This is a genomic window from Sporosarcina sp. resist (assembly GCF_014302295.1).
Lineage (GTDB): Bacteria > Bacillota > Bacilli > Bacillales_A > Planococcaceae > Sporosarcina > Sporosarcina psychrophila.
Genome location: NZ_CP060287.1, coordinates 2,681,961 through 2,797,303 on the forward strand (window position 1 = coordinate 2,681,961; position 115,343 = coordinate 2,797,303).

Genomic DNA, 115,343 nt, shown 5'->3' on the forward strand with positions numbered 1-115,343 from the left:
TCTAAACCACTTTTTAAGCCAATATGTCGAGCCAAATACGCTGAATTTTTATTCGTTTGAATGATGTTACCAAATATAATTTCATCAATATCCGTAAATGGAATACTACTTCGCTTAATCGCCTGTGTTGTTGCGATCACTCCTAAATCGACTTCGCTAATATCCTTTAAAGATCCTCCAAAGGTACCAAATGCAGTTCTTGCACCATCAATAATATAAGTATTCATTTATTAGCTTCCTCCTTTTGCATTTTTAAACTTGGATAGGTACTTAGTAAATGTTTAATTAAGTCCGTATCACGTTCAATAACATAACCATCAAGGCCCTTGCCTGGATAGTTGTAAAATCCTTGTCCAGACTTCACACCAAATGCACCTGCCTCAATTCGATCATCAATAATTTTGTAACTTCGGTCACTCGATTCAATTTTGGACTGTAATTCGCGAATGGTTATGTTCCAAATATCTAGCCCACCAAAATCCATAATTTTCATTAAACCACTAGAAGAAAATCTAAAACCAGGACCGGCGAAAATAGCTGTATCGAGATCTTTTTCACTGACCACGCCATCTTCAACTAAGGAAAGTGCCTCTCTTGCAAGTGCTATCTGAATCCGATTAGCAACAAGGCCAGCTACTTCTTTTTTAACTTCAATCGTTACTTTATTATTCACTTCTAAAAAATCTTTTACTTCATTAAATACCTTATCATCTGTCTCTTCAGTTCTTAAAAGTTCTACAAGAGGAACGATATGGGCTGGATTGAAAAAGTGTGTCAACATTACTCTATCTTTGTGCTTCTCAACATTCACAGTAATTTCTGAAAGTCGTAAACTCGACGTGTTAGAAGCTAGAATTGTTTGTTCCCCGCAAATAACATCTAATTCTTGAAAGATCCTTTGTTTCAATGCTAAATTTTCTGAAATACTTTCGATGATGAAATCACGGTCTGCCAAATCATTTAATTTTGTTGTAAATGTTATATTGGACATAACTTCTTCATCACTTATAGGAATGTTATATCCCTCTTCACGAAATATTTTTAAGTAAATACCGAATTTCCCCTTCGCAATATCAAGCGCTTCTTCAGATAGATCACATAACATCGTCTTCCTTCCATTAAGTGCAAATTGAAAAGCAATCCCAAAACCCATCGTACCAGCGCCAAGAATTCCAACTTGTTTAATCAAAACGTTTCACCCTTTCCTACTGAATAGAACTTAATCTCAATAACCAAGCTTTCTATCGTTCTAGTACCTTGTCCTTCAAATACGTTAATTCGAAGCCCACTTTCTCACTTAATGCTTCAATAGTGATATCTTCAAGTATTTCAACCACTTTAACACCATTTTCAGTAAATTTAAAAACAGCATATTCAGAAACTAATAAGTCTACCCGCCTAATACCACTTGCGTTATATGTTAGATTTTTGACGAGCTTAGATTCTCCATGTTTGTTAAATAATGTTGCCGCGACAATGACTTTCTTAGCTCCTATTAATAAATCCATCGCCCCACCAACACCTAGAATTGGTTGATTCGGAACCGCCCAATTAGCAATTTCTCCGTTTATATCAACCTGCAACACTCCTAGTATTGCAACATCTACATGACCACCCCGAATGAGTCCAAAAGAGTCAGCACTACTAAAAAATGAAGAACCTTTTAAAATACTCACTGGCTCCTTACCTGCACTAATTAGATCTATGTCAATCTTCTCCTCTATGGGTGAAGGCCCCATGCCTAGCAGCCCGTTCTCCGACTGTAAGTAAATCTTCCTACCTCCTAAATACTCGGTAACTAAAGTAGGTATGCCAATTCCTAAATTTACAATTTGTCCTTCTTCTAACTCTTCTGAAATGCGTTTGGCGATTAAATACCTTTTATTATGAACCAACGTATGTGCCACCTTTCTTTACATATTTACTTTCAATAATGTAATCTACATAAGCGTGTGGTGTCACAATATATTCTGGGTCTAATTCTCCAACATCGACAATCTCATCCACCTCGGCGATGACAATTTTACCAGCCGTCGCAATCATAGGATTAAAGTTTCTCGCAGTCGTGTGGTAAATTAAGTTACCTAGTTTATCTGCTTTCTTAGCTCTAACTAGTGAAACATCTCCCTTAATGGCCTTTTCAAAAATATAACGTTCTCCATCAATTTCACGCTCTTCCTTACCTTTAGCCAGCTCTGTTCCTACAGCTGTTTTTGTATAGAATCCGCCAATGCCCGCACCGCCAGCTCTAAGCGCCTCAGCAAGTGTTCCTTGGGGTATTAATTCAATTTCTAATTCACCATTTTGCCAAGCAATTACTGCTTCTTTGTTCGTTGTAAAAAATGACCCAATCGCTTTCTTAATTTTCCCTTGCATGAATAATTTGTGTAAGCCTTGACCGTCATCTCCCAAATTGTTACTTACAATTGTCAAATTCTTGATGTCAGTTTCCAATAACTCATCTAAAATTGTTAATGGGGTTCCCGACAAACCGAATCCGCCAACTAATAACTTATCGCCACTTTTAACTAAATCCCTTAATTCCTCTTTTTCAATTACCTTTTTCATTTTTCATCCCCCTTGAGAAAGTGTTTTCTTGTGATTGATGATTAGTTGCTAAAGATTCAGTTGCAATAAATAAAGTCTGTCAGTAAACAGATGCATTCTAATTACTAGACTAGAGTCTAGTTGGACTGTGGTCTAATTGTACTTTAACCGGGAAGATTCTGTCAATATGGATTTTGATTTTTTAAAAAAATTAATCAATTTAAAGGTGTGTAATTTTAATAAATCAAAGAGAAACAGAGTTTTAAGGATTTATTAAAGAGACGAATGATAGGGCGAATAACTTTTGACATAAGCATACTTCCCTCAGATTGAAGCAGGGGGCAGTCGTACAAGATATCCAAGAGCGATTAGGTCATTCAGACATCAATATATTAATACAACAATTCACATTTACGCTAATATGACCAAAAAACATCGAAGAAAAGACCTTTTGTGAGTTCAGTGAACTTACAAAAGATCTTCTCTAAATAGCAGTTTAATATCGTATTGAAATTTGAAGAAGACATTACTCTAATTCTCACCTTACAAATCCTTACATATCAAGGGTTCAAGGTTCTTCTTACATCATGCCGCCCGTAAGGTGAAAGTGTGTAATATCTTTAACGATGTGTTCTAAAAGTACGGTATATCAAAGTTTTAGCTAATCAGAGGTGTAACATCTTTAACGAGAATTAAGCGTTTTTCATTTGATTGCGTGAGCAAAATGTTAGCATCTATTCACACTCTCTTCCTTTGCGGAGTGTTCATAATATCAAGAGTAAAGTGAAAAAATATTTTGACAGCAACCTCTTTGCTTTGACTACATGACTTCAAAGTCGGCATAATTAAATTACTTATTTTATGAAAAACAGGTAAAAAGAATGAAAGATCAAGTTGCATTTATACTGCTTCTTAAGGTCTTTATTTTAAGTTATATACAAAAACCATGCTTTAGACATCGTCTAAAGCATGGTTTTTATTTAAACTAATATTAAACTGCTAAGTTGATTTTTTTAGCTCATCTACTTATTGAGTCTATTAACTGGAAAAAATATTCGGGTTTATGAGTCTTATTTAGGTTATACCATGAATGCAATGTATCTGGTGCAAATACATCTAATTTCTTCATTACTTCCATCGCAAATTCCAGAGGAGCTACCCCTGATGCAGTAACCAAATTCTCGCCAGATACTACAGGTTCCATCTCATAAAATTTTTCTCCTTTATAATTAGGACAGACCATTTTAATATACTCTAAGTCATTACTTGTATGCTTTCTAGAATCTAGGTATCCAACATTCGCTAGTCCCTCAGTTGCACCACAAATTGCAGCAACAATAGTGCCTAGCTTTAAAGCCTCGCCAATTTTTTTCAAAATAGGTTGATGAATATCTTCTCCCCAAGTATTCCCTCCAGGTAAAATTATAAGATCCGTACTCTCAAGAGTACACTCATCAAGGGAAATATCTGGTTTTATGCTCAGTCCTCCCATTGTAGTAATAATTTCTTTATTAGCTCCTACTGTAATTACTTTTAATGGTGCTAAATCTTTTTTGAAATATCTTCCTGAGTTTAGTTCAGCAATTAAATATCCATATTCCCAGTCCGACATTGTATTAAATACATAAAGAAAAACTTTTTTTGTTTGCATCCAATAACACTCCAATCACATTTAATATAGCCAAATATAACATGACTTCCCTGACACCTAGCGTCAGGGAAGTTAACAAATTTGATGAAATTTTATTAATTCCGACAAAACTTCAACCAGTCTTTTCTTAAGACTGATTGGCTCAATAACTCGAATAGATTTACCGTACGGTAAAAGCAAATAAGGTACATATGTATGTATCATATCTTTCTCAAGGAGAAATACTGCTTGATTTGAAGTCCACTCTTGTAAATAATGTCCTAAAAACCAATGTTGGCAAATATCACCCAATGCCCTTTTATCTCCATTAATAACCAAAGAAATAATCCCTTCCTTATCTTCTATAGTTGGAACAAGGTTTTTCATAAAGAAGTCACGTGCTGAAAAATTTTCTGGTCGGTTAAACTTATTTTCGGTTAACATTAGACTTTCCATTCGATCTACTCTAAAACTACGGATATCATTCCTAAGATGACAAAATCCAATCACATACCACTTATTATTCCAATAAATAATCCTGTACGGATCCACCAATCTATACTTTGATTGCCCTTCGCCACTTTTATAGTATAGAATTTTTACAGAGTATCCGTCAGCTACGGCCTGCTCCAATTCCTTCAAAAAAGGTTCCATAGCGAGGGAACTTAATCGACTTATTACTTCAAGACTAGTTAAATGTTGATTTATCTTTGTTTCCTGCTCTTGATTCGAATATTTTCTTAGCTTTGAAATAGCCCTATTTAGTGCTTCACCTCCATAATATCCCGCTTCTTCTGCAAAAATAGCAGCGTGAAATAGCGAGGTTTGCTCCTCAAAATCAAAAAAAAGTGGAGCTTCAATAAAATTGTTCAATAAAGTGTACCCACCGTTATGTCCTGCGTCTGAAATTATAGGTACACCACTTATTGAAAGTGTATCAATATAACGATATACAGTTCTTATATTCATCTCTAGCTTTTCTGAAATTTGTTTTGCAGTAATTTTTTCACCTGAACTAAGCATCCATAGAATTACTAGTACATTGTCAATTTTAGCCACAGAATCCACCTCTATATGGAAATAGTTTTATTTTAAAATCACACTAAAAACACTACCTATTCATTGAATTTCTATTTAAAAGTAAGAAAACCGAAAAAGCTAAAACAACTTACAATGTAATTTTTGAACTTGATCTTTTAATTGTTTGTTCTCTTCTTCTAGTGCCTTTATACGTTTTTTTAAGGTCTTTATTAATACTTCCTCTGAACGGACACTTTTACTAGTTTTTCGAGGGTTTAACTCACTCATTTGCATCCCTTAATGTCTCCACTCTAGTTCTAATATCTTTTTGTTTGTAAAGCCATGACTTTGAAACATTTGCTTTTTGTGCAACGGAATTAAAATTAATCTTCTCTTTTTTCAATGTCATCTCTGAAATTGTATTTTCAACCTTAATTCTTGTCTTCTCCGACTTTTCTTTGGATAGTTGAATTATGGCAGTTGTGTTACTCTTTCTAGTCATCTCAATTCGTCTCCTTTAAAGAATGAATAGATGCCAAAACGCGTTGTTTTCTTTATTTTCCGGTCCAAGCCTATTACAATTTTCATATTGAGGCTTTGAATTCCTTTATTTTTTGCATCAAACCCTAATGAATTTTTCAGAGGTAACTAATTATTAAGTCGTTTGTTAACTTCAATCCTAATGAACTCTGGCAAATAGCTGGGAGTACATCCTTTTGCTACTATTTCATCTTTGTAAAGACCCGTTTTCTCACCAAGTTTAATACAACGTGCGCGATTCTTTTCATCATAAACGCCTATCCAGCCTGCGGTGAAATTCATAGCCCATTGAACTTCCGGTTCTTCCTGCGTAATATTAGCATCTAATGCAGATAGCAAGTCTGCGGTGTTATCAGGCGGTGTTTGTCCAGTCCATCTCAATCGCCCTTGATAATACCAGAAAGCTCGCCTTTGAAGAGCAGAAGGACTATTTCCCCATGACTCCATCAATGCAATTTTCTTCTTGTCTTTGGTGAGCTGATTAGCCATTAACCAATCCATTAAGTTATTTCGCTCATCAAAAGTGTGAGTTTGCATATCCTTATCAAGCTTATTTAGCACATCTTGTGAAAGAAGTTTTTTGTCCATAATTAAGATTGCTAATAGTCTGGGCAAGAACTCTTCGGTTGACCAAAGTTCCACAGCTAGTTCGTGATCTTTTTTAATGTCCTTCGCGATTTTTCGTAAGTCGCCTAGCTTAGTTTTACTATTGATCTGAGGGAGAATGTTTTCTGCTTTTGATGAGCGTTTTATTTCTGTACCTTTATTTTCATTCATTTTATACAACTCCTTTATTAAAGCATTGTTTCTTAATATGTCCTTGACAGGATATATCAAGAACTTAATTTCGTTATAAGTCTTATTGCAGTGGTGTGCCTCCAAAGTTTACCTTTTTTAATATTGTAGCATATATCGTATTAAAGCTTTCTCCACCTATAATAGAAAAGCAACCTTCTTTAATATAAGTAATAACATTTAATTCCTTTTAATTGGAAACGAAAACAGTTTCAGTTGGTGACACCAAAAACGAAAAAATCTAGACGGAAAATTGTTGTGGATGAAGATGTGATCAAAGCTTTGAGCCTTCACAAAGAAACTCAAGCAAAAACCATTCAGCAGTTAGGTGATGCTTACAATAATCAAGACTTCATCTTTGCTAAAACAGAGAGACATCCAAGATATCCTATCGTCATTAAAATGGTACAACTCAGGATAGCTAGACTTATTGCAATCACAAAATTAAACAAAGACTAGACACCTCACTCATTGAGACATACACACACTTCACTTTTAGCAGAAGCAGGTGTCGCACTCGAACAAATCATGGGTAGACTTGCCCATTCAGATGATCAAATCACCAAGAATGTCTATCTCCACGTAACACAAGAAAAGAAAAAAGAAGGTTCTCAAAAGTTTACACAACTCATGAGAAGCCTCGATAATAATCCTCTATGTAAGAAAAAAACTCTTTTAACCTATATTGCCCCGCTATAAGTAGCTTTCTGATTTCTACATTCATTACCTTGGAAATCATCCAAAACAATTCCGTTCTCTATTGTTTATCCCAGCAAAGCAAGGGCGTACGTTCTCATCAGATTTTAACAAAGCTACACCTAAAAAAGAGTAACGATTACTCGTCACTCTTCTCTACAGTGTTTTTTGCACTTGAATACAATCCTGAGGCTGATAACCCTAACATTGCACCAACTAATATACCCTGTTTTAAATCAAAGTCAGCCACATAAATCACACCTACAGCAATACCGATTACTAAAGCGATAAACGGCAACACTTTTTTACTCACGCCAGCCCTTTTAAACAACTCCACAATCCCCAATATCAGAGGAATTAAGACTACATCGTAAACTTCAAACATTTAATCACCTCTTTCCCTTCTACTATTTTATGAACTACTCGTCCTTTCGGTAACGGCCTATTTCCTGTATTTCCATTGAATGTTTTTCCACAACAAAGCTACCATTGCTACAATGTGGACTCCTACAGTCACTGTGCCGTTCAACATACAATATCGTCTTACCCCCTTATCGAACTTGTAATAAGCCGAATTAGCGGATTCTAAAGCTTCAGTCATGTCATTTTTAGCCATTGTGCTAAAAAAAGTCTTAATGCCCGTTAGATGATCATTTTAACGTCTCTGTCAGCCATTCCATCACTCCTTATTTTGGGTAATTAAAAAGAACGCCTGATTAGACGTTCTTGATTTGTCCCTTACTATTCTTTTTGAAGTCCCTCTTTTTTTACTACTGATAAATTAATCGCGAATTCTTTCTTCACAAACTTATTACGAAATTCAGCAAGCGAGATTTAAAGCAAAAGCTATAAAAACCTTATAATAGTGTTTGGTGACAGCTATTCAAACCGTCACTTAAACACATTTCGTTAATAAAAAGACCATGAATGAACGGCTAGAAATGTATGAACCCTTTCCTTTATCAATCTTATTAAAAAGGTCTGTCCATAAATTATTCTTAATACGTAAACACCAAGTAGTTAGTAACTCGTATACATATAAAGAATAGTTGCACTCTACAAATAATTAGCAAAACCAACCTACCCTCATGAAAAAAGCGAAGTTATTCACTTGCATTTTGCAAATTATTTACCTCATCTATTTACATGCCGCAATTTATCGACAATTTAATCACTTGCAATATGCAAATTTCACACATAGTAATCCCCTCATCCCTGATTACTACTTAGTTCCCTCGCAGCTTTACCTCCAATACATGCATAGAGCGAAGGACTGTTTCACGTTCAAAGTCATTCATAGAAGCCAATGCATTCTCCATTTTGGAAGCAATGATTCCATTGATGGCCACCACCATGTCACTGCCCTTTCCAGTTAACGACAATAAATATATTCTCCGGTCTCCTTCATAAGGAGTTCGGACGACCAGCTCTTTCTTCTCCAACGTACCAATCTGTCTGGAAAACGTCGTGATGTCCATACCGACAGCTTCAGCCACCATTTGCATGGACGGTTTATTCATTAATGAAATCTCATAAAGTATTGAACTTTGAACGATTGAAATCACATTGCAACTCGACTTATGAATGCCACGCATGCTTTTAGATAACGAGTGAAAAATAGGAATAATTTTTTCCATTAATGAATTCCCCCCACCAACTCTTTCTACAATTATACAGCAAGAAAAGTATAAGTAACTGTATTGATAGAAAATTCAATCCCTTGCATATGAGTGGCTTTGGCGAAATGCAAAAACGCGTCCATGTAGTTGGACGCGTTGGATATCATGTATATGTAATTTCGCCTTCATCTTGGATATCAATTCCATTTTTGAGATGAACCGTGGTCTTTAAAATAAGCGTTTGGATTCGAGTTTCCGATTCGCTCTCCCATCGCTCGTCAGGTACCATTTCAAACGAAATCATCCATGTTTCTTTTGATTTGATGTCACTCATTATTTCAATAGATTGTTTTGCAATAATCACTTCATCAATTTCCGACCGTTTCAACAACTCAATCACAATAAAATCTACGAGTTCATCACTGGCATCCCCATCGATATAAACCGTGCCGGAAAGTGTTTCACCAAAAGCGACATTCGGTCCATCGACGTTTGTATTAACGGTCATTTCTCCATATTCAATCGTTGATAAAAACTGCCTTACCATGTTCTATTCCCCCAATCTTCGACCATCCGGATCTTCATAATATAAGCCTTCAGCAGCTACATGTTTATTATACCGTATTTTGAACAATTTAAATAAATGTGTTACCCCAACTTTAATGAGTGCATATCCCGGGATTCCGAGAACGACACCGGGCACACCGAACAACGATCCTGCAGTGAGTAAAACAAAAATGATAGTGACCGGATGTGTATGCAATGATTTCCCCATAATTTGCGGTGAAATAAACTTCCCTTCGATGAGTTGAACAATTGTCCAAACGATTGCTAACTTGATAAGCATGAAGGGCGATGCCACAGCGATAATGACTGCAGGAGTAATTGCGATAAGCGGTCCTAGGTACGGGACGACACTTGTAAACATTGCAATGACACCGAGCAGTAACGCGTATTTCATTCCGATGATAAGAAATCCAATTGAAACCATGACACCAATGCAAATCGCGACAAGAATTTGCCCCTGGATATAAGAACTAATTTGGTGATCCGCATCGCGAAGAATGGTTTTAGCGTCATTACGCATGTGCGGAGGCAGCATCTGAACAAAGTAACGTGGCAGCTTCTCCCCATCTTTCAATAAATAGAAGAGAATAAAGGGCACCGTAATAATTGCAAGAACAAAACCAGTTAAAGCAGAAATGAAAGAACTAAGACCACTTGCAATTCCACCGACCGCATCCGTGAAATACTTTCCGATATCCCCTTGCCCAGATTCAAGGATATTTTTTACATTAATATCCAAACTTTCATAATAAGAAGCGAAAATCGATGTTCTTAAAAACTCATCGATTTTCAGCACCATCTGGCTGAAATATGTAGGGAAGTCTTCGACAAGGTTATTAAACTGTATTTTCAAGAATGGAAATACCATAAAGACCAGCAAGGTGATAAGACCCATGGCTCCGATGAATAGAATTAATATACCCCAGATTCGTGGTATTTTGATTTTTTCTAATAAACGTAAGATGGGCCTTAGTAAGTAATAAGCAATTGTTGCAAGAATGACTGGCAATACTACCGTCGAGAAAAAGACAGTAATCGGATAAAAAATGAAAGAAATCCGATTAAAAATAAGTATGATTAAGCCAATCAATAATAGTGAAATGAGAACAAACAACGTGCTACGCCCACCTAAAAAACGAATTATATTCGAAATCGGTTTATTTCTATTCTCATCAGCTTCCATGGGCATCCTCTACTCTCGTCAAGTTTGTGCTATTAATCCAACTTCATATTAAGGAATTTTGAGATCGCCTCTTTATTTTTCACTTTATCCACTTCAATAACAGATCCAGCGTGTGGATACGAATTAAATGAATAGGATCCCTCTATTGGAACAGTCATCGTTTCAACTTCTGCACCTTTTTTCATTATAAGGGAGATTGCACGTGAAATTTCGTCTTTTGACGTTAAGTCCGTATTGATGAAACCTGATAACGCTCCTGCAAGCTTCGGCACATTTGCAATCATTCCTGGTCGCATCGCTTCGTCCTTCATCGCAGAGATTACTTCTTGTTGTCGTGCAACTCGACCAAAATCACCTTCTTCATCTGCACGAAAACGCGCATAGCCAAGTAATTCCTTGCCGTTCAACTGTTTTTTTCCTGGCATAAGTGTAACGCCAATCTTTTCTGACATTTCTTTTTTAACATCAATCTCTACTCCGCCTGGAAACGCAATATCAACAATCGATTCAAAGTTAGCAAAATCAACAATTGCATAGTGATGAATAGGGACACCAAACATCCCTGTTATCGTGTCTTTCGTAGTCTGCAGTTTGCCGAGATAATAGGCGGTATTTAACTTATACGACTTGTATGCTGGAATCTCCGCATAAATATCACGCATAAATGAAATCACCCGTATCTTCCCAGCACCCTTATCCCAAGATAGCACCATCATCGTATCTGTCCGCGATTTCCCACTGCCATCATCGTCCACACCGAGCAGTAAGTAATTTTCAACGGATGTATACTTCGGATCTGTAGCATCCCCTTTAAACGGACCCGGGTCAATCCCATTGTTTTTTGCCAACGATTTCCCCGCATTGTATTCAGTATATGAATACAACCCAGCTCCGATAAAACAGAGTGTGACTATTAAAAAGATGACCCTGCCGATGCGAAGTTTTTTCTTTCTTCTTCTTTTCGGTACTGGCCCTTCATAATGTTCTTCCATTATTGATTCCTCCAAAAAGTGATATCTCCATTAGGACGAACAGGAAGTCTCTTGGTTGCGTCTAATTATTTCAATTATAACACGATGGGCCCTTGAGGTTAACCTTAACTATTTTTTGCGCGGATCTAGGTCTGTTAATGTAGTTATATCCATTAATATTTATTCTATAATGGTCGATTTACAACAGTTCCCCACTCCCCCCATTACATCCCTGCATATGTTACATAGATGTTGGTGAAGAAAGGTGGTGTAAGATATGGGACGTGAACATGGTGGTGGAGAAGGTAGCTCGTTTGCTTTGCTTGTTGTGCTTTTTATACTATTGATAATCATTGGCGCAAGCTTCATCTATTAATATAAAAAACAATCCAATCTCAACCGCTCATTAGCATCTCTCAACTGTAAGAGCGCTTAGTAGGCGCTCTTTTTGCTGTTGTACTAAACAGAGGCAAACAACTATTTTCTACTATTCTAATTATGATACAATTTACTTATAAGCAATGAAAGGGTGTTGGTAACGATGACTAAAGAAATAGTTGAAAAAGCCACATTTGCTGGTGGTTGTTTTTGGTGTATGGTGAAACCATTTAAAGAGTGGGACGGTATCCACGACGTCGTATCCGGTTATATGGGAGGACATGTTGTGAATCCTACATATGAAGATGTCAAAAAGGGCGACTCTGGTCATTTAGAGGTCGTCGAAATCACATATGATCCATCCGTTTTTTCCTATGATAAATTACTGGATGTATTTTGGCAGCAAATCGACCCGACCGATGCAGATGGACAATTCCAAGACCGCGGACATTCGTATTCAACAGCTATCTTCTATTATACAGATGAGCAGCGTCAAATTGCCGAAACGTCTAAAGATAAACTTGGTGCAAGCGGTACATTCTCTAAACCGATTGTGACACCAATCCGTCCCACTGAAACATTTTACCGTGCAGAAGACTATCACCAGGATTATCACGCAAAAGAACAAGAGCATTACGAAGAAGACCGCGCACTTTCTGGTCGGGATGAATTTATCGCAGGGCACTGGTCGTAACAGTAAGAACTGGAGTGCCCGACAATGTATTTCGTTAAACTACTAGCAATTTCTATGATATTCTTTATTTTTGGGATTAAAGCAGGACTTCCAAGCTAAGTCCCATCATATATGTAAAAAACTGAATAATGAGCGCTTATCAAAGTACTCATTATTTAGTTTTTCCTGTTCTAAAAGAATAATCAATTTTACTAGAATTAAGATTGATAAACTTCTATTATTTAACTACAAAATGTTGGATATACGGCGTCATATCTTTTAAAACGGCACGTAAACATTCAGGGTATAATGCGACTTCATTCAGTTCTTTGATTGGTGTCCATTTAAATATTAATCGCTCGCCTTCAATGCCATGAAAAGGGGCTTCGTTATATGAAGATGGATTCCCCTTTGATGTTATCGCATAATAAAAGCCAATTTCATGAAAATCTCTCCCGCCATGTTCAAAGAAATTCTCGATGACCAAAGCCATTCGGTCCACATGCACGTCAATTCCCAATTCTTCACGAAATTCCCTTTTAAGGCTGCTTTGCGAATCCTCCGCAATTTCAACTCTTCCCCCAGGAAGCGACCATTGCGACTCATTTACATCCCGATGTAATAAAACATGCCCATTTTCAATCCAAATTCCAGCTACTCGATAATTAAATACAGCTTTTTCAGTTTTAAATACAACATCCATGAATTTCATTCCCTTCAAGTCAAGCTTTCTTATTTTGACTAGTTGTATAATCAAATGCAACAACCTTAAAACATGAAAAGCCACAGACAAACCGTGTATGATCAGGTCGACTAAAACACAATCAATACGGAGGTTTATCTATGGCACAAACACATTCTACCACATTTAAACGCACCTATAAACGAGGCATGATTGCAGCGCTTCACGGCGAAGGGAAAATCCATGCAGGACATCTCAAACTCGATCGACTATGACCGTAGTATAATCTGGCGTGAATTAAAGCGTGGTACCGTAACACAGTTGAAAACCGGCCGCACCATGTACGAAGCCCACTTCCCAGAGACAGCCCAGGTCAAATACCAAGAAAATCAGAAAGCTTGCGGTGCCAAACCCAAGCTTGATGAAACCATTGAATTTATCAAGTTTGCAGAGGCTAAGATATTGAATGATGAGTGGTCACCCGACGACGTCTGCGGATTTGCGTAGCGCAACAATCTCTTTGATAAGGCACGCGTTTGTACAAAAACATTTTACAACTATATTGAGCTCAGACTCATCACTGTCAAAAATATTGATTTACCTATGAAGGTTCGCCTAAACACAAAAACAAAAAGAAGCCGGGTAAACAAGCGTGTTCTTGGTCGTAGTATCGAAGAGCGCCCGACTGAAGTCGAGGATCGTGAAGTATTCGGCGATTGGGAAATCGATACTGCCATCGGAAAGAAGAGCCAGGACGAGGCACCTTTCACAATTACTGAACGTAAAACCCGTAAGGAGATCACCTTAAGGATTCTTGCCAAGAGTAGCTAAGCGGTAAGTGCTGCTTTCTGTGAACTACGAGACTAACTTCGCAAAGCTGTTTAAAACAATTATCGCTGATAACGGATCCGAATTCTCCGAACTTAATACTTCCGTCTTCCGTGAAGGTACAGAGGTCTTCTTTGCCCATCCCTATACATCTTGCGAACGTGGAACGGATGAGGACCATAATGGATTAATCCATCGTTTTATCCCGAAGTGGAAAACAATCACTTCAGTTTCTGAAGATACAATTCGCTATGCAGAAAACTAGTGTAATCGCCTGCCTAGAAAGATTCTTGGGTATCAAACGCCTGAAGAATGCTTCTTAGAAGAACTCTCCAATATAGCTTGAGTAACGGTTCGTCTGTACTTTCATGATTTATTGCATTTAAGGTAGAAAAATTAATAGTGTTTAGCTTATAATTTAAATGGGTGATTAAAAGTGACTATTCAACGTAAAAAGTTAATTGATACCTGCGATAACCGCAGGCTGTACAGTAAATATTCACAAAAAAGTACACCGAGCGTAATTTTCATAGCTGGATTAGGCGATAGTTGTGAGACTTGGAACGAGGTCCAAGGCCGAATATCTCAGGAAACATCTACCTTTTCTTACGACAGGGCGGGTGTTGGCAGGAGCCGTGTGACATCCGCCCCGCGGACTTGCCTTGATCTGGTAGAGGAGCTTTCCGAATTGTTGCTAGAGCTTGAGGTCCAACCGCCCTATGTATTGGTGGGGCATTCTTTTGGCGGTTTGGTCGCCAGATTGTATGCAAGCCTTTATCCGCAGGTCATTTCCGGTATAATTTTGGTTGATGCTGCGCCCGAATATAAAGAGCTTGCGTATGAAAAGGTTTTGCCTGAAAAGTTGGTTGCAGGAAATAGGGAATATTTCGAGAATCCTATGTTAAATAGTGAGAAGATCGATAAGGTACAGAGTTATAAACAAATCGTTGATTATTTCCGAATAAGTGACATTCCTCTCTCAATTATCACAAGAGGCTTACCGGATAAGAGTGACGGGGAATGGCCTGATAAGGAAATACTGGAAATTGAGCAAAGGCTGCAAGTAGATTTCCAGTGGCTGTCAACGTCAAGCAAACACCGGATTGCTTGTCGGAGCGGACATTATATTCATCACGATGAACCGGAAATTGTGATCGAGGAGATTATTATAATGCTGAAGGGGATGGGAAAGCAAACGATGCAAGGATGAAATTTATGTTGGACCTTCAAATAATTAATAGTGAGCATTACCGGCCTTGTGAAGGTGAGTTGCTGCAGGATTTCGTAACTCTGATGTGGAAGAAACAATCCGTTACGCCGAGGACTGGCGCAACCGTCTACCTAGAAAGATTCTAGACTACCGCACGCCATAAGAGTGCTTGTTAGAAGAACTCGCTAACATCGCCTGAGTCATGGTTAATGGGGACTTTTATGTTTTGTTGCATTTAATATTACATTTTACGTAAAAATAATAGCAATAGTATCGGAAAGTAAAGATAAGTATTAAGTAAACGTATGCGTCAAACTATGCCCAACTAAAAAATGCCTACTCAGAACTGAAATAACTAATCCAGGTAAGCATTTTTTATTATTCGATGTCGGTTTGAAATAATTCGTAATGGACGATATCATCTCGATTCAATATTTTTTTGACTTTTGGTTTTTCTATAGGAAAACCAAGACCTAGAATTGCAACAATTTTAGGTCTGACGGGATGTTTAAAGCTTCCCTCACATCTGTTTCACGAACCCTCGACTCTTCTGCATCCTCTGAATGATAGACAGCATCAAACCCAACGCCGAGCTGTAGATCCGTTGCAGCTAACCACATAAATGCTGTCGCGATGGATGCATCTTGCAGCCACTATTTACTGATACCAGGTCGCCCAGTCACAACAATCGCCACTTGCGCAGTAGACAGCCATTTCATGAAGGGTGTCGTTTTTCAAAACAGCCAGTTTTTCCACGTTTTTCAATGACGATAAATTCACGGGAAGGAAAATTATTCCCTGAAGGTGCATAAAGCTGAATCTATGATTTGATCCAGTAGGTCCCCAGAATTTCTTTCTCCTGAAAACTAGTGATTTCACGTCTTAAACGTATAACTTCTACTATTGACAATTCCCCCCTGTACTTATTGGAAAGATATCCTTTTAACTAATTATACCGTCAATTCCAACTACTCACAATTTCGAAGATTTGAGATTCTTAAAGGACACGCTGCTCTATCTGTTGTTTAATCAACAAAGCAAAGCCTTCAATAGATAAACACTCCGTTTTCTGACTACCAAATTCCCGAACATTCACCGTTCCATCACTAACCTCTTTGTCACCAAGAATAAGTGTATAAGAAACCTTCTGAAGTTGGGCTTCTCTTACCTTGTAACCTAACTTTTCGTTCCGCTGATCAATTTCAACACGTATGCCTTCATTTCTTAAAACGGACTGTACACACAATGCGTAATCCAAATGTACACTTGAAACAGGAACAATTTGTACTTGCCTAGGAGCGAGCCATGTTGGAAAAGCACCTGCAAAATGTTCAATCAGTATGCCGAAAAAACGATCGATTGAGCCAAAAATTGCACGGTGAATGACCACCGGCCGAACTTTTTCGTTGTTTTCATCAATATACGTGAGGTCAAACTTTTCAGGCATTTGGAAATCGAGTTGAATTGTGCCGCATTGGTGGCTGCGTCCAAGTGCATCTTTAATATGGAAGTCAATTTTTGGTCCGTAAAATGCACCATCCCCCTCATTTAATTGATAAGTAACCGCTAGATCCTCTAATACATTCTTTAGAGCCTCTTCTGAATCATTCCAAATCTCATCACTTCCTAGTGATTGTTCTGGCCTAGTTGAAAGTTCAATCGAATATTCAAAACCAAAAGTTCGATAAACTTCATCAATCAGATGAATAACTTGCTTTATTTCGCTTTTAATTTGATTATGCCTCACAAAAATATGCGCATCGTCTTGGCAAAATGTTCGAACCCTTAATAGTCCGTTAAGAGCACCACTAAATTCATGTCGATGGACTTGACCGAATTCAGCCATACGTATTGGAAAATCACGGTATGAATGAAGACTATTTTTGAAAATTAGCATATGGCCCGGACAGTTCATCGGCTTCATCGCAAATTTTGCGTTTTCCACTTCTGAAAAATACATATTCTCATGGTAATGATCCCAGTGCCCCGATTGCTCCCACAGACGTTGATTCATCATGAAAGGCGTGCGGACTTCTGCGTACCCCGCCTTCGTCTGTAGTGCACGTGAAAAGTTCTCTAGCTCAGTTCGTATTATCTGCCCATTTGGTAAATAGAACGGCATGCCTGGTGCTTCCTCAGAGAACATGAATAATTCAAGTTGCTTTCCAAGTTTTCGATGATCCCTTTTTTCTGCTTCCTCTAAAAAATACAAATGCTGTTCTAAGTCTTTCTTTTTCAAAAAGGAAATTCCGTAGATACGTTGCATCACTTGATTATCACTATCTCCCCGCCAATAAGCACCTGACACCTGCGTTAACTTGAATGCTTTTATCCATCCAGTTGACGGTAAATGAGGTCCGCGGCAAAGGTCTATAAATTCTCCTTGTTTATAAAGGGAAATTTTCTCGTCCGCTGGTATGTCTTTTAATAGCTCTAACTTAAACAATTCGCCACGCTTCTCAAATAGTTCTTCTGCCTCTCCATACGTGACTTCTATACGTTCAATTTTCAAATCTTCTTCGATAATAGCTTGCATCTTTTTTTCAATCATTACTAAATCATTCGAAGTGATACTTGTATCCGATTGAAAGTCATAGTAAAAACCGTGTTCAATTACAGGTCCAATCCCTAACTTCGAATCGTCATATAGTCTTTTAACCGCCTGCCCTAACACATGTGCAGTTGTGTGCCTTAGAACTTCGAGTCCTTCTATCGATTCCTTTGTGATAAGTGTAATCGCAGCATCCTCCATAATGCATTGTGATAAATCATATAATTGATCATTCACTTTTCCCGCTACAACATTCTTTCTCAAACTTAAGCTAATGGACTGTGCAATATCCGCTAATGTAATACCTAGAGGAAAATTCTTTCGGCTACCGTCTGGAAATCGAATCTCAATTTGCTTGTCATTCATCTTAAAACACCCCATCCAATTTTTTGTATAAAAAAATACCCGTCCCAAATAAAGGGACGAGTATGATTTACCCGTGATTCCACCCAAATTTCTAACACCATCCAACAATGGTGTTAACTCATGGCGCTGTAACGTAGCATTAACGGAATTAGTTACTTCATTTCACTAATACAGCTCAAAAGTGGTAAATTATCTTCTGCGTTAGGAAGTTCTCAGCAATACTTCCCTCTCTGGAAACCATCAAAATAATTCATGTCTTTGTCATCGCTTTTATCGTTATTCAGTTATATTTCTATACAAATAAACACACCCATCCCTAGTAAAGGGACGAGTGTGTTTGCTCGTGATTCCACCCAAATTTCTAACACCATCCAACAATGGCGTTTGCTCATGGTGCTGTAACGTAGCATAGACGGCTTCATGCAGCTCAAAAGTGGTAAATTGTTTTTCTAAGTTAGGAAGATTTCAGCAATACTTCCCTCTCTGGAAACCATCAAAACAATTCATGTCTTTATCATCGCTGTTACAAGTATAGTTAAAATTCATTGAAATCGAATTAGTTAATATCCTACAACAAAGAAAATGGATTATCAAGCTTTTTTTGGTTGTATCCAATACAGTTTATGTATGATTAGTTAAAAAGGATACTCATAGTTAGGTTCATACTGGCCCGTATCCTCAAATCATTTCATACCTAAAAAAGTAAAGCCGACCTTTTCCAATACCTTTAGTGACCTTTGACTATCAGGACTTCCAGATGCTGTGTACACGTGCACTTCTACATGATTTCCGGCAATTTCTAAGTAAGACTACGCTGTTTCTCTTGCGAAACCTTTGCCACTATATTTTTCATTATAATGATAAGTTAATTCTATATTACTTAATAAATTCATACAATTAAATTCAGCAGTATTTATAATTTCATTAGCTACGTCAAAGGAGTAATTAATTATGAATATATCCTGAAATCCATGTTCATTTTGTGGTTATATTCTCAGGGGTTTCCTCTCTTTCTTAAGGTAAGCGAAAAAACCTTTTGAACGAAATAATATGGGAATAATAACCCCAAGGATTATGCTAATTCCCGTGGGGTTACTTTATTCACACGTCAAGCAAGCTATATAAATGAGCGGAGTCACTGACATAAAACGTTTGCTGCTTGCGGCCACTTAATAACAATAAAGAACGAAGGAGATTAGTTATCAATGATGTTTATGTTGTAGTTTACTAACCACATGTTAATTTGGGATAGGTGGGCGATGAGTTGGGGGCCTGTCATAAGCTGACCGAACCAAGGAACTTTGAATGAGGATCCGTCTGAATCGATGATGTCCTTGACTCTTTGTTTTGAGACAAGTTCTAGTAGGGGAGATGTTTTATTATCTAGGATGTTGTTTAACTTAGTCTTTACGAGTTTCATATATGTTTGATGATGTGTTTTAGGGTACGGACTCTTTTTCCGGTATAGAATTTCATTAGGAAGTACTCCTTCTAAAGCCTTTCGTAATATTCCTTTCTCTTGGCCGTTCAGCATTTTCATTTCCCACGGTATGTTCCAGGCATATTCAACAATTCGGTGATCGGCGAATGGAACCCGTACTTCTAAACTTGCTCCCATACTCATGCGATCTTTTCGCTCCAGAAGCGTTGACATAAACCAAATCATATTTAAATAAGACATTTCCCGGTGCCGTGCTTCTATTTGGGTTTCTCCCCCTAGAAGAGGCACTTCACTAATCGTTTCGTTATAGCGATCCCTCACATACCCTTCCAAATCGAGTTTCTTTTGCCAATGTGGAAGCAACAGCTGCTGTCTTTCCGTTTGTGACCGCATCCACGGAAACTCCTTTCCGTGCAGCAGTTCTTCTTTATAGAACCATGGATATCCTCCGAAGATCTCATCCGCACACTCACCAGACAATGCAACTGTATAATCTTGTTTCATCTGTTCGCAAAACCATAACAATGATGAGTCTACGTCTGCCATACCAGGTAAATCTCTCATCATCACTGCTTCTTCCAACAGATTTGCCAGCTGATCATTATTTATAATAGCCGAGTGATGAATAGACCCCAAATATTGTTGCATTTTCTCTATCCATGGTGCATCTTGATCAGGCTGAAAGGAACTCGCTTTGAAATATTGATTGTTGTGCTCGTAGTCAATGGAGTACGTATGAAGGGTACCGCGTCCCTCTTTTTTAAAATATTCTGAAGCAAATGAACTAATAGCACTCGAATCAATTCCTCCAGATAAGAATGTACAAACAGGTACATCAGCAACTAACTGGCGCTCAACGGCATCCTTTACAAGAATTTTTACTTGTTCAGCCGTCTCATCTAACGTATGATGATGCTTTTTGCTTTCTACATTCCAATACCGCCAAGTTTTCAGTCCATTTCGATTGTAAATTAATGCATGAGCTGGGCGAAGTTCATTAATGCCCCGAAAGACACCATGACCAGGAGTCCGGGATGGACCTAATCCAAATATTTCCTGAAACCCCTCTCTGTCCACTTCACTTTTCACTTTTGGATGTGTAAGTATTGCTTTAATCTCTGAACCAAATATGAGCGATTCGTTTTCTTCACGATAAAATAGAGGTTTGACACCAAGTCGGTCTCTTGCCATAAAAAGCTGCTCTCGGTGTTGATCCCAAACAGCAAATGCAAAAATTCCATTTAGATGCATAACGCAATTTTCTCCCCACTCGATATATGCCGTCAGTAACACTTCCGTATCGGAATATGACTGAAAAGAGTACCCTCTTTGTAGTAATTCCTTTCTAATTTCTTCTGTATTATAAAGCTCTCCGTTATATACGATAGTAAAAGTATGGTTGTTTTTTTCTATTGACATCGGCTGTATACCTCCGGCAGGATCGACAACTATAAGCCGGGTATGACCAAGTAACAGATGGCGCGAACTCCATACATTAGAAGCATCCGGACCACGCTTCGCCAATGAATTCGCCATCTTTTCCACAATGAATACTTGCTGTGTCAAATCTTGATGCCAATCAATCCATCCTGTTATTCCACACACTCGCAATCACTCCTTCTCATTAGAAATTTACATATTAGCTTTTTTTCACTATCCACCGCTTCATTAATATTGCGACAGATATTGATCGCGTTCCCATGGGTGTACTTGTGTCCTATACATATCCCATTCAATTTCTTTTGCTTCAATAAACCGTTCCAACAAATGGCTGCCTATAGCTTGAGTAATCACTTTGTCTGCTTTTAATTTTTTTAGTGCCTCAGCTAAAGTAGCCGGCAAATCAATGATTCCGGTTTTTCCCCGTTCTTCTTTTGACATCAAATAGATATTTTTGTTAATTGTTTCAGGAGGTGTTAATTTATTTTTAATGCCATCTAATCCCGCAGCTAACAAGACTGCCATGGCTAAATATGGATTTGCAGCAGGGTCAACACTACGAACCTCTACACGTGTACTCATTCCACGTGATGCGGGGATTCGAATAAGTGCACTTCTATTTCTTGCTGACCAAGCCACATAGCATGGCGCCTCATACCCGGGAACTAACCTTTTGTAGGAGTTTACAGTAGGGTTTGTAATAGCAGTAAAACTCTGAGCATGTTTCAGAATTCCTGCCACAAAATTTCTTGCAGTATCACTTATTTCTAGCGACCCGTTTGGATCATAAAATGCATTTTCGCCATTTTTGAATAAGCTCAAGTTACAATGCATGCCAGATCCATTTATGCCGAATAATGGTTTAGGCATAAATGTCGCGTGTAGCCCATGTTTGCGAGCAATTGTTTTAACGATAAGCTTAAAGGTTTGAATATCATCACAGGCTCTTATGGCACTTTGATATTTAAAGTCAATTTCATGCTGGCCCGGTGCTACTTCATGATGGGAAGCTTCAATCTCAAATCCCATTTCTTCCAGTTCAAATACGATATCGCGACGGCAAGTTTCCCCTAAGTCAGTTGGTGCAAGATCAAAATAACCGCCATGATCATTCAATTCCAATGATGGTTCACCCTTGTCATTGAGTTTAAATAAGAAAAATTCAGGTTCAGGTCCAACATTGAAATCAGAAAACCCAAGTACTTTCATTTCATTTAAAATCCTTTTGAGATTATTGCGAGGGTCACCTTCAAATGGTGTTCCATCTGGATGATAAATATCACAGATGAGACGCGCGATCTTTCCTTTTTCTGTTGTAAAAGGAAAGATAATAAACGTATCTAAATCTGGGTATAAATACATATCAGATTCTTCAATACGTACAAATCCTTCAATTGATGAGCCATCAAACATCATTTTGTTATCGAGTGCTTTCGGCAACTGACTAATCGGAATTTCAACATTTTTAATTTTCCCGAATAAGTCTGTAAATTGTAGTCGAACATACCTTACATTTTGCATCTTAGCCAAATCTAAAATAGATTCTCTGTTCATACTTAGATCCTCCCCTTTTGTCTAAAATCATTGCCTTCATCGATTACTGAACCATTAATATAGGTGTCTCTCCCCAATTCTCCATGGCAGATATATGTTGCTTTTCCTCTTTTCCAAATGTGGCCATGTTCATCCCAGCTAACCGTCAAGTCTCCTCCAGGTAGATGAACGGTTATCGGAAGATGTCTATCCAACATATCGTTTAATGTGGCAGCTACTACCGCAGCGCAAGCCCCTGTTCCGCAAGCCATTGTTATACCCGATCCACGTTCCCACACTCGATAATCAATTTCTTGGCTGTTCTTGACATGAACAATTCCGACGTTTATTCGTTCTGGGAACAAATCAGAGTGTTCAATTACAGGACCTATTTTATCTAATGGCACTTCATTCACATCATCAACAAACATGATTACGTGTGGATTCCCAATCGATACACAAGTCATGTAATACACATCTCCTCCAAAAGAATGCGGTTCATTTATCGCAACCGAGAATGGATTTCCTTGCATCGGTATCCTATTTTTTAGTAGTTTGGGCTCGCCCATATCAACAGTTGCATACTGCACGTACTTTTCATGGTCTACATCTACTTCCAAACTCACCACCCCACCCAACGTTTCAATTGTAAAAGGAGATGTTGTAGCGTACTTTTGATCAAAAAGAATCTTTGCTACACAACGCAATCCGTTGCCACAATTCCTTGCTTCCGATCCATCCACGTTAAAAATTCTCATTTGAAAATCTGCTATATCCGAAGATCCTATTATTATTATGCCGTCAGACCCGATACCGAAGTTCACATCAGATACTATTTGAGCAAGCTGATTATAGTCTTGGTAGTCCATTTCAGTTTCTAATTGATTGAAAATAACGTAGGAGTTTCCCAAACCATGCATTTTAGTAAACAACAACTTTATCCCCCCCTTAAAAGATGAATTTGGATGTACTCAACCTCGCTTTGATTTCAGTGATTACTCGTTGCTCTTCTTTCACTCCTTTCGCTTGAAACGTAACCGAAAATCGCACATAGTGTCCGGCATCATCCCATGGAACACTGGATATTAAATGTTCACGTAATAAATATTGGCTAAACTCTTCCGCTGACTGAAAGTGAGGACCGCTTGCTACCGCTTTTGGTATCTTTGTATATAAGAAAAATGATCCTTTCGGTTTTTTAACATTAAAGCCACACTCACGTAAAACTTTTTCCAAAAGATTGTGACGCCGTGAATACTTAGCTACAGTTTGTTCTGTAATTTCTGGATGAGAAAGGGCAAATGCCGCTGCTTTTTGTATGGCGATAAATTGACCAGAGTCAATAGTGTCCTTCACTGTCTTAATCACTTTGACAAGTTTCGAATTTCCTGCCATAAAACCAATGCGCCAGCCTGTCATATTGAATGATTTCGATAAGGAATGAAGCTCTATTCCAACCTCCTTTGCCCCGGGTACAGAAAGGAAGCTTAACGGCTTTTCATCATCGAATACGAGAGCAGCATAAGAAGCATCATGCACAACGATCAATTGATTTTTCTTTGCAAATTGGACTACTTCCTCAAAGAATTCTACAGTTGCTACAGCCCCTGTTGGGTTGTTCGGATAATTCAAGTAAAGCAGCTTCGCTTTCTTGAGAATACCCTCATTCAATGAATCTAGTTTTGGCAGAAATGAATTACTCTCCAATAGCGGCAGATGGACAATTTCTCCTCCGTAGTATTCTGTGTGAGTGCCTAAAATAGGATAACTGGGCGATGGCATAAGTGTAATATCACCAGAATTGATGAAGGCTGCAGGAAGCATCGCCAAGGCTGACTTTGATCCGATCGAATGGTTGATTTCGGTTTCTGGGTCGAGGTCATACACTCCAAATACATGTTTCATATATTTGGCAGCTGCATGCTTCAACTCAACTATCCCATTATCCGCATACATGCGATTTTCAGGCTTCTTTGCTTCTTCTGCCAATATTTCCACAACTGCTTCATCTGCCATTGCATCAGGCTCTCCAACGCCAAGATCGATCAATTCCATATGAGGATTTGCCTGCAATACTTCTTTTTTTATTCTTTTTATTTTTTCAAATTTATAGATTTCCTCTTTTAAACCAAATTGCGGACCCCCTAAACGGTCTGCAAACAGTTGTTGTATATAATCAGCTGACATATCTATTCCCCCAAAACATTCATGACATTTTGCTTATGATGTACTCATTACATTCAATGACTACCTCCATACTTCTTGAATAGCCCAACCTACCTCTGTTCTCCTCTACTATTTGAATTCATTTTCTACTTTTATAATATCGATTATTAAATGGAATTGATTTAGACTTATTGCTTAAACATTTGCACTTTTTTAGTGATACCGTAAATTTGCAATAAAAAAAGCCAAGCATAAGAGCCTGGCGAGTTTAACGAATTTCTGAAGGGTTTTTACCTGTGTACTTTTTAAATTGTCTGCTGAAAAAATGGAGATCGCTGTATCCAAGGACATACGCAGCTTCTGTCACTGTCATACCTGAATAACGGAGTAAATGTTCCGCTCGTTCAATGCGCGAACGAATGATATATGATCTAACCGTATGGCCAATTATTTGTTTAAACTTCAGAGAAAAATATCTTGGAGAAAGATTGGCTCGAGCTGCTAAACTTCCAATTGAATGTTGTTCACCGGGATGCTGCTGAATATAGTTAGCTATTTCCCGAACAGTTTCCAGCAAGATATTGCTCGTGTAAGCCATTTGCTCTACCTTTTCTTCTTCTTCTGCTCTCAATAGGTGAATCATTAGTTGCTTTAAGATGAGCTTTGCCTCTATTTCCATTCCAAATGTTTTCACTAATAACAAGCGAACGTATTGAGTTAAGAGTGATTCAAAACTGAAAGTATTTTCAACCATCCGATGGGCGGTAGGGACCAATTGTGGTGTTTCAGTTAAGTCGAAATGAATATAGGTTAATACTAGGGGGTCTTGGGGATTATGCGTGGCAGTTGTCACGTCTCCATGTTTAAAAAGAAAACAGTGCCCTTTTTGTATATCATAAGACTTTCCGTTTAATACCAATATTCCTTCACCGCTCCAAACATAAAATAAATCATAATTAGGGAACGGTTTATCGCGCTTTTTCCATTTCCAAGTCGGCTCACAATGAATAGTGGCAAATGCCGGTTTCAAAATAAATTGATCCGGATTCAAATCTAACATGCAGCACCCCCTTATTTTTCAGCAAACCTTTTTAGGTAATTCCTAATAATGCTCGTCTACCTTTTGTCTTCGATTAACTCTATGTAACCATATTCGGTAAAACTCGCTAAAATTACTATCAACAGTGTATTCAATACAGTCTTAAATGGATAGAAATCCTTTACTTGCTATTATATGTCGTAGATGTACCGCATAAAGCTTCCAAGCACAGATAGCAAGTAGGTATGAAAAATTTGCCCATCTTGAGGTGATTGTCAAACTGTTTTTTAAAGCAACAGTATTTCAACCGTTGATACATACGCGCGACGGTAACATAAAAAGCGAAATCAGAGTTGCGCGTGAAGCATAAGGGACTACTCTATCACGAAATAGGAAAAAAAGAAAAGAGGTTTTAGAGATTTTTTTATTATCAATTCATTATAGTTCGTAGATTATTTATAACTTCTATATCCTATATTCATAATAAAGTTCTTCTTGCTCTGTATCTTCAAACCATTTCATGCATTTAAAAGGAAATCCAATCTTTTCTAATACTTTTAAAGACCCTTTATTCTCTGGACTTGCAGAAGCAGTGATAACCTGTACTTCCCCATGATTTATGGCGATTTCTACACAAGCATACGCCGCTTCTGTTGCGAAACCTTTGCCCCAAGATTTTTTACTATAATGATAAATTAATTCCACATCGCTTAATGAATTCACACAATTAAATCCAGCAGCACCTATAATTTCTTTAGATTCTTTATCTTTTACTGCGTACACGGATAAACCGTTAATTTCATGACATTTCCTATAGCCTTCGATAACTCGGCCCAACACATCACTTGAAGAAGCACCATCGCATAATGCCATCACTTCTTCATCACCCCAAAACTTTTTCACTGAATCTAAGTGAGAGTCATTAAACACACATAGATATAAACGTTTAGTCTCATATATAATTTCCATTTTTTTCACCTACTTATTTATTGTTAACTCAATTTCTGTGATTTTATCAGCTTTGGTAAATGTTATTGTTGATTTTTCTCTCCAATTTTTCACAGTTAAACGTAGCTACTATTCTAAATTCTACCTTCTTATTGTAGAATCACAATAAAAAGAACAACATTAAATTTTCACAGCGCCAAATCAATAAATCAATTCTTCATATTTAAACAGCCTCTTTCAATACAATTTAGCAATTTCATCCTTCAACTTGTTCAGTGTTCCCTATTTTTAAGATTGTGAAAAGCATTACACATAAAATAATCAATAGTCCTCCCAATGCTGGAACAAAATTATCAAAAACATCAATTGTTAATCCAATAAATGCAGGACCGAGGGCCCCGAGTAGATAACCACCAAATTGCATCATCGCAGACCAAGACACTGTTTCTTCACTATTTTTGGCCTCTTGAATAGGTAGAAGTAGTGCCAAAGGAAACAAACCACCAGCCCCAATACCAAGGAAAACTGTAGCTATCCACGGAGAGTAATTTAGCAGTAAAATCAAAATCCCTACTATTTCTGAAAAACTACAGACTAGTAACCAAACTTTTCTATTACCCGTTTTGCTAACGAGTATAGGTAGTAAAAAGCTTATGGGAATTTGGATTACTGTAAATAGAGTCAGAATCAAACCGGATTGAGAATAGCTGAAACCCATTGATTGTACGATTGGTGCTAACCAAGCTGTTAGCGAATAAAAGATAGCCGCCATGCATCCAAAAAATAACATGAATAATGTCACCCTTTTATTTTTTACAAAAAAAGCTGAAATAGGCAGGGTATCTGTACTCTTTTCCGCTTTTTTTAGAAGTGGAATAAGTAGTAAAAATGCAGGAACCGCTAATATACTCCAGAAACCTAATGCGTGTTGCCAAGATTCATTCATCCTCTGGTATGTAGGCACAGAAAGACTGGATGCAACCGCTGCACCAATCACCATTGACACGGAATAAACCCCCATTAAACCATGATTGTTGGGAAAGTATTTTTTTATAAATCCTGTAATTAATGGTCCAGCAATCCCTATTCCAATCCCGGAGAATAAAGCTGTCGCAAACAACAAAAAGCTATTATGAACGAACATACGAAGGAATGTAGCAACGAATATCAAAGACATTGCTATAAGCAGAGACTTCTCCATTCCCAAACGTTTATTTAACTTAATGGCCAATATGGAAAATAGCCCCATACAAAAAACCGGTAGTGCGGTTAGTAAACTAGCTGTCACCCCGCTCATACCTAAATCCGTTTGTATGATATCAAGTAAAGGCCCAACAGAAGTAATCGACGGTCTTAAATTTAATGAAACAAAAAATATAATCATCACAAGATAAACAAAACGCATGTGAAACATCTCCTTCATTAAGCATTGCATTCATTGTATATTTGCGCTTATAATAGTTCAATACTATTTTTTCTATACAAACCATAGCTGTAAGCTATCATAAAAGGAGCATGTTAAATGGAAATCAGGCAGTTACACTATTTCCTTATGTTATGCAAAGAACTTCATTTTACTGAAGCTGCCTACAAACTAGGTATTTCACAACCAACCCTAAGCCAGCAAATACGGGTATTGGAAGATGAATTAGGCCAACCTCTGTTCGATCGCCTTGGAAAAAAAACCGTTAAGACCGAAGCAGGTAATCTCCTTGAGCACTACGCATTGCAAATTGTTCAACAACTAGAAAACGCAAAAAATGCTATAGAAGATCTTACAAATCTGAATACCGGTCACTTACGTGTAGCAGTATTACCATCCGATCTTGATTATCGATTAACAGCATTACTAATCGATTTTCACAAAGAATTTCCAAATACTAAAGTGCAAGTGATTCCATCTATTGATATTTTAAATAAGGTGTTAGAAAATGAAGTTGATATTGGTTTTGGGCTAGCGATTCAACCAGACAGTCGTTTAAATCGCATCCCTTTTCATACCGAATCGTATAGTCTTTTCGTTACTAAAGATCATGAATTAGCAGACAAAGGTATTATCTTGCCGGCTGACTTGGTAAATCTGCCTTTAGTTATGTATCCGAAGGGATTCTCTGGACGTGATTTGATTGAGACTTGGTGTTTAAGTCAAAAAATTGCTATCGATGCCCTGATGGAAACAGGATCAGCCACATCTTTGTTTCAACTTGTAAAAGCAGGGATTGGGGCTACTATTCAACCTAGTCAACTAATTGAAAGTTTCCAATCACTCGGTATCCGTGCTATTCCAATCAAGGATTCCCCTACTAGGAACTTAGAGATGTTTTATCGTACTGATAAATATTTAAGTCAATCTGCAAAAGCATTCTTGAACCGAATGGAAACCTTTTTTTAAAGTCACCATACTGAAAATATCATAATTTATCGCTAAATTGAAAATGATCTACTATAAAGGTCCTGGAATTAAATAAATCCCGCAAGAAAAAATACTAACTCATTCAGTTGAATAGAACAAAACACAAATTAGCACCTCATTTTGCACGCTGATATGGGGTGCTTTTTAAGTTTAATTTATCTATTAAGATGTTTTATAAAAAACGGATTTTTTAGAGCATAATATAAAAGATGGAATTTTTAAACTTTTTGAGTGGTCATTCGTATTACTAGTATAGGTTTCCAACTCTAATCACTGAAGAATAGTTGGTAGTAAAAAGGGATGAGGAGGAATAATAATGTATCGTAAACTGATTTCCAAACATCTGTCGACGAAAACAATGGTAGGTATTCTATTTTTACTTTTTTCTTGTTTTTTGATTGTAGGTTGTTCTCAAGAAAAACCGGAAGATCCTGAAAAGATTGTTACTCCAATTGAAGACAAGAACAAAGCTGTTATTCGTGCTGTTCTCGAAAAGGTATTTACGGGTCCAGACGAAGAATATCTACGTTTAAGTGAGGAGTTATATAAGCAACAAATGGATCCATCGTACGAAGGGTATGTTGGTACAGAGGTGGCGCCAGACACGGAAGAAATCACCTCATATCTAAAAGAGTCCTATTCGTCTTATTTCACGGAACTTGGATTTGATTTCTTTGTTAATGCTACACCGGCACTTGGTTACCACAGTTACCCAGTAGATTATCAATTAAGTATCGCTGATATCGAAGTGATCCAAAGTGATAATCCGATTGCACCAAAGGAATATGATTTTACTGCTCAAGTAGAATATGTAAACGAGGCTGGAAAAACGACACAATTCGAGATAAGCGGGATGGCGATTTGTTCAGAAGAAGGAAAAATCGGAAGGATTACAATCAATGACGGTGGACTGTTGAAAAAAATAAATGAGGATAGTAACTAGCTATTCCACAAGTTAGCATCGCCTTATACTCATTAGTGTAGGGCTTTTCATTCATTCATTCATTCATTCGTCAGTCCACCCAACCGTAAAAATAAGCCCGATTTATTAACATACGTTGACATGCGGGCATTAAAAAGACCGCCAATTCAACTATGAATTAACGATCTAATTTGATGTTTAGTTTGAGTCTTGCACTACGCAACTGAACGGGTTATAAAAAGTCCCCTGTTCATTTCCCATTGTACTTCCGTCATTACTCTTCACGTACTTTTTTATCGCCAATCATAAACGTCAGAGTGAACCGTTAATAAACTAAAATAAACTAAATAAAAACAGCCATCCCTCTTTTTGAACTGAGCCCTTATTATCGGACAGTTTAATAAAAGCGACTTTGCAGTCTAGGCTGCGATTACAAAAAAGCACTCCTGGTTGGGTTGCGAAGAGTTGCAGGCGCTGTTCGATGAACGTAAGAAGTCATGGGAATCAGCCCCACTCGATTGAGAAAGGCTTTTACTTTGGTCATATTTAACTTACTCACGGACAAATGGACAAATAAAAAGACAACAGGGTTTGCCAAATAAAAGACCGTCAATAGACGATCTCCAGTTGAAGAACCAATATTACTTATGTTGATTTAAAGTAAATTATCTCTGGATCTCCTTCGTCTAAATTTTCAACAAATCCACTTTGTGTAAATCCATTTTCTTTAAATACTTCCTGCATTCTTTTATTTGATTGATTGGTTGAAGAGAATATTTTCTTAGTAGGCGATATGCTTATAAAATACTCCATAAGAGATGTTGCATATCCTTTCCGTCTTTCAGTCGGTTTAACTATTATCAGGGATATAAAGCTATAATCAAAAAAATGAATATCAAAAATTAAAAATCCTACAAATGAGAACTCGTTTTTAATAGCTATACATCTTTCTTCCTCAATAGCTTTTTTTATGTATTTTCGTCTGCTATCACTACCTATTACTTCTCTATCGATATTCACTATTTCATCTAAATCGATTAATTGAGATTTAACCAAAGTTTCCATATTAAAGCTCCCCTTATTGAAATTTGACTTTATTAAAACATTTCCTTCTTCAACTAAACTGTCCCGTTAGTTGAAGAAGAACAGAGCATTGTAATTTATTCGGCTCCATTAATACGAATACCTCTTTAATTCGATAAATAAAAAAGCGACTGTCCATTTAAGGATGCATTGTATTTAGCGTAATATAAAAAAAGCGCCCCTTCCACAATCTAATCTGTGGAGGAGCCGCTTTCTGCATGATCGTATTTCATGCAAATAAAAATCCTTACTTGGTAAGAAGGGTTTTTAAGTAAACGTTACTATTAAAGTTATTACTATCGTGAGCATTGCACCAAACACTGCTATGTTACCCCAAAAGTTTTGGTTTTTCATGCTCTCTACGTGGGGTGAATAATGTTGTAACATGCTTTATTTTAAGCATCTGTGCCCAATCCCCTTTTCTATATTTCAAATAAAAGAGGTTGCTTTCTTTTACATCCAAGTAGAGATAGCTGTTGCAAGAAAAAAGGTAGTACTTAAAAATATAAGGCGCAAAAATCCAAATGTAAAGCAAAAGAGGAGGCAATAGGCTCTTCTTTTTTTATTGTCCAAAGTTGCTCATATTTTCTTCGATTTCTTCTTCAATGGAATGTGAGTACGGCCAATGAAATGTACAACCTGTGACAACTTTTTTACCAGTGACTGCCACAAAACTTACCACTTGTTGCCACCATATTTACCAATTGGGAGATTTAAAATAGCGTAAGAAAAAAAGCCTGATTTCTGCCTGTTTCTGGCAAGGAATTAGGCTTTTAATGTTCAACAATCGCGCCCGTTAGTTGCATAAACTCTTTATTTGACATCAAAAAAAACAAAAGCAACGAACTATGCTCTCCACGCCATGCTGTTTTTAGCTGTTAATCCTCCCGATGAGCATATTAGTGTGGAAAAATTAGCTGAACGCCAAGAAGTTTCAACGACATATTTATCTAAAATACTAACAAAGTTAGTAAAGTCGGGTATGATTGAATCTGTCTCAGGTGCAAATGGTGGCTATAAATTAAAATCGGGTTGGGAAGAACTTTCATTACTCGATGTTATAAAAGCTATTGAAGGTTTGACGCCTATTTTTGATTACTTCTTTAAGGAAGTACCTTTTTTGAGATAATTGTTTTTTACTCTAAAATAATCTTCTTAGCAGGTGAATCCTTTTTCAGTCTAAAATCATATTTGTTTTCATTTTCATATTTCGGATCTAAATAACTGGATCTCTCATCACTACCTGAAGCGATTTTAAATTCTGGAAAAGAAGTATATTCTCCCTCTTTCCATACCCAAATACCAGTTTTTCCTTTTTCTTTATGGAATACATTATTTTGCAGTTTATTTGCTTGATTGGTTGTGAAATAATTAGCAATAAACAAGCGAGATGGTCCAGCTGTTAAAATGTTTTTTTCGATCACATTGTTTTTTGTATCATGCTGTAATAAAAGCTGTCCCCCACCTAGTCCTTTAGTGTCATTTCGATAAATAATATTTTTTGAGATTGTTGAATTTATCGTACCTCCACGATTTTTATCATACCCTCCAATCGATATCCCAGTAAAATAGTTGTTATAAATAGTATTGTTTTTAATATTAATATGACTAGCATATTTTTTCGCATGCTCAGACGTTGCTTCAATTCCGATATCGCATTTATAAATGGTATTCATTTCAATAGTTATATTTTTTCCACCATCTACATATATTCCGCCAGCAGAATAATCCTCCCCATAAGCAGGGTTTCCGTACGAGGATATTTCATAAATTTCATTATTTTTTACTACCCCATTTTGAACATAGTCAGCTTTTTTATCATTAGAGGTACCCTCATAACCAATCAGATCAATACCGATATTATCACTTCGGCGAACTAGATTATTTTCCACCTTAAAACCGTCAATATTTCCATTAAGTACAAGAGATTCACTTGAACCGAGTTTTAAATCCTCCACTGTATTATTAAAAATATTTATGTCTTTCATTGGGCCTGTTCCGTATATGGCAATCCCATGTCCATTTCCGTTTTCTGCATGTGTTTCAATTCGCCGCACATGGTTATTCTCTAATGTAATATGACTGCTAGGTCCTGTTACATAAATCCCCATTACCGTTTCATCTGTTAAATTAGTAGATAAATCCTGTATAACTAATCCGCTAATCGTAAGATAATTTTTATTATTTATTGTAACTAAGGATGTAACCCCTTCAACATCTTTTACATCCTTTCCACTAAGAACAACTTTATCCTTTTTGTAAGCTTTAAAAATAATTGGTTTTGATTTTGTTCCACTATGTTTAATAACAAGTCTTTCATTATAGGTTCCTTTTCGTATGTAGACGGTAGTCCCGGCTACAGCTTCTGAAGCAGCTTTTTTTAGTGTGCGAAATGGCTTTGATTTTGTCCCATTATTTTGATCATTTCCATTTACAGCTACATATATAGAATTATCCTGTTCGGCTTTAGTTTTATTTATAACTAAAACGATCATGATAGCAGCTGTGGCCAAGAGGATAATAATAATTTTTTTCATTTAATCATTCCTTCTTAAAATAAATTATCTGCATAATAAGTCATATAGGATAAAAGGAAAAGAACAATATGACTAAACTATTAAATAAATTGCTCATTAGAATAGCGTAGGATGGATGACTATACCATTTTATAATAGATTTAACTTCAAAAACATAAAGTTTTCAAAAAGAAATTTAAAATATATTATATCCCTTAATTATTCAATGTATCTTGAGAATCTCCCTCCATTAACTGCCCCTTTACATAAAGAAAGAGCGTAATTCTTGCTGTAGAATTGCGCCCTTTCGCTGAATAATAATTATGTTTCTTTGATTATATCTTTCCAATAGATCCAAGCATTTAAATAGTCATTTACTTAGCGTACATTTGTATAACTTCATAGATATCCTCCTTTGTTGCTTTTTTATGATTATACACCTCTTTTTAATAAAAGATTGCCATTAAGGCTTAACTGAGCCAATAGTGGACACTTTAAAAAAAGTGACCCATTCGGGGTTTTTCTGTTTAAAAGCTTAGGTATACTGAAGATAAATATCCTGACAGGAGTGTTTTCAATGAGTAAAATACTTTCAACGAATATCAAATGAGACAACTAGAATCAAACCCTAATATCGCATCCGTATCTGTATTATATTTATCCCGAGGTATATTATGGATAATCCTAGGGTATGAAGTTCGTATGCTGACTAGAAATGGTTAGCAGAGATGATAGGAAAACTACTTTATCAAAATAGGATTGTTGTTCAACTAAACCAGCTAATAGGATGTCAATATTTTTCTCTGAAATAATTATTAACCCTATGTTATACTATTTTGAGCATGCCAAACAGCCCTCCAAAAACCTTTTGGAAGATTTTCTCTCTCATTATTAAAACTGTTAATTAAGCTATATCAAGGAAAGATTCTTTTCTGTTTAATAATGCATAAATCCAATGAAGTAATTTATTAATACAGGCTACAATTGCTACTTTGGCAGGCTTTCCTTCTGACTTTTTCTTATCATAGAATTCTTTAAGCTTTTTGTTCCTTGAACTTCTTATTCCACAGTATAGCGTGGGATAAAATGATGTTAATGCTATAGAATTTCCAATCACATAAAAACAGCCTCCCTCCAAATAGAAGGAAGGCTGTTTTTATGTTCACTGTAAAATCGACTCACTGTCTTCAGCAATTTCAAATTTAAGTTGAGGATTATTCATCATGATTAGTATATGAATCTGATTTACCTAGTAAATAGATCCTGACAACGGATAATACATCCTCTATATATTGTTCTTTGTCAGTGTTCTCCCCTGTTATTAATATTCCTAAATTCTCGTGCACGGCGTTCTTAACTGTTTAAAGAAGCAGCACCTTTTTTAAAATATTCCTTCCTTTTTGCACCTGATACAGCTTTCAATGCCATTAACCCTAATAAGAAGAATGCAAATGAACCTATTAACCCCACAGGACGGATCGAAGTTAATTCAGCAGCTAAACCTACTAATACCGTTAAAGCAATAATGAAACCTGCCTCAATAACACTAAAGAAGCTTCCGAACCTTCCCATCATCTTCACAGGAACATGATTTTGGTAGAAAGTCAAATACCCTGTATTTGCAAACGTTACAGCAAACCCAATTAAAAATACAGAAGGCGCTGCACTAAAAAAGCCATTCGAACTATAAAGCGCTATATAACCTATTGAGGTAAAAATGGTGCCAAAACCTATTAAAAGATTAACTGTAAGCTGTCTTGAAAATACTGAATTAATAATTGAACCTATTATAAATCCAGCTCCAAAGACACTTAATAAAAACCCATAAATGGGGTCTGATAATGAAAGTACACCTTTAGCAAATGCTGCCTCAAGAGAATCTATTGCAGTCATGAATATAGTAGTGCCGCTAAATAATAAATATATCTTTGTGACATAGGTATAGTCCTTACTGAAATTAAAAACAACCCAAAAATCATTTTTTATCATATCCCATGTCAATCTTTGCCCCTCTGTCTCTTTGAGTCTTGAATCAACATTAGGGAGCATCATAATAATGAATGCCGAAAAAAATAAAGCCACTGCATTCACATGGATGGCAGTATAAGGAGTACCCATCCAAAATAAAACCCCCGCAATGGTAGGACCTATTAGTGAACCACAAGAGTTGATAAAATTACGTAGCGCATTAAAGCGTTGCCGATCTTTTTCAGGTATTAGTTTAGTCATATAAACCATAGATGTAGGTTGAAAAATAGCACTTCCCATATTAATGATAAACGCTAGTATATAAACATAAATAAGCGAAGGTAAAAATGGAATTATCGCAATACAAAGTGCTCGGAAAACGTCTAATCCCATCATAAGTCGTCGTGTATTTACCCGATCAATTAAACTACCTGCCCAAGCATTCGAACATATAGTTGCAATTGGACCAAGTATATATAATAAAGCAATCGCAAGTGGAGAACCTGTTTCATTCAATATAATTAAATTTAGTGCGATTAGGTAAACCCATCCACCCACATTTGAAATTCCTATTCCTCCTAATAGCATTAACGGATACTTCCATCTGGACATGTTCACCACTCCTTTTTATTTTTTTGTAAAACAAAATAAAAAAACTCACCCCCAAGATATTTATCTTGGGGGCGAGTCGTGTCGCGGTGCCACCCCAGTTCACCTCCACATTTCTGTAGAAGCCTAATCGAGTACTGCTTTGTGAATAAATCACCTGCGATACTCTATCTCGTTAACGTGAGAATACGTTGCATCATCATTGTTCAAAACAAACAAATCCAATGCACAGCTCCAAGGCTTGTTTCAACACATTTCCTATCCCTCTTTTTCAGCTACCAGAGGTCTCTGTAGATAGTAAGTGTGTTTACTCTTCTTTTCACAGCTTTTTATATAGATTTTTATATATATTACATTATTTTGAATTGAAATTCAATACAAAAAAATATTACTAATTATCTCTATAACAGACATAGAAATATTTGCATTTATAGTATTGTTGTTACAGTAATTATTTACTTCATGCATACCACAGCTTACTCTTTTTCAACTAACCTTCCACGGTAGTTGAAGAATGGATAAAAAAACACACATACTATACTTTTATTTCATAAATATATTCAGATTATATCTTTAATCCCAAATAAAAGCTGAACTAATACAAGAATTAGTTCAGCTTAAAAATAGCTTATTATAATGTTGCACATTGTATAAAGGATACTGATATATTAAGCGGCCTACGTTAACTCTTGACTTTTAATAAAAATGATCGTGAATAGTCGTCTTTTTTGAACAGCAAAATAATGTATTATTAATTACTTATGATATTTTGGATATGACGGCTGTCTCAATCCTTCATCACTATTCATTTGTGATTTAATTTGAGCAAGTTCTTCCGGTGTTAAATGTGGAAAATCAATAACATTAATCGTCCTTTGGAATAAGTGCCCATTAGGAATGTCACTTAAAAACTCTTTTGTTTCCCATCAACTGTAGTATGCGCAATAACTGGGTGGAAAAACTCATCAATGTGAAAAGGTGTGTCAGCAAAAGGATTATGGAAAACAACCAATCCATCCAACAAAGGGTTCCAAAGTTGTTTTATTAATAACGAGTGATTAACATTATCAAAGAAACCTTTAATATCAATGTCCACCGCATAATGCGTTTTAGAGTGGTTAATGATATAGACACATCTTGATATAGCATGATGTGTGCTACGTTTTGATATAGCATGATGTGTGCTACGTTGTGGTCTAAATCCATAACTGTGTTTAAAGAATTTAGCTTCACAAATCGGTTCAATAACTTGTTTAATCATTTGTTGGATAATTCTATCTGTAAGGGTCGGTATACCAAGCGGACGTAAATCACCGTTGGGCTTTGGAATGAGAACCCTCTTAACAGCTTTGGGTTTGTAATCCTTTAGCGCGTCTCTAATATAAGACACAAAATCATTTTTGTTCATTTCTTTAAATTTATCAATGGTATGAAAATCAACCCCGGCCGTTTTAGAGCCTTTATTACTTTTTATGGTTCTATATGCGAGAAGAATATTATTTTCTGATATAACAAGTTCGTATAACCTATTAAATGTTTTACCTTCTTGGCTCCCTTTATATAGGGAGTCGAAGGTTTCCTGCAACCCATAATATTCCCAATATCTTTGATTTGTGTTCAATTGTGGAACACCTCCTTTAAAGAAGTGTCTTTCCCACATTCATACCAGACCTTTTGAACTTCATTAACTAAAATTTAATTACATTAATTAAGACTAAGGACTATCCCTCCACCATTTATTATCATGGTTTCCAAGGTACTGTGTCCTCACTTTCACAAAGGTTAAGCAATTTCGTTTCCTAATGGAACTTATATGCCATTCCCCAAAGGTAATTGTTTAAATAGGAATCCTTTGCTTACCACGTTCCGATACGATTAGCTATCATGTAAATCCTTAGGTGCTTGCTATGAGCCAGTGAGAACTATAATGTCATCGTGCATTATCCCGATTTTCTTAGGCTAGAATCATACTTATCGGTGTCCCACGTTACAGAATTTGTAACCCTACTTCTTTCGAGAGTAGTCAACTTATTGACCCGTACATTCGCAAGTTCGTCAGTCGTTGTTCACACACGACATTCTCACCATAGATTTCTTTTTCAGCCCCCCGGTCTATCTCCTAACCATATTCAAATTGCGAACTTAGGTTGGATTCAACCGACTTCACCAAGCTTCATACAACAATATTTCACCTAATATCATTGCATGTTGGAGTATTAGGGTAGATGTTTCAACTCAACATGAAGGTTTTCATTCCATCTATCATCGTATCAGTTGTAACTACTTGAATATTTTGTAGTTCGGACATTTCATGCTTTACGCACTTATAGTCCAACGTGTCGCACCTAGCCAGTAATAGAAAGGCACTGGACGTACATTTGAAGCCTTGTCCTCCACAGATGATGTATCCCTTCATATTACTCCTACGCTCTACAACCTTGCTCTGAGCCCCTTTAAACACCGCTCGTAATGTAGTAGATATCGTTAGAATTCCTTCATTAATATCACGAATAATATTAAGCAGCACATCTTTAGCACGCACAAAATCACGTGCATCATTTATTTCTGATGCTAATACAACTTTATGCAACTCATCCTTCAATTCATCTTTCATTGGTAAGCTGTGCATGAAGTCGAAAAGCGTTACTTGCCATTCGTTCATATACTCTTTTTTCTTCTCAGCTTGCAAAGCTAATTCGTCCCCGACGCTTATAATATTATTTGCTTGTTTAGAACTTAAGAGATTAAAAGATTCTAGTGAATCTCAGATTGTGGAGGGCTAATCAAGTCGTTATTGACTTCATCGACTGTCGCTCGTTGAGACACTTCCGATGGGACATTATCGTCTAAAGGTAAAATTTTATAGATGCTAGCACCTTTGATTCCGTTTAACTTTGTACCAGGTACTTTTTCGATGATGCCTAGTTCTGCCAACTTTTTAATGCTACGGTACACGGTCTTGGTAGAAATTCCAACTTGATCCGCAAAAGTTTCAGCTTTTAAATGTGAACCCCCTGGATACATTAATGAACGTGAAGCGAGTTTGAAAACGATGGCACGTTCTGATTCTGTTAAGTCAAAGTAATTTGCTGCAATGTGGTCCTCCACACTCTTATCCATATCTGCTACTGATTCAAATGTTTTGTATGCTGCTAAATATTCAAATGCCATCGTTTTCTCACCTCGCTTTCCGTTGTTATCATTTTCGACTTAGTGCCAGTTATGACCCGGTGTATAGTGCCACCAATCACCGTGCACAAAGTCGAAGGTTGAAAAGATCATCACTGACGGTATAGAAAAAGGGATGTGGATGGATTCGTTAAAAATACTCAAACCAATTTCTGAAATGAAAGAAGTTGACGGAGTAATTATCCACTGGTTGTACCCTCTTGTCGATCAGTACGGGAATGAAAAAGATGGCGAAGTCATGGTGTTCAACATCGAACGCGAAACGCTTGATAAAATTAACTGGGATAATTTCTTGACAGATAATTTCCCGAAGGTTGTAAATGATTATTTCGAACATCCAGCATTTAAGAAATGATAAGGAGTGACACAATGACTAAACATACTGTCGTCCACATCGATAAAGAAAAATCTTTAAATGAACAATGTTGGAATTAAGTGTTCGATTGACTAAGATACTTAAAAAGAATGACATTCACACGCTAGAAGACCTTATTACCAAAGACACCTTTGAACTGGAAGGAACGGGTCCAGTATTTAGAAAAGAATTAGAGGAAGTAATTAACGAGATTAAATTAGAAGTTAATAAATGAACAAAAACAACGACCTTTCCCTAATCTTTTATTAAAAGTCAAGAGATAACGTAGTGCACTTAATATATCAGTATACTTTATACAATGTGCAACATTATAATAAGCTATTTTGAAGCTGAACTAATTTTTGTATTAGTTCAGCTTTTATATCTGAAAATATTTATGAAATAAAAGTATAGTATATGTATTTTTTTATCCGTTCTTCAACTAATAGAGCAGGTTAGTTAAGTGAATAAAAGGTATATTTTTTTATAGAGGGCTAACGAGTACTTTAGTTGAACAATCTGCTGCCTTTCATGGCAGCTTGTTCAGCGATCCAATCGCTGTTTTTACGGATTAATCTCATGAATATTGCTGGAAAGTTCAGCAATATATCGATAGATAAGGAAGGCTATACATTGTAACCTATAAGTGAGGTGGTATCATTTATAAAATCGCATTGAAAAATAGAATGGTTTTGTATTATTTGGCAGGAGCCGGGATTTCACAATTGGGAAATGTAATTGCGGGGCTAGCGTTTCTTTTTTTATCCTATGAACTGACACAGTCGGCTATCCTCACTACTGTTATCGCAATTTCACAAGCTGTTCCTTACCTAATATTCGGTTTAGTCGGTGGAGCCATTGCAGATCGAGTAAACAAAAAACGCCTGTTGTTATGGATAGACATTATTCGTGTACCGATCATTCTATCGTTGGTTGTTATTTATCAAATGAATCTTTTAGCTTTCTGGCATTTGCTTCTTGTGGGCTTCGTGATCCAGAGTCTGGGATGTTTTTATAATCCAGCCTACCGAGCTGTTTTGCCTCTAATTACGCCTTTAGAAAATCGAACAACTGTAAATAGTCTTTTAGATATTGTGACGAGAGGTGTACAAGTGCTTGGTCCCATTTTCAGTATTGGTCTATTAAGTTCTAGAAACACAATCCATTTTTATACACTTGATGCATTAACTTATTTAGCCAGCGGATTTTTCATCTTGAAACTCAATTGGATTGATCCTGCCAATGATTCGAATACTACAGAAAGTAAAAAAATTAATGTTTTCAGTTCCATTCGTGATTTTTTTAGTTGGGTTAAAGGAGAATATACAATTAAAACGTTGTTTATGGTTACTTTCTTGATGGTATTTTTCAATACGTGGGTCTGGCAAGTCGGATTGCTCTTGCTACTCGTGGAAACCTCCAGTAATGGAAAGGAACTATACAGTCTGCTTTTGGGCTGGTACGGCGCAGGAGTGATCGCAGTTAATCTACTGATCCCTTTTGTATGGAAAAAAATGAGCCTCTCCACTTACCTATATGGCTCTATCGTGTGGGGTGCTGGCATTTTCTTATTGGGATTTGCTTCGAATCTCTCCATCTATTTTATTGGAGTCTTGATTACAGCTATCGGTCTTCCGATAACCGGTTTAACACGGGTATACCTTATTCAAACCTTGATTCCAGCTAATAAATTAGGCAGGGCTTTTAGTTTAAATGCAGTGATTCTATATGGATCAAACGTGATCTCATTGATTTTGTTTGGTACACTATCATCAATTTTTGAAATACGTTACATCTTTATATTTTGTGGAGGTTTGATGATCCTTTGCTCATTTTTCTATTTGTTTCGTATATTCTCCTCGAAAAAAACTGGGCGGGAATCCATACAAGCGTTTAAATAACTGGTTATAAACGGCAATTGAAGAAAATCCACAGCTAGTTGAAATATCCGTAATCGTTCGATTGGTGTGAACAAGCAAGTCCTGGCTTCTAACAATTCGATATAATTGAAGCCATGAATAAGGGGAAACTCCGATGAATTCTTTAAAAAGGTGAGCGAACTGAAATTTGCTTATATCCAATATCGCTGCCATTTCTCTGAGGCTCCAAGTATGCTGAAAATCGTTTTTTAAGGCATTCATCACCTTAAAAAGAGCCGGATGGATTTCTTGAAAAGGTTGCATATTCATGTCAGTCGTATGCGAACCAATTGTTGTTTTGACCAACAGTAAACCCAATTGAGCAAAGCTGTGTTCCAAAAATATTTCTGAAGAACGGCTCCCATTCGGGCCCTCCAGTTGCATATATTGATTAACAAAAAGCACCCATTGCATAATGAGTGGGTGTTTTTGAGAGGACTGAGCAAAAAAAAGATCGTCTCGAATAAATGAAACAGAAGCAGTCATCTCGTTCAGGAATTTTGAATCCAACTCAATCAGAAATTTATGGTTATCGACTAAAATTTGCTTATGTTCATCATGGGGATTGAAAATTATGAATTCATTTTCATTTAATGAAAACTCGTTTCTCTTACTTTGGTACTGCATGGACCCTTTAATCGAGTATATAAATTTGTAGTAAGGATCATCACGCCAATGACTTTCTGTTTTTTTGAGGTCTGTGGACAATAACAAACAATTTGAGGCTTGTAGTAAAATAGACACTGATTTCACCCCTTATATCCTAAAGTTTTATATTTAGTCTAACATGAATCACCATTTTCACTTTCAAAAGTGGATGGAACATTATTTAAATTAGGTATTATGCAACTAACTAGTGCTTAAGTTAAAAAATAATGATGAAAAATACATAATCACTTATATAATGAATTGAGGAGTGTTTAGTATATGAATGTCTCTGATATAGAAAAACTTGATGTGCTTGATATACCAGGATTAATTAGGCTCTCAAATTCTGTCGGGTGGGATTATGACAAAGATGAAATTACGACAGTAATGTCTTCTGGAAGAATTTATGGTCATAAAAATGATGAAGGAGAAATAATATCAAGTGCGGCAATCATTGAATACGGTCCCAAATTAGCATCCATTGGTATGGTTATTGTTAGTCAAGAATATAAAGGAATGGGATTAGGGAGAAAAGCTACCCAAAAATGTTTAGATTCTATTCCAATTAGTACAACGGCTATGTTAATTGCGACGGAAGAAGGAAAACCTATGTATGAAAAAATGGGCTTTCATTCAATAGATTCTGTTCATAAATTTCTTTGTGATAGCTATGAACCACTAATTACAAATAGTAATCAGATTAGCAATATAAAGCCATTATGTAAGAAAGATATATCTCCATTAATAAACTTAGATATGGAGGCTTTCGGTGATACTAGAAGAACCTTTCTGATCAATAGGATCAATCAATCAAAGGAGGCTTTAGTAGTTAAAAGTCTGGATGGAAAAGTTATTGGATATGGGCTGTCTATACAAGGTCCGGTTAATCTTATATTAGGCCCTATAGTTGCTCCTGATTCTCAATCAGCATTATTAATAATTGACCAACTTTCGAGAAACTATCAAGGTAAATTAAGAATTGATGTTCCTTCCGGAAATGATGATTTTATATCTGAACTGGAGAAATACGGTTTCTCCAAAGTAAGCCAACCACCGATTATGATTAAAAATTCAAATGTATTACCATCTCGTAATAATACGTTGTATGGCATAGCTGCACAGCTATTTGGTTAATACGTTTTTGAACTATATGGGCTTTTAAAAAATAGAAATTAAGAAGTTAACATATTAATTGTTAGCTCTTTCTTTTATCGTATTCGACCAATACTGTTCATCTTTCTTATTGAACTAACGGCAGGTTAGTTCAATAAATGTTAAATTTAATAGTCGTGGTTAATTATTCGAAAGGAGAATTAATTATGATACATATTATAAAAGCCAAACCTAATCACGTTGAGGGAATATCAAAAGTTTGTAGTGATGGTTATTGGGCAACATACAGCGAAACACATTCTGAAATGTACATCAAAGGAATAATTAAAGAGTTTTATAATCACGAAAGAATACTAAAAGAGGTTTTAGAAACCAGTAAGGAATGGGGAGGATATTTTGTTGCATTAGAAGGGAACGAAGTGATTGGGGCTGGTGGAGGTGGTATGATTGAGGATACCTCTGGAGAAGTTTTTGTTTTGTATCTAAATCCTGCTAGACGTAACGAAGGTATTGGCACAATGATATTAGATGCTATTACCAAACAACAAAAGGAAGAGTTTAATGCAACGGAACAATGGGTTTCCGTTGCGAAAGGAAATCAAAAAGGAATTCCTTTCTATGAAGCAAAAGGATTTACTTTTAATCATGAACGTGATGGACATGGAATTGTTGATAGAGAAAGATATATTATATTAAGATATTGCCGTAAGATTTAATGGTTTTTTAAAAATAATCTTGTTGAACTAACGAGAGCGTTAGTTCAACAAGATAGTTAAAATAGCCTTGTTAAATTATTTTTAACAAGGCTATTTTTGTATCTCACTAATTTTCTATTTGAACTGCTTGATTACGAGCAATTCTTAACGGATGCTATTAAAGAAGGGACGATTGTAGCTAAATGGCTAACGGACTTTAAAGACTTGTGAGTAATCGTTCTTCTAGAATTCTTTACCGTCTAACTTCAGCAATCCGACAAACAGGATATCAGTATGCTTGACCTCTTTCTCAATCGCCTCCTTTGCTGCGTCTAAGTCCGAGTAAATACCAAGCTGGTTAATTCCGTTCGGATAGTCACCGTCATCGTAGTAAGCATCGTAGATAATCATCTGGCAAAACCTCCTAGAATTACTGGCTACATAACGGAGTAGCGAACCGGCTTACGCATATCCTTCTGCAACTGAAGCGTCTCGGCACTCGCATAGTAAGTAATGTATTCATGCTTGCAATGAGGACAACGGAAGTAATTCTTTTCGATGCCATTCTTAACTTTTTTTGTACGGAACTTAGTGATTGTGAACGCCTTTTTACATCTAGCATCACAATGTGCAGCCATTGGTTTATTCGACATGATCACTCCTCCACAATTAATATTTACAATCAATAGCACGCACCACACCTTAGATACTGAAATAGCAATTGCTACTCTATCGACGCTATTGTGATGCGCACTATTCAATGTAAATGCATAATAAAAAGCACCCAAAATTGAGATGCTTAATCAAAAAAATATATAGTCACTTTGGTAAATCTTCTGAAACATTTTCAAATTCTAAAGAATAACCTCTGAGTTTTGCTTTCCCATGTTTATTTCTCATATGACAATTTAAAAGCAATGGAAGAGGCTGGCGAATAATGTACCGATCTATTTATTCATCATTCAGGAAAAAAATCCACCGTCAATCAAATCAAAAATTCAATGCTCCTTCCAACGTTTCCGGCATATCATATTTTAATTGTAGAGCAGTGCTCATCTCCAAAAAATTATCTTTATAAAATAACTAAAAAATCCTATTTCACAAAAATCTGTTGACGTAGATATTTATAAATCGTATCAATTTGAATTTCTGCCAAGATAAACAAAATCCATAATAGAGAGAAGCTCCACGATTTCAGAGGAACTATCATTAATTTTATTATTCAAAAAAGCTGTTTTGGCTTGTTCGAAAGTTTCATACGGCTTGCCATTTTGTATTATATTATTCCCAACTAAGTTTATTTTATCAAGCGCTAATTCAAATGAATTATTAAAAGGTAGAGCACAAATTTCTATAGAAAGAAATCGTCCTTTATTATCATCGAGCCACGCAAGAGCATATTCTTTATCAAATGTTTTTAAAACAGCTAATGATAATCTATCCGCAATAATAGCGTTGGGCGATTTGTCGAAATGATAAAGCAATGTTTTGTAACGAATAATTGGAGGCAGTAAAGAAAATTGATTAAGTACAAGAGGATAGGTATTGGAATCCATAGGATATTTTATAAAATACTCGATAAAAAAGAATGCAAGTAAATCAAAAAGATGATCAATTTCCAAATTTAATTCCGCTTCGGTAAAATTTTCAATATACTGAGTATGAGTACCTGCATTTCCGAGCGGTTTTATTTTGTCGACAATGGCGATCAAATCTTGATAGCGGCTTTCCCCGAGTAATTCCTCACCTTTTTCTTTGAATGTAGGATTATAAAGTTTTCCTAGCATAAATTGTTCATTCGGATCAATGTCTAAAATTTTTCTGATAAGAATTTCAGAATATTGTCTAATACCAGCTAGCTTCCCCCTTATCGAACGGTCTATATAAAAAGTGTCGTTAAGAATATCACTAATAATATTTTGATAATCAGTATCATCGAAGTTCACTTTTAAAATCCTCCTTATGTTTCATATAAGCTAACTAAGCTAACACTCGTCCACCCTAACTATAGTTTGGATGTAGACTTTATGTATTACTTATTAAAATTCTCCATGAATTCTTCACAAATCTTTACAATGGTTTCTGTTAAATTTAACTCTTCAATTTTAATCCAAGGGAACGTTATATCCCTGTTTCGTTCCTTGGCAGAACCATAACATTCATCATCCTTAGTTTGAAAAGTCGTAATTTCCCAAAACCATTTCTCGCCATCTTTTTCGAGAATAACCATTACATTGTGAACTCTAACTGATTCCAAATTAATACACCACCCTCCACACCAATCATAGTATGAATGGAAATCTATGTCACTAACATAATTCGACATTACCAGAAGCACCTAATATGAAATGCCTTAAATTATGTATTCTTATTCCTCTTTCATATCCATTTGAATTAAATACTTACATTTTGGACAACGACAAGATAATTTATAAGTTTTCTTTTTCGGATTGAACTCATCGACCAATGCATTGACCATGCCTGGAAATGATAAAATAATAGCGAAAATTGAAATCATAATTATAGAATCTGGTTTTCCTTTGAAACCTTCAACAATTAATGTGAAGATTAAAAAGAATAAAAATAAGATTAATGCTACTGCAAGTATTATTAAACTCAAACGATTATATATATTCTTTATAGTTTTCCACATAAACATTCCCCCTCTACTTACTTACGATTATTTCCGGAAAAAGTTTCACAATAAAAAGCCACACCTGTAATGGATGTGAGCTTTTATTTGTTACATATGTTTTTATCATTAAATTTTTTTATTTCTCTATTAAAAACTCTGCGATATCTAATTCAATTAATTTCGAAGCCATATTCGATTCTACACTACTTAATGTTTCACCTAATATACTTCTCATTAATTTATCTGAGCAAACGTAATGCAATAAGGGCATAACGCTCATAGAGTTAGCAAAAGAACTGGATATCGGTTCCACTACTCTTTGGAAAGACCAACAACGTTTCGGCCGCCTTAGATACTTGGCTCCAGACAGTAAAGAAATCCGAAAAGAAAGAGTTGAAATTGTAACCGCTGCACTAAGAAAGAATCCTCATGCTACCGGAAGAGAGCTTCATGAAATAACCGGAATAAATCGAACATCCATCTATGAGATCATCAGGTCCGAGGGTTTAAAGCCCTGAGGACCTGACACATGAATACGTACTTCCTTTGGACACTATTTTTTATTCCCCTTTATTTTTCATAAGTAATGTCAGGATGAGCATCATCACATACAGTAACATGATAATGCCGAACGTATAATGATGGTTCGCCGTCCCGTCATAAACAACTGCAATCAGAAGAGGCAATAATCCCCCTATGATGAAACCGCCTGTTTGCATCATTGCAGTCCAAGAACTTGCTTCCTCAGCTGTCTTTGTCTCGTCAAGTGGTAAAAGAAGTGCTATGGGGAATAAACCGCCAAGTGGTATCCCCATGATGAATGCGCCTGCCCACATGAGTGGATGGATCCCTGTCCAGAACAGCGCGACTGCGAGCATCCCCGCAATAAGCATTAGCATAAGCCAAAACTTTCGTGCTGGAAAACGCTCCATCAGCAAAGGTAGGAGAATGTTTAAAAAGATTTGGACCGTCGTCATAATGCTAAGGAGAGTTCCCGCCTGCAGCAATGTCATTCCGGAAGAAATTGCAATTGGCGCGAGCCAAGTAATAATTGAAAAGAATGCAGATGACTGCAAACCGAAAAATAGTAAGAATAGCCATGCCTTCCGTGTTTTCCATGGGGATCTCACCTTTTTCTGTTTCCCCTTTACGACAACGGAATCGAGTTGACGTACTTCCATGTTCCCTCTCATTGCTAAAAACCAGGCAACTAGACCGAGAAGTGCTAGCATGGACCAAATACTAAGTGCAAACAAGTAGGATCCTGTTCTATCAAAAAATACAGCCGTCAGTCCTGCACTAGCTGCAGACCCGACCCCCATTCCGAAAGAATAAATTCCGATAACAGATGAAGCGCGGTCCGGGAAATACTGCTTGATCATTGCGGAAAGGAGTGGCCCGATTACTGCAATAGCGATACCTATAAGGAAGGCTGTTCCGATTAGAATTAAAAAACTGGAAATGAACCCGCGTAAAGCGGTCATTAGTCCAATTAGTATAAGCATTGCATAGATTGTATACTTCAATCCAAATTTCCGGTTCAACACCGGTGCCATTGAGGCAAAAACGCCCATACAAATGACAGGTACCGCCGTCAATAGACTCACCTGTGCATTAGATAACGTCAACTGCTCACGAATTGTTTCAAGCATGGGCCCAATGGAAGTGATAGCTGGCCTCATGTTAATGGATATCGCAAAAATCGCGAAAATAATAAGAAATGCGTTTTGTTTAGTTACTTTTTTAGACATTTCCTCGTTCCTTTCTTTCAGTAAAACAAATAGCTCTGGGCGTTCATTGCTGAGGGAAACTCTGGTCATCCCCCTAAAACGGACAAAGTAGGGTATAGTCTAGTCTATGCAAGAACTCTAATTATCCTATCTAGGATGGAAGGTTTTCTTCTCCATATTGATCAAGGAACTGTCTTTACATCACTTCAACACCATAAACAATCAAAGAAACTTGGCTTTATTCCAAGCATGTCAAGAAGAGAAAACTGCTGGGACAACACTGTAATGGAGAGTATCTTTTCACACTAAAGTGGCATGTAACACTAAATAAAATAAGTCGTCTTACAATTAAATAAATCTTCATAGACGGCTCTTTGTCATGCGTACCCAAGTGGTTCGCTATTTTTTATAATTCGAGCTTTCTGTCTAGCATAGCAAACCGTAGATTTAAAATAATAATTAGTGTGTGGTGCTGCAATCACATCACATATCCCAGTGAAAACACAAAATAACCAAACATTCAATAGAGTGTCTAGTTTACATTCTATCACGTTATGAGGGTAGTGTTCCGAATAGTGCCATGTGTGTATAGCTAACCGGAGTACTTATCCACTATAGCAAACTCTATTATTAATTCCGCCATTACCATTACCAATCCCCTCCCAGTGTTATACGAGAGGAATTCCGACTTTTTTCATTGCTCATAACTTCCCTTTTCAAACTTATATGCTGAAACCTTATAATCAATAAATGCACCAATGAACCCTATAGGTATACCGCCTGCAGAGGTTGAAAGTAAAATAATAAAAAGATCTACCCTCCCTACTTTTTGGTACAAAAAATAGAAGACTAAAACGGTTCCAATTGCTGTGAATATCACCGTGAAATAATAAGTTATATTCACACATTCTTCCTCTCCCGTCAATTTCTCACTCATACCATACCCTCATTTCTTGGAACAACAATAATGTACTTTTATTATTCACTTACTTTTGTTGTTTCAATCAATTTAGGCATGATATCCGTATTATCCTCACTCGGAAATACGTGCGCGATATGCGTTTGATATGTTTGCTATTAAGTTTATCGGATTCATATATTGCTCTTTCGCTTAATGTTCAAACTGCGTATTAAACAGTTTTCATAATATGTTCCGATTGCCTCTGTGATACTATCATTTAATACATAATGAAAGGAACTAAAGCCATGATTATATTAATACAGTTGATCAGCTCAATACCCAGCTTGTAGGGCGTGCTGCAACACCCCTTGACGTGCCTTGCAAGCTCGGGTTTCTCCAAGGGAGCTGATCCAAATGAAAAACCGTTCCAAAGCCTATACTCGCCATCAGCGAGAGAGAATCATTCAAAGAAAATGGGCAATTCTAAAAGATGCTCTGCAACGAGAAGGCGAGTCCATGCCCGTGCGTGGGACATTAAGCAAAGGAAAAGTCCATTGTTCTTGTAGAATGTGCTGCTATAAACAGTATCATGGCATCCCAAAATCTAAACATAAAGCACAATGGGAAGCGATGCAGAAGGAAATAGACGATTAAGTCTATTTCTTTTTTAATGGCTTTTTTTATTTCACATAATGTGTCCACTGTTTATCGGACCGCACATGTATCAGCGCAAGAAAGTAAATGACCCTTCACACTAAAGTGGATTCATACATATCCTGTAAAAGTATGCTACCAATGCATATTAGACATCATATAAGGAAGGATGTACTTATGAGTTCGAATATTGATTACACTTCACCAGCAACTCAGTTCACTTTTGACGTAAATGACAGTCCGATTTTCAAAAAAGACAATCAAAATTTTATTAATGTGTTAGGTATCAAACAATTAAACACATTAGAAAATGTGTCATTACTTGATATCTTTCTTAGCGCTGGCAATGTCATCGAGCCACATTACCATCAACATGCTGCAGAGCTTGTTTATTGTATTTCTGGAGCTTGTACTGTTTCATTTCTGAATCCTTTTACAAAAGAAATCCAAAATTATCCTATTACCCCTGGGCAAGTTGCAAACGTGCCGCAAGGATGGTGGCACTATATAGTAGCTACTGCTAATAACACTCATTTTTTAGGTATTTTTGATGCACCAACTCCGGAAGTAATTCTAGGGTCTGACCTCTTAAAATTAACGCCTTCGAATATTATGGCACATACCTATTGTATGGATGAGAGTCAATGGAAAAAAGCAATTGCTCCCGTTGAGCCTTCTACATTTATCGGACCCCCAAAGGACTGTAACAGAGTGAAAGAAACCACCTCATATCCAGTCCCACATTCTGTAGAGCAATACGCCGACCAAATGTGTCCATATACTTATCAAAAATAACAATTTATCGTTCTTTCTCTTTGAACGCGTCCATCCCATTCATTACTTTACTTGATGTTCGAATTGGCGACCTCCTCACTAATCTGTGGACGGGTCGCTCTAGCTTTGTTCAATTTAACCTTCTCACTGACAACGAATCGAGCTGTTGACGATTGTGTCGGTCATTTTTTCACTTCACGTTGAACTTCTTAATAGTTCTACTCCAGACTGATAATCCTCTTTTCCGGGGCCTGTACTATATCCTGCATGTTCTTCCCCTCCATTTGTCTCCTCACTCCCCTTTTCTCTATTTATGGGTAAATAAAAAAGAACGCCGGGATAGACGTTCTTGTTAATCGATTAATGCATACAGTTATTTGTTTTTTATATAGTCCATCCCTTGCGTTGTTATTGCTAATACTAGATTATCTGACCCTTGCCCACTGTCTATGGCATATTCCTTTTCGATTAGGTATTCAATAGCCAGTTTGCTGTTTAGGTCTGCATTTATCATTGCTTTGGGTAATTTATAACTTCCTCCATTATTAGCGAAATGATAATCATAAAGACTTTGTAATAGTATATCTGATAATTTATTTCTTTCTTCATTAGTCATATGTAATCCCTCCTCTTCCTTCTACCATTCGACAAATGAGGAAGGAATCCTTTAAATAAATAATCGCCAGTGGCCGACGAACGTTATAGTATTACTCGATTTCACTTAATTTCAATTCAGTAAAACTTTTTTTGATAATTTCTTCAGAATAAAAATTTATTTTCCCACATTCTGTAACCTCTTTGTATTTTACTCGGTAGCATTTATTGCTTATCCTAACAATGTCCGCATCCATCATCAATTGCGCAGTTTGAAAATCAACAATACCTTCACTGCTCCCTCTAGCTCCGAGTCCAAATTCAGTAATAGCATAAACTTTGACAGCCCCACTCATAAAACCACTCCTCTTATATCTAATACTTTAACACTCTAACACCTTAATGCTTAAATACTATAATATCCGACAAAAAAAGGAATATCAATCCTAATAAAAGGATTCAGATTGGTCATAAAAAATACACCTCTCAACCTAGGTGTTTGCTTGTTGCAGAAACAGAATCAAACCAAGATATTTTATAGAATTGATTAAAGCTGAAATTCATATATCACCTTGATTATAGCTACATAGTAATTCTGGTACCCCCTTGATGATTGCATTGGGTTCTGTATTTTCGCCCGCAGGCCTTTTAATTTTCTACCATCATCTTCAGACACATCTTGCCCAAATACCCATAACTTTCTATTCTGAGTATCCATCGATAACAAAAATTAAAGTGAAATGAATACTTTATTTTCTTGATGTTGATAAGTTAGCGTTGGAGAAACTTCGCGTAATTACTGAATCTCGCCGTTAATTTAAGAAAAGCTCCTAACGTTGCACACAGATTCCCTTAAAAATATAGTCTTTTATAATAATCAATAATAGCTTAGAGTTGCTATTCAAGGGATGAAGTTCTTTCCTTAAACAAATGCACAAAATTTATATTTGAGAGAGGTAGTTAAATGAAAATCGATTCACCAAGAATACCAAACGATTTACCTACAATCAATTTCCAAGATATTTTTTACCAAGAAGATCCAGAACTTGAATTATGTATAATTAATGATTCCTTTTTTGCTAATGAAGTGTTGCATAGAGTGCGATTATCTAAAATGTCTTTAAAAAATTGTAAGTTTAACAATACTAATTTTAGTAATATCGACATTACTGATGTTATTTTTGATAACTGCGATTTTTCAAATGCTAACTTGAGTAGTTCTTCTATACATAGGACGGTATTTAAAAATTGTAAATTATTAGGTCTGGATTTTACAGAGTCTCGATTTGGCAATGTTGAGTTTGATAATTCTTCACTGAACTTAGCCTCATTCGGAAATTCAAAACTAGAAAAAGTTAAATTTCTAGACACATCATTAGTAAGCTCTGATTTTTATGATTGTATATTTAAAAACGTCGAATTTAGATTATGCAACATAAACAGTGCAAACTTTGAAAAGACACCACTTAAAGGAATCGATATTAGTAATTCTACTTTTGAATCACTTACAGTATCTCTAGCAGATCTTAAAGGCTGCAAAGTGAGTTCTTTCCAAGCAATTCAATTTGCTTCTCTATTAGGCTTGATAGTTACTGATTGAATTTATTCTAGTTATATAATTAACTTTGCCAACTAAACTTAGACAAAAAATGGCCATTATAAAATCCCATTCATCATAGTCGTTAGCTGACTAACAATAAGAGGAATTTTTATAATGGCACACCACTGAATATCATACAAAAACGTAAGATGTTTCTTCTATAAGATTGATGTAAGGCCCCTTTAATTGGATTTGCATAGAAAACAATTAACACGGAATGATACTTCTCCAACCTGTAGCACATTTATTATGCATACTAGTTTCCTCTTTTCACCAAACGCACAGAATGAATGCTCTTATTCCGAACAAACAAGAGAAGACCGTCAATAGACAATCTTCTCTTGTTCAACTATTACATCCTTTAGTGAAATATCATATTTATTTTAAAGTTGTTTTAAACACATAACTAGTTTTGGCATACTTCATTTTATCCTCATAAAAACGGTGTGCATCTGTACGCTGTAATCCTGAAGATAAAGAAACACTTTCATAATTATTTTCTTTTGCCCATTCATGAACATATGTAAGTAGTTTTTCACCGTATCCTTTTGAACGTATAGTAGTATCTGTAACCAAGTCACAAATCCAAATAAATCTGCCACTAGAAAGTGTTATCATCGGCTTCAAACCAGTAACTGCAACAATTTCACCACCATCTAGTAAAGCGAACATTTTATATTTATCATTCTCTTGCGCAGCAATTACTATTTCAAGATAAGTATTTTCATCCAAGTGAGTTCGTAACTGCTTCATAACAGGAAATGCTTCAATAATTTCATTGCGTGATTGAAGTTCTTTAATTGTTAACGTATCCATAAGTGGAAACTCCTTTCCAATTTTTCGCCGAATTGAATCTAACATAGTTTTTCGTCTACCTTACTTATTGAAGAAGAATCGGCTATTCTTAAAGATTTTATCCTTTTTCCAACTGATGCTCCAGTAAGTTGAATAAGTATTAATTTGAACAAGCCCTAATTAAAAACACAAATACTATAATCATAATGAATGAAATAATATTTATTAAACAGCTACCACTTGGTGCACCTGTGGTTGCTTGTGCCCACGTATTATTTAAAGTGCTACCTGGATTTTTCTGTTGTTCTTTTGCCTTTAATCTCTCTCTTTCTTTTTCTTCTGCAGACATATTACCACCACACCCATTACATTTTTTATATTTACTACTATCAATAATTTGTTTATCCTTTTTTGATAATTCGTTATTAGTGAATGATTCATCATTATATTTTCGACAAGGATAATTTGCAAGGTCACTTTTCATTAATACGATTAAGTTGTTTCTATCGTAACGCATTTACATCTTCCCCCACACTTGTAATTCGACTTACAGTGAGGAAGTCCTCTTTTTGGTTTGATATTACGCAACTTTTTGCTTAACGTAAAAAAGCGACCCAGCCACAATTTCAATTTGTGGACAGGTAGCTTTGGTTTTGTACTTATTTAACCTTCTCATGGATAACTAGGCAACGTTGATACCACAGTGTTCTCGGATTATCCATATTAAAGACTGTCAATAGATAATCTCCTGTTGTTCGACTAATGCGCATGCTAGCCATACATGTAGCGCAAAACCAGAGCTACACCATAGAGGATGAAAATGTGTGCTGAACGGGTATTGGGTCGATCTACTATGATGGCAGAGAAGCCCTGGCTCCAACGACCACAGTGCATCACAGACTGTCGTACCCAATATTGGCAGCACTTACGGGAGATCAATCCTACTCTGGTTACTGCCCCAGCCTTGCCTATATTCTAGGGTGGGTGGATGTATGGGGATGATTTTTCATTTACCTATCCATTCCATATTATCATTCTTATAGCTCAGCTTTTTTGGTTATGCGCTATTATCAATAAGCTTATTAGCTCAATCCCCTATTTTCTTTTCGGTTTTGGTTAAGAATTTTTCCAATGCTTCACTAATATCAATATCCGTGCGGTCAGCCAAATTAATCAGCCACCACATACATTCACCAAGCTTATGTTCAAGTTCAGATTCAGTTTCTCCATTTGTTGGCCAACGCCCCTGTTGAGACATTGTTAGACGACCTACCAAACCAGCATCTGTCAGGAAAGCTAACGCATCTTCTTCTACTGTCCATTCTTTTTCATGATACTGTCGTTCCAAATTATGGTAGGTTTTTCTTATTTGTAAAGAACGTTCAACGGCTTCACTAAAATTCATATTTTTCATTTTGCTTCCTTTCTTTTATAGACATGTAGGGTTCATCTGTTTGTATTTTGATAAGGGCATCTATCTTACTCCCATAAAATAAAAATAGCGCCAATTTCTCTTTAATAGAAATCAGCACTTCATTTATTCACTCTACGCTGCGTGACGCTTTTGGCGGTTGGCACACGTCACATTTACGTTGGTTATTATTATTAAATTTCGTAAATGTTTTTTCAAAGTTGCTACCACATGCACATTTAAATTGTAACTTTTGAGAAAAACCGAGATATTCAGTCGTTAACAACTTACTTTCCGAATTTTTCTCAACAAATTCTCTAATTTTATCGATCGTCCATCGTTTAATCATTCTCTTACACCTCCATATTTTATCTATAGGCGGAGGCTTTTTTTGGGCATCCGTTCAATTATGAGTTAAAGTCGTAATTATCCTAAGCTCCTCATTATAACATGAGCTGACACACAATCAAACAGATGGAAGGGATCTTATTTAACGAATCAGTCCCGCCAGTTGAATAAGAACAGAGCATTGTTCTTTATTCGCCCATATTTATACGAATACCACTTTATAATCAATGGATTTATGATTGATTCTTAGATTGATATCTTGCTACGTCTATAATCAACTCGTTGTACTGGTTCGAGACGTTAATTCCATAATTTCGCATAAACCGAAAAACCTCGCTGATTTTCTATATCTTTAACGACTCCTGTAAATGATTCATACCGCTTATGGGCAAATATCATGATTCCAACTTCTACGGCGAATTCTATTGATTCACCAATTCTCCCGCCAATTTCAAGAACATCCGTTCCTGTTAGTTTTGGGCCTACCGCTGCAGCCTTTGATTTCGGTGGTTTTGGAAGTGCTACCATTTTCATCATTCTTTCTGTACCAGTCTCTTAATTCCGCTAGGTGTTCCCTAAACATCAGTGATATGGCCAACTCTTCAGCGCTCTGATCAATCACGTTGTAGCAACTCCCCTTATGCCTTGATTTTCTACCATTGCAAAATAAATACCAATCAATTCTTCCGTCCTGTTACGTAGCCGTATATTCAAGTAGCGTCTCTTGTCCTCATAGCCGCCATGAATAAATGCATACTCGGTGAACGTCCCATCTTTTCCCCTTTTAATTAACTTCATGTTTTTTCTTCGTGCATAATTATTCGTTTCTGCCAATTCAGCTCGAACGGTCTTTAACGCACTTTCAACGATATAGGTGTAAGGTCCTTTCAACTTGAATGAGCTTGTTTCAATCACTTCTCGGTCTCTCTCCAAGATACTTATAATCATCGGTAAATAAATCATATTCTCGAAATACGGTAATGCTTCTCCTGGGATTAACGGCATTAATAGCAATAGGTAAGACTTCGATATTATCTCCATCTTTTCCCCTGCTCCACACCGTACGTGACAGTTTCCCATCATACGGCGCTCCATCTACTTTAAATTTCAGTCAATAAGTTCTAAGTTACAGAACTTTCGATATTGGTTTGTTTTCTTTATTTGTTCGTCTGTTAGTTTTAGGAATTTAATTAACCTATTTATTGTTTCATCTTTTGTTGCATGTATTAACCTGTGAACATCTTTATGAAGAATTCGCAGATTTTTAAATTCATCTGTTCCTTCAAGACTAATTGGTTTGTAGTGATGGCAATGAACATCTTCTGCAAAGAGAAAAAGTTCAGTGATTTCACATTTACCATTTTTCATGCTGTATCTGCTGATACGATTATCCATATATTCAGTAGTTCTATTTGGAATATAGGAGTTCATGAGTTTGTTAATCTCTGTAAAGATGTCAGGCTTTAACTTTTGATGAATTTTATCTCTTCCACCTACCGTAAATGGTGTTAAGTCTTGTGAGAAATTCATATTATTAGAAGTTTTTATATCCGCTAAGGGAAAAAGGTAAACTTCTGCAACTTTATGGGTTCTAAAGTTGTTTCTATAGAATTTCTTATAAACTTTGGTAGGATTTTTAGGTTTTTCATATTTTCCTACACTTTTAAGACGATTAATCGTGAAATTTGAAAGGTCAAAGGCCATTCGTGAGAATTCTATATTAACCATTGTCGCTTTTATGAAATAGTTGTGTAGTCCGAGTATGAAGCTATTAAACTTCCTAGCATTTTGTGCTGTTGGGGAGTTTCTTAATGTTTTGATTCTTGCCCTATACTCTTTCTTAATATCCTGTTTTTTCTTATCCATTACCCCAGTTTGAGCTACGAATATATTTCTTTTCATTTCTGCCCTTATTGTGAATCCTAGAAATTCGGATTTGCTTTTTCTTAGATTCACAATTTGTGATTTTTCTGGTGATATATCGAGTTTAAGACGGTCTTTTAGGTAAAGCCTAACTGCATGAAACCACTTTTCAGCTGTCTTCCAGTCTTTACACATGATTTTAAAGTCATCTGCATAACGGACAATGAAACCCTCTTTTAGTTTGGTGTTCTTTAGTGCTGTGTATTTATTCCACTGTGTATATTTGTGTTGCGTTTCAAAGAGTTCCCATTGTCCAGCTACCCATTGGTCTAAATCGTTTAGAACGATATTAGATAATAAGGGGGATAAGATTCCGCCTTGTGGTGTTCCTTTAGTTGGTATGCCTTCTCCATCAATCTCTGCTTTGAGCATTTTACTGATGATTTTCAGGACTTGTCTATCTTGTATTCCTATATTCCACAATTGTTTTATTAGCAGCGTGTGATTGATATTGTCGAAAAATCCTTTAATATCAATGTCTACTACAAAGTGCAATTTATTTCGATTGATAAGAAATTGGGTTCTAGCCATAGCATGATGTGTTGACCGTAAAGGTCTAAACCCATAACTATGATTGTAAAACTTAGCTTCTGCAATCGGTTCTAATACTTGTTTAAAACATTGTTGGATAAGTCTATCCATAATGCATGGAATACCTAATGGTCTTTCATCTCCATTAGGTTTAGGAATAAATACTCGTCTCACTTTTTTAGGTTGATAATTTAACAGGATACGTTGTACTTCCGCAACTATTTCTTCATCTTTCATGGTTTTTATATTATTTATCGTTCTACCATCTGTACCTTGTGTTTTTGACCCTTTATTTGATTTAATAGCACGAAAAGCTAAGAGAATGTTTTCTCTTGAGATGATTAATTCGTAAAGTCTAGTGAATTTTTCATCTTGTTTTGACCTTTCATATAAATCAGTAAAGGTATCAGTCATATTGTAGTATTCCCAATATCTTAGGTTAGTTTGCATTGTGGCATCACGCCTTTCTTGTGTGATATTCCCACATTCTTACCAGACCTTTGCAATTCACTTTTGAGAAAATCGACTATTATATTTAAAGTAGACTTGGGGCTATTCCTCCATTACCATTACAGTAACTTCAAAGGTTCATGCCCCTACTTTCACAAGAATAAATGCATTTCGACATTATCTGTCTTATAGCAACCGTTAGGGTGCTAGCCCTTAACAACGTTCTTTGCTTCCCTTGTTCCTTGTTTTCTAGCTGTACATATATCGTTAGATGTTCCCTTTGAGCCTGTAAGTCTGTTAGCAACTTAGTCTGCTACACGGTTTTCATAGTGAACACTCTTACTCATCGTGAACTTACCATGCGTTGTGCATGACCATACCTTTCGTATATGGCGAATGTTTAGACCCGTACATTCGGAAATTCGTCAGTTCCTAATAGAACATTCTCATCATAGATATTTTATAGCCACCCGAACTATCAGATACCATATTCACTGTATTAGCTGAACTTAGTGTATCCTTCGCCCGACTTCACCTAGCTTCATACCTTCAATCCCTAACAGGATAGAACGCATGTAGGAGTATCAGTGTGGATGTTTCTAGGGGACATGTCCCTATCATTCCATCTATCGAAAACAAAGTTAGATTACGAAAATGTAATCCTCACATTTCACGGTTTTATCCGTTTATAGCGAAACAAGTCGCACGATCACCATTCTTTCTTTATGTACGATGGGAACAAGTGCTAAAACGTTATCAATTGTAAAAATACGTTTGAATTTACGCAGAAAACAGTATGCACGGAATGATACCTCACCAAACTGCAGTACGTTGATTCTTCTTTTGCTAATTGAACCGTCCGCAGCCAAGTACATCATATCTAGGTGTTCACTGTATTCCATCGACCTCACTAATTGGTTACGCACACTCGTTCTCCCTTTTCCGTTAGTATATAGAACAATAGTTCTTATTGCAACTGGATAACGGAAATTATAAATATTACCAATTAACCTTTGATACGATACATCTTAGATATTTGGGCAAATAAAAAAGACCGTCAATAGACGATCTCCGCTTGTTCAACTAAACATCTGTTAGTTGAACAAGTGAGTCTCTCAAAATTTACTTACTACGAAATAACTACTGTATTATTGTTTACCAGTTTTTCAGCAAGTTTAATATTTCCCTTTAAATAAATAGGTAAATTAGAGTTATTCAGAATTTGCTGGGTAGTCATCCAAATAACGTCGTCAACTTCATCAGGACTCTTAGCAAATGCTTCGCCTGATTCGTGGTCACAAAGAAAAACAATGTCAACCACATTTATTCCTGAATCAGTAACGAATGATGAGCTATTTACATATCGAAGATTTGAAACCTCTATACCCACTTCTTCAGCAATTTCTCTTATTAGTGTCTTTTCTAAAATGTCTGATGAGGTACCTTCTTTTTCTACCTTTCCCCCAACAAGAGACAATGAACCTCCAGCGTGTTCTTCTTTCTCGCTTCGTCTTATTAACAACCATTTTTTATTTTTGTAAATTGCACCCTCTACATTAACTATAAACACAATATCTCCCCTTTAAAATAACCCTTAAGTGTATTTCTATAATTCAAGACATTGCTTAGGTGCTTGTTCAACTAACCTGTTTCGTTAGTTGAATAAGAACAATGTTCTGTTTCTTTATTCGTCTATATTCATATGAATATCTCTTTACTTCACAAAACAAAAAGCGACCGTTCCGTGATGGAATAGTTGTTTTTTGATCTCAAATATTTACTTTGTTTTTTTACTAACCTTGTAAATAAGATAACAAATTGCAACTAGAAGGAGTGCTCCGAATACTGGAGTTAAAATATTTCCCATTTTTAACAATCACCCCACTTTTTTACTATATTGTATATTTCGACATGTATTTTAAAAATCCTGCAAAATAGAAAGCGACTCAAATTAAGAGTAGCCGCCTATAAATTCACCTATTTAATTACCGTCGAAACATCCTTTTATTTTTCCCTCTGGCCAAATAATAAAGTAGGGAAACCATTCTCATGGCTTCCCCCTTATCAAACCGCACGTGCCCTATTTAGGCATACGGCTTACCAATATGTTACCGCTAGATTCTAGTGTGATGCATTCCAGGCGTTTTGCATTTTATTAAGGCGAGGTGGTGAAAAAATATTCTTCGCCTTTCGTTTTGAAGCGAAGTTTGGCCAACTCATAACGGCGCTTGGCTTTCTTTCTACTTAGTTGGACAATTAAATTAAGGGCTAGTAGTATAATACACAAGAAGTGAGGAGATCTACTATGTCCGTAAAAAGAAGAACGTTTTCTACAGATTTCAAAAAACAAGTGGTAGCCCTATATGAAAACGGAAAAAGCCGACAAGATATTGTCAAAGAATATGAATTAACCGCATCTGCTCTTGATAGGTGGATTACACAATTCAGGCAGTCAGGTTCTTTCTTAGAGAAAGATAATCACTCTCCAGAGGCACAGGAATTGATTGCCTTACGGAAGAGAAATAAGCAACTAGAAATGGAAGTAGATATTTTAAAGCAAGCAGCGCTGATCATGGGACGAAAATAGATGTGATTCAACAAAACCGTCACACCTATTCGGTATCAGCAATGTGTAAAGTCCTAAAAATTGCGCGTAGCACCTTCTATTATGACACTGAAGTATCCGCTCAAAAAGAGCAAGTAAAGCGGGAAGAAGAACGCGTATTAAAAGAAAAGATCGCTAAGGTTTTCAATGAAAACCGACACGTTTATGGTACTCGGAAACTAAAAATAGAACTAGATAAAGAGACAGAAGGCCTTACAATCTCGAGACGCCGAATTGGAAGATTGATGAGCGAACTTGGCCTTCAATCAAAATACGCCAAACCTTCCTATAAACCAATGGCAACAAGACCAAATGAAGAATCCGTTCGAAACGTATTAAATCGAGAATTTGAAGTGGACAAAGAGATGTCCGTGTTAGTAAGCGACTTAACATACGTAAAAGTAGGATACCGTTGGAGTTACGTTTGTTTCTTAATCGATCTATACAATCGTGAAATTGTCGGGTGGAGCGTCGGAGCACAAAAAGACGCTGCTTTAGTTCAGCGTGCCTTCGATTCTGTTAAATACCCATTGGGAAACGTGAACTTATTTCATACAGATCGCGGTTCTGAATTTAAAAACGTTGATATCGATGAATTATTAAGTGGATACAAAATTAAAAGATCACTCAGCCATAAAGGGAATCCTTATGATAATGCGGTGGCAGAGGCAACATTTAAGATTTTAAAAACAGAATTGATCAACGGAGCGCACTATCAAACCCTTGACCAGCTGTCCCTTGAACTTTTCGATTATGTCAATTGGTATAATAATATCCGTTCGCACAGTACATTAGGCTACCTAAGTCCGGTTGCTTATAAAAAAATAGCCCTTAATAATATCGTTTGATTTAGTGTTGACATACCAGTATGAAGTTGTCTGAGGCAGGAGGAATCCTGTCTTTTTTATTTGCTAAAATCTTGTACCCAATAGCCCTCATCATCTTCTCTGCATCCGCAACATAAGCCGCTTTAAACTCCGGAAAAGCATCAAACAAAAACCCTTCATAATTCAATCCAAAGTAGTCATAATACCGAAAGTCATCTTGTAAATCTTCCCTTTCGACGTCAATCTCCAAATTCATAATGCGTTCACGTTACATTTTCAGCCCTGCTGCCAAGTCTTTCAGATTCAATTCTTCAGACGTTCTGAGGAATTTGACCTTTTTAGCAATGTGTTGGATCTTGCGATTTTCTTCTAAGCTCATTTCAATCCCTCCAATAACTCAGCAGCCTTTGCCCCGCCATCCATCATGACCTTAATTTCCGGTCCCCACTGATCAACAACATTAACTTCGTAATTTTTGCTGTCGGCGTAAAATGCTATTGCCTCACGTAATTGCATGTTTTGCTCATATCCCTTGTCTATTTCAGGAAGAATCTTATATTGAGTACGGTTTTCCAACTCCTGCATTCGTTCGATAAGCCATTTGAAATCCTCACTTGCATCAGCGACATTTTGTGACACTAAACCCTCGCTGCTGATTTCCCGTAAAATATTTCACCGGGCGCTTCGAATATAATTTTAAGCAGGTTGAACTTTTCTTCACTCCTTTCACTCACACCAGCACCTCCATCCCTTTCAATTCATCCGTAAGCCTCATAAACAACTCCATATTCCCCCCATCAAGCGCCATATCAATCTGCCACAACAGCATGTCCTTGTCCGTGAAATCCCTTTCAATGCTCGGGTAATGTTCCAAATATTCACGGGACATCTTGGATCCTTCCGACATCTCAGCCATAAGTTTCCGAGAGTTGATTTTCCCCATTTCCCCTAAAGCATTCGTATACACAGCGAGAGAAAAGCCCTCCATCAATCTTTTAAATTTTTCACGTTCATGATCATTGTTCATCCCTGCTCACTCCTCTTCAATTCATCCTGCCTAACTGTCACCAACCCGTAACTGACTAGCCTATATTTTTGTAGTAAACTTACAGCAAGAAAGGTGACTATCAAATGACAGCAACGACTTGGATGTGGATTTGCATTTGTATTGCTACCTTGATTTTACAGTTCATTTTTATTTTTATCGTCCTCCATCAAAGTAAGCGATTTAAGCATACAATTCATACGATTGATCCGATTGATCCGATTGATGATCGTATAAAAGAAATGAATAGAGAAAAAACCGACATAGAGTAATGATTGTATACTTACGAATGGGACGATACACGACAGTGAACGTCCTTACTGTCATTTCATTCACTCCTCTTCAATTCACTTTGCCGAAATATCCCGATCTGATTAGACTTCGCAAACAAAACCTCATACTGTCTTCTGTGTAAAACCTTAACAATCCGACCTTCCATTCCCTCAAATACCTTCAGGTAGAAATAATCCTCAACATCTTTCTCCTCTACATTGACGACGATTTCAACCGTGTCACTGACTGTAAAGGTTTCTTTGACTGGCACCGCATCAAAAATAGGGAGTTACTGAAGCACAGCTATCACTCCTTCACAAATCGTTTTGCATACCGCAACTGCCGATGAATATACGGATCATCCTCATTGTCACCGCTCCACATCCAGTCGCCGGTACGCCTCTCAACGTCTTTCAGCACCTCAAACGGTAATTGCTGTAAAAGCTTGATTATTTCTTTTTATACTGTGATTCGGAAATTTCCTTCGTTTTTATGTTCGAAGTGAGTATCAGTAATTCTCCTTCTCTCTTTACGGTATTACTCACCTGCAAATAAATGGATAATTGATTACAATTCGGTAACAATATGGTAACAATTCTCCGATAATGTATACTAAAATATTATTTGATGAGACAATTCTTTTAGAACAAGTCATTGTTCATGCCATAAATTGGAGGTGACTCATGTTTGTAATCATACGAAACAATGATGGTGAAACAGAGTTCTTAAAGGACTCCAGTACCCAGTCAGACAAAACCTTTGCTGATTTTTACACAGCGGATTTGTTAATGCAGCAACTGAATCAAAACGTAATTCCTTCCAAACATTGGACTGTTTCTGAAAAGTTACAATAAGTAGCTTAAAAAGTGCTTAGTTACTTAGCGTTAATCTTGGATGTTTATTGACCGGGTGATTCGCCAATACTGTCGCTATATCACAAGGTGACTGTGATAAAGACTGCTGATTATTTTTAATCAGTGGTCTTTTTGTTAGGAGTACGAATCAACTAGCTGTTGATTCTACCCATTCCGCAAATGCATTTGTTAATGGCACCATCATCTGCCCAACCTGCAAAACCTATAAAGCCATCTGGATTCAAGCTGATCGCTTCTCATTGAGTGAAGTAATGACTATTCAAAAATAAGCAGCATTCCGTTACTGTTGTATTTACTGTTAATCTTTTGGCTCACTCTCATGGTGTTTATAGACATTGTGCCAGCTTTATTAGCTTGCTTAACGTGTTTGTTGAGTAAGGATAACCAACACACAAATATCGCCTTCTGTAATATTTTCATAAGTTAATCCTTTTCCAGAGAAAAGTTCTCTAATTTGATCCACTTTGTAAGTCGCGAACTCATTGCGTAATTTTTTAATTTCATTCTGTAATTTAATAATTTCCTGTTTCCATTATCAGTCGTTATCCACTATGACCACTCACTTTCAAAGTTTCACTAGACTGCTAAGATGTAGTACAACGTCATTTCCCGTCGATTCTAAACGCCCTACAGTTGATTTGGTGTAAACTCCATATTCACTTTGACCTACTAAAGCTGATAAAGACCTGTTGTGCTGGATTTCAATGGAATAAAATAGATTTCGAAAAAAAGACCATCACAATCAAGCGAACCCGTACTACCATGGAGTTCATAAACCAAATAGCAAATTAACAAACTTTGTCGACGATCTTCTGCTAAATCAATTGAAGATATACAGATTTTGGCGGAATAAGACTTTGCGCATTTTTTTGGAAAGAAGTTTGGAAACTGATTATGTACTTACCTCAGAAAGACTCAAAACTCCCATCAGCGAAAGATCTGTTTCAAATCCAATTAAACTCAACCTTAAGAATCAGGAATGAAATCTATTTCTCACACAGTTTAAGACATCCCCAAGAAAAAATTATGTTGAGTAAATTCATTCCACTACAAACTATTACAGAACGACTAAGAAATACTTCTTTGATGATTTTAAGTTTATATACCCACTCATCAATAAAACCTCGAAGTCAAATTAGCGAAATCCTCCAGTGATGCATTCACTTTTTAAATTGGTGGAATATTTGGAGGTTGTTTTTATTTAAACCCCTCATAAGCCTTGAGGCATAAGCATTGTTGCTACTATGAATTATTTCGTGCAATAAAATTTTTATAACGCATTATACATCTTTATTACATCGAAAACCCCGTCAATTCAACTGTTTGACGAGTTTTGTATAAAAATCAACTATGCAAGATAAAGCATGATAAAGCATGCTGTTGGGGCTACATTGGGGCTAATAAAAAAACGCTTGGTGGCATATTTTATAAATGGCTAGTGTTGCTAACTTCCGTAAAAAAAATGAAATAATGTACCCGCCGCAGGTAATGATATGAAATACATGCACGATTGATCCAGAGATCGTATAGGCAAAGTTGATAAATGGCTTACATCAATAAATCAATAGATAGAGGCAGAAACACTTATATTATAACCAGCCAACCTTTCAATAGAGGTGGCTGGTTTTTAATTGTTTGATTAACGAACTAATGTTCTGTATAGCAGGATTTAACAAACACTAATATTTACAGGGAAGGTGGACTTATTGAGATTTAAAGATGTAACTTTTGATTACCCGGATATAGTATCAACATGCAGTAATAACGGAAACGGTCCAGAAACAGTCATAGTATATATGAACATGAGGATACTGGAATTATTTACAGTTTCAACGACCAAGGTAAACACCTCTGTCTTTCTAATCCGTATAGGGATATAACGGGTTCTGAAATCGGTTATTCAATAGAAGAAATTATGAAAGAGGATCCTGCGAACCTCACAGGCTACATTAGCAATAATGGCGTTTATCATTTTAAACACACAACACTAAACCGGCACGAACAATACCCTGTTAGTGATATTTTACAGTGATGGGACTTCTCTAATGGGAATAAACGCAAAAAGGCGGCCCGTCCAATTTGGATAGGTTGCCTTTACCGCGTTTTTATTGCACCTAATAGACCATCAATAAACGATCTCATGAGGGTTTTAGAAGTTTAATATGAAATTACCTTTTGAATCTGATCATTAATATTTACCTTACTTAATCCACCGTGGTAACAAACCACAGATTCTAAGTCGAGGTCTAAGTATTTCTTCAAAGAGAGTCGAGCCGCCTTTATATCCAGTGTGGTTGGGGCATGAATTCCCCCAATTATTCCGTTTACGCTGTACATCGAATCTCCGGCAATGAGTGTTTTACTTTGTTTCAAAAAGATACTGATATGGCCAGGAGTATGCCCTGGGGTATGGATGACATGAATCCCGCCGCAATACGGCAATTCTTGACCGTCTTTCAAGGTATCGTCCACTTTGCCTTTTGGAGGGTTATCTAGGTGCCCATCTTTCAAAAGAGGTAAATCCCCTTGAATATAGGGCTTATCCAGATCATGAGCATATACTTTAATATTATTACCACACTCCTGTAATATCTCAGGAAGACTGCCTATATGATCTATATCCTGATGCGTCAAAATCACAACTTTTAGTTTGTCGAACGACACCCCTACTTTACTCATTTCCACACGTAAATCTTCAATTTGACCAGGGAATCCAGTGTCTATTAAAACAGCCATTTCTTGATCCCATAAAAGAATTGGATGAATAATAGTTCCATGAAAATCAAGTTGGAGCATCTCTACTCCTTTAGAAAGTTCCATAACTTTAAGCTCCTTTGTATTAAATTATATTGATGCAGAAAAATGGGTTAAGTTACATAAAAAGGCCGAAATAATAAAGCTAATTTTGTACGTAAAATACTATATTGCATAGTATCACTAATCACTCATTACCACTCCTGCAAGCTAATTGAATAACATAAAGCATGCTATATATATTCAACTTGCTTGACAAAAATTCCTGCTTTTGTGAAGTAATCCGGCCCGTTAGTCTGACTCCAACGACCACGGTGCATCACAGAATGTCGCGCCCAATACGGGTAGCACTTATGGGAGATAAATCCTACTCTGGTTATAAAAAAAATTGATAAAACTTTTAATTATTCTTAATCTATAATAATCTAACTTTGTTTTAAACCAACATTTCAATAAATCACTTTAGTTGTTACTTATTTTTATAATAATTATACTTAATAAGTATAGTTATTTAGAAGGGGTGATAGGATGAGTATGAACTTTATTATATTTGGAGCAAGCCATGGGCTAGGCGATGCATTTGTAAAAGGCTTACCCAAAAAGGGAGATACAGTATGGGTGGTGTCACGCACACGACCAAGTAGTTTAGATATAAATGATGGCGTAAATCGTAAATGGCTTACAATTGATTTATCTAGTCAACAACAAATTCCTTCTTTAAAAGAAATATTAAAAGACATTCCTATTGATGTATTAATTTATAATGTCGGAGTATGGGAAAAGCGTGGTTTTGAAGATGACTATACGTTTGATAAGGATGAAGTTGGGGAAATTTCGAACATAATTAATATTAATTTAACTTCGACTATCACTTATATTCAGGCGCTTTTACCTAATTTAAGACAAGCGAAAAACGGAAAAATTATATTAATGGGTTCAACAGCAGGTTTAGATAATACGAATAATGCACAAGTTTCATTTGTCACATCTAAATTTGGCTTACGTGGTATTACAAATGCTTTACGCGACCATGTGAGAAAAGATAGGATCTCTGTAACGTGTATTAATCCAGGAGAGCTTGCTGCTGAAATACCTTATGAAGAAGGTGTAGAAAAGGCAATTATGATGTATCAAGGTACACGTATTCCTGTACAAGACATTGTAGCTATTGTCCATTGCGTTATTAATTTATCGCCTGTTTCATGTGTAAAGGAAATAAATATTCCAGCCATAACAGACTTAAATGCATGATTGTATAGCATATGAGTAGAGTCTTTCCATATATTATTATTAATCATTCGGTACTACATACAGCTCCCATTTTGATCAATCTCTTTTCAAAATGGGAGCTATTTTATATACCTATAATCAACGTTTGCATTCACACGCTAGAAGATCTTATCACCAAAGACACGTTTGAACTGGAGGGTACGGGTCCGGTATTTAGGAAAGAGTTAGAGGAAGAAATTAACGAGATTAAGTTAGAAGTTCAATAAAACAAATAAAACGACATTTCCCTAATCGGATTGGTCGTTGTTTTTTAATCGATAGCTCACCAATTTTGAAAGATAAAGAAGGGGTGCTCTCTAAGCCAGCTTCACGGCACGGGGAGCACCTTTTCATTGCTTATACGGATTGGCGTATAAGACCGTAGTGAATGATGCTAGTTTATAAAGTAGTTCAGAATTACCTTATAAGGTGGCACTTAAATTAATACGGAAGGAGATTATAAAACAGAATAGTAGGCAGAGGAACTGGATTGATAAGGCCAGCATGATTCCAGTTAATACTCCCCAGCCAAAAGTTTCACTCATGGCGATTAGAGCACCGCCTATTCCGATGCTTAATCCAGGACCAAACGCATCAATAAATTGGATATTCGCGGAAACCGCACCTGCTTCCCCTGCTTTGGCATGCTGTAGGGCAATGGCTCCCGTTGTTGGATGTGCTAACCCTATGCCAAATCCAGTGAGTATTTGTGATAATACCGCGAATGCGATTCCATTACCTGGAAGTCCTATAATTATGATGACAAGCGCAACTCCGACAATCATCAAACCAACACCGATGATTACCCGTTGTTTTCGGCCATTTCCATGATCTCTTTCATCAAACTTGGATTGCAACCAAGCTGCTGTTGACCAACTTATTGCTCCAGCAGCAACAATTAAACCCGCCACGTCCGCCGATAAGCCTTTAACCGTTGTTAGAGCTAGAACAACGTAACTTTCAACAGCAAAGAAGCACGCAACAAACAGACCTCTTGAAACAATGGTTGCTGGCAAGCCCTTTCTAACTAGAAAAGCGCCCTCTGGTAGTAGCTTCCGTAAAGGTTGAATCATCATCATGACCCCTACAGCTGAAATCATAATTCCCTTCCAATCGGGTACAAATCCTAAGCCGATTAACAATAGACCCGTTCCGAACGTCAATAAAACAGCGTAGATTTCTTTATAGTTTCCTTTTTCGATAGATAGCGCAGATGTATTTTCAGCTTGTAATTTACGAAACAATGGGAGTGTTAAGAAAACAGATAGAACAATGAAAGGCAGAACAAACCAGAACACAAACCTCCATGATAAAGATTCAGCTAAAAGTCCTGCGACGTAAGGACCAACCAATGCAGGAAGAACATAAGCACTTGAAAATGCTGCAAGAATTTTAGTTCTAAGTTCATCAGGATAACTTAATGTAATGCTGTAGTATACACAAGTTAAAAGGGCACCTGCTCCGAAACCTTGAAAAGCTCTTCCTACGATTAGCATGTGCATATTGATGGAAGTTGCTGCAATGACGATACCTGCAACAAAAATTAGAATAGACACGACATATGATTTAAACACGCCATTCTTATCAATCTGCTGACCGATAACCATTGTGCCAATAATTTGAGATAAAAGAAATGCGCTAAAAATCCAGCCATATAAATGGATGCCATTTAAACTTTGTGCTAATTTCGGCGCAATCGTCGTAATCGCTAGTCCCTCGAATCCTACAGTTGCAACAGCCAAGATAATACCGATTGTCATTGTTTTATACTGGACATCAAAAATCCCTATTTTATCAATGTTTTTTTTCATCATCGCAACCTCCATATAATTGTTAAGTTTGTCATCATGGCAATTTAACCGGTACTTCCAAGTTAACGGTCCCAACAATAGTTGTCATGACAACTATATTGCAGAATGAATTGCATACTAATAAAAACAATATCTGCTATAAATACTCTACATTACTATATATTTTAGCAAGTATCCTTCTAAATGTTTCAACTTCTTCAACAGTTATTCCATCAATGGTCTTCCTATACGCTTCAAGCGATGGAACAAGAATTTCATCTTTTATTTCTTGACCTTTAGAAGTTAGATATACGCGTAAGGATCTTCTATCCGTCTCATGGGTTACACGATAAATAAAACCTTTCTTCTCAAGCTTGAATAGCATTCGGGCAATATTCGTCTGGTCTTTAAACAGTCTTTCTGCAAGTTCTTTTTGAGTAATCCCTTCCTTCCCCCAAAGGATAACCAGTATCTCCCATTGATCCACTGTAATATCAAAGGGATTAAGCACCTTTTGATAATAATTAGTAAGTTTCAAATCTGCCCGGTGCACAATAACACCTATATATTTTTCTAATTCCAAGGTTACACCTCCATAATAATAGACATGATTATAGTTGCTATGACCATTATAATTCCAATCCCTTCTAACGTCAACCTATAAGAGCCTGTCATGTGGCGGGCTTTAATTTATTTTACAAATAATATGAAATGCAGTAAAGAACTTTTTTGTTACACAACTCCATTAACATGTTTGGTCCCATGCCAGCTGTGGAAGGTAAATTTATAGTTTCCAGTATTTCCGCTTGTATATCCACTAACGTCAAGTTAACTGCAAAAGAAAAGGAAATTGCGCTGTCTTTAATCGAACAACTAACAGCAGAATTTGAACCCACTAAATATGAAGAGTGATATAGAAGAAAAAACAGTTGAAATCGTGGAGTTCGTGAAACTGAAAGAAATTGATCCAGTCTATTTTGACAAGACGTATTATTTAGCTGCAGACAGCAATGGTTCGAAAGCATATGCACTGCTTCGTGAGTCGTTGGCCAAGTCGAAAAAGATTGGCATTGCAAAGATAACGATACGTTCTAAAGAAAGGCTTGCAGCAGTCCGTGTGCTGGACAACCATTTAGTGTTGGAGACGTTACACTTTCCGGATGAAGTTAGGTCTACAGTTGACCAGCGCACTGGCCTATCGAAGAAAGAAAAGAGTTGTTAACTGAAGTAATATCTGAAATTGATTCTCCCTATATTAATTTAGTTTCCTATGTGGCAACTGAAGGAGAGCAACTATTTGATGTTATAAAAGAAAACAAAATGGAGGGCGTCGTTGCCAAGCGAATAGGAAGCACTTACATCCCTGGCACGCGTTCAGATGATTGGAGAAAAATTATTAATTGGAGTTACCATGATGTGGTTGTTTCGAAGGTTTCACTTGGGCCACTTACTGTACAGTTACAAAGCGTAGAGGGCGAATATTTAGGTAGCGTTGCGATTGGATTTACTAAGGAAATTAGAGAAAAACTGCTGTTAGGGATTCCTCCATTTTTAGTTAAAGTAAAAGCTAGAGGTTGGACGAGCGGAGGTAAGTTAAGGTTACCGCAGATAGTGAAAATTAAATGATTCTGTCGCTCCGTAATTCGCCTTTTTACACCAAATATTTATTATGTTTATACAATATCAAGGGAGTGTTAATCTACATGCTTATAGAGAGAGTTGAGTTAGGAGATAATATGGGGTTAAGTGATGAAAAGGGTGCTAAAACTACGAGATTAGCAAACGGAGATCCCAGCAATAGGGAATTGAAAATGTTAACGGATCTATTGGAATCCGGATCTAAAGATGAACAACATATGCTTGCAAAAGCCCTATTAGAAATGTTACGGAAAGTATAATAGAAACGTAGTACCTGCTTGTATTAAATAGATGAGACTGTAATTAAACAAAAAAGCGACCTATCCACAATCTGTGGACTGGTCGCTATTGTTTTGTTCTATTTCTTTTCTCACCAATCAATCAGTCAAAGGGCCTTAGATTCTCGCCTTGGCGATCAGGTTGTTTTTTACTCATTCTGTTGCGCCTTTGGTTTAGGTTTACTACTATAAGCTCTGTAAATTGAGTATGAACTTGTTTAATTTCTCTAGCGTAATTAAATTGCAATTACATTTTTGACTATCCCGGCAAATATAATTTCCTTTTCTACTATACGTACCAATTGTAGGCCCTTTCAATTCCGTCATAAATAAACCTACTTCGCTATGTTGATAGCAGATTGAACAAATTCCTGTTTTGTTTAAATTCCCAAATGTTCCTTGTATTCCTATAATCTTATCTTGTTGAGGGGCAATGATAAATCTTTTATTCGACCCCTTCTCATCCCAACATAAGTATGAGGTCTCTTTCAAATCAATGTCCTCTATAGGTAACATTAACTTTTTTGCTTTCGGGAATAACTTTTTAATACTCTGTACCGTTACCTCTTTGAAAGGGATAACGTACGGTTTGAGTTGCAATAGATATTGCTCGGCTGCCTCTTTATTCTCAATATCAATAATTCCAGCAAGTAACCTTCTTTGTTCTTCTTTCAAATCTATGAACAACCCGAATACTCTTTCAATTGCTATGGATTTAAGCGCGTTAATAACGTCTACATCTCTACTTGTCGAGTGTCCGTTAACGAGGTTTTTTGTTTGAGCTTTTATAAAATTGTATTGATCATTTCTAATAAACAGGTCTATATGTGTCGTGCTTACTTGTTTAATTTCCAATTCTGCCAGCTCCTTATTTTGTTTTAAAATGAAGATAAGGTGCAAAGCCGAAAATTTAGAAATGGAATAAATTCTTTTGGGCGTTTAAACTAAAATTCTACCCACGCAAAGTATCGCCTTTCTAATACTCGGCTTTGCATGAGTCGCTTCAGAATCTGGTAATAACTTCTTATTCACCATGTGTACATCACCCCCCTAAAGTATTTATGATCTAATCGACTTAATTCTTTTGTACACAATAATACAAAAAAAATCTATTATTGTAAACCTCTTTACTAATGGTTTTAACAAGCGAGATCAAATAAATAAAAAAAGCGGACTACTCATATTAATCTGTGGACGGGTCGCTTTTGCTTAGTACTTATTTAACCTTTTCACAGACAACTGGACAAATAAAAAAGACCGTCACCAGACGATCTGCTGTTGTTGAACTAAAGTTGGCAATAGGTAAGCATTTGATGTTATCTCCAGCTTTTCCCCTACTCCGCACGGAACGTGACAGTTTCCCGTCATTCCGCGTTCCATCTAGCGATGGTTTTAGTCATTATAAGTTTCAAGTTACTCTTCATCGAAGAGCTTGCACTGTGGCATCATTCTACTATGAGATGATGTTCCCGCGTTCTTACCCGACCGGTGCAATGCACGGCTGAAAAATAATTATTACCTATCGCTAGACTTGGGGCTGTTTTCAGCTATGCTGTCTATCCTTCGGCATACCTTTTCCATAAGGATGGCTTCAGCCTATTTCAACCGAATCTACCTGTGCTTCACACCCCATGACCAGTCAATCAGGACGCATGCAGGAGTATTGATGGGATAGTTTCAGGAAACATGGCTCCATTATTCCTATCCTCCGTTGTAAAGTTGAAATTTATTTTTATAAATCTCCTGTATTTTCACGCTAAAAAGCGCTTATAACAGAACTTGTCGCGCACTCGTTAGTTCGACAACAACTATTAAAGTTTAACCTTCTCAAAATGTTCAACTGTTGGAAATGGGTCATAAAATTTATGTAATTTCTTTTTCCACTCTTGATACTCGTTGGATTGTCTAAATCCAATTGTATGGTCTTCTAATGTGTCCCACTGCACTAGTAGTAAATATTTCCTCTTAACTTCCATACAACGCTGTAATTCGTGAGATATGTACCCTTTCATTGAAGAAATAATTTCTGATGCCCCACGAAATGCTTCTTCATATTCTGCTTCCATATCTTCCTTAACTTGTAGCATAACAGCTTCCAATATCATTTAATTTCCCCCTTTTCAAAAGTATAACATTACTACTTTTTTAGTGACTTTTTGTTCAACTAACCTGTCCCGTTAGTTGAAGAAGAACAGAGCATTGTACTTTATTCGTCCTTATTAATACGAATACCTCTTTAATTCGACAAACAAAAAAAACGGCCTACCACAATTAATTCTGTGGAGGTTCCGCTTTTTCTTCAGTCTTAATTAACCTCCACACGGACAACTGGACAAATAAAAAGACCGTCAATAGACAATCTTCTGTTGTTCAGCTAATGCACCCGATTGCTAAAAACTACTAATATAGTCCGGTACCAGCTAATTGTAGCAATGTATGTACTATGTACTTTTTACCAAGCTCATAATCATCAAAGTTTTTTTCATCTAAGATGTAACCTCTCTCTCTAAATCTGCGTTTCTTTGTCAACCAAAAATATCAACTCCTTATAGGACTTTTATGCACTAACCTGCTACTCTCAATAATTTATTTCCAACTTTTATCATAAGGTTATATTTTGGTGTTTACAATGGCGAATAAAAAAAGCGGCCCACCCACAATATAATCTGTGGAGGAGCCGCTTTTTCTTTAAGATGAATGTACTCAGTTAGATTATTTTGTTAAAAGAATTTTTTTGCATACTGGAAAGAGGTTATCTTCATTATTCATGAATTTTTCTAATAGGTTTTCAGTAACTTCAATTGGGATATTTTTCTTATCTTCTTCAACAAGAGATAGTGTATCAATTAAATGATCATGAAATTCTGTAAAACTTGGAAAATCACCAGTTTTTCTATACATTCTTTCTGTTTTACTGATTAATAAAGGTAATTCATGATACTTTGTAGCATCGATATCTAATTTTAAAAATAGATAGTCTAAATCATTTTTATCAATATGTTCGTTCATCTCAACTATTCTAATCAATAGTTTCATTACTTTATCTAGTTTTTGTGTCAATTCATACGTTGCTCTATCAAGCCTATCAATTTGCTTAATTTCTTCTTCAATATGCTTAATTCTATTCTCTAATATTTTTATATTATCCATATTTACTCCTGACTATTTATGTTTTTATACTGGTGCTAAAAGTTCAATAACTTCTACAATTATGGCTGCCGAAATTCTAGCTGCAGTATCTCCCATAGGGGATTTTAATGCGTAGGCATGAGAGGTGGATTATAACCTTTAATTGTATTTCCAAAGCACTTTTTCGAAATTGTAGAACTCGCATCTTAGCAATGGAAAGATTCGGAACTGGAGCCAAGACAGGAGTGTATTTCTCCTGTTAATCTTGAATTGAGTAAAAAACTCAAGAAGCCGAAAAAAATTGCGCCCAACCAACAGAAAAAAATGGAAATAGACACTCTTCTTCTATTATTCGACTCTATCAATATTAATACCTCTTGAATTCGACAATTTAAAAAAGTGGCCTTTCATAATCGGATATGTCGTTTCGTGCAGTTTGCAAGCTAATAAAAAAGCACCTCGCGAGAGATGCTGCTTAAATATTATATATTGATGCATTATTACTTTCTTTTTTAAAACACCTATGTTTATCTGAAATCATCAAATCGAATATCCCTTCATCTCCATAAAAAATTGTGAATGTTTTATGATTTATGATTTTTTTGGTACCGTACCAAGACGATTTAGTTTTTTTAACAGCTTGTTATGCAGTTTTGAAAAAATGAGTAAAGACAGGATAGAACCAATTAAGGCCAACGACATATCCCATTGCGCATCCCACACATCGCCTTGCATACCTAAAAAGTCTTTAGTACCTTCTCCTGCATTTGGTAATTTTGTACTCAACCATTCGATGATTTCGAACAACGCCGCAATGGCAAGCATAATACTGGTTGCGATGCCAAACAACCAAGGACCTTTGGTTAATGGAGTTTGACGTATCAATAGTTCTCTTACCACAAGCACACCTAAACCTTTCAGGAAATGCCCAAATCGATCATAATGATTGCGATTCAAATGAAATTCGTCTTTTATCCAATTAAAAAGGGGAACCTCTTCGTATGTGTAATGACCGCCGATAAACGTAAGAATTGATAATATGGTAATGATGAAATAAAAGAGAGAAGTGAGTCGAAACTTATTGTAAGTCGCAATGACAATTATCAATACGACAACGGCAGGGCTAACCTCTGTCACCCAAGTTAAAAATTTTGCCGGTTTATAGACTGACCATATAAAAACGATTGTTACAACTATAAGTAAAAAATAATTAACTTTTGTACCCTTATCTAAAACCAGTATTATCACTCCCTCCGCTCAACAGTTTGCGTAAAAACAGAAGGGTATATACATTTTCGTAGTGACCTGCTCTTTCTCTACGAAAATCGATTCTCCATCTCTTGAATCTTCTTTACTAATAGTGATGCAAACAGATTCTCGTATTCATAAAGTTCCGCTTCCCCCCATACATTAGGTAGATTCTGAAGAAAGGTGGGAAAAGCATGAACGGACAACAATCAGAAGTCAAAATGGTAAGTGTATTTGACCCCTACTTCTATCAAACCTTACTAAGCTTCAAGTTAAAAAATGTTGTTATTCAAACGACGAGAAATCCATTACAAGGTTCACTACTAACAGTCATGCCTGATCATGTTGTAATTGAAGTGAGCAACACGCCATTTTACGTTCGAATACAGGAAATCATATGGGTTACACTTTCATGATTTCCAAAAATTCAATTGAAGGGAGTGAATCAATTGATCAAACGTGTAAACAAATTACCAATTGATCTTCCAATCCCTGAATACGGGGATGCTAACGCAGCTTCTGCGGTTCAGGAACTGTTGGGTGGAAAGTTTGGAGAAATGTCGACACTTAATAACTATATGTACCAATCATTTAATTTTAGGCAGAAAGGCAAGCTCAAACCCTTCTATGATTTAGTTGCAAGTATTACTGCTGAGGAGTTCGGCCACGTAGAACTGGTTTCTAACACGATAAATATAGTGGGCAAAGGTTCTTCTTTTACTGCAGATCCTAACTTAACACCTTTACAAGACGCTATAAACAAACGGAATACGTATGCCTTCATAGCGACAGCGCAAACATCGATGCCTGGAGACTCAATGGGCAATCCATGGCGAGGAGACTATGTGTTTTCCAGCGGAAATCTAGTACTTGACCTATTGCATAACTTCTTTCTTGAATGCGGAGCAAGAACCCATAAAATGCGAGTATATGAAATGACAGACCATCCAACAGCTAGAGAAATGATTGGTTATTTGCTCGTTCGGGGAGGTACACATATACTCGCCTATGCAAAAGCAATAGAAATGGCCACTGGCACTGATTTGACAAAGATGCTCCCGATACCTAATTTAGATAATCGTGTCTTTGATACTGCAAGAAAATATGAAGATCTAGGGTACGGTAATGTATTATTTACTTGGAATGATGATGGAGAATATAAGGACATACGCCAGATTTGGAAAGGGACCAATCCAAGTAGTGGTGAAAAGCTTATTGTAAAAGAAGGCTTGCCAAAAGGCTATGCAATTCCTGATTTTGAAGATATTCCTGAAGAGTTTGCACCCGGTATCGGCAGAGATGAATATGAGCAAATTGCTCGGCGATTGTTGTCAGATATGTAACCAAAAATTGTTCATTTAAAATGGATTCTTGGCCATGGGATAAAGGCGGACATATCTACGTTGGTGAAGTGGCCAAGAGCATCTTATATAATTCTTACCTATCCCAAATCAAAATTCCAAGCGCTCGCGAATCTGTAACGACGCATTTACTTATTTACCCCAACAGTATACTTAACCGCTAATCCCAATACATCCGCATAAATTAAAAATGCTTAAGAATATTCGTTATCCATATTTGGATTTTGTTTTCGAAGCATCCAGTAATGTTGAATAAGTTGATTTTCATATTTAAAGTGTAATTCGTAAAAGTACATATGCCATTTTGGATCTATATGTTCATAGTATTTCGCCAATGTACCGTATAAACTTGTCTTCTGAAGAAGTTCTGCTAAACGCGGATCCATTTATTCTCTCCTTTTTCTTTACATCTACAATCAATGTATTCAACAGTCATGATTCTGAATGGGCAAAAAAAAAAAGCGGCTCCACAATCTAATCTGTGGAGGGGCCGCCTTTTACTTAAGCCTTACTTAACCAAAAGAACGCTCTGATGAGAACGTTCTTATCTTTAACTTAACATTTTTTTAGTACTCTAAATGCTTCGCGAACTTTCCTTGCAAATTCAAGCGGTGGTTCGACAGATTCAAAGTGCATATACATTGCCCGTGGTTGCTCAAACAACCAATGATTATGCACAGCGGTTACAATTATATCTCTCTCCCTCAATTCTGTAAGTAATGGATTAACTTCCTCTTGTAAAAGAACTGTTTCCCCAAGATTTAGTGCATTTCCACGACTGTCCAAATCTTCAAAAGTGAAAAATTGTGGATTCACTAATGGCGAATTCGTTCTCCTCCCAAGAATCGTAAATGGAATATCTCTAAATTTTTGAACAAGACAAACTCCATTAACAATACTACTACTTCCGCCAAGGATTCGTGCAAATTCTCTACATAAGTCTCTTCTTGATTCCAAACTCATTTTAGTACCCCCCATTGATTGGACAAACCGTCTAGTGAAAAAATATTTCTTCACCAAAAAAGATATCTGTATTTTGTCGAAAGAGAAAAAGCGGCCCATCCACAATATAATCTGTGGAGGAGCCGCTTTTCACTTTAATCTTATTTTTTTGTAGCAAACAAAACAGCTAGACCTACGATGTCACCTGCCGCAAGCTCTTTATTCTCCCATTTTGTACGCCATGATTCGTTAAACGCTCCAGCTTCGATACCTGCATTGATTACGATTTCTTGTGTAGCTTTGGATTCTAAAAGCTTTTCAAACGATTTACGTACAGTTGGGCTTGAAAATTTCAATTCGTCATCCTCCTTTTTCATGTCTGCCAAGAACTTAGTCCACAGCTTTTCGTTTGCGACAAATGGGGCCGGACACTTTTTACCCGTCACGTCGTAGTGTCGATATATCGGCCAGACTCCAAATTGCTTCTGCAACTTCTGCAATACCAATAATGTTCGCGCGATTGTATCCGGATGAATCGTGCCGTCCTTTTCCATACACATTTCGATACCGATGCTATTCAAGTTTGCGTTGCCTCCTGGATAATACGGTGCTGTTGCTTTTAATGATGGAATCAACGGTCCTTTTTCCCGTTCGTTTGCATGAAAAGCAACCTCGTTCAACGGTATGATCTCAAGCGCTTTGCTACGATCCACAAAGATGTGAGCTGAAGCATAGCAGTCTCTAAGGTGATTAAAGTAGTTGAAATGGTTATCGGCTGTACCGCCATTGTTAGCCGTGTAGTGGATTACCAAAGCCTTCACATGTAACAGTTTGTAACCAGGACGGCTAAACTTGTTTTTGTTAATGTGCTTTACTTCGTAATTAAGTGTTACTGTCACTTTATTTCACGTCCTTTTTAGAGCCACCTTTTAAAATCTCGATCGCATTCTTAATTTGTTCTGGAACCGGTAAACCAATCCGTCCGGCATTTTCCGTAATGCTCAAGATCTCATTAACTGCGTAAAATACGATTACCATCGTCATAACCAACTCTGTGGATTCAAAGCCGCTTTCCACAAGAAGCAAATCAATTAAATGAGCCACGGCAACCATCGCAAAAATGAAAACTTTCCGCGCTATGCCAATCATTCCGATTTTGCTTTTTAATCCACCATCAAGAGATGCAGCTGTCATACCTGTCACAAAATCAATGGCGACTAATGCTACTAGAATAGTTAGCAAAGCGCTCCACTCACCAAACATTAACGTTAATAATCCTGCAAAAAATGCAGGGATAAATTTTAGATATTCCATTTTATCACTCCTGTTTTTTATTTTTAGGTAAAGAAAAAGAACGCCCGGGTGGACGTTCTCTACTTAATTTTCCAATATGTTAATCCCCTCTAAAATCATTAAGCAATATAGAGAGCGCTTCATTCTTCTCGATAAAATCATATAAATATACTTCTGTAATAATAGATTGTTCACCATTTTTCTTTTTTGTCGCTAAAACTTGTTCATCCTTGTAGGTAACCTGGAAACTATGGATAATCCTATTTCTCATTCCGACAACCTCATTAAATAACGAGGCTATTTTTGTGCCTGATTTTTTGGTTATAGTCTCTTTTATCGATAAAGCAAGTTCACCAGAAGGTCCATCAATTAAATTGTACCAACTGTATTTATTATTATCATCATGACTAAGTATATTTTCGATAATAAAAGAATTGTTTGAGTTAAAAACACAAACAGCACTTCCTAATAATGCTCGATATTCTTTACTAGGTAAAGCTTGTCTTGAATAGTTTTCGTACATACATTTCCCCTCCCCTTTCATCACCATTCGACAAAAGAGGAAGGAATCCTTCATTTTACCTGCGACACATTATGGTCCTTCTATGCCGTATTCGTTGGCAAAGCCCCCATCAATTCTTGATGCTCGATACCAAATCGAGTCGATGACGATTAATAGCGGGTAGACAAGCATTCACAACGGTCAAAAAATATGAACCTGCTGCTTGTGGTTAATAGAGCCGATAATATTTAGGTATTCCACTTCCAAACCATAATGGTTAGATTTTACTTTCAACTCAGAATAAAAAGCGATATTTTCTTTTCCTTTTGCCATTTCGGATTGAATATACTTTATTGTCGATTCATTATACAAGGTGATAGAAACAGAAGGTATTCTTTTTATACCATCTTTGTCTATATTATCTACTCGCGGTTTAGTAAGCGACACAGAATAAAACGGAAACTTATCGGACGGTTCCTTTATTCCATCGATAATTCCTTCCAGACAAATCGGATGAACCGCTTTTTTCTTCACTACATAGTTATAGCATTTTTTATAATGTTCCTCGGGATAATAAAAATTCCCCCAGGAAATATTCTGTCCTCCGAAGCTGAGATTTACTAAGTCAATCAATTCACTGTTACTCTCTATCTCAGAACGTAGCTTTAATATTTTATGCATTGTTGAAAGATAGGGATCAATCTTACCTTTACTTTCATATTTCTTAGTCGATGGGTTAGCTAGTCCTTGGATAGAAGCATCTTCATCCGTAAAGCATTTTGTTTTCTCACTTTTTAAAGAGGAGGTAATTAAATTTAACCTAAAGTTAAACTCACCATTTTCTAAGCTAGTTAGAACTCCTTCAGAATCTCGCGCGAAAATTTTTAATTGACCTTTAGTATTGTACTTACAATTATCGGCGTGTGGTTTTTTGTTAGTTTTCAACTTAAAATAGTCTTTGACTCGTGAAACTCTATTACTGTAATTACGTTCACTCGGACCTATATAAATAATCGGCACTCGACAAGATTCGGTAATACAAGATAGTGACTTAGTAATTAGTTTTTCTCTGGCTTCATCAACTGATATTTCCCTTTTCTCTTTTTCATAATATGCAAATGGCATCTTTCTCCCCATTTTCCTCACCTCTATAGATAATTGTATCATTACATTGAAGATTGGAAAAAATATGTGTTTGACTGCTATTATGTTCAATAAAACCAAGGACACCTGATTCACTCGCTGTCAACCAAAACCAAGCCCACTATCGTCAAGAATCTCTATAGCGCCTATAGAAATGAATCCACTAATTACTTCACTTCAACCTGTCCCGCCAAATACTCCGCAACCGGAACTTGATATTGCTCAGGTAACTTATCAATTTCTCTTGCAGCTGCTTTAACCAGTAACCCATAAACCGGAATCATGTATGGAAATACCATCATTCGCCACCCCCTTTCGTTGTCTCGATTTCTGTTTTCAATGCATCGATCTGTTCCTGCATTCCAACGATTGCATTCAACATGAGTAATGTTGTTTCATCAATTTCCCCTACCATTTCAGGAAATGCAGGTTCTAACGGACCAAACGTTCCGTCTGGCAATCGTTTCTTTACCATTGGTACATTCATTGTAATAACGCCCCCGATATATACGTGATTGGTTTATCGCCTGTCCACGATAGTTTTAATGCGATATGTTCTGCAGGTGCCTCGGCTCGGTATTTGAAATAGTCTTCGACCCCCTCACCCATCAGCACTGTGCTATCAAGTGTAAATGGGACGAATTGCTCCTGCTCTGTACCGATTGTCATGGAGATTCCAGCCTTAACCTCTTGGTCAGCATCCCTTTGAATCCACAATACAATGCTTTGTGCAGATCCGCTTGGAGATACGATTTTGTACCGTTGGACGGAATGCTCTAAAGGCGTTAGGTTTTCTGTTTTATTCAGTTTGATGGTTTTTGATGACTTGAAATTGTACGTGTCTGTGACTTCGACAACTATTATGTTTTCGCCGTCTTTCAAGGATTTCAGTGAGACATCAAACGACCACGGACCTGCTGGACCTGAATGAATTTGTACTGCTGCTTGTTCGTTCACACGATATTTAACTATTACATCGTTGCCGTCAGGGTCGCTAGATACGCCTGAAAACTTGATGGTGTCGTTGTCAATCATGCCTGATTGGTCAGTAAACGGATCGACTGTTAATGCAGGGGCACGGTTAGGTACGACGTAAAATGTGCGTTCAGCAATTGTCGATTTACCGCCCTGGTTATCCTCTGACCACACTTCTAGCCGATGTGCAGGACCTTCAGCGAGTGCGTCGGTAATTCCTATTTCGCCTTCGTATAGCTTTCCACCTTTGAACGTCAGCTGTTCATTAAATGGTATAGATACACCTTTTGAAATGCCTGTCGCAATCGCTCGGGATGTACCGCCATTGAGTCGGTAATAGACGTTTACGATGTCACCAATGTCAGCATCAAGCGCTGAACCGTCAATTTTGAAGGTATCGTTTTCGTATAGAGTCTCGTTGTTTGGCGTATTTAACGTCACGGTTGGAATCTTGTTGTGCTCGATTATAAACGACTCTGAGTAGACGTAATCCGAATAGACGTTGCTTGTGTTTTTCGCACGTACCCTAAACTCGACTTTCGTAAGCCCCTTGTTCTCTGTGACGGTAAACGGACGGGTTAGTGTGTTTGAATGGGTACCAACAGGCGTCCATGCGCCCTCATTGTACCGATGCTCGAGCTCGTAAGTGCTTATGCTTGGAGCCGTAGATGCACCAAATGTAAGGGTCAAAGATTGTTTAGGCGGTAGCGACGTTTGCGGTGCAGGTGACGTAAATCCTGCTGGTGGCGCGATACTTTGGGAGACCCGACTACCTCGTACGTACCAAAAACCGTCCGTATGCTTGCCATCTGTTGGGTACGTACCTTCTACGGCTGTGATATTGGATTGATTTAACGCTCCGCGCTCTTCGACCTCTCTAGCTGTCGGTTTACTCGCGGAAGTCGTGTATCCTCCTGCTTGGACAGTGCTTCCGGCAGAATCCAATCGCACAATTGTGCCCGATACAGTTACGTACCAATCTTTCCTAAGCCAAGAACCTTCCTGTACGTATTCAGAATTCCCCGTCAAAATTATTGCTAACGTTGTTGGATTTACATAGATGGCAGGACGCATCTCGCTGTTGTAAGGCATAAAGACGTTTCCCCAACCGGGATAATCAACTTGGATTCTTTTGGTTATGTTGTACTTACTCCAGTAGTACATTGGCTTCGTTATCGTAACCAACGCGCTATCTCTATAAGCTGATTCTAATCCGCCGGCATCAACCGCCTTAACCCTAAACTTAACGGACGTTGCTGTTGGTACGATATATGTGTACGTCGGTGAAGCCGGCTGTGCAATGACCGCAAACGCTCCGCCGTTTAACGACGCTTCAAGGACGTATTTCGATAGGTTGTTTTCTGCATCGGTTGACGCTACCCATGAAACAACTTTGGAACCCCCTATTTCAAGCGTGCCGGTTGGTTGCGTGAATGTGCCGGGTATCGTTGGGGCAGTGTTTACTGCCGCGCCTCGGATGTACCAATTGCCGTCAGTGTGGCGACCATTTACAGGGTACGTGCCTTTCTCGGCTACTATATTAGATTGTAGTAAACTTCCCCCATTGGAGTAGTTAGGAGTGGCGTCGGTCGAATAGTATATCTCTCTTCTGCAACTAGCGGATTTAGTGTCTGACTGACTACTTTCTAACGCCGTATACCTGCGGAATTCACTTCCTCTGTCTTGATATCCGACCTTTCCTGCACTAATATAATTATCTCCCCATAGCGTTGAATAAGTCCATGTTTTTGAAATTGGGTTCCACGTGGCATAACTGTAGAAGCTTGCAAAACCAGCGTGTGAAACAGTTTCATTTGCGGTACTAGATACTGGAGGTTCGTTCCAAGAACCGACTACAGTGTTGTATTTATTGTAATAATATAGTGCCATCTCATACCACCTCCATCATGGCAACACTGTAAGTACCCCAGTCGCCTGCTGTCATTTGTCCAGCCGCAATCCTAGCGTTACTTCGTGCAATCCGCGCACCTTTAACGTAATCATTGACCAACGGCTGTACCGTAATCGTAGACGCTGTGACATCTGTGATTAGTACGTCTTCGCTGTTTGTGCCGTCGTATATGGTTACTTGCGTGAACGGCTTGAATCCGTCTGTCGTGTCCACGTTTAGTACAGTTGTTCCTGCCGCACGTGGCGCTGTCAGTACGGCAATTGCAGTTTGACGGATTAGCTTGTTTGGCTCACCGTCGAATGCATCCGCAAAAGTACCGCTGTTGCCTGGCGCTCGACCGTCCAATTCCATCTGCACTTTCATGCGCATGATGTCGTTGTCGTGGCTGTCTAAGCGCTGGTGGGCTATATAAAGCCAAGAATCCAAGTGATTCATGTTACGTGCATTCAGACGTGTACCTTCTTGCTCCGCGACTAATTCCGGACGTTCTGTGATTTTATTAATAATCACATTGCCGTTTTCATCGCGCTTTGGAATGAATTCACCGTCCGCATCGATTTTTAAAATGTGATCTAAAAACTCGATTAATGTATATGGGTCGCTATTCACGGTTTCACCACCTCTCCTGAAATAACTGGAACATCAAACACATACATAAATCCATCATCTTCCTTACTGAAATTCACATTCCCACTTACTAGCATCACGTAATCATGATCGAGCAGGGATGCGTGGGTTACTGGCCCTTCGAATTCATCCAAATAAAATTTAACGCGGATGATATTCCCTAAGATTTCAGTACCGAAAACGTCAAAGTCTCTTTCGACTCCACCAATTAAAAAACGCCCCTTTCTCACATTCGAAAGGATGGCGCTACGTAATATAGTAATTAATCGTTCGTGGGCTTGCATACTCTCACCTCTCTAATAAGTTACTGACATATCGCTTGCGACGTAGGGCACATCGTATACATGACCTTTTAAAGTACCTTCTCCGGATACCTTACCCGGCATCCCTTTTTCGTTGTTCGTGGATATTGTTAAACCACAAATAGGATACAAGACCGGATAAAAATGAGATTTCGGAATGATAATAATCCCTGGCACTCGGATGACATAGTTATAATCCAATGCTAGATTCACTGGAATCATTTCTTCCATCGTGTCCTTCAATAACTTCACGTCTGCAATTCGCTCAAAAAATTCAAACTGTAATTCATAAGCGTTTGCATCTAAAAAGACTTGATAAGTTCCTTCTCCGCACAGTGCATTTAAGCGCTGAATCAACGCTCTAAAGGTATATGGCAAATTGTTATTCATCTTGGCCAAGATACGGAATTTACGTTCTTCCAACGTATCCGTACTTCTTCGCCGCAGCTTCAGCATCTTCTACCAACGTCGGACACCATGTTCAGTGGCATCGAGAACGAACCGATCTTTAAATATGCCGATCAGATGGATACGAATTCGATTCAATTCAGCACTTTGCGATTTTGTAATCTCTTTAAATTCTTCAAAGTCATTAACCGTCGGTGGAAGCATCGGATATAAGTCGATTTCACGATTTAAACTATCCAATAATCTCACCTCTGTCAGGAATCGAATCAGCATCTAGAACTAGGTTTTCTGCCACGTTATTGAGTAAGGTGTTTTGAATATCCAACACGCCCTCAACTTCTAAAATACGCGTCTCCAACTGGATAATCCGAATAGTGGTTTGCGTTGAATCTTCCCAACCTCGTTTCAGTTCTAGGAAGTATGCGTCAACTAACTCCTGTATGGATATCTCGACATCAGGCCATGAATAACCACTTTCGAACGTGACATTGAGCGTGATGTCTACCCGAAATTCTTGTACGCCGAAAATTGACACCACATGTCCGATTGGCGCAATGCCTAATCCTTCACCTTGATTTACCATTGGATCAATAGCGGTCTGTAGTGCATCAATTAACGCTGCCGATGGTGGTTTAAATTGCGAATCCATGATAACCAATTTGACAGTGCTACCCCCCTGCCAAGCACGATAAACCTTGACGCCACTAACACCCTGTAGTTCGTGTACTTTTTCTTTGTAATCTTTCCGATTCCCACCAAAAGCGAGTGCGTCAAAACTATCCAAATAGCGTTTTCTGAGGTCTTCTGTATCTTCATCATCCTCACCCGGTATGAGCAATTCAGTCAGTATAGCACTCGTCAAGCCGTCGATGTATTCGATTGGGATAAGTGTTCCGAAACCGTAATTCCCAAGATATCCAGACGTTTCGCATTGTACCTTGAATACACCAAAGCTAATGCGTTCGGTCGCAATGTAATTCAAATCATCTAAACTAAACCGTGAACCGATTGGTACATCGATGTTAAACTCACCTTTTAATATTGCTTTAGTAGCTAGATACGGGCTTATGCCACGGTCTAAACTTAACTTTATGAGAAACTCACGTGAAGCTGTATCCCCATACATTTCAACAATCATGCCATCCATGGCGATATATAACTCTTTTGCTTGGGTTGATGAAGGTGATAAAGAATCGTAGACGATCGCACCTTCTCGCTTGTCCACGTCTGTTTTCACTCGATTAAGCGCATCATCGAGTAGTTGTTCTTGGGTGATGTGTTCAAACATTTACACGGCCACCTCCGTCTGTATCTCGATATTCCCTGCGACTGTGTGTGCTGTAAAACTAACAGAGACCTTGTTTTTATTATTCGAAAACAAAAAAGCATCAACAACATCGATACGATCATCGTGTGTTAACTCTTCGGTTATGAGTCGTTTCAGTTCGCTATATACGTATGGTATTGGTTGCCCGAACAACTTCGCAATTTCGGCACCATAATTCCAAGTGTAAATTCGATGATCGTAGCGCTCTGTGCCAATAGCTTTATAGATGGCTTGCTCAATCGCTTCAAGACCATCTGTATAACCGATTACACGTTTGCGTACTAGGTCTAACTTGTTCGTTTTGGAGGTTTGTATTTCTTCCTCGAACTCTATTTCTAAATCATCGTTGTCACCATTAACTTGCGGTATCATGTGCATCACTCCTTATCAAACACGACATACTGCTGACCACCTTGCACGCGCAACAACTTTACTTTATCACCCACTACTAAACCGTTGTGGATAGTGTATTCTTTTCGTACTGAATCCACCGTCATATCTATTTCATAATCACGAACAGACCTGGTTAAAATAAAGAAATCTTCATCCAACTCCAAAAGCTGCTCAATCAGTATTTTCAATGGAGAAACACTCGTTACTTCGCCGAATATTACTTGCACCGGATCCATCGCGACTGATGTGTCTTTGCTTGATTTCTTAATCGACTTCACGATGTCACCCATATTACGCAATGAATTCACCGCCAATCAATCTCAAATCCATATAATGATCACTCTCGTTAAATGTGTGCTTCGCGGTCTCTACCACCATGTAATTCGCTACAGTAATATCACCTAAATAAAGTCCAACACCTAAACTACTTCCGGCACGTACTCGGGGGGCACCAAATGCGCGTTTAACGCTCAATTTGCGTGACTTTTGATTGTACAAAGAAAGCAAAGCGTCGGCTTTAGCCTTGCCATTCACACCTTCTTGGATTGTCTCGAAAAACTGCAGAACTCCCCATTCATTTATTGTTCTGCTGTCTTGCGCAATGTAGATTTCACGTTTGCCTGACTTCTTGTTTTCGTAAGATAGCTTGATTTTATTGTACGTACTCGAATCAATCGATGAAGTATAATCAAAACTTTCGCCTGACTCCGCATCAACCAGTAGATTCAATCTCATTGATTCAATATTTTGCAACGCAATCGCGCCAAAATCATCGTACAGTACATACATTTTACGAGTATTCTGCATTCGAACAACTGCGTTATAGGAATCTTCAAATCCAAAGTCCATCCCTACACGTTCAATCGGTTTACGAATAGATTTGACGGCATTCATTACAGCTTCGTGTGACCACTCTTCAAACTGTGGTAGAACACGTTTACCATTAACGCCAAAACGACCTTCCCGAGCAATACGGTGAAGGTCAGGATCATATTCTTTCATTTCTTCTAGCTGCTCAATGTATCTGGCAGGAAGGAATAAGTTATCGTCGGCTGTAGAATGATGGTAAAAAGTTTCTTTTACAATGACTGTTCGTTTCGCATATAGATCTTGGTCGTCCAAAACTAACCGCTTGTTTCGGTCATCCTTGAAAAAGTGCAGGAACGTCCAGTTATCCTCACCGACAGGGTTTGTTGATAGAATCATATGAAGCCTTAGGGATGGGTGCCGCAACCGTCCTAGCAATTCCTTGAAGCCCTCATACTTAATCTCCGAACACTCTTCCAGCCATATGAGTGACACGTTGTGAATCGACTTTAGCTTTTGTGGCTTATCCATCGCTTTAAATATGATCTTGCTCCCATTCGGGAAGCGTATTTGCATCGGAGAAGAAACGCAACGTATTTTATGGTCCAATACCAATTCGTTGATGATTTCCTCTAATAAGGAAAACGTTGAATCCCTGCGAGTGTCATAGACTTCACGCACGACTAATGCTGTCTGTTTCTCACTCAATAGTTTTAGGATGAGCTTCAGAGCAACGTGATAGCTTTTCGATGAACCATAGCCACCAACCAGGAACTGAAACTTTTGTTCCCAATCGAATAAAAAGTCGTCGAAATGAGGATTAACTTCTTTAATATGCACAAGCTAACCTCCATATCTAACTTGATCGAATTTATAAAAACAAATAAAAACACCGTTCAAAACTGAACGATGTTTTTACATGAATCCTGCTTTAGTAGAGAGAATTTATTGACTATTATCTTCGCGCTGCTCTGAAGGTTCTTCAGTTGGATCTGGCTCATCTTCATCGACACCGTTACAGCCGAACAAAAAGCCTGCTGATAAAATAACAGACATAAGCGCAAAAGCATGTTTTTGCTTCATCCTAATCCCTCCATTCTGCATCTACTCTCGTTAATGTTTCCCGCTTCTTAAAAAGTATTCATTAGACGTAGAAACCGTATTTCTTTAGCCCTTTGTTTTCTCTCGTCGCTTGATGATAATTTCAATCGGACCTTCATCGTTACCACCGGACAGTTTCTCAATTTCAGCTTTAGTTCTTGTAATATCTACTTTCAACTTCTCTTCCTGCAACCGTTTTTTATCGTTGTCAGATAGAAGGTCAGTGAACTTCGCCAACATCTCCAAAGCCTTCATTTTGTCAGCAAGCTTCAACTTCGGGCCGTTCTCTGTATTACTAATCTCACTTACTATCGAAGTATCAACTTCTTCTAACGACTTAAGCGAAACAAGATAACCATCATCCGATTTAACGTAGTCACCGATGTCAGCGAATGCAATGTCTTTATACTTTTGAAGCACATCGTATTTATCGAAGTAAGCTTCATTCAATCGGTGTTCTTTCAACCTCCGAATTTCCGCTTTCACTCCATCATTCCCCATCACCCTGTAGGCTATCGACTGCGCTGTCATGTAGTCGCACTCATAAGCCTTCTGATACGCCTTAGTCGCATTAAAATACTTAATGTAGTAAATACAAAAAAGCCTCTGCTTATCGGTTAAATCATCCGACTCCACAATGGCTTCTTTCGGTTGCATCCTTTTAGAAATGGTTGCATCCTTCTCAGATGGACCTCTTACCCAAGCTTCACGACTTTTCCTACTCTTCAACGTTCCGAGTTTTACATCATGCTTTTCAGCTAATGCAGCAAGCGTTATTTTTGTTATTTCCCACTCTTTCTGAATTTTTTCCCAGTTAGACATTTCACATCACCGTCCACCTCCGAATATTATTTTCGTATCAGTTCATCAAGGTAGCTACATTCTATCGCCTAGAGAAAAGCACCCCGAAGTGCTTTATTTTTTCTTATTGGGTATAATATTTTGTTGGAAGCAGAAAACTATTAATAAACATAAACTTCATTCATAAGGTTTGTAGTTTTGAAAAAGGAGTATACAATGAAAAAATCTTTAAAAGTAAGTTTAATTTTATTAGTGATATTTATAGGGATAATATTGATAAGCATAATTATGAATAAAACTTATCATACAAGGTTTGAATCTTTAAATGAAACTGATCAAAGCATGTTAAAGGAATTAGCAACGATATATAAGAACTTCGAAGAGTCTAGTGACAAACTTTGGAATGAAGATTATCATTTTGAAAAAAAACCGTTAATTCTTATACGTAACAATAATGAAAATGGGATCTTTCGAAAAGAAGCTTATGCAGTTAATGTAAAAGGGGTAGAAAACAATATATTTGCAAAAGAAATAAGTGTCCCAAATTCCTTGCATTTGCCTAAGGTATATCGCTTAAATCGTTTTGATTTCGCAACTATTTCTACCTGGATACCTTGGAATTTCGGGACAATAAATATAAAAGATACAGATGTATTTTACTTAAAGTATCATCCTAAAATGTTTAGTAATCCAGCTTTATATTTTGATTTTTCTTCTTTTTTATTACATGAGTCTTTTCATGCTTATAAACAAAAAGATTGGACATATGATGCAAATGGTGAAGAGTCTATTCACGATTATCCTATAAATAAAGAAAATTACGCGTTAATGGGATTAGAATTTAAGTTATTAGATAAGATAATGATTGATACTAATCCAGAAACCATCAAACAAGTTCTACATGATTGGACAATTGTTCGTAATTATCGCTATAAAAAATGGCCACAACTAATCGGAGAAACAAAAGCAGAAGCGATGGAAGGTTCTGCACGATACTTAGAGTATCGCTATAGTAAGTTAACTGGTGGAAATCTTATGGTACTTGCAAAGAAACAAGAACCTTATCATGTTACTTTTATGGAAGCTTTCAACTTCATCGCTAATGGACAGGCAGAATCTCCAAGATTTTTAGAACGGAGTATGCGATATGAGACCGGCTCTGCTCTTGAATTAGGCATGGATAAAGCAAATATTTCATGGAAAGAAGATATTGAAGATAGTTTAACTAAACAAGGAAAGACACAATACGAAGTGTTAAACACATACTTTAAAATAAATGATACTTCTATAATAGAAAGTAAAATAAAAGAAATTAAAGTGAACAATGATTATGAAACACTTTTAGAACAAGGGGAAAAATTGGTGAAAATAAGTAGTACTGTAGAGCAATAAATAAAATGTAATCGGAAAAGAATCTCCTTTAAACCGGGATTCTTTTTTAGTTTGTAGGTAAATACGTTCTTATCTAGTGATTGCTTTGTACTATCCACTTATACATAGAAAAAGCATCCTTCATACAGGATGCCTTCCCTTTCGCGAAATTACTAATCAGCTGCATTTTATTAAAACTCTTTAATAGCCGCTTCTAGAGCGCGTATGATTTCAGAATAATTTTTTCTGCTACTCTCACAATAACGCCGGTGCTTGTCTCCTTCGACTATTTTTTCATGTAATTCGGTAATCATCCTCAGAATAACACCTTGAGCTCCTGTTAAATCAGTTTTTGTTTTTGCTATTTCCAAAAGTCTTTTTTTCTCTTTGAGCGCAAGTTGTTCAATGAATGCATTCTGCGCCTCGTCATTAAAATGCGCATAAGCATCTTTCGCTTCCTGTATTAGCGCTAAAGTAGATTTCTTTGGTAATTGTTTGATTTCTCTCATTTTCCAACCTCCCCACTGACATTATTCTCCAAAAAAGAGGTAAACCCTCTAATTGAAAAACTAATGCAGCAAGTGTTATTTTTGTTGTTTCCCATTCCTTCTGTATCTCTTCCCAATTAGGCACATCACATCACCGTCCGCCTCCTTTATTTTTAGGCATGAAAAAAGCACCCCGAAGGATGCTGTAGAATTACCATTATTTCCCCGGAGTAAATAAACCACCTGCGTTCTGCCTAAGTTTTTCTGCATTCTTTTCTCTCTGTTCTTGTATTATACCGTGGTTCTCATTCTCTCTTTCAATCAGGTTTTCAATCTCTTTCTTCGCCTCAAGAAAACTCTCGTACCTCGATTGAAACCAAGAAAGATTCTGTTCTTTCACTACTACAGCTTCCATAAATTCAAATTGAAAATTGAAAAATGCAGAAAAGTAATTATCAAGCTCTTGAAATCCATGTAGAATCTCATTATTATGATGAAAATTTTGTGCGGAAGCAATGTGTGTCGCAGAGTTGTTCATCAATCCGACTGCTACCGCATACTTATTTTCATCTTTGTCGAATTCTTTTGAGTCAACTAAAATGCTTTGTGCAGAACTCGCTCCATGGAACGAGTTGCGAATCATTTCTACCATAGTCCGCAATTTGAAAATCCCTTCTCCCATCAACTTCACCCCCTCACTGACATCATTCGCCAAAGAATGAGAAAATCCTTCAAAATGAGAATTTAATCCATAGTGATTACCTAGATATCCAGTTCCTGTTGTATACCATTCTTTTTTATTTCATTCCTAGCTTTTAAAATAAAATTTATAGGGATTGCATCTCCGTACTCTTCTACATATTTATTCCGTATTTCATGAATATCAGCATCAGGAAAAATTGAAATTATTTCTTTAACTCTATCGCGGATTAGTTTACCAAATAAACCATTGCCGGTATATTGATAATTATTCATCTTGTTCTTATTATATAAGTCATTGTTTATTTTCATCGTAATCTCTTCACTAAATCCTTCCAACATAATCTTAACCTCATCTTTAGAGTAAGATTCTTTTCCGACTTCCTCGCTATTTAATTCTTCAATAGCTTGGGTTGTAATACCACTAATGAATTTCGCATCAATATTTTTTACTTTCTCATCAACGTGTAATAGTTTAAGATCAATTCCACTTAATAATCTAGAGGTCAATTCATTCACTCTTCTATTTTCAGATTCCTGCTTCTGAGCAATAGTTATTGCAACCAAGGCTAAAGCTATAGAAACCGCACTGGATACAATAGAGAAGTTTACTTGTACACCTTTATCCTTAGCGAAAATAGAAGCGATTAATAAAATTATAGCAAGGACTAAAAACACAGTCAGCCAAATCCAATCTCTCTCTCCCCACTTCTTCACTACATCATTCTCATGTTTTCCCACTAATACACTTCCTTCATCATAACTAAATTCGACAAAAGAAGATAAAATCCTGCAATTGTAAATCTCTATTTACTACCGCAGAAAAAACCTCGTATGTATCGGGGCTGATAAGAGGGGTCATTCCGCACACGCCCCCATCTTATTCTCCACCTATACGGATAACCGGATATCAGGTAAACTTAAATCATCATTTACTTGGAGTTGATTACATTGGCTGAGGTTAAAATTGTGTTAAACGAAATCCTTAAAGAACGAAATATGACTCAACTAAAACTTTCGAATTTAACAGGTATCCGTTACGAATCTATCTCTAATCTTAATAAAAATAAAAATAAACGCTTATCACTTATCCACCTTCAGAAAATCATGACTGCACTAGAAATCACAGATGTCGGGATGCTATTGAAGTATGAAGACGACACTATTGTCGAGCCGGTAATTGAACCATCCGCTGAAAATGTAGAAGATCCGCTAGATGCCAACATTGAAATGCTAGACTTGCCATATGCAGTTTATAACAGGTTAAGAAAGCAATGGAGCATGAATTTCGAGACTGTTGGAGATCTCGCAAAAGCCGATTTATCTAAAGCTCGTGGAATCGGACCGAAATATTTACAAATCATTAATGACGCTCTCGAAAAATACTTGAATCGTCATTAAATATCACTCGTATGTAATGGGGATGTCGGCGTAGTTCAAACCACAAACCACCCAACTCCCCGACCTGCCTTCCATGGTATCATCAAATTTATTTTTGAAGAATTATGGAACATCTGGCACATTTGGCACTTCTGGAACATTTACCATCTTGCGGATAACAGTCTCTTGGATTCTTTGGATATTCGTGTGTGATAGCCCCATGTGACGCCCTATCCACCGCATGCTCATTCCTTCGAGCAACCAATGCAATACCTCAATTTCCCTATCAACCGTAATCAAATGAATTTTATCCTGCACCATTTTTATTTTCTTCTCATAATCACTAATCTTCTTCCACCGCTTTTCCCTTCTTGAAAACTCTTGATAAATAGGATCACTATGACCCCCAGCCGCTTTCGGCATAGCTGCTTCTAATCCATACTGAGCCGTAAAGTTACCACCAACTTCATTCAATCCTTCGCGCATGATTTTTACCGAGTTGATCATCCAATGATAATCTTTCAAAAGTTGTTCAATCTGTTTTTCCGTCATAAGCTGCCCGCCCCCTATTTATCGTTTACGAATTGCCCCGTTCACCCGTTTATAGGTCTGTCGATTACTCCCCATCAATTCAGCCCATTCTCTATCAGACAGCTGTTCTGACGACTTGCCCCTTATCCTAGTATTCTTTTGCTCTACTTCGCCTGTACGAGTATCAGAGAGCCCTCTTTCAACCAGTTCTGTTTGCAACGATTTCATTTTCCTCACTCCCTCAACGAATAATTTTGCGGACCATGAATTTCGGTTTATTCGACAAGACTTGACTGCGTTTACTTGTATCCCAATCTAGATCCCAACCATGCATCGCTTCATTTTCTGTATTCCATAATGCTTTCTCGTGGTTTTCTAGAATGATTTCTTTCATCGAGTTCCCTAGTTGAGATAGCCCTTCTACAAATGGTTTAAGCCATTCTGACATCCCCGTAACCCCGACTATCACACCGTCAATCATTCTTGAAACTTCCTCTATTGGCATCTGGTGGCGTTCTGCAAGTTCTGCCTTTATCTCATCCAACCGCTCTTGATTGATTACCATCGTCTTTTCCTCCTTCTATTTTTTGAAATCAAAAAAGAGGACAACAAATGACACAGCGCAATGCTGTAATCAATCATTGTCCTCTGGTTGGCCAGGGGGACTATTTAAAAAAATATTCATTTTTTTCTTCGGCCATTACGAAACTAATTTTCCTTATTTTTTTCTAATTCCATTATACAACTATCCACAACGATAGAAATCAACCTTAATCTGTTTTTTGTTTTAGTAATCACTTGTCCGAGAACCAGAAAAGTCATAAATGTTAATAATCCAAAAGTGAAATACTTAATATACGTAATCACGGATGAATTATTTAATACACCCGTAGAATCATTTATAAAATTGTGTAAGAATGATAAGGTCGAGATATCTAAAGCTCCCTTAGTAATAAATGTTGTGATAACTCCAATAATAGCAACTAATATTGCAGACCAAAACTTATTCCTTTTGCTATTCTTTAATTCTAATTCGATATAACTTTTAAACAAATACAGATTAATATCATCACCTGAGCAAGCTATCTTAACTTTATTTTTTAATGTAATTAGGTTTGCCATTGATTTTTCCGGTGCAGTTTTTGAAAATAAATCATAAATAAATTTCCCTGTTACTCCAGATTTACCAGACCAAAAGTATAGAATCTCATCAATATCTTCGCTATTTTTAGCTACTTCTTTACGTTCTAAGTTTTTTTCATAAAACAAGAATAAAATAAATAGATCAAATGCAATAACTAAAATTATTAAACTAGATGTAGTAGCGATGATGACATCTGATATTTCTTTAAAAAAAGCACCTAACATCATAAGTCCGAAGCAAACAAATAACACAAGCGCATATTTCCCGACATATTTCCATAAATTTTTATTCTTCAAAAAGTTCAAAATTCCTCCCCCATTTCTCACACCGCATCCGAATAACCTTGCTTTGATGCGTCACAATCTTATACTACCGATGTTCCTGAGAACAACAACTGACACCACGCACTGCCGTAATCAATCGTTGTCCTCTGGTTGGCCAGGGGGACTATCACAAAGTGAATTTTTCTTCTAATAACTTTTGAAATTTGGTGTGTATTTCACCTGTGAATTTGTTACTTATTATAGATGTCTTAACATAACCTTCCAGTTTCTCGAATGAATAGTCTTCAAATAATAATACATAATAAAGATAGAATAATGGATCGTCCAACTGAACTAACTTTTGCATATCTTCTTGGTTCTGGTTCTGAATTTGGTCCTGATTCCATTTCAAATACAGTTTAATTATTTCTTCTTTTTTCCCGTTTAATAATTCATCTAACTGCGAGATGGTATTAATCCCGAAAAAAACAAGAGGTTGAAGATTAAATACAGCCTCTTCGCCTACAACAACAATTTCGTTTTCTCCAATATTATCACCAATCTCCTTGATAATATTTTTTATAGTTGTCGACTTTTCAATATATTCGTTTAACGTGACTTTGTCGATTGGGATTTCTAGTAAATTTTTCTCAATCTTGCTTTCAATTTTTTGTGTGTAGTTTTTTAGATACTTTTTTATTCTTATAAATTCATTATCAGCAATCTCGAGCAATCCTGCGATTCTCGAAAAGTCTCTACTAATTTCTTTCGGAACTTCAATTTTAGATTTATAGCCTAAATCATGTTCAATCTCTGCCCATGCATGTTGCAAAATCGATCTGATTTGAATTTCAAATTTTATTCCACGAAAATCTTTATATTCAATTAGCTTAAGCCTTTCAGTGTTGAATTCAACAACATAGTGTAATGAAGAATATCCAAATCTATCAGGATCCATTACCCTCTTATCGACAGAGTGTTCGCGATCAACTTTGAATTTACTTTCAATTACTTGGGCCATCTTATCAACATCGTCATTAAAATAAGTAATAACCCTAATTCCGACTATGTCTGTTATATCTTTCAAGTCATGATATTTACCTTGTTTCTTTTCAATTTTCTTTTTCAGACTGTTTTTTTCCTTTACTCTTGCTTGCACATCATGTACCTCAATACTATTTTCTTTACTTAATATTTCAATCAACGTTTTAACTCGAGGCCTTAATTCTTCCAAAAGAACCTGGTGGTGCTCATATTCATCCATTATCTTTTCATTACTCAAAACTCTTCCCCTTCTTCCCTCCGCATCCGCTTAATCTTCCCTTGATGCGTCACAATCCTATACTCCCCGTGCTCCGGAAGTTCCCTCACTTTCGCTATCCCCTCCGAAATAACCACCACACAGTTCATTGGTAGTTCCATTATACCAATTCCCAACAATAATGCATCCGCATTAAATGTAATGTCTTTATTCACCAGGACCCCTCCTTGTGTTAGTATTAAGTTGTCTGAGACGGGAGGAATCCTGTCTTCTTTTATTGCCCAAATATCCCCTGCTGCCGTACTTTGATTTCCCCAAGTTCAGCCTGCTCAATTATCAGCAAGCCGATTTCCAAAGGCTTACGCCCTAACTCTTCAGCAATGCTATCCATGCTCATATCCGACTCCCACATTGCTCTGAATACATCCGTTTCTCGCTCAGTAAATACCCAATCAATATCAACGTCATCAAGTAGCACACGCTTTTGTTCTTTCGCGTGGATCATTTCGATGCCTCCAATGCTTTGGCGATTTTTTCAGTGACATAGCTTTGTGTTGCCGTACTCAATAGAGGGCTAAGTTCTGCATGAATTGAACATCTTAAGTCCTCCAATCCATCGCGCAATCGTTTATTTTCTTCTTGTGAACTCTTTCTGAATTTCTGAAACTCGATATTAGTTCTTCTGATATTAAGTTCTAGCCATTGCACCCGTCCAGCTTGATCCTGCAACCAATGCCAATCTTCACCTTTAATCAATACATTTCCGTTTCCATCTACTCCTATAGGACTCATGTTTTCGAGTCGTTCCTCATTCGTCTCGTTCATCCCACTCACTCCTCCTCAATTCACCATGCCGAAATATCCTAATCTGATTAGACTTCGCAAACAAAACCTCATACTGCCGTAGAGGTAAAAACTTCACAATCCTCCCCTTCGACCCCTCATACAATTTGAGATAGTAATAATCCTCAACATCTTTCTCCTCCACATTGACAACGACTTCCACGGTATCACCAACAGTGAATGCTACTTTCTTTGGCTCCGCATCAAAAATAGTAAGTTGCCGCGCCACGGTTATCACTCCTTCACAAATCGTTTGGCATACCGCAACTGCTGATTAATACACTTTCGTTTTATATCCGCGCCAAAGGTAATTTAATGCATTAAATTACAATGAAGCTCTTTTTATATGACTAAGACAAGATCAAAAAGAACAAGATCAGAAATTCCAGAAGATGCAAAAGCAAATTGACGACTTGACAAGTAAATTATCAAAAATTAAATCCTGATTTTTTTGGTAAATAATGTTTGTTCGTAATTTGCGTTAAAACTTTATAGTTGCACCACCAAATCTCTAACTGTTCTGTTCTGTTCTGTTCTGTTCTGTTCTGTTCTGTTCTGTTCATTTTTATGTCTAGCTCCAAATACTTCCACGTTTAATGATTTCTTTAACCGCCAATACTGATGCTATGTCACCAGATGACCGTGCTATAGACTGCTGATTAATTTCAGTGGTCTTTTTTTGAATAACTCCGGATCTAATCTAATTCCAAACAATACCGATAATTTCTCTTAAATAAGAACTTAGCTATACTAAGAAAGGAGTGCTTCATTTGAAACAACACTTTACGAAAAAATCAATAATTGATCTTACATTCATATTGATTCAAACAGCTTGTATCATCGGACTCATAATCACAAATAATTATGACTATATGAGAATGAGTATTGGTAATCTTATTTTTTGGTTAGTCTATATTATTTTAGAATTTAAACTAAAGTGGAGCATACCTCTTTATATTCGTATTGCTGTTACCCTTTCAATAATTTCTAATGATGTACTTGGGGAATTGATAAATTTGTATGTTTCATCATCTTTATTTGATCGAGTTCAACATATCTTTGGTACATATTCCCTCACGCTTTGGTCATTTTTTATAATTCAACAATTTGTGCAAATGAAATTTATTCAAAGAAAACTAATAATTATTTTATTTATCATTCTTTCAACAACTTTAGGTACTTTTTATGAAATATTTGAGTTTTTGCAGGATGAACTGTTTAAACCAGTTGTTAAGAATCAACCCAGTTTATTAGATACAGATTTAGATTTAATTTCAGACGTTACAGGAGGAATCATTGCCTTAATTCATTATCTATCGTCAGAATCATTAAGGTCCTTTAGGCTTCCTTTTGAACAAAAAACATTTGCAAATGAAATTAAACGATAAGGTCAAAATTGCGAGGTGGACCGCTGATTGAGTTCTAATCAGTGGTCTTTTTCCGTACTCCTCCACAAATCTTTTGCCATACCGTAACTGCTGGCGAATATACGGATCATCCTCATTACCGCGGCTCCACATCCAATCTCCAGTGCGCCTTTCAATATCTTTCAGCACCTCGAATGGTAACTGTGGTAACAGCTTGATTATTTCTTGATATGCAGTCACTTCGTCCACTCCTTGGTATATTTCAAAAATATTGAATCATAATAAAAACATGCCTTTATGAGGAGGTGATTTAAATGCAACATGAAATAAAAGTATTATTAATCGAGCTCCTCTTATTAATCCTCGAGAGGATCCTTTAATTGATCATTCGGCAAATGTTCTAACCAATGCTTAAATAGATTGGTTGAACTAGAGGTTAAGTGAATATACACTAAAAAAAATACTCCTCATTAGCCCGCGTTTCCCACCTCACCTCACCACGCCACTCCCCATAACGCATCAGCAACTCAGTTACTCAATCTCCCAAGCCGATAACTCATCCCCGCTATCAACTCTCCACCACCTTCCACCCCTGTTTTTTCATCTGACTCATCCAACTTCCAACAAATTTTTTATTCTCACCGCTTCTCCAGCAAGATTGCAAGTAACTTTCGCTCATCCTTTATTTCTTCTTTCAATCCATTGGATTTGGTCCTACTATTTTTCATCCCTTTCTAAGTTGAATGCCCAGCGCTTTTTATATATTTGAATATACTATTTAAGAGCTGTAGGTACACACGTACTCTCTCTCACACGCTCATCGTACCTACAGCGAATAAAGAAAATTTTTAAATACTAAACAGATGAACCAGATAATCAATAATTACCGACATAGAATGAATTAATTCGTTTTTAGGAGGTGTACATTATGGGTTATGCAGGTTACGGCTGCGGTTGCGGACCTGAAAATCGGTCAGGATTCGGTTCAGGATTCGCTTTACTTATTGTTCTGTTTATTCTTTTAATTATTATTGGATCGTGTTTCATAAACACTGGTAGACACGAAGACTGTTGCTGACTTTTGGAAAATCACCAAAGTTTACAGTTCAACTGAAACAGTCTAGTACCTCTTTCTTACTTCACCATTTGTATTTACTACGGCCACGCACAATGTTTGATAAGGTGCAACAATTCTAGTGCGGCTTTTTTTGTAGGGTGAGTTAAATTTGACCTTCCTTGTTTGCAAATAGCACCCCCTTGCTTTTTTGAGGTAACAGGTCCAGAGGTTAACATAACTGACGTACTATTTGGTACGGGGTACTACTTTTCTCTGGAAACAGCACCCACTACTAAAATCCAGTCATTTAGGATATAGTGGTGACATATACTATCGGTACACCACCTTTGGTTCGCTCACTCTCTAAGTTACTGCTTAGAAAGTGAGTTTTTTATTTACTATTAGGCTTAAGTTAGCGTTTTTTAATTGCTCTCTTTTCCAGTAAGCATCATCTTCACTTTTCATCCTGCAATACTCTTCATAAATTGGTTTAGCAAGTTCTATAAACTTCTCACGATTTTCTGTGTATAGCTCAGTTAAGAATGCTCCAAAAACTGCTGATGCATTCTCACCAAATTCACTATTTGCTAACTCTCCTTTCATTGAATCGTCTAGCACTCCTTTGCACTCATCATTAAAAACTTCTATCATACAATTATGAACAGCTTCTCTAAATGACGTTACTTCTTGAACTTCGCTAGTGTCATTGTTCGTTGCGAATTGTTTACCTTTGTGGTCCTCAGTCATTGCTTGAGTGATACTGACCTGTTTTCCAAAGAACTCCTCCACGACCCCTTTGTCACTTTCAGAACGACTAATAGTGCTCATAATAACCATTGTTCGAGTTGCAAAATTCGTTAGTTCCCGATTAGTATAATCCCAATGAAATCGCTTCATTTCTTCGCCGATGACTTTGTCCATCCCAAACTCTTCAATAGCTTTTTTAGTGTAGAAATAATCCTTCACTCCGTATCTTTGCCCATCGTACTCCTTGGTTATCGGGAAGACCGTTAGAAACTCCCGCGGCGTAAATGTACCCATCATTGAATTAAGCATTGAAATTGTATTGAATGTACCTACCAATAATTCGTTATCAAGAGTATCAAGGTTAGTTGCGTTAATATTCTTCACGCCATACAAAACAATTTTTTCCCGAATATCTAAGCTCAAGTTAGAGAATTGAAATCCCTTTATTTCTTCTGTCTCTTTTAGTGCACTCTTAAGCGTGTTGGCAAATGCCTTCGAGTAAATCCTACGGTAATTCGGTTTATCCTTCTTAATCCCATTGATCACTCTCAACTCAGTCATTGTTGCCACCGTCCTGTTCTGGTAGCTTCATATGCTGTTGCCCATTTAACGTTTTGATTTCGAGGCGCATGCCCGTATTCGGTGACCACTCCTCGATAAAGTGAAGGGCTTCGTCAAATCGAATTCTAGGTAATTCACCGTCTCTAGGAATCTCAAAGTATTTATTGAATTCACCCCAGAAAAGCGAGAAAACCCTTCTACTGATTTCTTGATAAGCTTTCGTTTTTCCACCGCCTAAACTTTCCATAACTTTTCTTTTGCCCTTCCTGTTGATTCGTTGTTCCTGTGAGCCATCAATCCGCATGGTGTCCTCCAGCGAGCCTACGCGTCCATCAAGAACTTTGTATTGTTTTTCCTGCACCACGTTATGCTGCGCAAGTGCCGCAATTATTTCAGACTGTGTTTTAGGCTCTGCTTCAAGCTGTTCATCACGCATTTGAAAATAACCGTCCAGAAGTTCATCGTATTTGTCCCAAGCGAGATCATCCTCGAAAACTTTTAGTAGTTTCGCATAACCGCGTTCGGAAAGTAGATAGATGTTTTTCGAATTTCCGATTTGAGCCTTTGTCAAAACACCACTCTCTAAAAACAAATCGGTCTGGTCGATTTGTTTTAAATCGTTTTCTGTTATTATTTATGGCTTCATTGACTTGACGATTTTCTTTCCCGTGAATATCTGCAATATATTTTGCGAGCATCGATTTCTTACCTTCACCGAAACCGCCTGCGATGTTGGGAACAGTTATGCCACAAACTTCCGTCGTACCTTTGACAGTTAAGTTACTCATACATATACCTCCCGTTTTTTAAGTTCTGCTTCAATCAAACCCCTGAGCTCATCGCCAGGCAACTGATAGCAAAGCTTTAGCTTCTTTGTACTAACGCAGCCAAACAACGCTGCTACGTAGCTATTAAATGATTCATATTCAGAGACGCAAATGCCAAATTTATTTTTAAATTCAGTAAACATGCTAATTTCTGAAGCCATAGTATTTTCAATTTCGAGAACTTCCATCATCAATTTCCCTCCTCTTAAAGCTCCATATCTCCCAATCGCTTATCCACGGTATTTTCAAAACTAATTCGAACTTGATTCTTCATCAACCTAGACACCAACCTAGAGTCATACATGCTCATTAAGTCATTCTTAGATAGATTAGTAGTTACGATAGTGGATTTACTCTGCCGTCCATTAGCGATTGCGTAGAGCACCCTCAGTGTGAAGTCTGTTGCTTGCTTCTTAGTTCCTGTCGCACCAGTCTCTGCACCCAAATCGTCTAGCACCAGAAAATCTACACTAGTTAACAAGTCCACAAAATAATGTTCGGTGTAACGACTCTCCTTATTTCCGAAGCTATCACGTATTCGTAGAAGCATTTCGTCCACACTTACAAATAGACAACTCTTGTCCTGTTCACCTTTTTCATTTAGGTTTCGAAGTATCGACATGGCCAGATGACTTTTACCGACACCGGGTAGGCCAGTAAACCATGCGTTGAATATTTCTCCTTCCCTGTATTTCGCATAAACGTCAGATGCTTTTTTCTTATTAGCAATCTCTTCAGGTTCGGTAGCCTTGTAACTAGTAAAAGATGCTTCGAGTAAATCGATATCAGTTAAAATGCTTTGATTGTGAAAGACGTTGTAGTTGCGCCGCCCCATTGCACGTTTAATTTTCAAGTCTTCTTCGTCACTTAATTCCTGAGTGGTTCGTTCCCTCTCGCACAGCGGGCAGAAGACTTCGCCATCGAACGTGATTTTTTTAATTTCTTTCACGTACTCTTTTCCGTTTGCCTGTACTTTGTGTTCGTAGCAAATTTCAGAAGTTGAGCCCATCCGTTTATTGTTGAGATTACTTATTACATCCGCTATCGATTTCATTTTCCCCGCCACCTTTCTGCTGCTTGTCCCTCAGAAGATCACCAATCAAATCCATCCGGATGATTTGTCTTAGGTGCATCATATCCACCACTCTGAGACGCTTCGTATTCGTCTTTAAAGTTTTCACCGTTTAAGAATGTGTACGGATGCTTTGGATTAGGAGCAAACTCACCGCGGGCTTTTAACGATTCCAGGTGATCCTTGTATCTTTTAGTCCCAATCATGATTTCTTCGTGCTTATTCTTTTTCAACAAACTCTTATATTTCGTTCGGCACTTTTTCTTGTCACCGACTTTATGGGCGTAATGATTCCACCATTCCTCAAATAGCTCATCAGAAACAACAGGAGCGATAGCGACATTATCTTTTATTACTTCTTTAGTTCTTAGTTCTTTCTTTACATTCTTATTTATAGTGGCAGCCTGTCGTTTTGGCATCGTATTATTCGTAGACTCTTCAACGCTCCACTCGTCGTTCTGTTCGTAACTTTTAGGGTCTTGATAAACGTTGTAGTTACTGACGTTAACGACCATACCCCGTGTTGTCTTCATCGTTTCTATCATCGTTTCATTCGTGTATCCCTCATCCGAAGCTTCATTAGAATTTCGTAACCACTCCAAAATGTTAAAAATTTGGGATTTCGTGGGCTTTTCTGTTCGATATCCGACCTTGTAACTGCACGCTTCTATAATCTCTGGAATAGATACGACCAACTGTCCCCGTTCAAGATTTTTGTAAGGCTTGAACTGCGCCTTCAACAGTAAGTACATCCATACTTTCAAATGGATTGGTGGATTTTCCCATATCTCACTTTCTATCAATTTCCGTGACATTAGAATATAGCCACCTGGTATCCGCTCACTCATCCACCTCACCCGCTTTAGCTTTGTTAAATACTTACTGCCAGCATAGTTGTATTCGTTAATTTTGCTTCAATTTAACCGAGGAACAGCGAGTACGATAACTGTCTATGAAGCTACAACTAGTTATGGTATCCCTGTAGAGTTAATCGAAAGTCTAAATGGTAAAAAAATTTAACTATAAAAAGAACATTCATTCCCCTTTAAGGAGGTGGTGATTAAAGTAACTCAGCTCCCCTACCTATTCCTATACATTATGCCGCCAAGCGATGGAAGGAACGGTTTGGTATGAAGCTACACAAATCAAATAAAGATCCTGAGCTATATTATTATCTCAATACAAAAGGCGAAAAACTATGGATGTACCGTCATAAATATAATGACAAGTCAGGAAAACGAAGAGAGAAAAAGAAGAGTTCATTTACAAACGAAAAGTCGGCTCTTCAAGCGCTTTTTGGAAGTTAAGTCTGCTACATTACGTGGCGAATCAACACAAGTAGAATACGATCAAATGACCGTCGGAGAATGGTTAGATATTTGGTTCGACATGAATCAAAAAAAGTGGAAGCAAACAACGAGTGTCCACAGAGAAGTTGCCATTCGACTCCATTTGAAACCCATGTTAGGTAAATATAAGTTACAGAAACTTGATAAATTAACCTATGAACGAGAATTCATAAATAAACTAGAAGTAAAATACAAAGACAGTTCCATTCGTCAATGGCATAATATTTTTAAAATCGCAATTAATGCTGCCGTAGAGAGTGAAATACTTATTCGTAACCGCTTCACGAAAGTTGCTATTGTTACAGATGAATTGGAAGTAAATAATAATTACTACTCGCCTAGTCAATTGGTGGCGTTCTTGGTTGAAGCAAAAAAACAAGAATCCATTACAAATTACAGCTTCCTATTGACTGTCGCCTACACAGGCATACGAAAAGGTGAGGCATTGGGACTCCAATGGAAGAACATCGATTTTGAAAACAACACAATCACAATTGAACGAACGAGGGATGGTTTAGGGGTACGTACTCCTAAAACCAAAAATTCTTATCGGACAATTTCCATTGATGAGATGGTTTTAGATCAATTAGAGTCCTATAAAAAGTGGTGTAAAAAAACACTATTTGCTTATGGGGAGAAAATAGTTGACGAAACCTTTGTCTTTATCACAGATCACGGAGCAGCACCTCTCTCAAGTATTGCACGTTCTGTAAATAGAATCCTAACAAGAAAGTCACTACCCAAAATAACAGTTCATGGTTTACGGCACACGCACTGTACCATATTATTAAATCGTGGGCGCAACGTGAAAGTAATAGCTGAGCGATTAGGGAATACTGCTGCAATGGTTTATGATGTATACGGACATGTTCTAAAGGAATCTGAACAGGAGTCTGTAACCTTGTTTAGTCAGAGTCTAGAAGTAAGAGGGGCTGGTTTTGGGGCTAATCAGTAAATTGACTACTCAGAAACCGCTACCTCACAAGCTTTCTTGCATCTTGGTTTTATTACGTGCTATAATGGGAGCATTGTGAATTTAGGAGGATTTTGAATGATAGCAGTCAGTAATGTAAGTCTTCAATTCGGCGACCGCAAGCTATTTGAAGATGTGAATATACAGTTTAATCCGGGCCATTGTTATGGTCTAATTGGTGCAAACGGTGCGGGAAAATCGACATTCCTTAAAATTTTGTCAGGTGAACTAGAACCACAATCTGGAAATGTAATTATGAACAAAGACGAACGTCTTGCTATTTTGAAACAGAACCATTTCGAATACGAGGAAAGTGTCGTACTTGATACAGTCATTATGGGCCACAAACGTTTATATGACATTATGATGGAGAAAAACGCCATCTATGCAAAAGAGGAATTCTCAGATGAGGACGGCATGCGCGCAGCTGAACTTGAAGGTGAATTTGGCGACTTGAACGGTTGGGAAGCTGAATCTGAAGCAGCAATCCTTTTACAAGGACTTGGTCTCGCAGATGAATATCACCAATTGAAGATGTCTGAACTAAACGGTTCTGATAAAGTGAAAGTGCTTCTTGCACAAGCTTTGTTTGGTAAGCCTGACGTTCTTCTTCTGGATGAGCCTACAAACTCACTTGATCTGAAAGCAATCCAATGGCTCGAAGAATTCCTTATGAACTTCGAAAACACGCTTATTGTTGTTTCCCATGACCGTCACTTCTTAAACAAAGTTTGTACGCAAATTGCGGATGTCGACTTTTCTAAAATCCAGATTTATCCGGGTAACTATGATTTCTGGTACGAGTCAAGCCAACTTGCACTAAGAATGTCACAAGACCAAAACAAGAAAAAAGAAGAAAAAATTAAAGAGCTTCAAGCATTCGTTGCCCGCTTTAGTGCCAATGCTTCGAAATCTAAACAAGCTACTTCACGTAAGAAAACGTTGGAAAAAATCGAATTAGATGATATTAAACCATCTTCAAGACGTTATCCTTTCGTCAACTTCCAAATGGGCCGTGAAATTGGAAATGATGTTCTAAGTATCCAAGAAGTTAACAAAACACAGGATGGCAGAGTAATGCTTAAAGATGCTTCATTTACAATTGACAAAGAAGACAAAGTCATTCTTCTTGGAGATCCTCTTGCAAAAACAGCGCTCCTTCAACTGCTTGCCGGAGAGTCTGAGCCTGATTCAGGAGCTATCAAATGGGGAGTTACAACAACACATGCATACCTTCCTATCGATAACAGTAAATACTTCCAAGGTTCGGAAAGTTCACTTGTTGAATGGTTACGTCAATATTCACCTGACGACCAAACCGAGACATTCCTACGCGGATTCCTTGGCCGTATGCTGTTTTCAGGTGATGAAGTGAACAAGAAACCATCCGTTTTATCCGGTGGGGAAAAAGTTCGCTGTATGCTTTCAAAAATGATGCTGACAAGTTCGAACGTTCTTCTTCTGGATGAACCGATGAACCACTTGGATCTTGAATCAATTCAAGCGCTTAACAACGGACTGATTGCATTCAAAGGTGCAATGATCTTCACATCACATGACCAACAATTCATCCAGACGGTTGCGAACAGAATCATTGAAATCCATGATGATGGTACAATCTTCGATAAATTGATGAACTATGATGAGTATCTAGAGTGGAAAGAACAACAAGAAAAACAAAATAAAAAGAAATAATTTTAAGCCGTTTCCCTTGACTGGGAGACGGTTATTTTTATCGCTAAATGATGTTGGATTTCCGATTGCAATTCCTACACTTGCGTATGATATCCGTCGAAATGGGTATAACCAATAGAAAGGAGTGTTTTCATGAGGAAAATAAATCTTTTCATTTTTCTGTTAGTAGCGGTCCTTGTCTTTTCAGGGTGTTCGAAAAAACAACCGACAGCCCTTGATAATTCGGGGTCAACAAATGGCACAATTGGTGAAGGTATCGTTAAAGAAAGCGAAAGTGAGAGCGATGGTGAAATTTCTTTAACTGATCTTTTTCTACAGGATGGTTCAAAGGCGCATTATCTAGGTGAAGGAAATGAATTTGCAGAACTTGATGTTGAAGTCGCACGACCATTTGAAAATTATGTTGTCGTCCATGAGAATAATGGCGGCTCCCTGGTTCGCCATATTTATAAAATCGAACCTGACAAAATAAGCATCTTAGACGAACAGACTGTCGAATTAGTCAAAGACTTCCCCACCCTGGCAGAACTGGATGCAATGGATCCAACTGGTGTTTATCTTAAAAAACCCATAAAAAAAGGAACAACATTTGATACGTGGACGATTGTTGAAATAGATACAACTGTCGATACACCGTACAAGAAGTTTGATCATGCTTTCGTCATCGAAATGAAGACGGATGACTTCGTCAACCGTAAGTATTTCGTTGAAGGGTTTGGTGAAGTCAAACGGGAATCTATAATGCAGACGGATGACGGTGAATTCGTTGTTACCTCCACGTTGAAGACAGTCGACAAATAGCGATGTAAAGAAGCGTCCCTCGTTAGGACGCTTCTTTACATCGCAGAATAAATTCACATCTTCCAAAAGGTACCGAAACTAACGATTACCTTTTGGAAGATGCGAATCCGTATTTATTTCCAATGTTTTTTTAGCAGAAAGCATTGGGCATCCCGTCCTTCATTAAGATAACACCATGATACAGTTGGAGATCTTCATCACAGCCTTCACAGAAATTTATTTCGTCTTCAGACCAAAAGGCAAAAAAACAGTCTTTTTTCATAGCCTCACGTTTATGCTTTTCTCGTAATTCACTAGTCAATTTTTTAAAGTGTACCTCAGCAAGTACTCTATCATCAAATGAATGGCGTGAACGGATTGTTTCTTCCCACTCCTCAAACATCCACCATGGCTCATAATCTGCTTTCATATAAATCACTTCATACATTTCCTAAACCTCCTATGTAACTCTTAGTTGAATGTCCTTCATTTTAACAAACTCCCTCCTGATGTCCAATTAATTGCTTCCCTTTTGAATTCAAATGGTAGGTGTAGATTGCATTTATCGGGTATAATTGAACTACTGACATGAAACTTTATTCGTTTTGAAACGTATACAGTATAGGGTCAAAGGAGGTATGAATATATCATGAAAGAAGTTAAACAATTTTTTATAAGACATTTTATAACAGCACCAATCGGTTTTGGATCCTGGCTCTTCTTTGTTATGGGTGCAGGTATGAATATTTTTGCGGCTACTGGCCTTTTGGTAGCGATCTACTTTGGCGGAACGTTTACCCTGAAGCAGATTCAACTTTCATCCAACTTAAAAAAACTCGGGATGTCCCGTTCTGAATACAGTCATATAAAAGGTCAGATTACTGGTGCGAAAATGAAAATCAAACGACTGAATGGTCTTTATGGACAAGTTAGGTCGATCCAGGCATTTAGGCAACTTCATGAAATGAATAGCCTATCTAGAAGGATTCTTGGCCTCGTCCGATCAAACCCTAAAAAGTTTTACGACGTAGAGAAGTTTTTCTATGCCCATCTTGATTCCGCAGTCGAATTGACTTCGAAATATGCGTTGCTTGTCAACCAACCATTGAAAGATAAAGAACTTCGCATCGCATTACAAAATACGCGTGAAACGCTTGGGGATGTTAACAAGCAATTGGAGCAAGACCTACGAAGCGTTTTAGCGTCTGATATCGACCAGCTCCAAATGGAAATTGACTTTGTTGATGTATCCATGAATAATAAAAAGCCGCTTCTTGAAATGAAAGGAGATCCACATAATGACCGAAAATAATCCTATAAAAACAATTGATGATTTACTTGATAGTCCTTTTGATTTTCAAGAACCCCTTCTCCCTAAGGAAATGCAAACAGAAAAGAAAGAGGCTGAAACAAGCGTTAAACTGATTGACCGTCTAACTCCTGAAGAGAGGGAGAAGGCAAAAGTCCTTGCACAACAAATTCCTGTCGGCAACTATGAAGCAATTATAACGTACGGCGCAAATGCTCAAAGCGAGCTTTCAAGGTTCTCCACTCAAATGCTCGATCATGTTCAAGGCAAAGATATTGGACCTGTTGGAGATGTATTGAAAGACTTGATGGGTAAACTTTCTGAAATAGACCCTGACGATTTATCAGACAAGAAGAAGTCGGGTCTAAGTAGATTGTTTAATAAAGCAACGCGATCTGTTCAAGAAATGATGACGAAATATCAGAAACTTAGTACTCAAATCGACAGGATTGGTGTTCAACTTGAGCATTCGAAACGTGGCCTTTTAGAGGATGTTAGAATGCTTGATAATTTGTATGATCAAAATAAAACCTATTTCCAAGCGTTAAATATCTACATAGCCGCAGCTGAATTAAAACAGGATGAACTCGCCAATGAAATCATCCCTGAAATGCGCAAAAAAGCTGAGCTATCGAATGATCAAATGGCATTCCAGGAAGTGAATGACATGGCACAATTCCTTGACAGGTTGGAAAAACGCCTTTACGATTTGCAGTTATCACGACAAATCACCATTCAGAGTGCACCTCAAATCAGGATGATTCAACAGACAAACCAAACACTTGCAGAAAAAATCCAGTCATCCATCATGACATCCATTCCCCTATGGAAAAATCAGATAGCAATTGCCTTAACGTTAAACCGACAAATGAAAGCTGTAGAGTCTCAAAAACTTGTTACGAAAACGACAAATGACTTGCTGTTGAAAAACTCGGAAATGCTGAAAATCAATTCAATTGAAACAGCTAAAGAGAATGAACGCGGCATCATCGAAATTGATACGCTGAAAAAGACGCAAGAAAACTTGATTCAAACTATTGAAGAGACACTTATTATCCAAGCAGATGGTCGTGCAAAACGTAAAGCTGCTGAAATAGAAATCGGACGAATGGAAGATGAGCTGAAACAGCGCCTTCTTGCTGTTCATGAAAAAACACAAAACCGTCCTCTCTAAGGGCGGTTTTGTGTTTTCACCTTGTATATTATCTGGGAGTTTACTCGCGGTTCACGTATTTCTTATTACAATCGCGAGTAATTTTCTAAGTATCCGCAATGTCTGATCTGTGAAACTATCGACCGAGTTGGATGATGCGGTTTTATTGCCAAACATCATTGAAAAAAGTGCTTTTTGGTCAACAGTCGGTTCTTCAGTTGAAAGGAATAGATGAATGATGGAAATACCTTTCTTTTCGGTTTCCATCACCGCTTCTGCTGTATCTAGGATACCGTTCCGATCATAACCAAACGCCGATGGTTCCCCGTCTGAGAAGACTAGCAAAAACTTGTGCTTCTCCTGCCTCATCGCAAGCTGATCGGCCATCCATCTAATCGCGAATCCGTCACGGTTGTCTTCATTAGCATCAAACGACAATATCGATAAACCGTTATCCTTATTGCGATCTGTAAACGTATGCATAAGCTCAAATACATTCGGTTGCACTTCTTTTGTAGCGTTATTTGCATCCTCATAATAGGACGAAATTTCATGAAATACACCAAGTTGACGGAGTACATCATGAAACAATAGTACAGCCTGTTTTGTTTCGTCTAATTTGTCGAGCATCGAAGCTGAACCATCAACTAGTAGACCGAATACCGCATCTAGATTAACAGATGGTGCACTCTTCCTATAAAATGGTTTCGGTCGTTCATCCACAACCATCGTCGTTAATTTCGTAGACAGTCGTCCCTTCATAAGGCGCTCACGTTTTGAATCCTGTTTCAAATCGATTCGTTTCTTCATCTCCTCGACGAAGGAACGAACATACGGCTTTTGCTCTTCTCGCCAAACGGTCAATAGTTGACGATTTTCAACCTCGTCTATGACTTCTATCCGTTGTTCCTCATACACGACGTTCACATGCTCTTTTCCAAACATCTTACCCGCTTTCATCTTTCGATCGCGTTTGTCTGTCTTATCACTGGTGTCATCCGTCCAACGATCGCTGTCATTCCCCTCTGAATCACCTGAGCCCGTCTCTTCGACCTCAGCATCTTCATGGCCTGGCGTTGCATCGTTGGCATCACTCTTCCCAGAGCGTCCGTGTTCAAGTTCAAATTCAAGATGGACGCCTGATTCACTCTCGCTTTCACGATGCCAGGATCTAAACACTTCTTCGATTGTCTCTTTTGGACCTTCCTCGCCTTCTTCGGCGTCAGACATCCCTTTATGATAATGAAATACAGTATTTTCTTCTGTAATGGAATCCCCCGCTGAATAATACTGTTTGACAAGATCCTTGTCAATTGACCTTTCTACAATCCCTGTAATTCTATCCGCAATAAATGTATTGTCCTCTGTACTTTTTGAATCGTATGCGTGTTGCAGAACGGATTGAATGAGATCATAGTCGATGGAATGAGCATCCCAGTCGATGGACGTTTCTGCAAATAAGCCTTCATGGAGAGATATGAATAACTGATTCATCATCGCATCCGCAAGTTGATTTTTCTGCATATTCGAAGACTGTGCATTGCGGTGGAGGTAAACGTAGGCTTCCCTTCTAACTTCGAATGCACTTGCGGTTCCAGGTCTTTCCTTCGTAATTACATCAATTAAACGAAACTCTTCCAGCATCAATAATAATTCAGATGTGAATTTCCGGAGTGGATATAAGCTAATTGACCGGCTAAATTTAATCCATGACTTAACACTAAAATGCTTCCAATAACCTGATGTTAACAAATAGATATCAGACAGACGGCCAGCGTGGATCACTTCGTCTGTTCGGTGACGCCAAAAAACACTCATCGAGATAATACCATCTTGAGGTCGGAATTCAAGAAGCTTTCGTTCCGTTAATTCAATGAATGGTGCATCTGCTAATGCGCGCCCTAATCGTTCATACAATAAAAGCGTCTTGGCATCGACCGTTTCATCATTAAATTGAATGAATCGATTCATCTTCACCATAGCAATCGCCTCATTTCACCCAAGTATCGACTAATTCCATGACAAGTCTACGTTCAATTGTATCATCTAGCTTTTCAGCGATGGCATACTGGACTGCACGTTTCACAGGGATATGTTCTGCAAGTGCCATAGCGTCTAGCAGACTTCTCACGGATGCTGCCTCATCGGATAATAATCCGTTCATTACCTGTTTCTTCAAATCGATACTGATATGAAGGAATGTCTCAACAAGCTGTTTTGAGGCAAATGGATACGTATCCTTCATAACTAATTCTAATTGTTCTCCAGTCAGGTACGGGACTATGAACGATACAAAACGGTTTTTCAATGCTTCATTCATTGGAGATGTTCCAACATATCCTTCGTTTATGGCTGAAATGACCGTAAAGTCTTCATGCGCATAAATGACTTCACCTGTAAACGGATTTGTCAGCATACGACGATGGTCCAAAACACTATGAAGGATGGGTAACGTTTCAGGTCTGGCCATGTTGATTTCATCAATATATAAAATATGTCCTTTTTTCATAGCTTGTACTACGGGACCTTCTACAAATTCAATAATAGTCTCTCCGTCTTTGCTAATTATCGTTTTGAAACCAAGCAATGCTTCAGCATCCAAATCAACCGAACAGTTTATGCTTTGCATTGGCTGATTGAAATAATGTGAAATTGTTTGGGCTAACTTCGTTTTTCCAGAACCAGAAGGCCCTTTTAATAACACTGGTTTTTTCAATACAATACTGATAAGGACGTCATCCCATAAATGGGGACTTGGGGAAACGTAACCACCTTCCTGTATTAATCGTACTGCTGCGGTGTCATGCGTTTTCGTTGAACGAAGCTGCTGTTCTTTTTCTACTAGCGAGTTCATAACCTTACCTCCTTATAAAAAAGCCCGCACACCAACAAGTGGGTAGCGGGCTTTAAGTTCACGTCTAGAAAACAGTAAAATCTTGTATTGTGAATAAATTCTAACATGGAGATTTCACGTCTAGACTCCGGGCGCAAAATGCCGGATCATAATTCAGCCCAGCTGTGAAGGATTGAACTGCATCCTTCCCGGGCAAAAAACGCCGCGTCGCCGGTCCCCGTCATGTCTGTCGCGGGCCCCCCTACAGGATGTAAGGTCACGCAGCCTATTGCCACAGGACGTGGCAATGGCTGCGTACCTTTATAACGGCGCCCTGTGCCTTTGTTTATTCAAAATACGTTTTATAATAGCCTCCGACTTTACCGGAATTATCGAGAATGAAAATGAATTCATCTGTTTCGTTTTTCACTTCATACTCTTTACCTGGTGTCAGAACATTGTTCACTACATACTTTTCAGCGTCTGCATGCTTACAGACGACAGTACGGATTGCAGGTGCAGTCATCCAATCTTTGAATGTCATTGTTAATCACGCCTTTTCTATGGAGTGTATAAGGAAAAATCGACCCGCTAACAATAACGGGCCGATTACCTAACTATTTTTTGTCTGGATTTCGAGCGCTTTTCTTATTAAGAACCTAGAAGTAGATCTTCCGGATTTTCAATCAATTCTTTTACCATTTTCAAGAAGCCAACTGAATCTTTACCATCGATAACACGGTGGTCATAAGAAAGAGCAACATACATCATTGGACGGATTTCAACATTGTCACCAATAGCTACTGGACGCTTTTGGATTGTATGCATGCCAAGGATTCCTACTTGAGCACCATTCATAATTGGTGTTGACATAAGTGATCCGAAAACACCACCGTTTGTAATTGTGAAAGAACCGCCTGTCATATCTGCGATTGTCAATTTGTTGTCGCGTGCTTTTTTCGCAAGTTCTACGATAGTTCCTTCGATTTCTGCGAAGTTTTTACGATCAGCGTCAACCACGTTTGGTACAACTAGTCCGCCATCTGTTGATATAGCGACCCCAATATCGTAGAAGTTTTTAAGAATGATTTCATCGCCATCGATTTCTGCATTAACATAAGGATATTTCTTAAGTGCAGCAACAACTGCTTTCGTGAAGAATGACATAAATCCTAGACGAACATCGTTTTGCTCGAAGAATTGGTCTTTCTTACGTGAACGAAGTGCCATAACGTTTGTCATGTCGATTTCGTTGAATGTTGTAAGCATTGCTGTTGATTGTTTAACTTCAAGAAGTCGTTTTGCAATTGTTTGGCGACGACGTGTCATTTTCTCGCGAGTTACACGTCCGTCCTCTACTACTGCTGCTGCTTTTGGTGCGGCAGCTGCTGGTTGTGCTTTAGGAGCTGTACCGTG

General features: G+C 37.3%; 130 protein-coding genes, 6 pseudogenes and 2 other annotated features (2 of these 138 cut by a window edge). Of the genes and pseudogenes, 34 read left to right on the forward strand and 102 right to left on the reverse strand.

The features are described 5' to 3' along the window. The 8 genes and pseudogenes from H7992_RS13040 to H7992_RS13075 form a co-directional block, all read right to left on the reverse strand. Positions 1–227, reverse strand: the 5' portion of a protein-coding gene (locus H7992_RS13040) for an acetyl-CoA C-acetyltransferase (RefSeq protein WP_187044875.1). Its footprint begins 958 nt before the window's first position; the window shows 227 of its 1,185 coding nt (coding positions 1–227); the start codon lies at positions 225–227; its stop codon lies beyond the left edge, outside the window. Then, entirely contained in the window at positions 224–1,189 is a 966-nt protein-coding gene (locus H7992_RS13045; protein WP_187044876.1) for a 3-hydroxyacyl-CoA dehydrogenase family protein, read from the reverse strand. The genes H7992_RS13040 and H7992_RS13045 overlap by 4 nt, the downstream gene beginning before the upstream one ends. Positions 1,190–1,241: 52 nt before the next feature. Further along, on the reverse strand, positions 1,242–1,895 hold the full coding sequence (locus H7992_RS13050; protein WP_187044877.1) for a 3-oxoacid CoA-transferase subunit B: 654 nt from the start codon (positions 1,893–1,895) through the stop codon (positions 1,242–1,244). Next, a complete protein-coding gene (locus tag H7992_RS13055) occupies positions 1,885–2,568 on the reverse strand; it encodes a CoA transferase subunit A (RefSeq protein WP_187044878.1) in 684 nt (227 codons plus the stop codon). Before H7992_RS13055 ends, H7992_RS13050 begins: the two co-directional genes overlap by 11 nt. Before the next feature lie 997 nt (positions 2,569–3,565). After that, positions 3,566–4,198: a type 1 glutamine amidotransferase family protein gene (locus H7992_RS13060; protein ID WP_067209427.1), complete on the reverse strand. Its 633-nt coding sequence runs from the start codon at positions 4,196–4,198 to the stop codon at positions 3,566–3,568. Positions 4,199–4,270: 72 nt separating this feature from the next. Then, positions 4,271–5,236 (reverse strand): helix-turn-helix transcriptional regulator, encoded by a 966-nt coding sequence (locus tag H7992_RS13065; protein WP_187044879.1) that lies wholly within the window; start codon positions 5,234–5,236, stop codon positions 4,271–4,273. 99 nt (positions 5,237–5,335) lie between these two features. Next, positions 5,336–5,699 (reverse strand): annotated as a pseudogene (locus tag H7992_RS13070) (DUF6262 family protein). Between the two features lie 146 nt (positions 5,700–5,845). Beyond that, on the reverse strand, positions 5,846–6,514 hold the full coding sequence (locus H7992_RS13075) for a DNA alkylation repair protein (protein WP_067209432.1): 669 nt from the start codon (positions 6,512–6,514) through the stop codon (positions 5,846–5,848). Positions 6,515–6,790: 276 nt separating this feature from the next. Between H7992_RS13075 and H7992_RS24735 the strand changes: the two genes are divergently transcribed. After that, a complete protein-coding gene (locus tag H7992_RS24735; protein ID WP_255428428.1) occupies positions 6,791–6,991 on the forward strand; it encodes a hypothetical protein in 201 nt (66 codons plus the stop codon). Between the two features lie 12 nt (positions 6,992–7,003). Next, positions 7,004–7,231 (forward strand): site-specific integrase, encoded by a 228-nt coding sequence (locus H7992_RS24740; RefSeq protein ID WP_255428429.1) that lies wholly within the window; start codon positions 7,004–7,006, stop codon positions 7,229–7,231. 136 nt (positions 7,232–7,367) lie between these two features. On the opposite strand, the gene H7992_RS13085 is transcribed toward H7992_RS24740, so the two are convergent. From H7992_RS13085 to H7992_RS13105, 5 genes are all read right to left on the reverse strand, one after another. Next, complete coding sequence (locus H7992_RS13085) at positions 7,368–7,613, reverse strand: hypothetical protein (RefSeq protein ID WP_067209436.1); 246 nt, start codon at positions 7,611–7,613, stop codon at positions 7,368–7,370. Between the two features lie 841 nt (positions 7,614–8,454). Further along, positions 8,455–8,865: a MarR family winged helix-turn-helix transcriptional regulator gene (locus tag H7992_RS13090; RefSeq protein WP_067209437.1), complete on the reverse strand. Its 411-nt coding sequence runs from the start codon at positions 8,863–8,865 to the stop codon at positions 8,455–8,457. Positions 8,866–9,010: 145 nt separating this feature from the next. Beyond that, entirely contained in the window at positions 9,011–9,394 is a 384-nt protein-coding gene (locus H7992_RS13095; protein WP_067209440.1) for a sporulation protein, read from the reverse strand. Between the two features lie 3 nt (positions 9,395–9,397). After that, the gene (locus H7992_RS13100; protein WP_187044880.1) at positions 9,398–10,603 is read right to left on the reverse strand and encodes an AI-2E family transporter; all 1,206 of its coding nucleotides are present in this window, start codon (positions 10,601–10,603) and stop codon (positions 9,398–9,400) included. A 26-nt stretch (positions 10,604–10,629) separates the two neighbouring features. After that, on the reverse strand, positions 10,630–11,589 hold the full coding sequence (locus H7992_RS13105; protein ID WP_067209453.1) for an LCP family protein: 960 nt from the start codon (positions 11,587–11,589) through the stop codon (positions 10,630–10,632). Between the two features lie 256 nt (positions 11,590–11,845). Here H7992_RS13105 and H7992_RS13110 point away from each other — a divergent pair, with 256 nt between their 5' ends. Together H7992_RS13110 and msrA are read left to right on the forward strand one after the other, a co-directional pair. Further along, positions 11,846–11,944 (forward strand): YjcZ family sporulation protein, encoded by a 99-nt coding sequence (locus tag H7992_RS13110; protein ID WP_082786576.1) that lies wholly within the window; start codon positions 11,846–11,848, stop codon positions 11,942–11,944. A gap of 165 nt (positions 11,945–12,109) precedes the next feature. Continuing rightward, on the forward strand, positions 12,110–12,640 hold the full coding sequence (msrA, locus tag H7992_RS13115; protein ID WP_187044881.1) for a peptide-methionine (S)-S-oxide reductase MsrA: 531 nt from the start codon (positions 12,110–12,112) through the stop codon (positions 12,638–12,640). Between the two features lie 217 nt (positions 12,641–12,857). Here msrA and H7992_RS13120 read toward each other — a convergent pair whose 3' ends face one another. Then, complete coding sequence (locus tag H7992_RS13120; protein ID WP_255428430.1) at positions 12,858–13,376, reverse strand: NUDIX hydrolase; 519 nt, start codon at positions 13,374–13,376, stop codon at positions 12,858–12,860. A gap of 86 nt (positions 13,377–13,462) precedes the next feature. Between H7992_RS13120 and H7992_RS13125 the strand changes: the two are divergent. Together H7992_RS13125 and H7992_RS13130 are read left to right on the forward strand one after the other, a co-directional pair. After that, positions 13,463–14,475 (forward strand): annotated as a pseudogene (locus H7992_RS13125) (IS30 family transposase). 90 nt (positions 14,476–14,565) lie between these two features. Beyond that, positions 14,566–15,339, forward strand: coding sequence for an alpha/beta fold hydrolase (locus tag H7992_RS13130; protein ID WP_187044882.1), 774 nt, complete (start codon positions 14,566–14,568; stop codon positions 15,337–15,339). A gap of 997 nt (positions 15,340–16,336) precedes the next feature. Here H7992_RS13130 and thrS read toward each other — a convergent pair. The 8 genes from thrS to H7992_RS13170 form a co-directional block, all read right to left on the reverse strand. Beyond that, positions 16,337–18,256, reverse strand: coding sequence for a threonine--tRNA ligase (gene thrS, locus H7992_RS13135; RefSeq protein WP_187044883.1), 1,920 nt, complete (start codon positions 18,254–18,256; stop codon positions 16,337–16,339). A 49-nt stretch (positions 18,257–18,305) separates the two neighbouring features. Continuing rightward, positions 18,306–18,530, reverse strand: a binding site (T-box leader). Between the two features lie 921 nt (positions 18,531–19,451). Beyond that, positions 19,452–21,302, reverse strand: a complete 1,851-nt coding sequence (gene asnB, locus H7992_RS13140; RefSeq protein ID WP_187044884.1) for an asparagine synthase (glutamine-hydrolyzing) — start codon at positions 21,300–21,302, stop codon at positions 19,452–19,454. Positions 21,303–21,365: 63 nt separating this feature from the next. After that, on the reverse strand, positions 21,366–22,691 hold the full coding sequence (gene glnA, locus H7992_RS13145) for a type I glutamate--ammonia ligase (RefSeq protein ID WP_187044885.1): 1,326 nt from the start codon (positions 22,689–22,691) through the stop codon (positions 21,366–21,368). A 2-nt stretch (positions 22,692–22,693) separates the two neighbouring features. Beyond that, on the reverse strand, positions 22,694–23,605 hold the full coding sequence (dapF, locus tag H7992_RS13150; protein WP_304626825.1) for a diaminopimelate epimerase: 912 nt from the start codon (positions 23,603–23,605) through the stop codon (positions 22,694–22,696). 13 nt (positions 23,606–23,618) lie between these two features. Then, positions 23,619–24,857, reverse strand: coding sequence for an LL-diaminopimelate aminotransferase (locus H7992_RS13155; protein ID WP_187044886.1), 1,239 nt, complete (start codon positions 24,855–24,857; stop codon positions 23,619–23,621). Between the two features lie 247 nt (positions 24,858–25,104). Next, positions 25,105–25,896, reverse strand: a complete 792-nt coding sequence (locus tag H7992_RS13160; protein WP_067209473.1) for a helix-turn-helix domain-containing protein — start codon at positions 25,894–25,896, stop codon at positions 25,105–25,107. A gap of 444 nt (positions 25,897–26,340) precedes the next feature. Further along, entirely contained in the window at positions 26,341–26,844 is a 504-nt protein-coding gene (locus H7992_RS13165) for a GNAT family N-acetyltransferase (protein ID WP_067209475.1), read from the reverse strand. A 235-nt stretch (positions 26,845–27,079) separates the two neighbouring features. Next, a complete protein-coding gene (locus tag H7992_RS13170) occupies positions 27,080–28,228 on the reverse strand; it encodes an MFS transporter (RefSeq protein ID WP_187044887.1) in 1,149 nt (382 codons plus the stop codon). A gap of 117 nt (positions 28,229–28,345) precedes the next feature. Here H7992_RS13170 and H7992_RS13175 point away from each other — a divergent pair, with 117 nt between their 5' ends. Together H7992_RS13175 and H7992_RS13180 are read left to right on the forward strand one after the other, a co-directional pair. Beyond that, complete coding sequence (locus H7992_RS13175) at positions 28,346–29,215, forward strand: LysR family transcriptional regulator (RefSeq protein ID WP_187044888.1); 870 nt, start codon at positions 28,346–28,348, stop codon at positions 29,213–29,215. A 337-nt stretch (positions 29,216–29,552) separates the two neighbouring features. Continuing rightward, on the forward strand, positions 29,553–30,179 hold the full coding sequence (locus H7992_RS13180; protein WP_067209482.1) for a hypothetical protein: 627 nt from the start codon (positions 29,553–29,555) through the stop codon (positions 30,177–30,179). Between the two features lie 624 nt (positions 30,180–30,803). Here the strand turns inward: H7992_RS13180 and H7992_RS13185 are convergent. Beyond that, complete coding sequence (locus H7992_RS13185) at positions 30,804–31,223, reverse strand: GNAT family N-acetyltransferase (RefSeq protein WP_067209485.1); 420 nt, start codon at positions 31,221–31,223, stop codon at positions 30,804–30,806. 880 nt (positions 31,224–32,103) lie between these two features. Here H7992_RS13185 and H7992_RS13190 point away from each other — a divergent pair. Then, positions 32,104–32,337: pseudogene (locus H7992_RS13190) on the forward strand (Rrf2 family transcriptional regulator); the annotation flags it as partial. Between the two features lie 40 nt (positions 32,338–32,377). On the opposite strand, the gene H7992_RS13195 reads toward H7992_RS13190, so the two are convergent. The 6 genes and pseudogenes from H7992_RS13195 to H7992_RS24750 form a co-directional block, all read right to left on the reverse strand. Next, positions 32,378–33,778: a right-handed parallel beta-helix repeat-containing protein gene (locus H7992_RS13195; RefSeq protein WP_187044889.1), complete on the reverse strand. Its 1,401-nt coding sequence runs from the start codon at positions 33,776–33,778 to the stop codon at positions 32,378–32,380. Positions 33,779–34,661: 883 nt separating this feature from the next. Further along, positions 34,662–34,808, reverse strand: a pseudogene (locus tag H7992_RS13200) (IS110 family transposase); the annotation flags it as partial. Positions 34,809–35,110: 302 nt separating this feature from the next. Beyond that, a complete protein-coding gene (locus H7992_RS13205) occupies positions 35,111–36,337 on the reverse strand; it encodes an MFS transporter (RefSeq protein WP_187044890.1) in 1,227 nt (408 codons plus the stop codon). Between the two features lie 64 nt (positions 36,338–36,401). After that, positions 36,402–36,666: a binding site (T-box leader), on the reverse strand. A gap of 695 nt (positions 36,667–37,361) precedes the next feature. Next, a pseudogene (locus H7992_RS13210) lies at positions 37,362–37,955 on the reverse strand (reverse transcriptase domain-containing protein); the annotation flags it as partial. A 609-nt stretch (positions 37,956–38,564) separates the two neighbouring features. After that, entirely contained in the window at positions 38,565–39,023 is a 459-nt protein-coding gene (locus tag H7992_RS24745; RefSeq protein ID WP_067209494.1) for a hypothetical protein, read from the reverse strand. Positions 39,024–39,088: 65 nt separating this feature from the next. After that, complete coding sequence (locus H7992_RS24750; RefSeq protein ID WP_067209496.1) at positions 39,089–39,505, reverse strand: helix-turn-helix domain-containing protein; 417 nt, start codon at positions 39,503–39,505, stop codon at positions 39,089–39,091. 139 nt (positions 39,506–39,644) lie between these two features. Here H7992_RS24750 and H7992_RS13220 point away from each other — a divergent pair, with 139 nt between their 5' ends. The 3 genes from H7992_RS13220 to H7992_RS13230 all read left to right on the forward strand — a co-directional run bounded on the left by H7992_RS13220 (position 39,645) and on the right by H7992_RS13230 (position 41,779). Next, a complete protein-coding gene (locus H7992_RS13220; RefSeq protein ID WP_067209501.1) occupies positions 39,645–39,878 on the forward strand; it encodes a hypothetical protein in 234 nt (77 codons plus the stop codon). An 88-nt stretch (positions 39,879–39,966) separates the two neighbouring features. Continuing rightward, entirely contained in the window at positions 39,967–40,113 is a 147-nt protein-coding gene (locus H7992_RS13225) for a hypothetical protein (protein ID WP_187044892.1), read from the forward strand. A 490-nt stretch (positions 40,114–40,603) separates the two neighbouring features. Further along, a complete protein-coding gene (locus H7992_RS13230; RefSeq protein ID WP_255428431.1) occupies positions 40,604–41,779 on the forward strand; it encodes an MFS transporter in 1,176 nt (391 codons plus the stop codon). Here H7992_RS13230 and H7992_RS13235 read toward each other — a convergent pair. Then, entirely contained in the window at positions 41,708–42,541 is an 834-nt protein-coding gene (locus H7992_RS13235; protein ID WP_187044893.1) for an AraC family transcriptional regulator, read from the reverse strand. The genes H7992_RS13230 and H7992_RS13235 overlap by 72 nt on opposite strands. Positions 42,542–42,724: 183 nt before the next feature. Between H7992_RS13235 and H7992_RS13240 the strand changes: the two genes are divergently transcribed. Both H7992_RS13240 and H7992_RS13245 read left to right on the forward strand, forming a co-directional pair. Continuing rightward, positions 42,725–43,579, forward strand: coding sequence for a GNAT family N-acetyltransferase (locus tag H7992_RS13240; RefSeq protein ID WP_067209505.1), 855 nt, complete (start codon positions 42,725–42,727; stop codon positions 43,577–43,579). Positions 43,580–43,764: 185 nt separating this feature from the next. Continuing rightward, entirely contained in the window at positions 43,765–44,274 is a 510-nt protein-coding gene (locus H7992_RS13245) for a GNAT family N-acetyltransferase (RefSeq protein WP_067209507.1), read from the forward strand. A gap of 222 nt (positions 44,275–44,496) precedes the next feature. Here the strand turns inward: H7992_RS13245 and H7992_RS13250 are convergent, their stop codons facing one another. The 7 genes from H7992_RS13250 to H7992_RS13280 form a co-directional block, all read right to left on the reverse strand. Beyond that, positions 44,497–44,664 (reverse strand): hypothetical protein, encoded by a 168-nt coding sequence (locus H7992_RS13250; RefSeq protein ID WP_156476030.1) that lies wholly within the window; start codon positions 44,662–44,664, stop codon positions 44,497–44,499. A 26-nt stretch (positions 44,665–44,690) separates the two neighbouring features. Then, positions 44,691–44,906 (reverse strand): hypothetical protein, encoded by a 216-nt coding sequence (locus tag H7992_RS13255; protein ID WP_187044894.1) that lies wholly within the window; start codon positions 44,904–44,906, stop codon positions 44,691–44,693. Between the two features lie 483 nt (positions 44,907–45,389). Then, positions 45,390–46,199 carry a hypothetical protein gene (locus H7992_RS13260; protein ID WP_197485311.1) on the reverse strand — a complete coding sequence of 270 codons (810 nt, stop codon included), beginning with the start codon at positions 46,197–46,199 and terminating at the stop codon, positions 45,390–45,392. A gap of 86 nt (positions 46,200–46,285) precedes the next feature. After that, positions 46,286–46,510 (reverse strand): hypothetical protein, encoded by a 225-nt coding sequence (locus tag H7992_RS13265; RefSeq protein WP_067209514.1) that lies wholly within the window; start codon positions 46,508–46,510, stop codon positions 46,286–46,288. Positions 46,511–46,621: 111 nt separating this feature from the next. Then, positions 46,622–46,906 (reverse strand): hypothetical protein, encoded by a 285-nt coding sequence (locus H7992_RS13270; RefSeq protein WP_067209516.1) that lies wholly within the window; start codon positions 46,904–46,906, stop codon positions 46,622–46,624. A 542-nt stretch (positions 46,907–47,448) separates the two neighbouring features. After that, positions 47,449–48,708 (reverse strand): MFS transporter, encoded by a 1,260-nt coding sequence (locus H7992_RS13275; protein WP_255428433.1) that lies wholly within the window; start codon positions 48,706–48,708, stop codon positions 47,449–47,451. A gap of 604 nt (positions 48,709–49,312) precedes the next feature. Then, positions 49,313–49,555, reverse strand: a complete 243-nt coding sequence (locus H7992_RS13280; protein WP_067209519.1) for a hypothetical protein — start codon at positions 49,553–49,555, stop codon at positions 49,313–49,315. 378 nt (positions 49,556–49,933) lie between these two features. Between H7992_RS13280 and H7992_RS13285 the strand changes: the two genes are divergently transcribed. Both H7992_RS13285 and H7992_RS13290 read left to right on the forward strand, forming a co-directional pair. Next, positions 49,934–50,173 carry a hypothetical protein gene (locus H7992_RS13285; RefSeq protein ID WP_067209521.1) on the forward strand — a complete coding sequence of 80 codons (240 nt, stop codon included), beginning with the start codon at positions 49,934–49,936 and terminating at the stop codon, positions 50,171–50,173. Between the two features lie 177 nt (positions 50,174–50,350). After that, positions 50,351–50,968: a cupin domain-containing protein gene (locus H7992_RS13290; protein WP_067209523.1), complete on the forward strand. Its 618-nt coding sequence runs from the start codon at positions 50,351–50,353 to the stop codon at positions 50,966–50,968. Positions 50,969–51,320: 352 nt separating this feature from the next. Here the strand turns inward: H7992_RS13290 and H7992_RS13295 are convergent, their stop codons facing one another. After that, entirely contained in the window at positions 51,321–51,563 is a 243-nt protein-coding gene (locus H7992_RS13295) for a hypothetical protein (RefSeq protein WP_067209525.1), read from the reverse strand. A gap of 91 nt (positions 51,564–51,654) precedes the next feature. Beyond that, a complete protein-coding gene (locus H7992_RS13300) occupies positions 51,655–51,897 on the reverse strand; it encodes a hypothetical protein (RefSeq protein WP_067209527.1) in 243 nt (80 codons plus the stop codon). 608 nt (positions 51,898–52,505) lie between these two features. Here H7992_RS13300 and H7992_RS13305 point away from each other — a divergent pair. Beyond that, positions 52,506–53,141, forward strand: coding sequence for a pentapeptide repeat-containing protein (locus tag H7992_RS13305; protein WP_187044895.1), 636 nt, complete (start codon positions 52,506–52,508; stop codon positions 53,139–53,141). Positions 53,142–53,519: 378 nt separating this feature from the next. Here the strand turns inward: H7992_RS13305 and H7992_RS13310 are convergent, their stop codons facing one another. The 9 genes from H7992_RS13310 to H7992_RS13355 form a co-directional block, all read right to left on the reverse strand. Further along, on the reverse strand, positions 53,520–53,957 hold the full coding sequence (locus H7992_RS13310; RefSeq protein ID WP_187044896.1) for a GNAT family N-acetyltransferase: 438 nt from the start codon (positions 53,955–53,957) through the stop codon (positions 53,520–53,522). A 139-nt stretch (positions 53,958–54,096) separates the two neighbouring features. Further along, a complete protein-coding gene (locus tag H7992_RS13315; RefSeq protein ID WP_187044897.1) occupies positions 54,097–54,453 on the reverse strand; it encodes a hypothetical protein in 357 nt (118 codons plus the stop codon). A 570-nt stretch (positions 54,454–55,023) separates the two neighbouring features. After that, positions 55,024–55,350, reverse strand: a complete 327-nt coding sequence (locus tag H7992_RS13320) for a MazG-like protein (RefSeq protein ID WP_067209536.1) — start codon at positions 55,348–55,350, stop codon at positions 55,024–55,026. Between the two features lie 127 nt (positions 55,351–55,477). Continuing rightward, positions 55,478–55,696 (reverse strand): hypothetical protein, encoded by a 219-nt coding sequence (locus H7992_RS13325; RefSeq protein ID WP_067209539.1) that lies wholly within the window; start codon positions 55,694–55,696, stop codon positions 55,478–55,480. A gap of 299 nt (positions 55,697–55,995) precedes the next feature. After that, positions 55,996–56,232, reverse strand: coding sequence for a hypothetical protein (locus H7992_RS13330; protein ID WP_187044898.1), 237 nt, complete (start codon positions 56,230–56,232; stop codon positions 55,996–55,998). An 81-nt stretch (positions 56,233–56,313) separates the two neighbouring features. Next, positions 56,314–56,736 carry a YhjD family protein gene (locus H7992_RS13335; protein WP_255428437.1) on the reverse strand — a complete coding sequence of 141 codons (423 nt, stop codon included), beginning with the start codon at positions 56,734–56,736 and terminating at the stop codon, positions 56,314–56,316. Between the two features lie 66 nt (positions 56,737–56,802). Beyond that, positions 56,803–58,599 (reverse strand): group II intron reverse transcriptase/maturase, encoded by a 1,797-nt coding sequence (gene ltrA, locus H7992_RS13345; protein ID WP_187044899.1) that lies wholly within the window; start codon positions 58,597–58,599, stop codon positions 56,803–56,805. A 686-nt stretch (positions 58,600–59,285) separates the two neighbouring features. Then, positions 59,286–59,525 carry a transcriptional regulator gene (locus tag H7992_RS13350; protein WP_187044900.1) on the reverse strand — a complete coding sequence of 80 codons (240 nt, stop codon included), beginning with the start codon at positions 59,523–59,525 and terminating at the stop codon, positions 59,286–59,288. A 203-nt stretch (positions 59,526–59,728) separates the two neighbouring features. Further along, positions 59,729–60,169: an NUDIX hydrolase gene (locus H7992_RS13355; RefSeq protein WP_187044901.1), complete on the reverse strand. Its 441-nt coding sequence runs from the start codon at positions 60,167–60,169 to the stop codon at positions 59,729–59,731. 735 nt (positions 60,170–60,904) lie between these two features. Here H7992_RS13355 and H7992_RS13360 point away from each other — a divergent pair. Then, positions 60,905–62,052 (forward strand): IS3 family transposase gene (locus H7992_RS13360; RefSeq protein ID WP_187044902.1). Its coding sequence is split into 2 segments (ribosomal slippage): positions 60,905–61,151 and positions 61,151–62,052, totalling 1,149 coding nucleotides; the frame shifts between segments, so codons are not numbered across the junction. 1 nt (position 62,053) lies between these two features. Here H7992_RS13360 and H7992_RS13365 read toward each other — a convergent pair. The 3 genes from H7992_RS13365 to H7992_RS13375 form a co-directional block, all read right to left on the reverse strand. Next, positions 62,054–62,287 carry a hypothetical protein gene (locus H7992_RS13365; protein ID WP_187044903.1) on the reverse strand — a complete coding sequence of 78 codons (234 nt, stop codon included), beginning with the start codon at positions 62,285–62,287 and terminating at the stop codon, positions 62,054–62,056. Positions 62,288–62,406: 119 nt separating this feature from the next. Continuing rightward, a complete protein-coding gene (locus H7992_RS13370; RefSeq protein ID WP_187044904.1) occupies positions 62,407–62,670 on the reverse strand; it encodes a hypothetical protein in 264 nt (87 codons plus the stop codon). A 91-nt stretch (positions 62,671–62,761) separates the two neighbouring features. Continuing rightward, positions 62,762–63,058 (reverse strand): IDEAL domain-containing protein, encoded by a 297-nt coding sequence (locus H7992_RS13375; RefSeq protein WP_187044905.1) that lies wholly within the window; start codon positions 63,056–63,058, stop codon positions 62,762–62,764. Between the two features lie 104 nt (positions 63,059–63,162). Here H7992_RS13375 and H7992_RS13380 point away from each other — a divergent pair, with 104 nt between their 5' ends. Then, complete coding sequence (locus tag H7992_RS13380) at positions 63,163–63,348, forward strand: hypothetical protein (RefSeq protein ID WP_187044906.1); 186 nt, start codon at positions 63,163–63,165, stop codon at positions 63,346–63,348. Positions 63,349–63,655: 307 nt separating this feature from the next. Here H7992_RS13380 and H7992_RS25095 read toward each other — a convergent pair whose 3' ends face one another. Beyond that, the gene (locus tag H7992_RS25095; protein WP_370569874.1) at positions 63,656–63,769 is read right to left on the reverse strand and encodes a DUF6877 family protein; all 114 of its coding nucleotides are present in this window, start codon (positions 63,767–63,769) and stop codon (positions 63,656–63,658) included. 2,612 nt (positions 63,770–66,381) lie between these two features. Then, complete coding sequence (locus H7992_RS13385; RefSeq protein ID WP_187044907.1) at positions 66,382–67,044, reverse strand: MBL fold metallo-hydrolase; 663 nt, start codon at positions 67,042–67,044, stop codon at positions 66,382–66,384. Between the two features lie 462 nt (positions 67,045–67,506). Between H7992_RS13385 and H7992_RS13390 the strand changes: the two genes are divergently transcribed. Then, positions 67,507–68,229: an SDR family NAD(P)-dependent oxidoreductase gene (locus H7992_RS13390; RefSeq protein ID WP_187044908.1), complete on the forward strand. Its 723-nt coding sequence runs from the start codon at positions 67,507–67,509 to the stop codon at positions 68,227–68,229. A 440-nt stretch (positions 68,230–68,669) separates the two neighbouring features. On the opposite strand, the gene H7992_RS13395 is transcribed toward H7992_RS13390, so the two are convergent. Both H7992_RS13395 and H7992_RS13400 read right to left on the reverse strand, forming a co-directional pair. Beyond that, the gene (locus tag H7992_RS13395; RefSeq protein WP_187047895.1) at positions 68,670–70,058 is read right to left on the reverse strand and encodes an MFS transporter; all 1,389 of its coding nucleotides are present in this window, start codon (positions 70,056–70,058) and stop codon (positions 68,670–68,672) included. 136 nt (positions 70,059–70,194) lie between these two features. Next, positions 70,195–70,620 (reverse strand): MarR family winged helix-turn-helix transcriptional regulator, encoded by a 426-nt coding sequence (locus H7992_RS13400; RefSeq protein WP_187044909.1) that lies wholly within the window; start codon positions 70,618–70,620, stop codon positions 70,195–70,197. A gap of 318 nt (positions 70,621–70,938) precedes the next feature. On the opposite strand from H7992_RS13400, the gene H7992_RS13405 reads away from it, so the two are divergent. The 3 genes from H7992_RS13405 (at position 70,939) to H7992_RS13415 (ending at position 71,935) form a co-directional block, all read left to right on the forward strand. Continuing rightward, entirely contained in the window at positions 70,939–71,259 is a 321-nt protein-coding gene (locus H7992_RS13405) for a Ku protein (protein ID WP_187044910.1), read from the forward strand. Beyond that, on the forward strand, positions 71,253–71,663 hold the full coding sequence (locus H7992_RS13410; RefSeq protein WP_187044911.1) for a hypothetical protein: 411 nt from the start codon (positions 71,253–71,255) through the stop codon (positions 71,661–71,663). The genes H7992_RS13405 and H7992_RS13410 overlap by 7 nt, the downstream gene beginning before the upstream one ends. A gap of 77 nt (positions 71,664–71,740) precedes the next feature. After that, complete coding sequence (locus H7992_RS13415) at positions 71,741–71,935, forward strand: DUF3243 family protein (protein ID WP_187044912.1); 195 nt, start codon at positions 71,741–71,743, stop codon at positions 71,933–71,935. A gap of 204 nt (positions 71,936–72,139) precedes the next feature. Here H7992_RS13415 and H7992_RS13420 read toward each other — a convergent pair whose 3' ends face one another. From H7992_RS13420 to H7992_RS13435, 4 genes are all read right to left on the reverse strand, one after another. Then, complete coding sequence (locus tag H7992_RS13420) at positions 72,140–72,778, reverse strand: FusB/FusC family EF-G-binding protein (protein ID WP_187047896.1); 639 nt, start codon at positions 72,776–72,778, stop codon at positions 72,140–72,142. Between the two features lie 986 nt (positions 72,779–73,764). Beyond that, entirely contained in the window at positions 73,765–74,058 is a 294-nt protein-coding gene (locus H7992_RS13425; protein WP_187044913.1) for an antibiotic biosynthesis monooxygenase family protein, read from the reverse strand. 607 nt (positions 74,059–74,665) lie between these two features. Beyond that, the gene (locus tag H7992_RS13430) at positions 74,666–75,103 is read right to left on the reverse strand and encodes a hypothetical protein (protein ID WP_187044914.1); all 438 of its coding nucleotides are present in this window, start codon (positions 75,101–75,103) and stop codon (positions 74,666–74,668) included. Between the two features lie 570 nt (positions 75,104–75,673). After that, the gene (locus H7992_RS13435; protein ID WP_187047897.1) at positions 75,674–76,321 is read right to left on the reverse strand and encodes a DUF2238 domain-containing protein; all 648 of its coding nucleotides are present in this window, start codon (positions 76,319–76,321) and stop codon (positions 75,674–75,676) included. Positions 76,322–76,524: 203 nt separating this feature from the next. Between H7992_RS13435 and H7992_RS13440 the strand changes: the two genes are divergently transcribed. Continuing rightward, the gene (locus H7992_RS13440; RefSeq protein WP_187044915.1) at positions 76,525–76,746 is read left to right on the forward strand and encodes a YuzF family protein; all 222 of its coding nucleotides are present in this window, start codon (positions 76,525–76,527) and stop codon (positions 76,744–76,746) included. Between the two features lie 33 nt (positions 76,747–76,779). Next, complete coding sequence (locus tag H7992_RS13445; protein WP_187044916.1) at positions 76,780–77,673, forward strand: manganese catalase family protein; 894 nt, start codon at positions 76,780–76,782, stop codon at positions 77,671–77,673. Between the two features lie 212 nt (positions 77,674–77,885). Here the strand turns inward: H7992_RS13445 and H7992_RS13450 are convergent, their stop codons facing one another. The 19 genes from H7992_RS13450 to H7992_RS13535 all read right to left on the reverse strand — a co-directional run bounded on the left by H7992_RS13450 (position 77,886) and on the right by H7992_RS13535 (position 90,245). Beyond that, positions 77,886–78,077 carry a hypothetical protein gene (locus tag H7992_RS13450; protein WP_187044917.1) on the reverse strand — a complete coding sequence of 64 codons (192 nt, stop codon included), beginning with the start codon at positions 78,075–78,077 and terminating at the stop codon, positions 77,886–77,888. Between the two features lie 169 nt (positions 78,078–78,246). After that, positions 78,247–78,654 (reverse strand): DUF1259 domain-containing protein, encoded by a 408-nt coding sequence (locus H7992_RS13455; RefSeq protein ID WP_187044918.1) that lies wholly within the window; start codon positions 78,652–78,654, stop codon positions 78,247–78,249. A 140-nt stretch (positions 78,655–78,794) separates the two neighbouring features. Beyond that, on the reverse strand, positions 78,795–79,532 hold the full coding sequence (locus tag H7992_RS13460; protein ID WP_255428440.1) for a peptidoglycan recognition protein family protein: 738 nt from the start codon (positions 79,530–79,532) through the stop codon (positions 78,795–78,797). 1 nt (position 79,533) lies between these two features. Continuing rightward, entirely contained in the window at positions 79,534–79,947 is a 414-nt protein-coding gene (locus tag H7992_RS13465) for a phage holin family protein (RefSeq protein WP_187044919.1), read from the reverse strand. A 79-nt stretch (positions 79,948–80,026) separates the two neighbouring features. Continuing rightward, entirely contained in the window at positions 80,027–80,449 is a 423-nt protein-coding gene (locus H7992_RS13470; RefSeq protein WP_187044920.1) for a selenium binding protein, read from the reverse strand. A 180-nt stretch (positions 80,450–80,629) separates the two neighbouring features. Then, positions 80,630–81,565, reverse strand: coding sequence for a hypothetical protein (locus H7992_RS13475; RefSeq protein ID WP_187044921.1), 936 nt, complete (start codon positions 81,563–81,565; stop codon positions 80,630–80,632). Positions 81,566–81,738: 173 nt separating this feature from the next. Next, positions 81,739–81,873 carry a CD1375 family protein gene (locus tag H7992_RS24755; protein WP_370569878.1) on the reverse strand — a complete coding sequence of 45 codons (135 nt, stop codon included), beginning with the start codon at positions 81,871–81,873 and terminating at the stop codon, positions 81,739–81,741. Next, positions 81,870–82,058: a hypothetical protein gene (locus tag H7992_RS13480; protein ID WP_187044922.1), complete on the reverse strand. Its 189-nt coding sequence runs from the start codon at positions 82,056–82,058 to the stop codon at positions 81,870–81,872. The genes H7992_RS24755 and H7992_RS13480 overlap by 4 nt, the downstream gene beginning before the upstream one ends. Next, positions 82,055–84,436 (reverse strand): Ig-like domain-containing protein, encoded by a 2,382-nt coding sequence (locus tag H7992_RS13485; protein ID WP_187044923.1) that lies wholly within the window; start codon positions 84,434–84,436, stop codon positions 82,055–82,057. The genes H7992_RS13480 and H7992_RS13485 overlap by 4 nt, the downstream gene beginning before the upstream one ends. A gap of 1 nt (position 84,437) precedes the next feature. Continuing rightward, a complete protein-coding gene (locus tag H7992_RS13490) occupies positions 84,438–85,067 on the reverse strand; it encodes a hypothetical protein (RefSeq protein ID WP_187044924.1) in 630 nt (209 codons plus the stop codon). Continuing rightward, complete coding sequence (locus H7992_RS13495) at positions 85,064–85,369, reverse strand: hypothetical protein (protein WP_187044925.1); 306 nt, start codon at positions 85,367–85,369, stop codon at positions 85,064–85,066. Before H7992_RS13495 ends, H7992_RS13490 begins: the two co-directional genes overlap by 4 nt. Positions 85,370–85,381: 12 nt before the next feature. Next, entirely contained in the window at positions 85,382–85,810 is a 429-nt protein-coding gene (locus tag H7992_RS13500; protein ID WP_187044926.1) for a hypothetical protein, read from the reverse strand. A gap of 36 nt (positions 85,811–85,846) precedes the next feature. Continuing rightward, complete coding sequence (locus H7992_RS13505) at positions 85,847–86,035, reverse strand: hypothetical protein (RefSeq protein WP_187044927.1); 189 nt, start codon at positions 86,033–86,035, stop codon at positions 85,847–85,849. Continuing rightward, positions 86,028–87,083, reverse strand: coding sequence for a baseplate J/gp47 family protein (locus H7992_RS13510; protein WP_187044928.1), 1,056 nt, complete (start codon positions 87,081–87,083; stop codon positions 86,028–86,030). The genes H7992_RS13505 and H7992_RS13510 overlap by 8 nt, the downstream gene beginning before the upstream one ends. Beyond that, the gene (locus H7992_RS13515; protein WP_187044929.1) at positions 87,084–87,494 is read right to left on the reverse strand and encodes a DUF2634 domain-containing protein; all 411 of its coding nucleotides are present in this window, start codon (positions 87,492–87,494) and stop codon (positions 87,084–87,086) included. Positions 87,495–87,499: 5 nt separating this feature from the next. Continuing rightward, positions 87,500–87,805 (reverse strand): DUF2577 domain-containing protein, encoded by a 306-nt coding sequence (locus H7992_RS13520; RefSeq protein ID WP_255428697.1) that lies wholly within the window; start codon positions 87,803–87,805, stop codon positions 87,500–87,502. 1 nt (position 87,806) lies between these two features. Next, positions 87,807–89,162, reverse strand: a complete 1,356-nt coding sequence (locus H7992_RS25100) for a PBSX family phage terminase large subunit (protein ID WP_187044931.1) — start codon at positions 89,160–89,162, stop codon at positions 87,807–87,809. 105 nt (positions 89,163–89,267) lie between these two features. After that, complete coding sequence (locus H7992_RS13530) at positions 89,268–89,405, reverse strand: hypothetical protein (protein WP_187044932.1); 138 nt, start codon at positions 89,403–89,405, stop codon at positions 89,268–89,270. An 84-nt stretch (positions 89,406–89,489) separates the two neighbouring features. After that, on the reverse strand, positions 89,490–90,245 hold the full coding sequence (locus H7992_RS13535; protein ID WP_187044933.1) for a terminase small subunit: 756 nt from the start codon (positions 90,243–90,245) through the stop codon (positions 89,490–89,492). Between the two features lie 195 nt (positions 90,246–90,440). Between H7992_RS13535 and H7992_RS13540 the strand changes: the two genes are divergently transcribed. Then, a complete protein-coding gene (locus tag H7992_RS13540) occupies positions 90,441–91,616 on the forward strand; it encodes a hypothetical protein (protein ID WP_187044934.1) in 1,176 nt (391 codons plus the stop codon). A 170-nt stretch (positions 91,617–91,786) separates the two neighbouring features. Here H7992_RS13540 and H7992_RS13545 read toward each other — a convergent pair whose 3' ends face one another. The 3 genes from H7992_RS13545 to H7992_RS13555 all read right to left on the reverse strand — a co-directional run bounded on the left by H7992_RS13545 (position 91,787) and on the right by H7992_RS13555 (position 93,523). Continuing rightward, on the reverse strand, positions 91,787–92,104 hold the full coding sequence (locus H7992_RS13545) for a hypothetical protein (RefSeq protein ID WP_187044935.1): 318 nt from the start codon (positions 92,102–92,104) through the stop codon (positions 91,787–91,789). A 196-nt stretch (positions 92,105–92,300) separates the two neighbouring features. After that, positions 92,301–92,765 (reverse strand): hypothetical protein, encoded by a 465-nt coding sequence (locus H7992_RS13550; protein ID WP_187044936.1) that lies wholly within the window; start codon positions 92,763–92,765, stop codon positions 92,301–92,303. Positions 92,766–92,845: 80 nt separating this feature from the next. Then, positions 92,846–93,523: a hypothetical protein gene (locus tag H7992_RS13555; protein ID WP_187044937.1), complete on the reverse strand. Its 678-nt coding sequence runs from the start codon at positions 93,521–93,523 to the stop codon at positions 92,846–92,848. 210 nt (positions 93,524–93,733) lie between these two features. Here H7992_RS13555 and H7992_RS13560 point away from each other — a divergent pair, with 210 nt between their 5' ends. Next, entirely contained in the window at positions 93,734–94,183 is a 450-nt protein-coding gene (locus H7992_RS13560; protein ID WP_187044938.1) for a helix-turn-helix domain-containing protein, read from the forward strand. Between the two features lie 102 nt (positions 94,184–94,285). Here H7992_RS13560 and H7992_RS13565 read toward each other — a convergent pair whose 3' ends face one another. From H7992_RS13565 to H7992_RS13605, 9 genes are all read right to left on the reverse strand, one after another. Then, positions 94,286–94,714: a helix-turn-helix transcriptional regulator gene (locus H7992_RS13565; protein WP_067210060.1), complete on the reverse strand. Its 429-nt coding sequence runs from the start codon at positions 94,712–94,714 to the stop codon at positions 94,286–94,288. A gap of 18 nt (positions 94,715–94,732) precedes the next feature. Further along, positions 94,733–94,921: a hypothetical protein gene (locus H7992_RS13570; RefSeq protein ID WP_187048036.1), complete on the reverse strand. Its 189-nt coding sequence runs from the start codon at positions 94,919–94,921 to the stop codon at positions 94,733–94,735. A 13-nt stretch (positions 94,922–94,934) separates the two neighbouring features. After that, positions 94,935–95,258 carry a hypothetical protein gene (locus H7992_RS13575; protein ID WP_067210066.1) on the reverse strand — a complete coding sequence of 108 codons (324 nt, stop codon included), beginning with the start codon at positions 95,256–95,258 and terminating at the stop codon, positions 94,935–94,937. A gap of 143 nt (positions 95,259–95,401) precedes the next feature. Next, positions 95,402–96,142 carry a hypothetical protein gene (locus tag H7992_RS13580; RefSeq protein WP_187044939.1) on the reverse strand — a complete coding sequence of 247 codons (741 nt, stop codon included), beginning with the start codon at positions 96,140–96,142 and terminating at the stop codon, positions 95,402–95,404. A 145-nt stretch (positions 96,143–96,287) separates the two neighbouring features. Then, positions 96,288–97,382 carry a GTP pyrophosphokinase gene (locus H7992_RS13585; RefSeq protein ID WP_187044940.1) on the reverse strand — a complete coding sequence of 365 codons (1,095 nt, stop codon included), beginning with the start codon at positions 97,380–97,382 and terminating at the stop codon, positions 96,288–96,290. Further along, on the reverse strand, positions 97,379–97,579 hold the full coding sequence (locus H7992_RS13590; RefSeq protein ID WP_370570000.1) for an XtrA/YqaO family protein: 201 nt from the start codon (positions 97,577–97,579) through the stop codon (positions 97,379–97,381). Before H7992_RS13590 ends, H7992_RS13585 begins: the two co-directional genes overlap by 4 nt. Before the next feature lie 56 nt (positions 97,580–97,635). Further along, entirely contained in the window at positions 97,636–97,866 is a 231-nt protein-coding gene (locus H7992_RS13595) for a helix-turn-helix domain containing protein (RefSeq protein ID WP_187044942.1), read from the reverse strand. Further along, the gene (locus tag H7992_RS13600) at positions 97,863–98,186 is read right to left on the reverse strand and encodes a hypothetical protein (protein ID WP_187044943.1); all 324 of its coding nucleotides are present in this window, start codon (positions 98,184–98,186) and stop codon (positions 97,863–97,865) included. Before H7992_RS13600 ends, H7992_RS13595 begins: the two co-directional genes overlap by 4 nt. Beyond that, the gene (locus H7992_RS13605) at positions 98,170–98,433 is read right to left on the reverse strand and encodes a hypothetical protein (protein ID WP_187044944.1); all 264 of its coding nucleotides are present in this window, start codon (positions 98,431–98,433) and stop codon (positions 98,170–98,172) included. Before H7992_RS13605 ends, H7992_RS13600 begins: the two co-directional genes overlap by 17 nt. A gap of 541 nt (positions 98,434–98,974) precedes the next feature. On the opposite strand from H7992_RS13605, the gene H7992_RS13610 reads away from it, so the two are divergent. Further along, positions 98,975–99,592, forward strand: coding sequence for a DUF2238 domain-containing protein (locus H7992_RS13610; RefSeq protein WP_187044945.1), 618 nt, complete (start codon positions 98,975–98,977; stop codon positions 99,590–99,592). On the opposite strand, the gene H7992_RS25105 is transcribed toward H7992_RS13610, so the two are convergent. After that, positions 99,533–99,820 (reverse strand): DUF6877 family protein, encoded by a 288-nt coding sequence (locus H7992_RS25105; protein ID WP_370569880.1) that lies wholly within the window; start codon positions 99,818–99,820, stop codon positions 99,533–99,535. The genes H7992_RS13610 and H7992_RS25105 overlap by 60 nt on opposite strands. Before the next feature lie 679 nt (positions 99,821–100,499). Between H7992_RS25105 and H7992_RS13615 the strand changes: the two genes are divergently transcribed. Beyond that, complete coding sequence (locus tag H7992_RS13615; RefSeq protein ID WP_187044946.1) at positions 100,500–100,649, forward strand: YjcZ family sporulation protein; 150 nt, start codon at positions 100,500–100,502, stop codon at positions 100,647–100,649. A 354-nt stretch (positions 100,650–101,003) separates the two neighbouring features. Here the strand turns inward: H7992_RS13615 and H7992_RS13620 are convergent, their stop codons facing one another. Genes H7992_RS13620 through H7992_RS13645 form a run of 6 tightly spaced genes read right to left on the reverse strand, consistent with a single transcriptional unit; the run spans position 101,004 to position 104,650 of the window. Continuing rightward, the gene (locus H7992_RS13620; RefSeq protein ID WP_187044947.1) at positions 101,004–101,936 is read right to left on the reverse strand and encodes a hypothetical protein; all 933 of its coding nucleotides are present in this window, start codon (positions 101,934–101,936) and stop codon (positions 101,004–101,006) included. Then, entirely contained in the window at positions 101,929–102,507 is a 579-nt protein-coding gene (locus H7992_RS24765) for an ORF6C domain-containing protein (RefSeq protein ID WP_255428441.1), read from the reverse strand. The genes H7992_RS13620 and H7992_RS24765 overlap by 8 nt, the downstream gene beginning before the upstream one ends. After that, positions 102,419–102,724, reverse strand: a complete 306-nt coding sequence (locus tag H7992_RS13630; protein WP_255428442.1) for an ORF6N domain-containing protein — start codon at positions 102,722–102,724, stop codon at positions 102,419–102,421. Before H7992_RS13630 ends, H7992_RS24765 begins: the two co-directional genes overlap by 89 nt. Further along, positions 102,721–102,954 carry a hypothetical protein gene (locus H7992_RS13635; RefSeq protein WP_187044948.1) on the reverse strand — a complete coding sequence of 78 codons (234 nt, stop codon included), beginning with the start codon at positions 102,952–102,954 and terminating at the stop codon, positions 102,721–102,723. The genes H7992_RS13630 and H7992_RS13635 overlap by 4 nt, the downstream gene beginning before the upstream one ends. A gap of 14 nt (positions 102,955–102,968) precedes the next feature. Then, positions 102,969–103,817, reverse strand: coding sequence for an ATP-binding protein (locus H7992_RS13640; protein ID WP_187044949.1), 849 nt, complete (start codon positions 103,815–103,817; stop codon positions 102,969–102,971). A gap of 38 nt (positions 103,818–103,855) precedes the next feature. Beyond that, entirely contained in the window at positions 103,856–104,650 is a 795-nt protein-coding gene (locus H7992_RS13645) for a hypothetical protein (RefSeq protein WP_187044950.1), read from the reverse strand. A 315-nt stretch (positions 104,651–104,965) separates the two neighbouring features. Here H7992_RS13645 and H7992_RS13650 point away from each other — a divergent pair. The 3 genes and pseudogenes from H7992_RS13650 (at position 104,966) to H7992_RS13660 (ending at position 108,653) form a co-directional block, all read left to right on the forward strand. Next, positions 104,966–106,139: pseudogene (locus H7992_RS13650) on the forward strand (tyrosine-type recombinase/integrase). Between the two features lie 96 nt (positions 106,140–106,235). Next, positions 106,236–107,852 (forward strand): ABC-F family ATP-binding cassette domain-containing protein, encoded by a 1,617-nt coding sequence (locus H7992_RS13655; RefSeq protein ID WP_187044951.1) that lies wholly within the window; start codon positions 106,236–106,238, stop codon positions 107,850–107,852. A 132-nt stretch (positions 107,853–107,984) separates the two neighbouring features. Further along, positions 107,985–108,653, forward strand: coding sequence for a hypothetical protein (locus H7992_RS13660; RefSeq protein ID WP_187044952.1), 669 nt, complete (start codon positions 107,985–107,987; stop codon positions 108,651–108,653). Positions 108,654–108,783: 130 nt separating this feature from the next. Here the strand turns inward: H7992_RS13660 and H7992_RS13665 are convergent, their stop codons facing one another. After that, the gene (locus H7992_RS13665) at positions 108,784–109,080 is read right to left on the reverse strand and encodes a DUF1033 family protein (RefSeq protein ID WP_067209719.1); all 297 of its coding nucleotides are present in this window, start codon (positions 109,078–109,080) and stop codon (positions 108,784–108,786) included. 201 nt (positions 109,081–109,281) lie between these two features. On the opposite strand from H7992_RS13665, the gene H7992_RS13670 reads away from it, so the two are divergent. Together H7992_RS13670 and H7992_RS13675 are read left to right on the forward strand one after the other, a co-directional pair. Continuing rightward, positions 109,282–109,944 (forward strand): 5-bromo-4-chloroindolyl phosphate hydrolysis family protein, encoded by a 663-nt coding sequence (locus tag H7992_RS13670; protein WP_187044953.1) that lies wholly within the window; start codon positions 109,282–109,284, stop codon positions 109,942–109,944. Then, entirely contained in the window at positions 109,931–111,115 is a 1,185-nt protein-coding gene (locus H7992_RS13675; RefSeq protein WP_187044954.1) for a toxic anion resistance protein, read from the forward strand. Before H7992_RS13670 ends, H7992_RS13675 begins: the two co-directional genes overlap by 14 nt. Positions 111,116–111,166: 51 nt before the next feature. Here H7992_RS13675 and H7992_RS13680 read toward each other — a convergent pair whose 3' ends face one another. From H7992_RS13680 to odhB, 4 genes are all read right to left on the reverse strand, one after another. After that, on the reverse strand, positions 111,167–113,074 hold the full coding sequence (locus H7992_RS13680; protein WP_187044955.1) for a hypothetical protein: 1,908 nt from the start codon (positions 113,072–113,074) through the stop codon (positions 111,167–111,169). 10 nt (positions 113,075–113,084) lie between these two features. Continuing rightward, positions 113,085–113,948, reverse strand: a complete 864-nt coding sequence (locus H7992_RS13685; RefSeq protein WP_187044956.1) for an ATP-binding protein — start codon at positions 113,946–113,948, stop codon at positions 113,085–113,087. 325 nt (positions 113,949–114,273) lie between these two features. Next, positions 114,274–114,471, reverse strand: coding sequence for a DUF6501 family protein (locus H7992_RS13690; protein ID WP_186670502.1), 198 nt, complete (start codon positions 114,469–114,471; stop codon positions 114,274–114,276). Between the two features lie 107 nt (positions 114,472–114,578). Continuing rightward, positions 114,579–115,343: the 3' portion of a 2-oxoglutarate dehydrogenase complex dihydrolipoyllysine-residue succinyltransferase gene (odhB, locus tag H7992_RS13695; protein ID WP_187044957.1), read on the reverse strand. Its footprint extends 456 nt past the window's final position; the window shows 765 of its 1,221 coding nt (coding positions 457–1,221); the start codon falls outside the window, past its right edge; its stop codon occupies positions 114,579–114,581.

Excerpts from the sequence above, each read along its gene's own strand:
- H7992_RS13270 (WP_067209516.1), bottom strand. The coding sequence starts at position 46,906 with ATGTGGAAAACTATAAAGAATATATATAATCGTTTGAGTTTAATAATA.
- H7992_RS13330 (WP_187044898.1), bottom strand. The coding sequence starts at position 56,232 with ATGATGAAAATGGTAGCACTTCCAAAACCACCGAAATCAAAGGCTGCA.
- H7992_RS13085 (WP_067209436.1), bottom strand. The coding sequence starts at position 7,613 with ATGTTTGAAGTTTACGATGTAGTCTTAATTCCTCTGATATTGGGGATT.
- H7992_RS13465 (WP_187044919.1), bottom strand. The coding sequence starts at position 79,947 with ATGGAATATCTAAAATTTATCCCTGCATTTTTTGCAGGATTATTAACG.
- H7992_RS13335 (WP_255428437.1), bottom strand. The coding sequence starts at position 56,736 with ATGGAGATAATATCGAAGTCTTACCTATTGCTATTAATGCCGTTAATC.
- H7992_RS13320 (WP_067209536.1), bottom strand. The coding sequence starts at position 55,350 with ATGAAAAATATGAATTTTAGTGAAGCCGTTGAACGTTCTTTACAAATA.
- H7992_RS13245 (WP_067209507.1), top strand. The coding sequence starts at position 43,765 with ATGATACATATTATAAAAGCCAAACCTAATCACGTTGAGGGAATATCA.
- H7992_RS13480 (WP_187044922.1), bottom strand. The coding sequence starts at position 82,058 with ATGAATGTACCAATGGTAAAGAAACGATTGCCAGACGGAACGTTTGGT.
- H7992_RS13325 (WP_067209539.1), bottom strand. The coding sequence starts at position 55,696 with ATGATTAAACGATGGACGATCGATAAAATTAGAGAATTTGTTGAGAAA.
- H7992_RS13315 (WP_187044897.1), bottom strand. The coding sequence starts at position 54,453 with ATGCGTTACGATAGAAACAACTTAATCGTATTAATGAAAAGTGACCTT.
- H7992_RS13675 (WP_187044954.1), top strand. The coding sequence starts at position 109,931 with ATGACCGAAAATAATCCTATAAAAACAATTGATGATTTACTTGATAGT.
- H7992_RS13175 (WP_187044888.1), top strand. The coding sequence starts at position 28,346 with ATGGAAATCAGGCAGTTACACTATTTCCTTATGTTATGCAAAGAACTT.
- H7992_RS13300 (WP_067209527.1), bottom strand. The coding sequence starts at position 51,897 with ATGAGTGGGGCTGTCAAAGTTTATGCTATTACTGAATTTGGACTCGGA.
- H7992_RS13425 (WP_187044913.1), bottom strand. The coding sequence starts at position 74,058 with ATGATATTGGAAGCTGTTATGCTACAAGTTAAGGAAGATATGGAAGCA.
- H7992_RS13195 (WP_187044889.1), bottom strand. The coding sequence starts at position 33,778 with ATGAAAAAAATTATTATTATCCTCTTGGCCACAGCTGCTATCATGATC.
- H7992_RS13485 (WP_187044923.1), bottom strand. The coding sequence starts at position 84,436 with ATGGCACTATATTATTACAATAAATACAACACTGTAGTCGGTTCTTGG.
- H7992_RS13530 (WP_187044932.1), bottom strand. The coding sequence starts at position 89,405 with ATGAAGCAAAAACATGCTTTTGCGCTTATGTCTGTTATTTTATCAGCA.
- H7992_RS13680 (WP_187044955.1), bottom strand. The coding sequence starts at position 113,074 with ATGGTGAAGATGAATCGATTCATTCAATTTAATGATGAAACGGTCGAT.
- H7992_RS13520 (WP_255428697.1), bottom strand. The coding sequence starts at position 87,805 with ATGGGTGACATCGTGAAGTCGATTAAGAAATCAAGCAAAGACACATCA.
- H7992_RS13595 (WP_187044942.1), bottom strand. The coding sequence starts at position 97,866 with ATGATCCACGCGAAAGAACAAAAGCGTGTGCTACTTGATGACGTTGAT.
- H7992_RS13105 (WP_067209453.1), bottom strand. The coding sequence starts at position 11,589 with ATGGAAGAACATTATGAAGGGCCAGTACCGAAAAGAAGAAGAAAGAAA.
- H7992_RS13430 (WP_187044914.1), bottom strand. The coding sequence starts at position 75,103 with ATGGATAATATAAAAATATTAGAGAATAGAATTAAGCATATTGAAGAA.
- H7992_RS13240 (WP_067209505.1), top strand. The coding sequence starts at position 42,725 with ATGAATGTCTCTGATATAGAAAAACTTGATGTGCTTGATATACCAGGA.
- H7992_RS13655 (WP_187044951.1), top strand. The coding sequence starts at position 106,236 with ATGATAGCAGTCAGTAATGTAAGTCTTCAATTCGGCGACCGCAAGCTA.
- H7992_RS13295 (WP_067209525.1), bottom strand. The coding sequence starts at position 51,563 with ATGACTAATGAAGAAAGAAATAAATTATCAGATATACTATTACAAAGT.
- H7992_RS13510 (WP_187044928.1), bottom strand. The coding sequence starts at position 87,083 with ATGTTTGAACACATCACCCAAGAACAACTACTCGATGATGCGCTTAAT.
- H7992_RS13415 (WP_187044912.1), top strand. The coding sequence starts at position 71,741 with ATGCTTATAGAGAGAGTTGAGTTAGGAGATAATATGGGGTTAAGTGAT.
- H7992_RS13660 (WP_187044952.1), top strand. The coding sequence starts at position 107,985 with ATGAGGAAAATAAATCTTTTCATTTTTCTGTTAGTAGCGGTCCTTGTC.
- H7992_RS13470 (WP_187044920.1), bottom strand. The coding sequence starts at position 80,449 with ATGTACGAAAACTATTCAAGACAAGCTTTACCTAGTAAAGAATATCGA.
- H7992_RS13600 (WP_187044943.1), bottom strand. The coding sequence starts at position 98,186 with ATGAACGAGACGAATGAGGAACGACTCGAAAACATGAGTCCTATAGGA.
- H7992_RS13205 (WP_187044890.1), bottom strand. The coding sequence starts at position 36,337 with ATGTCCAGATGGAAGTATCCGTTAATGCTATTAGGAGGAATAGGAATT.
- thrS (WP_187044883.1), bottom strand. The coding sequence starts at position 18,256 with ATGAATGACAAGCAAATTGAGATTCGATTTCCAGACGGTAGCCGAAAG.
- H7992_RS13690 (WP_186670502.1), bottom strand. The coding sequence starts at position 114,471 with ATGACATTCAAAGATTGGATGACTGCACCTGCAATCCGTACTGTCGTC.
- H7992_RS13170 (WP_187044887.1), bottom strand. The coding sequence starts at position 28,228 with ATGCGTTTTGTTTATCTTGTGATGATTATATTTTTTGTTTCATTAAAT.
- H7992_RS13110 (WP_082786576.1), top strand. The coding sequence starts at position 11,846 with ATGGGACGTGAACATGGTGGTGGAGAAGGTAGCTCGTTTGCTTTGCTT.
- H7992_RS13275 (WP_255428433.1), bottom strand. The coding sequence starts at position 48,708 with ATGACCAGAGTTTCCCTCAGCAATGAACGCCCAGAGCTATTTGTTTTA.
- H7992_RS13615 (WP_187044946.1), top strand. The coding sequence starts at position 100,500 with ATGGGTTATGCAGGTTACGGCTGCGGTTGCGGACCTGAAAATCGGTCA.
- H7992_RS13160 (WP_067209473.1), bottom strand. The coding sequence starts at position 25,896 with ATGTTAGATTTGAATCCGGATCAATTTATTTTGAAACCGGCATTTGCC.
- H7992_RS13305 (WP_187044895.1), top strand. The coding sequence starts at position 52,506 with ATGAAAATCGATTCACCAAGAATACCAAACGATTTACCTACAATCAAT.
- H7992_RS13185 (WP_067209485.1), bottom strand. The coding sequence starts at position 31,223 with ATGGAAACTTTGGTTAAATCTCAATTAATCGATTTAGATGAAATAGTG.
- H7992_RS13220 (WP_067209501.1), top strand. The coding sequence starts at position 39,645 with ATGGATTCGTTAAAAATACTCAAACCAATTTCTGAAATGAAAGAAGTT.
- H7992_RS13670 (WP_187044953.1), top strand. The coding sequence starts at position 109,282 with ATGAAAGAAGTTAAACAATTTTTTATAAGACATTTTATAACAGCACCA.
- H7992_RS13570 (WP_187048036.1), bottom strand. The coding sequence starts at position 94,921 with ATGAAATCGTTGCAAACAGAACTGGTTGAAAGAGGGCTCTCTGATACT.
- H7992_RS13645 (WP_187044950.1), bottom strand. The coding sequence starts at position 104,650 with ATGTCACGGAAATTGATAGAAAGTGAGATATGGGAAAATCCACCAATC.
- H7992_RS13565 (WP_067210060.1), bottom strand. The coding sequence starts at position 94,714 with ATGACGGAAAAACAGATTGAACAACTTTTGAAAGATTATCATTGGATG.
- H7992_RS13390 (WP_187044908.1), top strand. The coding sequence starts at position 67,507 with ATGAGTATGAACTTTATTATATTTGGAGCAAGCCATGGGCTAGGCGAT.
- H7992_RS13550 (WP_187044936.1), bottom strand. The coding sequence starts at position 92,765 with ATGGGAGAAGGGATTTTCAAATTGCGGACTATGGTAGAAATGATTCGC.
- H7992_RS13545 (WP_187044935.1), bottom strand. The coding sequence starts at position 92,104 with ATGAGAGAAATCAAACAATTACCAAAGAAATCTACTTTAGCGCTAATA.
- H7992_RS13665 (WP_067209719.1), bottom strand. The coding sequence starts at position 109,080 with ATGTATGAAGTGATTTATATGAAAGCAGATTATGAGCCATGGTGGATG.
- H7992_RS13475 (WP_187044921.1), bottom strand. The coding sequence starts at position 81,565 with ATGGGGAGAAAGATGCCATTTGCATATTATGAAAAAGAGAAAAGGGAA.
- H7992_RS13455 (WP_187044918.1), bottom strand. The coding sequence starts at position 78,654 with ATGAGTTTGGAATCAAGAAGAGACTTATGTAGAGAATTTGCACGAATC.
- H7992_RS13395 (WP_187047895.1), bottom strand. The coding sequence starts at position 70,058 with ATGAAAAAAAACATTGATAAAATAGGGATTTTTGATGTCCAGTATAAA.
- H7992_RS13380 (WP_187044906.1), top strand. The coding sequence starts at position 63,163 with ATGACAGCAACGACTTGGATGTGGATTTGCATTTGTATTGCTACCTTG.
- H7992_RS13055 (WP_187044878.1), bottom strand. The coding sequence starts at position 2,568 with ATGAAAAAGGTAATTGAAAAAGAGGAATTAAGGGATTTAGTTAAAAGT.
- H7992_RS24755 (WP_370569878.1), bottom strand. The coding sequence starts at position 81,873 with ATGATGGTATTTCCATACATGATTCCGGTTTATGGGTTACTGGTTAAA.
- H7992_RS13385 (WP_187044907.1), bottom strand. The coding sequence starts at position 67,044 with ATGGAACTTTCTAAAGGAGTAGAGATGCTCCAACTTGATTTTCATGGA.
- H7992_RS13310 (WP_187044896.1), bottom strand. The coding sequence starts at position 53,957 with ATGGATACGTTAACAATTAAAGAACTTCAATCACGCAATGAAATTATT.
- H7992_RS13515 (WP_187044929.1), bottom strand. The coding sequence starts at position 87,494 with ATGATACCGCAAGTTAATGGTGACAACGATGATTTAGAAATAGAGTTC.
- H7992_RS13405 (WP_187044910.1), top strand. The coding sequence starts at position 70,939 with ATGAAGAGTGATATAGAAGAAAAAACAGTTGAAATCGTGGAGTTCGTG.
- H7992_RS13535 (WP_187044933.1), bottom strand. The coding sequence starts at position 90,245 with ATGTCTAACTGGGAAAAAATTCAGAAAGAGTGGGAAATAACAAAAATA.
- H7992_RS13620 (WP_187044947.1), bottom strand. The coding sequence starts at position 101,936 with ATGACTGAGTTGAGAGTGATCAATGGGATTAAGAAGGATAAACCGAAT.
- H7992_RS13165 (WP_067209475.1), bottom strand. The coding sequence starts at position 26,844 with ATGGAAATTATATATGAGACTAAACGTTTATATCTATGTGTGTTTAAT.
- H7992_RS13285 (WP_067209521.1), top strand. The coding sequence starts at position 49,934 with ATGAAAAACCGTTCCAAAGCCTATACTCGCCATCAGCGAGAGAGAATC.
- H7992_RS13375 (WP_187044905.1), bottom strand. The coding sequence starts at position 63,058 with ATGAACAATGATCATGAACGTGAAAAATTTAAAAGATTGATGGAGGGC.
- H7992_RS13575 (WP_067210066.1), bottom strand. The coding sequence starts at position 95,258 with ATGGTAATCAATCAAGAGCGGTTGGATGAGATAAAGGCAGAACTTGCA.
- glnA (WP_187044885.1), bottom strand. The coding sequence starts at position 22,691 with ATGAACAGAGAATCTATTTTAGATTTGGCTAAGATGCAAAATGTAAGG.
- H7992_RS13075 (WP_067209432.1), bottom strand. The coding sequence starts at position 6,514 with ATGAATGAAAATAAAGGTACAGAAATAAAACGCTCATCAAAAGCAGAA.
- H7992_RS13155 (WP_187044886.1), bottom strand. The coding sequence starts at position 24,857 with ATGTCAGCTGATTATATACAACAACTGTTTGCAGACCGTTTAGGGGGT.
- H7992_RS13365 (WP_187044903.1), bottom strand. The coding sequence starts at position 62,287 with ATGAATTTGGAGATTGACGTCGAAAGGGAAGATTTACAAGATGACTTT.
- H7992_RS13635 (WP_187044948.1), bottom strand. The coding sequence starts at position 102,954 with ATGATGGAAGTTCTCGAAATTGAAAATACTATGGCTTCAGAAATTAGC.
- H7992_RS13290 (WP_067209523.1), top strand. The coding sequence starts at position 50,351 with ATGAGTTCGAATATTGATTACACTTCACCAGCAACTCAGTTCACTTTT.
- H7992_RS13280 (WP_067209519.1), bottom strand. The coding sequence starts at position 49,555 with ATGAGTGAGAAATTGACGGGAGAGGAAGAATGTGTGAATATAACTTAT.
- H7992_RS13100 (WP_187044880.1), bottom strand. The coding sequence starts at position 10,603 with ATGCCCATGGAAGCTGATGAGAATAGAAATAAACCGATTTCGAATATA.
- H7992_RS13090 (WP_067209437.1), bottom strand. The coding sequence starts at position 8,865 with ATGGAAAAAATTATTCCTATTTTTCACTCGTTATCTAAAAGCATGCGT.
- H7992_RS13640 (WP_187044949.1), bottom strand. The coding sequence starts at position 103,817 with ATGAAATCGATAGCGGATGTAATAAGTAATCTCAACAATAAACGGATG.
- H7992_RS13630 (WP_255428442.1), bottom strand. The coding sequence starts at position 102,724 with ATGAGTAACTTAACTGTCAAAGGTACGACGGAAGTTTGTGGCATAACT.
- H7992_RS13440 (WP_187044915.1), top strand. The coding sequence starts at position 76,525 with ATGAACGGACAACAATCAGAAGTCAAAATGGTAAGTGTATTTGACCCC.
- H7992_RS13060 (WP_067209427.1), bottom strand. The coding sequence starts at position 4,198 with ATGCAAACAAAAAAAGTTTTTCTTTATGTATTTAATACAATGTCGGAC.
- H7992_RS13095 (WP_067209440.1), bottom strand. The coding sequence starts at position 9,394 with ATGGTAAGGCAGTTTTTATCAACGATTGAATATGGAGAAATGACCGTT.
- H7992_RS13685 (WP_187044956.1), bottom strand. The coding sequence starts at position 113,948 with ATGAACTCGCTAGTAGAAAAAGAACAGCAGCTTCGTTCAACGAAAACG.
- msrA (WP_187044881.1), top strand. The coding sequence starts at position 12,110 with ATGACTAAAGAAATAGTTGAAAAAGCCACATTTGCTGGTGGTTGTTTT.
- H7992_RS13540 (WP_187044934.1), top strand. The coding sequence starts at position 90,441 with ATGAAAAAATCTTTAAAAGTAAGTTTAATTTTATTAGTGATATTTATA.
- H7992_RS13450 (WP_187044917.1), bottom strand. The coding sequence starts at position 78,077 with ATGGATCCGCGTTTAGCAGAACTTCTTCAGAAGACAAGTTTATACGGT.
- H7992_RS13180 (WP_067209482.1), top strand. The coding sequence starts at position 29,553 with ATGTATCGTAAACTGATTTCCAAACATCTGTCGACGAAAACAATGGTA.
- H7992_RS13255 (WP_187044894.1), bottom strand. The coding sequence starts at position 44,906 with ATGTCGAATAAACCAATGGCTGCACATTGTGATGCTAGATGTAAAAAG.
- H7992_RS13250 (WP_156476030.1), bottom strand. The coding sequence starts at position 44,664 with ATGATTATCTACGATGCTTACTACGATGACGGTGACTATCCGAACGGA.
- H7992_RS24750 (WP_067209496.1), bottom strand. The coding sequence starts at position 39,505 with ATGGCATTTGAATATTTAGCAGCATACAAAACATTTGAATCAGTAGCA.
- ltrA (WP_187044899.1), bottom strand. The coding sequence starts at position 58,599 with ATGCAAACTAACCTAAGATATTGGGAATACTACAATATGACTGATACC.
- H7992_RS13495 (WP_187044925.1), bottom strand. The coding sequence starts at position 85,369 with ATGCAAGCCCACGAACGATTAATTACTATATTACGTAGCGCCATCCTT.